Below are 115,343 nucleotides of genomic sequence, written 5' to 3' on the forward strand. Positions count from 1 at the left end.
GAGATCATGCTGATGGCCGGCGGCGTTACCGTGACGGAAGCCGCCGAATCCTGCGGCTTTCAAGATCTTTCCTATTTCAGCAAAGTGTTCAAGGAAGCGAAAGGCTATCCACCGTCTGCCGTTAAGAAGCATTGACTTGGAATCGCTTCCATCTGTAGCGCCGTACCTGACTCATCCCTTCAAAATGACGGGAGGACTGGCTGTGATTCCATTTGAGACCACGTTTATTTTTTCCAAACCGCATCAATCGCTGCCTGGAACGGCCCTTTATATTTCTCGACGACCGTCGATACCGGGATGCCTTCCATGATTTCCCCTATAAATTCGTAATAAGGCATCGATGGGTATCCGCTCTCGGTATCGATCACTTTAATGCTCTCACCGGCCAGCTTGGCATTCTGAATATCGTCCTCGTTGCTGAATAAAGTCTCCAGCGTAGATTGTTTCGGATAGTCGTAGATCGAGTCGATATCGTTGATTTTCTCGTAAATATAAACCAGACGTTCGGGATGCTCCACGGCGCTTGGAATCGTCAGGTAATTCGGGATCGTATTATGCGAATGATAGCTTGATGCGCTTGGCCCTTTCGGAAATGGGAGAAATCCGATATCGTAATCCGGCATGTCCTGCTTGAAGTTTTCCATTTCATAATCGCTGCCTGCAACCATCAATGTGTTGCCTTGGCGGAAAAATTGGCCCGGCTCGGTCCAGTCTCCCCCTTCCGTTGGTCTCCCAACCGACTCGGTTGCGAGGCGCGACAAGAAGTTCAGCACCTCCAAGGTTTTGGGATCCTCAAGACCTTGCTTATCTAGAATGACCAGATTCGCTTCGTTCGAGGCCATTGCGGGAACCAGCAAGGAAGCGGATGCAAGCCCCCAAATATCCAATTTGCCGTCGTTATTGGAATCTTTGTTCGCTTCTTTCGCGACCTGAATGAACGTATCCCAGTTCCAGTTGTCCTCGTTGACGTATTCCTGCAATGGCTTCATGCCCAATTGATTCATTAACGTGCGGTTATAGAAAATGCCGGATGACGCGCCGTTGATGCCCGTCCTGAACCCGTAGCCCCTTCCTTCGTATTGGGAGTACTCGTTCGTGTACTGCTGGATGAATACCTTCTCGTTCTTCGTGTATTCATCCACCGGCGCGAACAGACCTTGATTGACCAGCGTCGGAATCATCCATGGCCTCGCTACCCGGATAATGTCGCCGATCGGTTCGCCCGCCACCAGCGAGGCTGTCACCTTATCCTGGTACTCGCCGAAATCCACGATCACGTATTCCATTTTAAAATTATGTTTTTTCATCAGCTCTTCCAAGTTACGTTTCCGTTTAATGTTGTCAGGATTGTCTTCCTGAATCGATTCATCATACCAGGACACCCATTTGATGGTTCGGCCTCCCATATCAAATTCCATTTCCGGCGTGCCGGTTAATTCTTCCTCGCTGCTTGATTCGTTTGTCGGCTGCTCGTTTGTCGCTTCCGCAGGCGCGTTGACGGCCTCTTCCGCTTTGCCGGGCTCGACTGTCTTCGCGTCGCCGCCCGAGCCGCTGCTGCATGCCGTCATGATCACCAGAATCAGGCTGCAGAACAGCAGACTGATCTTACGCATCCACATGCGTTAATTCCCCCCTTAATTTTTGGCTGCATGAATATGCAGCGCTTTCATTTTGATGCTCACCAAGATCATATAACTGCTTGCGAAAACGAACCATAGAGAAACTAAACACGATTTGTAATTACTAAAAGTGTTGATGCTCTGGGCAACGCAAAGGGTCGGAAAGTGGAAAGCGCATGAGCGTCGGCTATACGGTGTGCCCGATCTGAATCCATCATTGGAAAGGATTAACCTCGGGTTCACGTCGTCAAAATGCAAAAGAAGCGCTGCGTACCCGCACACGGGAACACGGCGCTTCTTTTGTTCTTCATGCTCTTGTCAATTCGCACACAGAAAAGTTGTTGTTCCGTCAGCCTTCCGCCAATGCTTCCACCAGCACATCCAGGTATACGGACACAAGCGCTGGATTCAGGTCCTTCTCTTCCGTCAAGCCCAGCATCGGTTCACCGTCAACGTCGAAATGCACGCGACGGAGACCCGAGCAGCGAGGCTCTCCGATGCCTGGACGAGCGTGATATACGCTCCAGATCGTTCCTTCCTCGTCCTTCACATAAGAATTGTGTCCCGGTCCGTATTCGCCCGGCACGCTTCTTGAGGTTAGCAGCGGGTAATTTCGCTTCGTCCATTGGTTCGGATCAAGCAAATCAGCGTCAGAATTGACGCTGAGCATGCCGACGCAATACGTGGCATCGACCAGAGCACCGGATATCGTCACGAAGATCTTCCGGTCTGTCATGAGTGCAAAGGGCCCTTCCTCCACGAACGTTTGATTGTTCGCCCAGCCGTATTCGGGCTTGGACAGCAGGACAGGCTCCGATATCAGTCTCCACGGTTTCCTCGGATCCGCCTCGGCGATATAGATCCACGAGCCCAGGTCATGCGGTACCAATTCCCTTTGCGCCCAGAGCACATATAAACGGCCTTTCCGCTCTAATACGGTCATGTCCAGCGTTATGCCGGCTTGAAACAGCGGGCTTCCGTCATGCCTGGCGACCCGGATCGGCGTCCCCCAATCCGCAGCAATTCTCGGATTGCCGCCCTTCTTTAACCGCATAACATGCGATTGAATGTCTTTGAACTCGCCGCTGCTGCCGGCAAGAAAAATATACAGCTCGCCGCCGATGCCATGAAGTTCAGGCGCCCACAGAAATCGCTTCAGATGATCATGCATGCCTGTATCCAGGATTTTGGTTTCTTCTGCCGAGGCCAGACCGATGATGGAATCCGACTCCCGGATCGATATCGTATGGTTGCCGTCGGCATCATTGGTCGCGACAAAATAATACCTTCCGTCCCACTGCGCAATGCAAGGGTCGGCACGGTTCGTCGCCATCGGAAATGTATAGCGATCCTGCCGAATGCTTCCTGAAATGCGATAAGTTCCGGGACGGCTCCAATCGATTTCGGACGCATCCCACTCAATCGGCTTGATCGCGGTTGTGCCGTCACTGTATATCGCCGTCACTTTAACGGCTTGCAACTGTTCTTTGGACGAAACCGTAACGCGCTCCGGCAGTTCATTACGCACATGAACCGGTACCGTAAGCTTATGAATCAGCCTCTGAGCCACGCCTCGCGGTACACGTATCGCATTGCGGGCCACTGCTCCTTCAATGGCGACGCGTCTTGGGCTTAGCGTGAAAGCTTCGCACGGCTTCGGCTTGGCAGCGTCGTCCGGGCATGTCACGTCCACCATTTCCCTTTGATAATACCTTCCGTCTTCTTCACGCCAACGTAGGATATACTTTCGGGAAGCATGTTCATATTCGCACATGATATCTTGTACATGAAGCCCGTTCGTTAGGTTCAACAGACCGAGCTCCCGATACTGCAGCAAGTCCGGGGAAGTGAACAAAAGCACCGAGCCCTTGCTTTGCTGATCGGGAGAACCGTCCGCTTCCGTCCGAATGGCCAGTACGCCAAAGCTTCCGTCAGCCATGTGGAACAGGTACGGATTCTTCAAACTCTTGGCGGACAGCGTGCCGTTTGAGAGCTCGGCGGCTTTAGCGAACAGTACCCCCGAGTTATGATTAAGCTCCCGATAAATCATCCCGTCATCGGTGTAAGCGAGATGCATGCTGTATGCAAGCTTCGGGGAATAGATTTCCGGTTCAAGCGGTTCTCTCGTATAGCAGACAACGCTGTGAATTTCATTTTCCATACGCTGCTCCTTCCCTCCTAACGGATATTGTATTTCAAGCTTTCTCCTAAGATGAGCATCCAGATTACCTGCACAAATTCATTGCAATGCACTGCAACCCTTGTGTTGGCGGCGTTATACCACCGCGGAAGGATCGCTCTTGCGGGACATGCCGCGCTGGGCGGAGATCAGATTGTAGTAAATTCCCTGCTTCTTCATCAATTCGCGATGCGTGCCGATTTCGGCGATCCGCCCCTTGTCAAGGACGATAAGCCGGTCGGCATTTCGCAGCGTAGAGAGACGATGCGCGATAGCGATCGTCGTGCGATTCTTCGTCACCCGTCTCAGTGCCTCCTGAATGGACTCTTCCGTCTCGATATCAAGCGAAGCCGTCGCCTCGTCCAGAATGAGGATTCGCGGATCGTTCAGCACGGCCCTCGCGATGGCGATCCGCTGACGCTCGCCTCCCGACAGATTGTTCCCGTTCTCTTCCAGCCTCGTGTCGTAACCGTCAGGCAAGCTGATGATAAAATCGTGCGCGTTGGCGATTTTGGCCGCCTCGATAACCTCTTCCGGCTTCGCGCCCGGCTTCGAGTACTGAATATTCTCCGCGATCGTCCCGCTGAACAGGAACGTCTCCTGCAGCACGACGCCGATTTGCGAGCGCAAATCCTCCTGCCGGATCTTCCGGATATCGATGCCGTCAATCCGAATCTCCCCTTCGTTTACATCATAGAAACGGGAAATCAGATTGATCGTCGTCGATTTGCCCGATCCGGAATGGCCGACGAGTCCGATCATCTCCCCCGGCTTCACGGTGAGGTTGATCTCCTTCAGAACAGGCTCATACGATCGATATCCAAAAAAAACGTCGCGGAACTCGATCAAGCCCCGAATCCGGTGGCCCACCGCGTTGTTTGCATCCATGACTTCCGGCTGCTCGTCGATTACCGAGAATACGCGATGCATCGAAATGACCGCATTCGCGATCCAGCGCGGCATGAACATCAGCCAGGAAATCGGCCCGAAAATCATGGCGGCATAAGCGCTGAACTGGATCAGCTCGCCTACGTTCATCTCCCGGCCGATAATCATGTAGCAGCCGATCAGAAGTACGAGATATTGGCCGATCTGAATCAAATAATTCGAGATCGGCGATAAAATGCTGTACAACTTCTCGCTTTTCAACGCAGCAGCAGCGAATTCGCCGTTATATGTCCGGAATCTGCGAATCTCCCGCTCTTCCTGGCCGAAAGCCTTCACGACCCGAATGCCGCTGAGGACATCGTGAAGAAACGAGTTTGCCTTGTCGGAGATGCGCCACTGCTTGTGAAACAGCCTGTTTAGGACATGCCTCCAAATATAGTAGTGCAAATAACCAACGAATGGAGCCGGAAGCAGCACGATCAGCGCCAGCCGCCAATCGGCCGAAAAAAGCAGCGTCGCTGAAGCGATCAGGATGAGCAGTTGGTGGATGGCCGTCGTGCACATTTCCTGAATCAAGTGGCGGATGCGGTCCGTATCGGCCGTCACTCTGTTCATCAGGTCTCCCGCTCGCTGGGACGTCAAAAATCCGAGCGACATGCTCTGAATCCGATCGAACACCGTTTTGCGCAAGTCGGCCGCAATGCCCGTACTGACGCTGGCCATGATCCGGTTTCTGGCAATGCCGAGCAGCTCCCCGAAAGCCATGGTGAACAGCATCCCAAGGAGTGCAAGCCAAAATACCCTTACGCTGGCCTCTTGTCCGGAAGGGGGGAGCAGCGCCGCGTTGACCAGCAGCTTCTGGAAGTAAGGCCCGGCCATCGCCAACGCCGAGGCAGCGATAAGGACACCTAGTCCAAGCATCAAGCTTCGCCAGTGTCTTTTGGATGTGAGAAGCAGTCGTTTGAATGCAGCTGCCTTGCTCATGCATCTGGGACACACCCGCGTACCCGGGACGAGCGCGCTTCCGCATGCCGCGCAAACCGGATCCCCTTCGTCACGATAAATCCGGACGGGGCGATTGGCGGCCATATCGTTCAGGATTTGAGCGATATAGCCGTACCTGGACGCATGCTGCATCGTCACCCTGACGATGATTCGTTTCGTCCCGTTCTCCGTGGCTTCAAGCACCGCATTGCCAACGAACGGCACCAGATGATAATCGCAGGCGTCCGCGATGTTCCCGTGATCCCGCACTTGGCCATCCCGCACATGCGCCCACCTGCCGCTGCCGATCGCCAGGTATCCCTCCACCCGCCGCCCATCCAGCGACAGGTCGGCAGGGACGCAATAGTCGATCTCCTCTCCGATGACTTGCCGTGCTGCCGCGAAATTCTGCTCCGAAAGCGTGAAGTTTAAATTCATCGATATTCCTCCGTTGCCGCCGTCTACAATCTCGTTTCGATCATGCGGTATTCCTTGTCGCTAAGCTGATCCACGTGCGGGATGACGAACCGGTTACCGTCGACGTCGATGATCAGCAGGCGGTTCTCCGCTGCAAACTTGACGCTGCCGCTGCCGTTCCGCACCGTGAACCGGCACCGTCCGGCAGTCGTTTCAACTTCCCAATAGGAATAGCCGAACTCCTCGCTTACGGCAATCACCTTGGTAATTTCCGGCGTAAAATAACGGATCTTCAGCTGCCTTTCAATGATAGAAGCCGTGCTTTGTGGAAAATCGTCAAGATAGCGGATCAAACCGATCTCCTTGTTGTCCGCCGTTCGAATCGACAAGAAAGAACGCTGGTTCGTATGCGGGAAGGAACAATGAACGTAAACCGGCGAGTGCACCTCGCCTTTGGTCCAGACGGACAGCAGATGGCCCGTCGTCTCCGCAAATTCCGAATTGCTCGGTGTCAAATATCGGATGCCCGCGGCATCCGCCAGTTCCATTCCCCGGTGCTCTTCAATCCTCATGCGATGATTTCCCCTTTCATTTTAAGCGCTTCATCATGTTTGCGAACAAGCTCCCGATAGATGCCCTCTCTCGCCATCAGCTGGTCATGCGTGCCCGCTTCAACGACGGCGCCCTTGTCCATCACGACCAGATAATCGGCTTGCCTTAGCGTGGACAGCCGGTGGGCGATCGCGATCGTCGTCCGTCCTTTGACGAGCGAATCGAGCGCCTCCTGGATTTGCAGCTCCGTCTCGGTATCAAGCGAAGCGGTTGCCTCGTCGAGAATGAGCACCTTCGGGTTGTGCAGCACGGCCCGCGCGATCGACAGCCGCTGCTTCTCCCCGCCGGACAAGCTGTAGCCGCCCGAGCCGATCTCCGTATCGTAGCCGTCCGGCAGCTTTTGAATAAAATCGTGCGCGTTCGCGATTTTGGCCGCATGCAGAATGTCCTCCATCTGGCAATCGGGATCGGCGTACGCGATATTTTCTGCGATGGTGCCAGTAAATACATAGATATCCTGAGAGACGATGCCGATATGACGACGCAGTGAAGCAACCGAAAGCTCCTTGACATTGACGCCGTCGATCCGGATCTCTCCCGCGGTTACGTCGTACAATCGTGACACGAGATTGACCAGCGTCGACTTCCCAGCCCCTGAATGGCCGACGACGCCGATCATTTGCCCGGGTCTCGCGCGCAGGGACACCTGCTTCAAAATCGGTTTGTTCGGCTCATAGCCGAACGAAACGTTGTCGATCTCGATGTCGCCTTTCATTGTCACTAATGAAACGGCTCCGGGACGCTCTGCTACGCTAGGTACGGCGTCCTGGATCTCGAAGATACGCTGCGCAGCCGCCATGCAATTGGACCACCAGCCGATAATATTATTCATGAACTGAATCGGCCCGTACAGCATCATCATATAGTTGACGAACGTAAGCACTGAGCCAAAAGACATCCGGCCTTGCATCACGTACCAACCGCCGAACGCCCAGATCAATATTCCGCCCGCCTGCGTTAGAAAATTGAGAATCGGAAACACGGTTCCGCTCCATTTATTAAAGCGCTGCTCGGCTCCGGAGAATGCATCGTTTGCCTGCTGAAAGCGGCCGATCTCTACCTGTTCTTTACCGAATGCCTTGACGACTCGCGAGCCGCGAACCGAATCGCTGATGATCGAATTCAGAGCGCTTACCTTGCGGTGCCTCCGCCATGACAAGCGCCACAGCTTCGGGAACGCAGTCCGGACAAGCCAGAAGACCAGCGGCATTGGCAGCAGGCAGATCAGCGTAAGCCGCCAATCCATCCACAGGAGCACGGCAATGATGCCGATTATATTCATCGCATTCACGATGAAGTAGGAGAGCCCGTCGACGAAAAAATATTGCAATTCCTGTGCATCGTTGTTCACGCGAGTCATAAGTTGGCCGGTCTGCCTTCGCATAAAAAAATCGAGCGACAACCGCTGTAACGAGGTAAATACCGCCGCTTTCAAATCGAAGGCAACCTTTGCCGCCAGCTTTGCGATGATGGTGCCGAACAAGATGCCGAACAACAGCGACAGCGTTCGGAATGCGAGAATGATCACGATGACCAGACCGATCCGCCCCGCAAAAGCGCCATTGCCGGCAAGCGCCTGGTCAAACAGCACGGTGCCCTGGAAATAAGGAATGACGAGACCGGTCGCCGAGTTCAGCAGCATAAACAACACGATAAAAAAGATGGACAGCCTATACTTGCCCGCAAATGACAGCAAACGTGCGAATACCGCATGCCGCTTCATGCATTTCGGACAGAATGGCCTGCCTTCTTCGGGGTACATCAATCCGCATGTCGGGCATGAGGCCCCGTCCGATTTTCCGTCAATTTCGAAGGCTTCAAACGGCTCGTTGTTCTTCAATTTATCGAAGGCTTGCGCAAACCGGACGGCCTGATTCATATGACCGTTTGTGAATGCACCGATCACTCGCTCCTCCTTCTCCTTGGCAACGACCATGCCGGAAGCGACCAGATTAACGATGGTCAAGGCTTCGAGTCGTTCGAGGGGAATGCGTTCCCAAGCCCAATCGCCGGAACCCTCTTGCTCCGGCTTGCCGGCAGCTTTGCGCCGGCCGGCTGCATAACCCGAAAACGTCTTCTCCTTCGTAACGCCGCTGCCGCAAAAGATGTGGAGGTGTTTTCGGGACAATACGAGATAGCTTTCTGAAAAACCGCCGTCCGGCAGCCGGTCACACTCCATCCCGTGCAGGAGATCAGCAGCTTTTATACCGTTTTGGTCCAAAATGGACACAATGTCCTTCGGCAATAACGTCATGATTTTACCCTTTCGTTTTTGGCTGAAAGTAAAAAGCCCGGCCAAAATGGCGCAAGGCTTCCTTCAACATCAGTTATCTTTAAAAATGAGCTGGGAAAAATGATACAAATCGTTCTTCCATACGGGCCAATCGTGTCCACCGCTTTCCTCATACCAAACGTGAGGAACCCGATGCTCCGACAAATACGCGTGCGTCCGGTCGCTTATCTGCTTCAGATTGTCCTCGTCGCCGCATGACAGCCACAGCAATTTGAGCCGTGCCGACGTTTCTTCCGGATTCGGGACGAGCTGCTCCGGAGATTTCGTATTCGGAGCCGGGGAAAAAGCGCCAATCCATGCGAAGCGGTCAAGATGCTTCAAGCCGATATTCAGGGATTGCCCCCCGCCCATGGACAGCCCCGCAATCGCACGGTTTTCCCGGCCTGTCGATACCGAGTATCGCGACTCGATAAAAGGAATCAGATCGCTTAGCAGATCGATTTCGAACGTCTCGAACGCTTTTATTTTGTCCGGAGCAAACAGGTCCCCTTCCGCCCGATCATTCGGCATCGCACGGCCATTTGGAAACACGACGACCATGGGCGCGAGTTTCCCGTCCGCATATAGATTATCTAGAATCGTCTGCGGATCGCCATGACGGTGCCATTCCGATTCATCACCTCCGATGCCATGCAGCAAATAAAGAACGTTGTACACGTTGTCTTCCGCATATCCCGGAGGCGTGTAAATCATCGCCTTTCGATCATTGCCTACCGTTTCGGATGCATATTCCACCGTTTCGATTTTCCCCCTGGCGATCTCCCGCGGAACGTCGTATCCAGCCGGTGCCGTCTCCTTCATCTTCCTCTCCCCTTCATCTTTTTGATTGAGCGCCGCTTGATGTCCAATCAAGCTTACCCATGGAGCGTGAAGCTATCTAATGCAATTCTATGGGACGTAACCGAAGCCCAGGATCGTAAATCGCTTATCCTCGTGGCCTTCCGCCATCTGGATCTCTACTTCATGTTCTCCTGACTTCGACTCATTGTACAAAATCACGGCGCTGCAGTGCGTCCAATTGACTTCATGCGGATCGGCGGTCTTCTTCAGCTTCCCGTCTACCCATATCTTCGCGGTCCCGAATGCCCGGCTTCCCGAATCTTTATAAACAAGGATAAGACGCTTGCTCCGGATAGTCATCTTAAAGCTGTGCTCGCCGGAATCGGCCGTGTGCATCCAGTTGTGCGGAAATTGCGGCGTCCCGTATGCATGATCGTCCAGCTCCGCCATTTGCAGATCCGTGTCGGTGTCCGAAAAACCGCCAGGATCAATGCGGGCGATGCGATCGCCATTCCTGCGATCGAGCAGCTTCGTTAAAGCGAAGTCATTTCCGATCAGCGGAGGCTGTTCATCCGTCAGGTCCTCCTCGTAGAGGGAGGAACGATCGGTTACTTCGAATAACCAGTCCAAACAATCGGCCATCACCCGATGGCCAGCATTGGTTGGATGATAAATGTCGTAGAAAAACTGTCTTTTCGTAATCACGTTCCCTTGCTCCTTGGTCCATCGGAACTGCTCCGTGACCGCATCCTTCACGCTGACCATCGGAAGATTGTAATGCCAACCGACCGGGGCCAGACGGTCTTGAAGATTCCAGTCGTTCACGAATACGCTGAACAGCAAAATCACCGCGGGTTTGTGATCGGCGCAAAGAGCCTTGAGTACCAGGCTCTCGTAACAATTTCCTTTCGTTTCGTCGCCTGCGTCGTTGACGGCAAACTCAACGATCACGATATCCGGCCGTACCTCCCCTTCTCGAAGCACATCCCGATCATAGCGGACGATGCCGAGCTCAGACGGCGTACCGCCTACGCCAGCTTTGACAAGACGAATCGGGCTGTCGCCGGCGGGTGCAAACCTTCGCTTGAACAGGTCATAGGATTGGTATGCGTAGCATTGGGAATGGAGGGGGACAGCGCCGGCCCCTTGGGTAATGGAACCGCCGATGTAGGCGATGGTTACGGGCTCGCCCCGCTTCGCTTTTTCGATTGCCGCCTTTAATCGTTTGTTATGACCCGGGCTTATGAGCGATTTCTTAATCATGTCTTGATATGCTTGTGATTCCACATCGACCGGGGGGTCGACTGCAGCCTCGGGGATTTGGTAACCGTCACGAAGATAGAATACGATGCTGACCGTTGCCAACACGCCCTCTCGTTCAAACTCGAAGACGAATTTGCCTGGAACATCGTCATCCGGATATCGATCTTCGTCGTTATCCAGAACCAGGAGCGTTTCCGTGCCGTTCGCTGGACAGGTTATACTCTGCCGGGATCCCGTTTCGTATGGATTCGCATTTCCCCAATTCCAAAATGTGAACAGAACGCTCGATACGTCCCGTTCATGCGCATGAACGGATATTCCGATACTGTCCACCAGCCGGCGAAGACCCCTGCTGCTCTTTAGCAGCTCAAGAATGGCTTCATCCGTCACACCCCCGGTAAATCGGGCTTTATCGACGAGCTGACTCCCGTCCAGGTATATCTCTTGCGTGTACTTCCCATCGGGACGAGTCGTCGCTTCGATGATCGCCTCATACAGGATGTACAGTCCGCGGCGTTTGACTGCAGGATCCTGCGGCGCCACTGGACCTTCCGTTTCATTTCCCGCTGGCGTGAAATGGCCTGCCATCGTTCTTCATCCTCCTCACCTTGCCGCTCTCCACCTGTACGGCAGCGTCAATTTACGTTGATCAACTGCCATTGCTGATGCAAATCCCCTCGATAAGGATTCTGCTGGAGCTTCGCTCCGTCCGCGGACGAACCATCCGCCACTTCGACGGCTTTATTGCTGTTCGCGTTAAGGATGCTCCAGTATCCGTTGCTTAGCTTGATCAGACGGAATCGCTGTGCTTGATTCCCATAATCCTGCATGAGCTGTATTGCTTCCCCGTTGTTTGTGGAACCGTTTCTAACATCCATCACCTTGCCGTCGCTCGAACTGACGCTGCGAAGCCGGTATACATTGTTGTATGCTCCCATATCGTCCGCAACCCATCGCTGGGCCGTGGCGTTATTGTCCGGCCATTGCTGCAGCTGCAGCGAATTGCTGTTTTGTCCGCCCGGGACGTCGATCACCTTCCCTGAGGCACGGTTCACGATTTTATAGGTTTCTCCCGATAAAATACCGTTCCATGGATGAAGCTGCGCACGTTCGTAATACCATTCGAAGATGAAGCGGGCCATGCCGTCCCGTGCCGGATCGCCGTCGAAGAGCAGCCCTGCCGTCGGATCGGCAAACGTGCTTCTTGCCCCCGGCTGCAGAAGAAAACCGTTCATGTGGACCGCGATGCTGACGTTCCCGGCTGCCGTAAATATGGCCTTGGTGTTTTTGCCGAAGCCTTCATTCGAGCCGTTGAACAGCTCCCAGTACTCCGAGTCTCCCGGCAGCCGTTTGAACCAGGTCGTTTCCGTAATATTGATCGGATAATTGTCCGCGCAGGGCTTAATGTTGGTATCCCATTGCTGCTGGAGTATCGAGCCGTTATCCTTTGCTCCGTAGCCCGGGTACCAATGCACGGCATATCCGATGTTGTTCAGCGGATCGGTTAGCGGACGCGTGGCGCATAACTGATAATATTGATCCCATCCAAGGCCGGCGGCCCATATCACGTTATCTGCCCCTTGACTGCGGATCGTGGAAATGATGGAATTTTGAAAATTGCGCAGCGAGTCCCAAAACGCCGGAAATTCGGGGTCGGACGGATGTCCTCCCCAGCGACCGTTCGCATAAGACAGCACCGGTTCATTGATGATCTCGAACATGACGTTGTCCGCGCTTTTGATCGCAGGCTGTGCCGCAAGATATCCCCAGATTTGATTAAATTTTTCGAGATTGGCTTGCGTCGTTGCCTGATTATCCTGGAGCGTGAAGTCGAGGCCTAGCGTAACGTAGATTCCCTTGGTCTTTGCATACTGGATATAAGGCACCACGACGTTCTGCGTAAAGGACTGGAGACCGGCAAAATTATACGTTCCGGCCGCCACGTCGCCCATGTCTTCACGGTCGATAAAGAGCCTGACCTGGTTCATATACCAGCCGTGACTGTTGCCGTACTTCGGAGAGGTATCGGAAAATGTGTCGGTAATATCCTTTAAATACGCCAAAATGGCAGCATGGCGATTCCCTCCGCTACGGTTCAGGTAGTAATCGCTTCCCTGATACGTCCAGTACGAGCCCCCGGGCTGGTGCCACCCGCTGAGGACAACGGGCTGCCCCTCGCTGTTTACCAGCTGGTTGCCGCTGACGCGAAGCTTGGACATCGGCATGCCCGACCATGCGTCGGCTGCGCCATTATGGAGGCCCAGCGTAGCTGGCAGCAGGAGCAGCGCGGCCAATAACAGCTTGAGCGTCCATCCTGTTCTTTTCATACATCGATCAACTCCTCTTCACTTCGGTTACGCGCTCTAACGCTCGGCTTTTTCGTAACGAAAATAATCGAAGTCGGCATGGCCGCCGGTTTGCCTGGTCGCATAATAATAAAGCCCGATGCGATAACCCATAAAGTGATCCAAGGTATACCGCATGTTCAGCTCACCGCCGATCTGCATCCATTCGGCCCCATCGACAGAATAATGAAAGGAGGCCACATCTTTGCTGTTCTCAAAATCAAAATCAATTCTCAAATGCACTTCACTGCCGCGATACCGAACCGTTTCCAGCTCCTTCTCCCTGCCGCTCCCATCGTTCACGCTCATCGCTATGAACTTGTGGCCGTTCTCCGCGACCTTGACGCCGACGGTGCCGAAATGGCTTTGCAGGGCAACAAGCCCTGCATGATCGCCGGGCTTCATATGCTCCGTGTCCAATAAGACAGTCCCCGTGCATGCCGGCCCTTCCGTGCGCTGCGTCAGCGTATTCCGGGCCTGCAGCACGCCAGCCGGTGCCAGGCTTCCTGTTGTCAGCCTTAGGAAACCGGGACGTTCGGTCACGGACCATAACCGATGATCCGGGTTATGGTTCCATTGCCAATTCAGAGCCAGCTTATTCGATTCGTATTCGAATTCATCGCTGATCACGAGCGGCTTCACAACGGCTTGCGGCAAGTCGACCTCAAACCGTTCCGGCACCTTGCCTTCGATGCCGAACACGGGCCAATCCTCCTCCCAGGCTACCGGGACCAGGCAAGGGATTCTCCCGACGGCATCATGATCCTGGAACAGCATCGCGTACCACTTGCCATCCGGCGTATCGAACATCCCGCCTTGGGCGATTCCCTTGTTATGGTAGCCGAGATCATCATCCAATACGATTCTTCGTTCATAAGGGCCGAGTAGTTCCCGTGACCGGTAACAGATTTGTCTGCGCCGGCCGTTGCCGAAACCTGCCTTCGGCCATTCGATGAACAGCAAATAATAGTAACCGTTGATGCGGTAGGCATGGCAGCCTTCGCAGCGCAATCCGATGCCCTCCGCTTCCGTTTCAAAGAGCCGCTGATGAATTCCGTCCGACTTAAGGGCCGCTGCATCGGCAGTCAGCTCGGTAATGTAAATATCCCCGTTGCCGTAGATCACGAACACCCGGTCATCATCAAAAAGCAGGCCCGGATCATGCCGTAGTCCATCGATGACGGAACGCTGCCACGGCCCCTGAACGATATTATCTGTGCGGTACACGTAAAATTTCCTGGTATCGTTGCTGGAGAAGCAAACATAGAATGTCCCCCGGTGATGGCGCAGGCTTGCCGCCCAAGAGCCTTGCCCGTAGATATTCTTGCCGCCTTCCAAACGATGGGCCTCGTTGTCTTCGAACGTATCGTATACGTAACTAACGACTTCCCAATGCATCAGATCCTCGGACCTCATGATCGGGCAGCCCGGCATCGAATGCATGCTCGTACTGACCATATAATAGGCGTTCCCTACACGGATGGCATCCACATCCGGCACGTCCGCCCAAATGATCGGATTCGTGACCTGCGTCTTGTTCATCTGATGGATTCCCCTTTCAACCTATGGCGACAGCCGAAATACGACTTACGAACGTATCTCTTGGAATGTTCTTTCGGGATTGGCTTCCTTCAACAGGTTCCAATAGGATTCCTTCGGAAGATGGTTCTCGTCGAAGACGAACGGCCAATTTTTGCGGCCCCTTACCGGAAAATGATCCAGCCAGGTATAATCGTCCGCCGCTCCCCAGAAGGTCACGGAAGTGACGCTGCCGCTGTACTCTTTAAGCAGACGGAACAATTGACCGTAACGCTCCGCCTGGCGCTGAAGCATTTCTTCGGTCGGCGCCGCCAGATCGGTCCGCTTATCCTCATGCGCGAATACGGATACGTCAAGCTCCGTGATATGCAGCATCATCCCAAGGCTTGCATATCTTTCGATTGCCCTGCGGATATCGTCAAGCGCTGGAAACTCCAAATTCCAGTGGGCCTGAAGCCCGACGCCGTGAATCGGCACATCCTGCTCCTTTAACGATTTAAGGAGCGTGTAAATCTTCTCCCGCTTCTCGGGCACGGATTCGTTGTAATCGTTATAAAATAGCAGCGCTTGCGGATCAGCCTCGTGCGCGTATTCGAATGCCTTGGCGATAAAATCCTCCCCGATCGACGCAAGCCACGGGGAGGAACGAAGCAGATTGCTTCCACTGTCGGCAATGGCTTCGTTTACGACATCCCAAGCATAGATATCTCCGCGATAACGGCCAACGACCTCATCGATGTGCGATTTCATCCGAGCGAGCAGCAGCTCGCGGCCGGCTGTCCCACCGGAACTGTCTTGAAACACCCATTCCGGCGTCTGATTATGCCATACGAGGGTATGTCCTCTCACCGACATTCCGTTCGATTTGGCAAACGATACGATCTGGTCGGCTTGCTCGAATGTATACACCTCTTCCGATGGGTGCAATCGCTCGAATTTCATTTCATTTTCTGCCGTAACGCTGTTGAAGTGGTGTGACAACAATTCCTTTTGGGTCACCATCGTAATTGGATTCACGGCAGCGCCGATCTTGAAACTATTGCCGTAAGCTTCATGGAGCTTGGGCAGCCTTTCCATGCTTCTTCTCATCACTCGGTCTCTCCTTATCAACGTTATTTCGTAAGCGACATAAAGCTATGGGCATTAAATCCATAAATGTTAGCCCGGCTATACGGAGACGTCCGTTTATCACTCCGTCCTAGCCGCCTTAACAACGGCCCAAAACGCCGGTTTGGGCTGATGCTGTCGGTCGAACAGCAAAGGCGCATTGGTACGTGCGACCGGAAAACCATGAAGCCAGGTATGGTCGTCGGCGATGCCCCAAAAAACGACGCCGCTGAGGATGTCCTTGTTTTGACGGAATGCTTTGAATAGCTCGCCATACCGATCGGCTTGCAGGTTCAGGATTTCTTGCGGGAGATCTTGGCCGTAATCACTGCGGTCATTCCACGCATAAATGCTCATATCGAGCTCGGTGACGAGATTGTCGAGGCCCAGCTCCGCGAATTTTCGCATCGAGGCGATGATGGAATCCACCGATGGACCATAAATGTCAATATGCGTCTGATGTCCAACCCCGTCGATCGGAACACCTTGCTCCAGCAAATCTTTCACCAGCTGAAACAAAAGGTCCCTTTTCACAGGGTTATCCGTGCCGTAATCGTTAATATATAGCTTTGCTTCGGGTCCTCCGGCTTCCCGAGCAGCTCGAAATGCCGTTGCGATGTAATCGGTACCTGCTATTTTATACCATTCGCTCGCGCGCATTCCGTCCGGATCCCCCGGTTCAATGACTTCATTCACTACGTCCCAAGACGTAATGTCGTCCTTATATCGGCCGACGATCGTCCTTACGTGGGTATCCAGGCGTTCAAGCAGCAATTTTTTGTTCGCTTCCTGTCGCTTGGGATCTGTCTCATCCACCATCGGCTTGCCTTCCGCATCTTGGAAAAACCATGGCCCGACTTGGGTATGCCAGACCAGCGTATGGAAACGGACCTGCATGTTGTTCTCCTTGGCAAATTCCACGATCCGGTCGGCATTTGTCCATATAAATTGGCCTTCCGACGGCTGGATCGCATCCGGCTTCATGACGTTCTCCGCCACCAGCCAGCGGACATGCTTCTTCAGCAATTCCGATGAAGGACCGCTCGTCTGGTTCGGTTCGATCGCGGCGCCGATCGGAAAATCCTCCTCAAAGAGTTCATGCAGCGAGGGAATATCTTGCGCTAAGGACTGTTGTGTCTTCGACTCAGTTGACGCAGTTTGATTAGTGCCGGCAGGGGGTTCGGCATTCGGTTTTCCGTTCGACGCATCGGAATCCCCTGTTAGCTCCGCTGCTCCTTCCCCCGGTTTTCCTGGGGCCTGACTTTCGGCGGGGGGCTTGTCACGGCTGCCCATTTGGGGCAGGATTAACAGGACAACGACGGACGCTGCTACCGCAGCTGCCACTGCCGTGGCCGCCCATCGGCCGCGTTTAGGCATTCGAAGCAAAGCATGACCTCCTTTCCACTTCGAGCAAGTGATAGGGCCCCCGCTATGGGACCCGGCCCGAATAAATCATAACTCCATATTAGCGCTTACATTTTATTGAAACAACCTGCCAAATTTGGGATCGTTCACCCGTCCAATCTCGGGTTGCCAATGTTTCTTCCGCGTACACAGGCCCCTTATATTTCTGTAAGAAGTAAATATCGGTTAGAAATATAAAAATCGGCACATTGCGATTCGGGTTTCCGTTCCCCATAATGTTATCAAACCGTATGAAAGCGTTATTACAACGAAGTTGGGGGGAAGCTTTTGTGCACGATGTTCTGTTTGTTGATCTGGAATCCCATGATGAAGCAACACCGGGAATCCGGCCGGATTGGAATGAGTTGAGATGCTCGCGGTTCCGCTGCGTCAGGTCCTCCTCGTCCGCCATGCAATTCATTGCTTTGGAGCCTTACACCTTGGTGATTATCCATGCGCTCGGTTCAGATTCCGAAGGTATGGAGTTATGCGCAAACATCCGGTCCGTAAGCCAGGTTCCCATCATTGTTACCGGAGGCAGCACGGATTTTTATTGGACCCGGAAAGCCTTGCAGCTGCAAGTTCATGATTATCTGCCTGCACCGTTCACGGTCGAAGAGCTCAACACTTGCTTGCGGATGATCTCGCCGGCAACCCATTCCGGTGACGGGCATCCGGATAATAGATTGTCCCATGTCCATGCGGAAAAGGAGGATCAGGTCATTCAAGAGGTCAAGGAATACTTGAAGGATTCGATGTACCAAAACATCACCTTAAAAGAAATTGCCGAGCGGATGCATTTCAACTATTCCTACTTGGTGCAGAAGTTCAAGTTCCACGAGAAAATGACGTTTAACGAATATCTGCTGCAGCAGCGAATGGAGAAAGCGAAATTCTTGCTGACGCATACCGACATGAAGATATACGAAATCGCTGACGCGGTGGGTTACAACGATATGGACTGGTTCTATAAAAAATTCAAGACTTATGCTGGCGTAAGCGCTAACATGTATAGAAAATTGCATGGATCCCGTACGGTTCCCGTTGCCTCTGGCCAGCACTAACTTGTACGTACATTTTTACCTGATGCACCTAAAAAGGCGCTGCTTGATACGCGAGCGCCTTTTTAGCTTGCCATCGTCACATTATGAATGGACGGGCTGTATATATGCCGTCACAACTCGAATTGCCATGCTTCAAAATCAAATAACTTCTGATCCTGCTTTCCGGTAAATACGAAGTAAAGATGATGGATGCCGGATGCGCCTGAAACTTCAATGGATATTTCCTGACGCTGCTTCACACCGGATGCTGGCGGTACGTTCACTGTGCCGATCCGTTCTCCTTCCGGATGATCCAGCCGAAGCTCCAGGCTTCCTCCTCCTTCCACTCCCGAGACCCAAGCCGTGAACGCGGATGCTCCTTTTCCGAAATCAACATTGGCCACTGCGATCCAATCCCGGTCGTGGATGTCCGTGACCGTCAATATCGGGCTGTCCTGCGAGTCTTCAGCAGCAGTAGACGGATTGACTTGAATTCCGGCATTCCATGCCATCGTTACTGCCTCCGTTCGCTGGAAGGGATTGTGCGGCTGGACCCCCTTCACGCCTTCCATGTCAGCGTCTATCTCCCGGATGCTACCGTCCGTCTCGAAATAAACGCGGTTCAGATGGGTTGAGCGATAGCCTTTCGGAACTCCCATGGATTTTGACAACGTTTGGGCGTGATAGGCAATATACCAGTTCTGTTGGAACTGAAAGATGGCGTGATGATTATTCCCTCCGACCCCGAAGAAATGCCCGGGATTTTTCAAAATGGTCCCTTGATACGTCCATGGGCCCATCGGATGCTCACTGACCATATAGGCGATTTCGCCGGGAGGCGGACTGTTCTCCGGCCGCGTTCCTTCCGAGAAATTGGAGCAGTACGTATAGTAATACTTTCCGTCAAATTTGTTAATCCCTGAATCCTCGAACATATAAGGAGCCGGAATCGTGACGGCTTCGCCAAGCACGCTGATCATATCGTCGCCAAGCTGCATGACGCGAGCCGTATTCGGCATTTCGGCTTCGCCTTCCGGAATGCCGCCGCCAAAGTAGATATAAGCTTTCCCGTCGTCGTCAACGAGCACGGCGGGATCAAACAGCCACGTGACACCTTCCACGCCCGGCGTGTTTCTTGTGATCAGCGGCTTTCCGATCGGATCCGTCCACGGGCCAACAGGGCTGTCGCTCGTCAGCACTCCGATGCCGCTGGCATTGTTGGCAAAATACAAGAAGAAGCGGTCCTCGCCGTCAATCACCTTGTGCGCGGCTGCTGGCGCCCACGACTGCGTTGCCCATGTGGCAGCGCCGGTAGGTCCTGCGACCTGGATTGCTCCGTGATCGGTCCAGTTGACCAGGTCCGAGGAAGAGATGACGGACAGCTTGTTGATCGTGCTGTAGCTGTTGTCCTTGACATCCCCGTCACCGTCATACTCCAATGCGTCGTACGTGTTATATAAATAAACACGTCCGTCAACTGCCAGCGCATAGGGATCCGCGCCGAATTTATGGGAGACGACCGGATTCCCGTTCGGCGGAATCTTACCGATTGCGGCCGCAGCCTCCCCGCGGGTACTGTCCGCATCCCGGCTCGCAACATTGCCGCTGCTTACCTGGTCCCTCATTTCAATTCCTGTTTTGCCGGCTTTCATTTCATCACTCATCTTGTCACTCAGCTCCTGGTTAAACATTTTTGGATCGTCTTGGCCACGACTCGCTAGGTTTGCAAAAACAACGATTATGCAAACGAAAGCAAATACGGTAGATATGACCAGTAACGGCTTTCCGGGCTTCATCCCTGAACACGCCCTCCTTCATCGTTACTTGGTGACCTGTCATTCCGATCTGGTCAGTCCCAATGCGGGTCGACATGAACGGAATTGTTCGTAAAAAGTGTACCTTTGGGTAAGCAAGACAACAACCGGACATTCCATCTGAAAACACCGGGCAAATGATAGGTCGCCTGCTTATTTTACAAGATGGTCCCTGTACTCCTGCGGCGTTAAACCCGTCGCCTTTTTGAAGAAGCGGGTGAAGGAATGGGCGGCATCGTATCCGACTAGAGGCGCCACGTCCCTTACCTTCAAATCCCCTTCCTTAAGCAGCTCCTTTGCTCTCCGTATTCGGCACTTTTCGATATATTCCGAGAGATTGATTCCCCGTTCCTGCTTGAACAAACGCGAGAGATAGGAGGGATTAAAAAAATAGCGTTCGGCTAGATGCACAAGGGTGATGTCCTTATCCAGATGCTCCTCGATATACTGGCATACCCGATCAATGACATGCGCCGTTTTGCCTCGTTCATCCATGCGCTTGAAATCGAATATATCTTCGGCCGTTCGCCTCAAATAACGAAAAGCTTCCTTCATGGAATCATGACCTTCCAAGTCCAGCAGCTTCCCCCGTTCACCGGTGGGGTCTTGAAGCCCAAGCCGGGTCAGCTTCGCATACAGCACGAGAGCGATAGAATAATAGGCTTGTGCAGCATGCTGATGATGATCGTCTCCGTTCAGCACGAATTCCGACAATTGCTCCAATTCACTCATGAATTCGCTCTCCCTTCCGGCCTCCAAATGGGCTTCCAAGACGCCTGCCTTATGGCTCGTCTCCACTCCTTCCTTGCAGTGAGACGCCTGGGAAGAGTCGACTTGATCCTTCAGGATCATCGGAATGCCATCGCCCATCTTTAACTGCTGGAGTCTCCGCAGCCTTTCATATTGAGGGGTTACATCCTCCCACCGGCAGGGGAAGCCGCTTATGGTGAACGATACGGCAAGTCCCAGAGAATCCAGGCAGGCTTCCTGGATCAGTTCAAGCGTCCCTTCCAAATAAAGAACAAGACGATCACCGGATGGATTCTCGGACCGCGGCTGAAGCATCCATAATAAATCCCCATGTTTGTCCAGGACTCCGATGCTTCGGACATGCTCATCCATAAAAGAATTCCAAATCAGCCTTACCGAGCGATGGCTGTTTTTCTTTTCTGCATACGCTTTGCCTGCTGAATATGCTACGCGGCCAAGAGCCAGCAGCACAGGGAGTTTCGGATCCAATCCGATGTTCAAGGTCCGGAAATCGCTCAGCATGGCTTCCTTGTCCTGTCCAAGCAGGCTGCTGTCCGCGACGAATTGCCGGAAGTATTCTCCCTGCTCCATCCATTCCAGCGCTTCGATCTGCACGCGGGACTGCATGAGCCATTCATTCATGCGATTGCCGCTCTCGATTTCATGAATGACTTCCTTCACGACCTCCATGACCTTATCGAAGCCTTCCGTCTTCAACAAATAGCGGACATTGGGCATCTGAATCGCTTGATAGGCGTAATCGAAATCGCTGTAACCGGTCAGAAAGATAATTCTGCACCTTGGCCAGAGAGCCCGGATGCTCTCCGTCAATTCCAATCCGCTCATGCCCGGCATGCGTATGTCCGTCAGGACGATGTCGATTCTTGTTCGCGACATCCAATTCAGTGCTTCCTTGCCGGAGTATGCCCGGCAAACGTCAAGCTTCTCGGGCATCCACTGATGAAATACTTCGTACAAACTGTTCGTAATAATCTCTTCATCGTCGACGACCAGCAGTCTATACATGTTCATTCCCCTCCGTCAGCCTGATTCGAATTTGGACCCGCAGTCCATTCAATGGACTCCTTGAAAGGACCAATCCGCTGCTTTCCCCGTACGTCAGGGCAATTCGCCGATGGATGTTGATAAGCCCCGTCACTTCAGGGGATTCGGCGGATTCGGCTGTGCGTTCAAGCCGCTTATTTAGCATTTCAATATCGTTATCCGTCAGCCCGTTCCCGTTCTCTTCAATCACGATGGAAGCTTCTTGGTCATCCAGATGAAACGACACACGCAGCAAGCCCTCATCCTGCATCTTTTCGAGGCTGTGCTCATAGGCATTTTCGATAATGGGCTGAATGATCAATCGCGGCACCTTGATGGCCTCCATTTCCTTCGGCAGCTCGCCGAATTCTACGCGAATGCGCCTTGAAAATCTGAGCTTTTGAATCTCGGTATAAATGCGGGAATGTCTCGTTTCTTCCAGCAATGGAACGTTGTCCGCATCATTGCGGGTAATGAATCGAAAGTATTCTCCCAGCATGTTCGTGAACAACTCGATTTGCGTGACATCCCCCGTTTTGGCCAGGGAGCTCAGGATGAAGAAGCTATTATATAAAAAGTGGGGATTGATCTGGGATTGGAGCTGTTTCAGCTCTGCCCTTTGCATCATGAGCTTGTGCCTGAAATCCTGGTCAATCAGATGCTGCAGCTTGATGAGCATCTGATTAAATCGATCGTACAAATAGCCGAACTCGTCCCTTTGTCCGTGCTTGATCCGGATATTAAACATGCCATCCTCCATTTTTCTGAAGCTCTGGACAAGCAGAAGCAGCGGTTTATGAACCAATTTGTACGTCGAAACTGCGTAGATGGCAATCGCCAAGAGGGTCGTGCCTGCAAACAGCCATGCCCAGACATAAAATTTACTTAACGGCCGTTTCACCGCCTCAGTGGGCAAGTACGTGAACACGGATAGGTCCAGCTTGTCGGAATACGCCTTGTCGATCAAATACCTGCCTGTGCCGATGTTCAGAATTTGACGATTCGCATGTTGGATGGCCTGCACGGCCTCTTTCATGAATCGATCCGCCTCCTCATGGCTGGCCAGGGCAAAGCCGGACGGCTCGGAGACGATAAAAGCCCCGCTTTCCGGATATACGCTGATTTGCATCAGGGATTCCCTGAGTTTGCTCGCATCCAGTTCGATCTGAACGATCAGAAGCGGCTCTTCCCCTTTTCGAGCTCCGTATTTGGCCGCCACAAGATGGAAAGTATCGTCGATCTGCAAGAGTCTTTGATTGCCGTTCGCCTCTCCTGCAAACACATGGTTATACCGTCTCGAGTCGAATGCATTCATCGCGGTCATGGCCGAAATCGTTTTATCGATGCTGCGGATATGAATGAATACGTCTTTTATGTAGACACTGCTGTTTTTGATGGAGACCAGCCGCGGCAGCAAATAATGCAGGCTTGCTTTTCTTTCGACCGTGCTCATCATATCCCATGTCAGCACCATTTTGTTCAGTTCCTCATCCTGCAAAATATCGTATTGCTGGATTTCCAGCCATTCGATTTCCCGGTTCAACCCGTCCAGGTAAGCCGAAAGCTGCGCCTGCGAATTTTTGGATACTTCCTGGCTAGCGTATTGGTAACTCCAGTTATACAGATAAACACCGAGAATGATAAGCGGAAGAATGACGAAGAGATAGGTAGCGACCAGTCGAATAAAAATGGTATTACGAATGGAATTCACGGGTAACTTAAGCAATTAAACTCCTCCGATGTGTGTGAAAATGCGTGTAAATCGGCCGCCTGCCGGCCTTTAAAGCCAACCGTGCGGGTGCGGCACATTTTTATGGACGGCTTTTTTTGTCCTCATGCCACTGATTCACTTCAGCCGTAATGTCAGCACCGCCAAGCCGATACCATTCCTCCACGAACCGGTCGAATTGTTCTATGGATTCGCCGAGTATGATGTTGGCAAAATAATCATGCTGAAGATTGTCCAGAATCGTTTGTTTTTCAATCATCGTTTCAGTCGGCGCGCCGGCAAAAGCATCGAACAACAACTGATGGTTATCCTCGTATTGGTCGAGAATACTCATCGCACCGGAAGGCCCGTAGATCTTCTCCCAACCCCAGCCGGATTCGCCGTCTTCTTTCTTATCCAAATATCGATCGATTCGCCCTTGTATGAATCCGGGCTCGCCCTGTAACTGAGACGTCGTGCCCTGACGACGCGCTTCGGTGATTTGCCGGTACGCCTTGAGGTTTTTATCCGCCGGGAAAGGAGTCACGGGAGACAGTCCCCACACGGGCATGACATTGTTGTAGTAAGTCTCGTACTCTGCCGTTTTGCCCCAGTTTTTTTCAAGATGCAGATTGAACATTTTGAGAATCGCTTCCGGGTAAGCAAAATCCTTTCTTACGGCGTAAAAAGAACTTGTGGTAAATTTAAGCGGAACCTTTGGCGCTATGCCCGAGTCAGTAACAATGGGAAAAGCTTGCCACTCAGCATCCGGATCGCCGCCTCGGCTGGACTGAAGCAAGAATGCTCCCCATTGCTCGCCATAGACCATGCCGATCTTCCCATCGGCAACAAGCTGTTTGGCTTTGCTTCCGTTTTTAAAAATGAATTCACTGTCGATTTCATGATGGCGATACATATCCTGAAGCACCTTGAGCGCCTGTTTCACTTCAGGCTGAATGCCTCCATATACGAGCTTGCCGCTCTCATCTTCAAGCCATATGTTCGGGTAAGCTCCATAACCGGCCATGAATCCGGTTAAGCCCATGACGGGGTCCCACAAATATTGGGTAGCCGCTATTCCATAGGTGTCTTGTAGGCCATTTCCGTCGGGGTCCCCTTCTGTAAACGCTTTCGAAATTGCCAGGACGTCATCCATCGTTTTCGGTGGCAACAGCTCCAATCGGTCCAGCCAATCCGTTCGAATCCACAGAAACATCGCCTTTTCAATGGAGGAATCGGTCTCCGGGATGCCCATCAGCTTGCCGTCGATCATGCCGGATTCCAAGGTACCGCTCCCTTCTTGGCGGTGAACTTGCTGTGTCAACGGTGAAGCATATTCCTTGTAAACCTGCGTCAGATCCTGAATCAGTCCGGCGTGGCTCAGCTGCCTGAGCTGCTGGGCATTGACCTTGACGATATCCGGAATGTCCCCTGAAGCCAGCATAATATCCAGCTTTTTGTGGTATTGTTCGCTTCTCACAGCCCATTTGTATTTGATTTGAATGCCCAGAACTTGTTCGTACAACTGACTCCAGCGATTGTCCTCCAGCGTTTCATCAGGCAATGCCTTCAGAATATCTTCCAAGCCGTCGCCGATTTCTCTCACAAAAGTGACTTCGATCGGCGGATGATAAGCGCGTAATGACTTATCGCTGTATACGCCCTCCCCGCGTGTTTCCGGCCCTCGATTGTGGTCGATACCGCTGCTTTGGTGACATGACGCCAGTGTTGAACCAAACAGTAAAGCGCTTAGCATGACTTTGGAGAAGTTCTTTACGATGATCAGCAACAGAAAACACCCTTTCCTATCGATTAATTGTATTATTATACTTTAAAGGCCCCGGCCCACAATAAACATTTTTTTACTTCCTATCCCGTTATTTACGTGTTGCTCGTATGCAAACAAAAACCGCCAACCCCTAGATTCGGGGTGGCGGTCTTCAACTTGAAATGTTAACCTACGATACCCGTACGCTCGATACTTTCCACGAAATATCGCTGAACGAACAAATAGATGACGATCAAGGGAAGGATCGCCAGCAAAATGCCGGTATCCTGCACCATGCTCAAATAAAATGGGTCCGCCTTCGACGGATCGCTGCCCAGCATAATGGACAGGTTGTACGGCAGCGATGACAGCTGGGTGGACATGACTTTGCTTGAAGTCAGATACGTCGTCGTGTAGAAGCTGTCGTTCCACTGCCAGACGAAGGAGAACAACGTCGTGGTAATGATGGCAGGAATCGCGTTCGGCATCATGATGCGGGTAAAGGTGGTTCCGACGCCCGCGCCGTCAATATAAGCCGCCTCCTCCACTTCCTTCGGAATGCCGCGGAAGAATTGCCGGAAAATAAAAATGTACAAACCGGCTTTAAGCGAATTGGCGGTCAGCGAAGTCAAAATGAACGGCCAATAACTGTTCAACAGATTGACGGACTTGCCGGTGAGGAGCGGAATCAGGCCCATCAGCGTAAAATCCTTCAGATTCAAATAAATCGGGATGAGAATCGTGGTAGGAGGCACGAGAATCGTCAGGACGACACAGGCGAACAAAAGCTGGCTGCCTTTGAACTTCAAACGGGCAAAGCCGTAACCCGCCAGCGCGCAAGAAGCGGCCGTCAAGACCGTCGTCGTCGCCGACAGCGCAAACGTGTTGAACAGCGTTTCCCAGTAATCCATGATGCGGATCGCATCAAGGAAATTGCTCATTGTGAAATTTTCCGGAATCCATACGACGACCGGTGAATAAAGATCGGCCTTGTCTTTGATGGCCGTCGAGATTTTTTGCAGAATCGGATACAGAATGACAAAGGACAGGCCAGCGATCAATGTTAAACGTATGAAAGACCAGAGCCATCGTTTCCAGCTTTCGAGCGATAGCCACCGAGAAACCGACATTGCATTCACCTTCTTCTATTCATGGTAAAAGACCTTCCTGGATACAAAGTACGTGCTGATCAACAGGATGATGGAGATAGCCAGGAAGTAAATCCAGGCCATTGCTGAGCTAAGGCCGAAATCGAATTGGACGAAGCCCGTGGTCTTGATTAAGTCTGTCAGCTCATTTCGGGAGAACGAGTCGATAATCGTATATATCATGTTGACCAGAATCAGCGGGCTGACCATCGGAAACGTGATTTTCCAGAAGGCTTCATAACCCGTAGCTCCTTCCATCTTGGACGCTTCGTACAGCTGGGGGGATATCGTCTGTATGCCTGCCAGGAAAATAAGGATCTGTACGCCGGATTGGCTTACGATCTCATAAATACGATCCACGGCTCCCGTTAAATAGTTTACGATCGTCTCGCTTACGCCGGCCTGAAGCATTAATCGCTCGAGTTCAAAACTTCCCAATGCGTTAATCAGCCCCCCGGAACCGGCATTCTGATCATTGATCGCCTGAACGAGACTGCTGCTTTCCAGGGTCAGAATGACCCCGGAAGCAAGAATGACGGGCAGGAAGAATATCGATCGGGCAAAGGAACGGCCAAGGAACTTCTGATTCAGGACGACGGCCAGAAACAGACTGAAGATAACGATCAGGGGCACGTTCACCGCCATGTTCACGATCGCCTCGGTCAGCATTCGGTTAAAGCTGGTGTTGACCGTAAAGGCAGTCACGTAATTTTTCATCCCCATAAACGTTATGCCGATTCCTTCGGAATTTGCCGTTACGGTGCTAAAACTGTAAATCAGGGAAGTCAGCAAAGGGATCAGGAAGAAAAAGATAAAACCGAGCAGCCAAGGCATCACATAAGCAATGCCCCATAATGCCTTCTGTTTCCCATAGCTTCGCTGCTTTCGCCCAAATCGCTGGGTTATGGATTTCATGGCGCTTCACCACCCGTCACATAGCTTTCGGCTTCAATGGTTACGCCGTCTATCGTCACCGGTGCACGATTGTAATTCACGATGACGTAAACGCCGCTCTCGTATGTCGTCTTGAACACGCCGTCAGCCAATTCGTCATGCCCGACGATCCGCTCATGGCGAACCTTTTTCAGAAATGCATTGACTTCCTCATAGATGCGGGCGGCCTCGTCGATCCATAACGCGTAATTGGCGGAGAACAGTTCGTTATGCTCTGTGTCCTTTATTTTGTGATTAGGTTCATAGAACCATTGAAAATACACGCCAGCACCGTACTCCAAACACTTCAAAATATAAGGTTTGGCGTCGGTATACGCGGACAGGTTGTAAGGCGCGCCCGTGTAATCGATATGCCCGCGGATAACCATTTGATAGAACGGAATTTCCGCGTCTTCGATTTTAAAGCTGCTGCTAGACATGGGCGCATGGGTGATATCGGTCAAGAAAGGCAGAGCATAAGCGTTTCCTCCGTCAGCCATGACCTGAAGATTGGCATCTGAAACCTTGTTCAGCGCATCCAGAGACAACTGCTCGGACTCCGTACGGTCAATTTGACGATGCTTGCGAAAATCGCTGTCCAGCTCGGCGGCAAGATCACTCAGCGAAACGCCAATTGCGCCGTATTTTCCATAATCCTTTAAGAAAGCTTCCGTGTAGCTACCTATCAACCGCGGCGATATGACATAGGCAGGCGAACCGGTCCGATCCCGCCGGTTCAGCGCCGGATTGAAGGAATAGATCTCTGCGGGGATGCCTCGCAGCGTTCTGGACGCCTCCTTCGCCTCGTTGAACCCGGAACCGGACAACGCGGTAAGGATAGCGACATCCGGATACAGCTTTACCCCATTCTCGTTCGCATAGGAGAGCAGACGCCGAAGTCCCTTCTCTCCCCCTACCTGTTGATCAACGGAGACGCTGCCTGGAACCTCATGATCCAGCCCTTTGTTGAACCAGCCGCTATATTTCAATTTGATGTCATGGATGCCTCGCTTGCCCATCTCTGTCAGAATACTTTGCGCTTGTTCGAACGTTGTGAGCGGCTCCAGCGCCCGATACGGAATTCCTGCAAAATGCTTTTTCTTATAAATGCTTCCTACGAGCTGAAGGTAGAACGGCATATTCTCCTCATTCCTCTCGGCAATTGCCGGGAGGCCTCCCTGTTGCTCCAAGTAATTCCTGTAATAGGCGGCGAGTCCCGGATAGGAAGCCGACTGCTTGCCCACGAACGCATACCGGACCGAAAAATCGCTTCGCATCGGATTCTCCTGGAACTTCGGGAGCGAGCGCTGCTGGCCGTTCGCATCCAGGCTTAAGTCGCCTTTGTTGATTACCGTGAACGTCGGGTAGACGTAATTATAGCTGTTAAGCCTGCCGCTGACGTCGGCATTGATCGTCGCGGCCGGAGCCCCTTCCTCGATGATGCCGATAAATGCCCCGCCTTCACGGATGATGCCGAACACCGGCAGCCTGACGTCCTGGCTGCTGTCCGCCGTTTCGATTCCGCTCATCGTTCGGTCCATTCCGTACACGCTCTGCTGGTAGGAAGGGTACCGCGTCTTGCCGTTATTAAAATGAATCAGCGCTCCAGATCCGTCCGGAACGAGGATTGAGCCTTTATCCTCCGCCCCCCCTGCACCGAAGAAGCTCAGGAACGAGATCGTGTTCACCGGATATTCAGCGGGGAAATCGATGCTGGAAACCGGAAGCTTGGCGATCAGACTGTCGCCGTCCAGCGTATATTCGATCGAGGCGTGAAATACCCGCGGTTCAGGCTTGGTCTGATCCAAATGGTTCTCCTCGATGTCCACCAGCAAATCGTCCTCGGTATATCCGGCATCCTCAAAGGCTTTAAGCGCACGCTCCAGCTGCAGACCTTTGAGAGCGCCGTCGGACCGGACATACACCCCTTGCTCGGCATCTTCCGTGTACGCGATTTTCAGCGTTCGCTGGCCGGCGCTGTCCAGCTTGCTTAACAGGTTCTGTTCAAAGCGGGACTTGCTGATCTTTTTGGGCATGTCGTCAATCGTTTTTTTGTCCGTGCCGAACCGGTAGTTAACGCGAACGCCGTTTGGGATTTCCTCCATGCCGATTTGCTTGTAAGCCGCGCTGTCGGCGTGCGAATTGACCGAATTTATCTGTCCGAAGCTGTTATAAAAGTCAAGCTTCAACTGAGAGGACAACAAGCTTTTGTTCACGCCCGCGGCCAGCGGATCCGACTGATGGCCGGGGGGATTGCTGTGCCAAATTTCGCCGCTTGCCTTATGCACGACGGCGATCGCCCCCGTCTGATCGTCCGCTAGCAGCTGGAGCTGATCGTTCTCGGCAATGCCTTTCATGCCTTTGACGCTCGGATTGACGAACGATGACTTAAGGGCTGCTCCCGGCGTGAAGCTGTTGGCGGGCCCGTTGCCTTCATCGCCAGCTGCCTTTTCCGGTCCTTTATCCGTACAACCGGCCATAATCAGAGCTGTCAGCACACTGGCAGCAAGCAGCATGTATTTAGCGAAATTGCCCATCCTTCCTCCTCCTTAAGTTCTCATGACCAATTCTTGATAGATGACGGAAATAAAGGCCACGATCTGTTGGACCAAGCTGAAAAACAGCAAACTGATAAAAGCCATAAACCCCATGGCGACCAGGGTGAGCATCATAATTCCGATTGTTTTGGACGGGGAAAACTGATGCACCGTCATATTGCCGACAAACAGCAGATAAACGAACCAGAGAACCGCAACGGAGTTGGAAAAATAATAGAAGGCGGTCTCTTGCAGCGACACGAGATTGCTGAGCCAGATCCATGGAAACTGTATGATCACGAGCGGCAGGAGCGCGAAGCAGGTCGACGTAAAAATTTCGACGAATTTGCCCTCGCCGTCCATCAAGGTCGTAAGCGACCAGTTAGCCACGCACCAGAACAAGATCGGCACGATCACATATACGATTTCCATGACGCTGTTCATGCTCTCGGGATTGTACACATGGACTAGAAAACCGCTGTACTGGCTCCCCAAAATGTTCGTAACGGCAACCAGAAACAATACGCAAAACGAGATGATCAACGTGAATTTTCGATTGCGATCGTATTTCAGGTCCCAATAGCCCTCAAAGGGATGAACCATGAGATTTAGGGGAAACCGAATCCATTCCCTGCTCATGCGGAAGCCCCCTTTCTTCGTTCCTTCACTTTCCGAAGCCTGGATGCGGCAAATATCCCGATTCCGGCCAAGAACAGCATGGTCATGATCAACGGAAAATGTTCCCTCATGACCGCTTTGCGGTATAGCAGGAATGCTTTCGAATAGTTTTTCTGATCCAAGCTGCGTTTGAAATGCATCATGGCACCCTTATAATCGCCTTGACGAAGCAAGGCTTTGCCGATCCCCGCATAGGCGAATTCCAGATTGGCATTCATGGCGATCGTTCGATTAAACAACGCAAAAGCGGTCTCTTCCTCGCCACGATAGTAGCTTTTGACGGCTTCATTCAGCGTTCGACCGTATTCGGTCGTTCGGAAGACGGTAATTTCGCCAAGCGCTTTATCCAATACAAGAAAATCCTCGCCGATTCGGTCGATGGCGGCCGGCGTATGAAATTGGCCCATTTGGTTCCCCAGCCCGCCGAATACGTACATCAGATGTCCGTCCCCGTTGTAAGTGAACACCCGTCCCCGCTTGCCATCGAGAATGGAGTATATCTCGCTGTCGGTAACATCGATGTCGATCAGCTTAGAAGGACCTTCGCTGCTGAGGTAAAGAATGTCGCCCTGCGGGTCGGAATACCCCGTTCTTCTTAAAATATCGCTGCCTTGCGCATTAAGCTTCTTAATGTTATTTCCCCACTGGTCCCCGTTCGTGGCATAGATGAACCCTTCCGAGTCAATATCCAGATTCGTAAACTCCGTAGGCGTAAACATGACCATCTGACTGCGCTGCGCCTTGGTCGAGATTTGCTTCCAGAAATATTCGATCGGATCGATATAAACGCGATTCGCGCCGATGAAGGTAGTAAACGCCCCTTCGGCATCGAATTCCATGAAACCGTCAAACACGCCGGCAGCCATGATGTAAGTTCGCTGCGCATGGTCCATGACGACCCGGACGGGTTCGAATTTAAACGAATCCTGCAGTAGCTCCGACTCCGGCGAATCGATGATCTTGATCAGTTGAAAATCCGAATCCAAGTGAACCACCCGTTTGTTTCCAGTGTCCGCTACGAGCACCTCGCCGTCATCAGTCACGAAGATTCCTTGCGGTTGTAGAAATGTATCCGGCTCGCCCTCTCTTGTGAAGGAATCCACGGTGGTTACCAGCTTTAGATCATGGTCCAGCACAACGATCCGATTGTTGCCGGAATCCAGCACGTATACGCGATTGTCGGCGGTGACGTGAAGATCGCTCGGCTCTTGGAAAGCACCCGTCCCCAGATCCGAGCCGCTTATCAATTCAGTCGCCACATAAGCGGCCGGCGCTGCTGCAGCATCGCCCCAATAAGAATAAATATAGGAGTCCGAGGCGCTCTCGGCGCTTACGTTCCCCGCTCCTGCCCCAACCCCCAATAAGCAGCAGATCATGATGAGGAGAGGCGTTTTCAGTTTGCGCAAGCTGTTCATCAATCTGACATGCCTCCTTTCTAGTCCTTCATCCCTGAAGTGGCCATCGTCTGCATGACACTGCTCTGGGAGATGATAAAGAGCGTAATGGGAACGATCATCAGGAGCAGTGAAACAGCCGCGCCGACGCCGGCTCTTGCGATTCCGCCTTCCGTGATCTGTCCGAGCGCGAAATGTAACGTCTTCAGATGCTCGCTGTAAATGAAGCTGCCCCCATCGCTGCCCCAAAGTGCCGGAAATTGTAAAATCATTAGCGTCAGCCAGGCAGGCTTCACGTTCGGCATCACAATGGACCAGTAAATCCGATATTCGCTGGCCCCGTCGATTTTGGCTGCCTCAAGCAGGGCATCGGGAATCTGCTCCATGAATTGCTTCATCAGAAACAGCCCAAGCGGAAATGCCAAGGAAGGCACGATGATGGAGGCATGCGTATTGATCCAACCCAGCCAAGACATGACCATATAGTTGGGGATCGCCGTAACATGGGGCGAAAACATCAAGGCGAGCACCACAATCGAAAACAGCGCCCTTGAGCCGGGAAACCGGTATTTGGCCAGCGGATAGGCTGCTGCAGACGCCAGCAGGATATGTCCAGCCGTGCCAATGATGGTGATCAACAGCGTGTTTGCGAAATAACGCGATAAGGGTACCCACGAATTCCCCATTAACACCATCAAATCCAGGAAATTATCCATCGTCGGATTGTTCACGAAGAACCGCGGAGGGAATATGAACAATTCGTCCAGCGGTTTGAATGCGTTGTTCACCGCGTAAATCAAGGGCAATGCCATGAAGGCTCCGAACAAGGCGAGCAGCGCAAACAGCAAAATGCTAACGGGCAAAGAACGGTTCAGCGTTCTCGGCAGCCGGAAATATCGAATCATTTTCGCAGCCAACGTTACTCACCTATCCTTCTCAACATTTTTTGCGTTAATTTGTTGGTTCCGACCATCAGCAAGAACAGGAACGTCGCAATGGCCGATGCGTAGCCGAGTTCGAAGCGGATCGTGCCGAAGTCCATCAGATGGGTGACAATGGTGTGCGCCGCATAGTTAACGCTCGGAAACCCGGCGAGCGCGATGGAGATATCCGCGACCGCGAATGCGGTTGTGATCTGCATCACGGCCCCGAACATCAGCTGCGGCCTCATGGACGGCAGCGTAATATACCAGAGCTCCTGCCAGCGATTCTTGATGCCGTCCATCGCCCCCGCTTCGATCAGCGACTTGTCGATCGTTTGCAGGCCGGCGATAAACGCCAAAAAGCTGGTGCCCAGGCTCAGCCAAAGCTGTACGATAATCACGATCCATAGAATATAGTTTTCATTCAGGAGCCATTGAATCGGTTCCAGGATAAAGCCGGCCTTCATCAGAAACCCGTTTAAATACCCATAGCTGTCACCTGAGAAGATGATGAGCCAAATGAAGTAAACGTTGCCCGATATCGATGGCGCATAAAAGACCAACGTCATGAACGCCCGCACTTTGGGCGACAATTCATTAATGATCCATGCGAATACAAAACAGGCGATATAACTGACGGGACCGGTAATGACGGCGAACATCAGCGTATTCTTCAAGGCGATCATAAAGATATCATCATTCAGAAACAGCCTCGAATAATTTTGCCAACCGACGAATCTCGGAAATTCCAGCATGTTGAAATAGAAGAAACTTAGGGCAAAGGAAAAGACCACCGGAATGACCGTAAACAGAAAGAAAATAATCATATACGGACTCATCAGCAAATAATAGTGCTTGCTTCGCTTCAACTCTTTTATGAAAGAGACCCAACGGCTGTTCTTCTGCACATTCGCTTTGGGGCTCTTTACGGTTTGAATTACTGGTTCTCCTTGCATTGACTACCGCACCTCCCCTGTTAATATGGCAAATTGAACTCCTTCCGCTTGATCTCGATTTCATCGTTAATGTACAAAATATAATCGGATAAGGCTTCGCGCGGATTTTCGCTGGCATTTACCACTTTCCTGAAAGCATTGTCCAAATGCCGGCCTGTGAAATATCCTCCGGGCACCTGCGGAATGCCTCGTACCCACCGCCATTGGTTATCCAAATTCCGATAATCCTTCACCGGCCATGGCAGCTCCTCCAGCGCTTCGATGTTGGCCGTCGGATAGCGGGCAGCCTCTCCCATCAAGCCTTCCATCTCTCGACCATACGCAATTTGCGTCTCCTTGTCGGTCCACCACTTCAGAAATTCCCAAGCGGCCGCTTTGCTCTTCGAATTTTGAAGCAGCATGACGGCTGTCGTATGGCTGGCAACCTCGTGGTTCACGGTACCGTCCTCGCGTTCAGTCCCCGGCACAATCGTGAAATCCCACAGCCCCTTAATCTCGGGGGCCATGACCGTCAGCATGTTGTACGTCGTGTAATCCGCAATCCCGATCGGCATTTCCCCGGTCCGGAAACGGTTCGGGAAATCCGCTTGCAGCGGGAACTTGTAGCTGGTATAGAACTGCGTCCACTTCTTGAATGCCTCCATGGAGATATCCGAGTCGAGTGCACTCTTCGTATCGTTATCGCGGTAAAACTGCCCGCCGTTCTGGTACAGCAGCATCGCGAACGTCGCATTCGGGACCAGGCTTGCGTTGGTGGCTTCCAGCGGCAAATAAAATTGCATGTTGTGCTTCTGAAGCACGGAAATCAAGTCATAGATTTCTTGCCAGGTCGCGGGCGGCTTCAAGCCAAGTTCCTCCAAAATATCCTTGCGATAAAACAACATCGGGAAGGTCTGCTGCTCAGGCAAGGCGTAAACCCCGCCGTTATATTTGTACGGCTCCAGCCCGCTGTCGCGGAATCGGGTGACCACCTCTTCGAAATCATCGAATTTCGTTAAATCGGCTGCAGCGCCCCTCATCGCGTAGTTGACCGGCACGTCCTCGCCGATTTGCATGGCGACATCCGGACCTTCACCGGCAAGCGTGGCTGGCAGAAGGATATTTCCCGGAACAAGCCGGAGATGCACCGGAATACCCGACTCAGGCGTAAACGTGTCGTCGATCAATGCTTTCAGTACTTGCGCCTGATCGCGTCCGGTCGTTATCCACACGGTAATGGCATCTTCTTCATCGCCGGCGTTCCCGATGGTGTCATAATCTTCCGTATACGAAGCTGCGTAAGCGCCTAACTCATGGCCCGCGACCTCGAAAAACGACGCGTCCGGTTTGGGCAGCTTGCGATCCGGCGAATGAACGATTAGATAATCAAGCGAGATAGGCTGCTCTTTAATCTGCAGCATCCAGGTTCCGAGACCGCCCACGTTCACCTTATACGTGTCCAAGCGCTTGGCGACGGTTTCGGGATTTTCGGCGAGCTCGTTCAGCTGGTGCACCATTGAGTGCAGAACGGCCACCTTGTCGCTTCGCTCGCCTGTCGCTTCTTCCAGGTAATCGGCCACGCTTTGAATGATTTCGGCCTGCTCGGTGAACACCTCCACCATATCCGGAATCCGCTTCTCCAATTGATAATCCCGGAACGGATCCGGCGTATTGGAGGTGATCATTAGTATTTTGCGGTACATTTCGTTCAGTTCCAGCACGCTGGATTCTATCGTCTGCAAGAGCGGCGCGATCTCGCCAAGAGACACCATCATTCGGATCTGATGCGTCCCTTTGGTGAAATGGAATAAATAAGGTTCTTCCTCGCCCAGCACGTTCATTTGCCAATCGCGGTCATAATGAAAGCGGATTCGTTTCATTTCCTCAAAGGGAAACTCCCCGTCGATCATAAGGCTTCGTGTGGCAAATACGCCCCGGAGCTGGTCCTGCTTTTGCTTCAAGGCGATTTGGTACAAACCGTCTTCTTCCACCTCGAACTCCCATTCGATCCATTGCCCCGGCAGCTTCCAGTTAACGCCTCCGATGGTGTTGATTCTGATTTTGGAAACGTCGTACGGCTCAACGGTCGGGCTGGATCTGTCGGATGTAGGATACAAGGTCGGCGACGATTTCCGCTTGGCATCCTCCGCCTGGATCAGAATGTACTGATCCCGGGTCGGCTCCAAGCCCTCGGACTCATATTCATTCGCCAGCTCCTCGTATGTTCTCAAGGCATGATCCTGGTACAGCTCGATATAATCAATGGCCATCGGCTCCCGCAAGGACGTTAGCGTAAGCTTCTGCTTGCCCTTGTCAAAATAAAAGGAATACGGCTCATCATAGTAGCCGTACCGATCGGAGAGCGGCGCAAGCTGCCAGGAAGGCTGCTCGATCTGCCTTGGCCGCAGATCGTTTCCGCGGTTATCCTGCCTGATTTCCTCGTCCCGGTTTCCCCATACTCTGTCGAATAGCACGATATCCGCTCCCTTGAAAGGCACCTTGTCATTGATAGAGAATTGCCTTTCGATCGCCGAGCTCTTCCCTTCAATCGGATAATATCGGATCCGGACATGGTATAAGCCCGGTTCTTCCACGTTCAAGTCCCATGAGATAGAGCCTGCCTCTGGCGTGATCACGGATTTCCCTTCGGAGCCGTGTAATTTCTCCGCGATCTCGAATCCCTCCCCGGAGGTTGATACAAAGGACTCGCCTTCGATGCGGACGATGCGGTCCGGGCGGCTCGCCGATGCATGGGCGTCTAAATACTGGCTGTACCCGTCCTGCCCTTCCGTTTCTATGACCGCTTCAAAGTCGGAGATCGCTTGAACGAAGCCTTGGTTTGTCGATTTCGAAGGGTAGAAGGCCCATAGAGACAAAAAAAATAGGACGATGACAAGTATGGCGCTACCGAAACGCTTCTTCCTGGTGTTCAATTTCTCTCCCTCCCATACGGTTAATCCATCCAATGACAGTCCCTGCCGCAGCAATGCGCTGCGCAGGGACGATCGGTTCTTCGGCTAATGTTCAAGGTTACTTGCCATATACTTCGTCAATAGCCGCTTGGAACGTTGACTTGTATTTCTCAACAACGGTGGAAACGGATATTCCTTCATTCAGCTCGCCGACGAATTCCCAATATGGAAGTTTCGGAAAGGAGCCATGTTCCAGCACGATCAGGTTAGGCGCAGCCAGTCGCGCGTTGTTAAGGTCGTCCTCTGTCGAAAACACGGTCTCATAATCGGCTTGGTCCGGATACTCATATATGGAATCGATGTCATTGATCTTCTCCCAAATATATAAGAGCTGCTCCGGATTCTCGACTGATTTCGGAATCGCCAACGCCTGATATGCACCTTCCAAGGTATGGTAGGTTGTCGCGTTCGGTCCTTTCGGGAACGGTACGAAGCCGATATCGAAATCCGGCATATCCGTCTTGATTCCGCCAAGCTCATATAGTGCCCCTGCATACATTAACGTGTTGCCTTGGCGGAAAAACTGGCTCGGCTCCCTCCAATCGCCGCCTTCCGTCGGTCTGGCGATCTTCTCCGTAGCCAACCGGGAAACAAAGTTCAGGGCTTCCAATGTCGCGGGATCTTCAAGTGTCTGTTTGTTCTCTTTTGTAAGCCCGGTGTTGTTGGAATAAAGTGCATGCTCGATCAGGGATGAATTCGCGAGGCCCCAGGTATCTAACTTTCCGTCATTGTTTGTATCCTTATTCGAATCCTTGGCCACTTGAATAAACGTGTCCCAGTTCCATTGATCCTCATTCACATAATCCTGAAGCGGCTTTAAGCCCAGTTGATTCATAAGCGTACGGTTATAGAAAATGCCTTGGACAGTGTTTCCACGGGTCTCGCTAAACCCATAGCCTCTGCCTTCGTAAGTGAAGATTTGATTCGATGCCAATTGATCGAAAGCCCGAACGTTTTTCGTATACTCATCGATCGGCCAAAGTAAGTCCTGTTTGACAAGCGCCGGAATCGTATAGTTTTTGCCCAATCGTACGATATCGCCGATCGGCTCGCCGGCTAACAGGGAAGCCGTAACTTTCTCTTGGTATTCGCCGAAGTCGATGGCGATATATTCGATTTTGAAATTATGCTTCTCCATGAGCGCATCCAAATTCTTCTTTTTTGCAATCTCGTCCGGATTCCTTTCCTGATTCGTCATATCCCACCAAGAGACGACTTTAATCGTCTTACCGCCTAAATCGAAATCCATTTCCGGCGTTCTGTAAACTTCCTCCTCCTCCCCTCCGCTGTTTTCCGTCTCGCCAGGTTCCTTCGACGTCTCGTTTTCAGTGCCGCTATTCGTCTCCGATTCCACGGTTTCTTGGGTGCCGCTGCTTGGGTTACCCGAGCCTCCGCTGCAGGCTGCAAGCAGCAGAACCAATCCTAATAACAGAACCAATAATTTGCGAACACGCATCTTTAATCCCCCTCAACGTTTGATGTTTGGTCCAGATTCATCCAAAGTTTAGCGCTTACATTTCCATGCAACAACCTGGGGAAATCGAGATATTCTACCCCTGAAACGCTAGAAGGCCGTCTCCTGCAACGGCTTGTCCGCCGAGCTTTTTCAACCCAAGCTTTGCAAGAAGTAAAGAACGGTTAGCAATGCAAAGAAAAGCACATTGTGGAAATGGGGCGCCGGCCAACATAATGTAAGCGTAACCAATTTAATGGATATTCCGCTTATCGCAATATATGGGGAGGGAGTCATCATGTCTAAGTTACTGTATATCAATCTGGGCTGCTGCTCCGATGATGCGCTTCGCCTGCAGGATTGGGGCAAATGCGGGATGAACATGGAAATTTGCGATGATGATTCTGAGTCATCGCTGCATCGGATTGAGGAGAACGGCTATTCACTGGCGGTTATCAACATGAACGGCAGCCCCAAGAAAGGGCTGGAGCTGTGCGGCCGGATCCGGAGGGTAAGCCGTTTGCCCATCATTGTTGTCGAGGATACCATGGAATTTGCCTTCATCCGCAAAGCGCTGCAGCTGCAGGTAAGCGATTACGTACCCAGCACGTTGCCGGCTGAAGAACTGGTGAAAAGCGTAGCTGCTGTTAACGCGAACCAACGCCGCACTGAGGATGACGTCATTCACAGGGTCAAGGAATATGTGGGGAAAAAGCTGCACGAAAATATTACGCTCAAAGACATTTCAAGCAAATTCCATTTCAACCGCTCCTATCTTGGCCAAAAGTTCAAAAACCATGAAAATATGAGCTTTAACGAATATTTGTTCATTCAGCGCATGGAAAGAGCGAAAATGCTGCTGGAGCAAACGGATCTGAAGATTTACGAAATTGCGAATGAGGTGGGCTATACCGAAATCGACTGGTTTTATAAGCGATTTAAATCCTATACCGGCGTAAGCGCGAACGAATATCGGAAGATGGTCGCCTCCTAATCTGCCAGCCCAATGCAAATAAGTCCTTGGGTTATCCAAGGACTGCTGCCTGGCCATACGCCTGGTCGCTGCACTTATTGCGCTCCATCGCGGCTTAGCCTGACGGTTCGGTATTCCTGCGGCGTCAGGCCGGTCCATTTTTTAAAAAAACGGGTAAACGATTGCGGCATTTCGTATCCGATCAAACCACCGACCTCGGCTATCTTCAGTTCTTCCCTCTTCAGAAGCTCCTTCGCTTTGCGAATCCTGAGTTCGTCCATATAATCCGATAAATTGACGCCCCTTTCCTGCTTAAACAGCCTTGATAAGTAAGATGGATTGAAATGAAATTCATCCGCCAGCCTGACAAGGGACAGATCCTCGCTGAGGTTTTGTTCAATGAATGAACAAATTTTTTCAATGACGCCGGCAGCCCTCTTCTGTTCTCCGCTTTTCCGGAGTGAAAACAAAACGTCAGCAACGCCTTTCAAATAACCGAAGGCTTCCCTCCACGAACGATAGTCTTCCAGCTTCATCAGGCCGAACGAACCGATCTCACGGATTTCCCACCGATTGATGTAAGACAGAAGCACAAGCGCAACCGTATAGCAAAGCTCCGTCATATTGGGATCCCCCCGCTCGAGTTCGTAAGCTGCCGGTTCGGTCAAGTCATCGAACAGCCCCATGAACTCCTCTCTTCTGCCGGCTTCCAAATGGACGGCCAGCGTCTCGAACTTATCGCGCAAGGATCTGTTAAGAATCGTAGCGGACGGCGCGGCTTCCTCGCTCGGAAACACCTTCTGGACCATCCGCGTTCCGTCACCGGTCCGATCATGCTGGTACCGTCTCATTTTATCGTATATGGCAGGCAGTCCTTCCCAGGCGAATGCCTCACCGCATAGTGTCACGGCTACCGACGCCTCAAGCGATTCCAGGCAGGATTGCTGAATCAGCTCAAACGTTCCCTCCAGAAACATGACCGTCTGTGCGAAAGCGTCCGTCCATTCCGATCCGCTCCACCGCTTGGGCTGGATGAGCCAGATCAGATCCCCGTATCGATCGATGAAACCGATGCTGCTCGTCCGCTCTGCCAGGAAAGCCTCTGCCAGAAACTTAACCGCAAGCGCCGTCTCCCGACGGTCGACATACGTGGGGGATCTTCCCGCGGACCCGCCAGACGTTACGCTGCCCAGCCCGATCAGAATCGGCATGGACGCATCCAGCGGAATTTGCAGGCGCCTGAAGTCTTCCTCCAATTCCCGTTCGAAGAGCACGTCGTGGAATAACAAATTTCGAAAATAGTCCCCGTGGGCAAGCGTCTCCAGCGTATCCAGCTGCTCTTTCGACCGCCGGATCAGATCATTCGCCCGCAGCGTCTCTTCCAGTTCCTTGAGCGCTCGCTCGACGGCCGCGATCAATTTCGGGTAGCCTTCGTTTTTGAGCACGTATTGCACGTCCGGCGCTTGAATCGCTTGATAGACATAATTGAAGTCGTTATGCCCTGTCAGGAACACGATTTTGCACTGCGGCCAATTGAGACGTATCGTTTCCATCAGCTCCAGGCCGTCCATGCCTGGCATGCAGATATCGGATAGTACGACATCGACCCGCGTCCGGTTCAACAGTTCCAGCGCCTCTTGCCCCGAATAGGCTTTGTAGATGTCCAGGTCAAGGTTCAATTTTCCGAAAATATCCGCCAGCCCATCGGTGATAATTTCTTCGTCGTCAACGATCAACATTCTATACACTTGACGGTTCACCTCCATCGCCAAGAAGTATTGTTACGGCAAGCCCCCCAAGCTCGCTACGTTCTGTCCGTAATCCGGCATCCTCCCCGAATGTGATGCGGATCCGGCGATGAATGTTCACCATCCCTGTCGTTTCGGCCTGGTCCTGTTCCTCATACAAGGACTTCCGGATCTGCTCCAGCGCCTCGTCCGTCAACCGGTCTCCGTTATCCTCCACGATGACGCGAGCCTGGCCGTCCGCCCCTTCGAATCGCACCACAATCAAACCATTCTTCGTCTTTTTTTCTAGGCTGTGCTTGAATGCGTTTTCAATGATCGGTTGAACGATCAACCGCGGCACGGGAAGCGGCCGCAGCTCATCCGGCAGCGGATCAAAGCGTACCTGAATCCTTCTCGAAAACCGTAGCTCCTGAATTTCTGCATACATTCTCGCATGATGAACTTCCTGCTCCAATGCAACCAAATCCGATGCATTCCTCGTCACGAATTCGAAATACTCCCCGAGCAGCGTCGTAAATTGTTCGATCCGTTCCGTATCTCCCGTCTTGGCCATCGTATTCAGGATAAAAAAGCTGTTATATAAAAAGTGCGGGTTGATTTGCGATTGCAGCTGCTTCAGCTCCGCCCGCTGCGTCATGATTTTCTGCTTGTAGACTTGATCGATCAAAGAGCGCAAATTGTCCACCATCTGGTTAAACCTGCCGTATAAGTACCTGAACTCGTCCTTGGATTCATGGGCGATATGGATGCTCAGATCCCCGTGCTCGATCCTTCTGAAGCCTTTAACTAAAGCCAGCATAGGTTTGTGGATGAACTTATAGGTAGACAGCGCAAAAACGCCAAATATCCCCAGCGCCGCTGCGGCAAATCCCCATGCCCATTTGTAGAACTTGCTCAGCGGCTTCTGTACGACCTTCTCGGGAATGAAACGATAGATCGACAGCGCTAGCTCCGGCGAGTGGGCCTGCACGGCATAGTATCGGTTCCCGTTTACGGTCAGCCGCGAAGGAGTGTCCTCCAGGAGCGCCGGGATTTCCCGCAGGAAAAGGGGGAGGCTAACGTTAGCCAGCTCCCCTGTCCCGTTCGCGACGGCAACCTTGGCGCTGTCCGACAGGAGCAGCGTTCCGCTGCCGGGGTACGTATTGAATTGGGCGAGCGCTTCCTGCAGCCGCTGCTCGTCCAGCTCGATCTCGACCGTGAACAGCGGCTCTGCCCTTTTGATACCCCGCTGTTTCATGGCGCCAAGGAACAAGCCTCCGTTCCATTCAATGAGCTGAGAGCCGCTGCCAAAGACGGAACGGATTTCCCGGAAGCGTTCGGGCCTAAATTCACGCACCCCATCTCCGGCTGAAATCGTGCGGCCGATAGCCGCGATATGAACACTGACATCCTTGATATACATGCTGCTGTTCTGAACAGTATACAGCCGCTTGATCAACGAATTCATGTTCTCGGTACGGGCGATCGTCGCCATCGTCTCCCAGGTCAGGACCAGTTCATTCAGGTTTTCATCCTCCAGCAGGCTGTACTGCAGCATTTTCATGCGTTCGATTTCGTTTTCCAGATCGGTCAGGTAGAATTCGGATTGCGCCGCTGCCGTCTTGGTAATGTCGGAGCTGGCCGTTTGCACGTTCCAATGGTAAAGATACACGGCAAATAACAGAATCGGCACCATAATGAGCAGAAACGTCACGATCAACCGGAGAAATATCGTATTGCGCAGTGAAAAGTCCCGTCGGAACATCAATGGCATTGCCCCCAGCATTTTTTATTCGATTATAGCCTACATCTCGTCAGGGCAGCCAGACTTATGGCGGGCAACATCGACTTGCGCTGTGTCCTTAGCCCTTAGCCCTTCACGCTTCCGAGAACGATGCCCTTTACGAAATATTTCTGCAAGAACGGGTATGCCAAAATAATCGGAAGCGAGCCGAGAAAGATCTGCGACGATTTCAGCGTCCGATCGGAGATCAGCGCCAGGTTCAGCATATCGTCCCTCGACATATTCGACAGGTTTTGCTGGATTACGATCGTTTGAATATAGCTTTGCAGCGGATAATTGGACGGGTCTCCCATCAGCAGCAGTCCGTCGAACCAGCTGTTCCAGTGCTCAACCATGGAAAACAAAGCAAGCGTGGCAAGCGCAGGCTTGGATATCGGGACAAAAATCGACCACATGGTCCGCCAGTGGCTCGCTCCGTCGATGAGCGCCGCCTCTTCAAGCTCCTTCGGAATTTCCCTGAAAAAATTAAGCAGCAGAACGACGCTGAACACGGGAACCGCGCTCGGCAAAATCAATGCCCATATCGTATCCAGCATGCCGTATTCTTTTATCGTTGAATACCAAGGAATCAGGCCGCCATTAAACAGCATCGTGATGAAAAAGATCCACGCGTACGCGCTCCGAAGCCGAAAAGAACGTGTCTCTTTCGATAACGGGTAGGCAATCAACACGGTCAGCAGCAAATTAAGCGGAGTGCCCAAGCCGATCCTCGTGAGCGACACCAGCATCGAATCCCAAAACTCGTGGCGGCTTGCCGTATACATGTAGGAAGCCAGCGTCACGTCGACAGGCCACAGCTTCACATATCCCGCCGAAGCCGCCGCGCTGGAACTAAAGGAAACCGCAATGATGTGAATCAAAGGAAGAACGCAAATCAGCGAGATCAAAATCAAGAAAATGGCATTGATCAGGGAAAACCATTCAAACCGCCTTTTTTGCCGGATACGGCCCCCTTCAGCCGAAGATGGCACCAATCGTTGCTGCATCGTTTCCCCCCCTTAAAATATCCGGTATTTCGCAAACCGATAAGCCAAAAAGTAGGAGCCCGATATCAGCGTGAGCGATATGACCGATTTAAAAAATCCGACCGCCGTCGCCACCCCGTACTGGGCATCAAGCAAACCGATCCGATAAACGAACGTATCCAGAATGTCCCCGCTTTCGTACACTTGCGGGCTGTATAAATTAAACACCTGATCGAAGCCGGCATTCAGCAGCTGTCCCAGGCTTAACACCGACAACAGGACGATTACCATGCGCATGCCCGGAATCGTGATATGCCATATTTTCCGCCAGCGGTTCGCCCCGTCGATCGTTGCCGCTTCGTATAACCCCGGATCAATTCCGGTAATCGCAGCCAAGTACACGATCGTGCCGTACCCGAAGTTTTTCCACACGTCGGAAGCAATGAGCGTGAACGGAAACCATTCGTTATCGCCCAGGAAAAAGATCTTGGGGATGCCCAGCAGGCCGAGAAATCCGTTGACGATGCCTCCCGACGGGGAGAGGATATCGATCAGGATACCGCCAAGCACGACCCAGGACAGGAAATAAGGCAAGTAAATGGCCGTTTGGACCGATCGCTTGATCACATTGTTTTTGAGTTCGTTCAACAGGACGGCGAACACGATTGGAACAATGAGCCCCAAAATGAGCTTGAAGCTCGAAATAAACAGCGTATTCCACAAAACCTGCGTAAAATTCGGCAGGCTCATCACATACTCGAAATTGTTCCATCCGACCCATTGCTGATCGCCGAAGAGGCCTTTGGCAGGGATAAACCTCTGAAACGCGATCGTGATGCCGGCCATCGGAATGTACGAAAATAAAACGATTAGAATCAATCCCGGCAATATCATCACATGGAGCGGCAGCTCTCTTCGCCATTTCGCTTTCATTCGTGAACCTCCAATTCGTAGGTAACAGGTTCGGAGGGAGTAACGACAAGGTTCTCCCTCCGGCCCGGATTATCGCTTCGCCTGTTCGTACCACTCGTTGACTTCTTGCGTGATTTGATCCCCGCCGAGCTTTTTCCAATCCTCTACGAACTGGTCGAAGGTGTCGATGGATTCGCCTAAAATAATCTTGACGAAAACCTCGTTTTGCATTTTTTCGAGCGTCGTCTTGCGCTCGACCATCGTCGGCGTCGGAGCGCCGACGAATTTTTCCTGCAGGAATTGGTCGTTTTTATCGTATTGGTCGGCGATTCCCATGGAGCCCTGTTCCCCGTATATCCTTTCCCAGCCCCATAGCGCAAAGCCGTCGGATGAGCCCGATTCATAAGCTTCCAGTTTTTCCTGGATCGTCTTGGCCTCTCCGGTTAACTTCGAGAAATCGCCGGCCTTGCGCGCAGCATCGATTTCCCGGAATGCATCCACGTTCTTCATGACCGGATACGGCGTGACCGGAGACAGCTGCCACACGCTTTCGGCTTCCGGCGGCGCAAAGTATTTATCGAATTCGGCGGTTTTCCCCCAGTTTTTCTCGAGATGCAGATTGAACATTTTGATGACGGCTTCCGGATAGGCCGCATCCTTCTTGACGGCGAAGAATCGGGTGGTGCTGAATTTGAGCGGCACCTTCGGTGCTTCCCCCGATTCGGATACGATCGGGAACGCTTGCCACTGCGCATTCGGATCGTTATCGCGATTCAGCTGAAGCGGCCAAATGGAATTCCACTGCTCGCCGTACTCCATACCGATCTTGCCGGCCGAGATTTGCTCCGAAACCTTGCCTCCGTCTTTGATACCGAACTCTTGGTCGATCTGTCCGTTTTTGGACATCTCTTGCAAAACCTGAAGCGCCTTTTTCACTTCCGGCTGGATGCTCCCAAAGACGAGCTTGCCGGAGTCATCCTCGATCCAAATGTTAGGGTAGGCATTATATCCGGCCATAAACCCCTCAAGCCCCATCGCGCCCCCCCATAAATCCTTGGTAACGCCAAGTCCGTACGTATCCTGCACACCATTCCCGTCCGGATCGTTCTCCGTAAACGCTTTCGATATGGCGAGTACGTCAGCCATCGTTTTCGGCGGCGCAAGTCCCAGCTTCTCCAGCCAGTCCGTCCGGATCCAGATGTACATGGAACGCTCGATCGAGGATTCCAGTTGAGGAATCGCCATCAGCTTTCCGTCGAACGTAGCGGCGTCAAAAGCACTCGTCCCTTCTTGAAGCAGCACTTCCTTCGTCATTGGGGAAGCGTACGTTTCGTAAAGTTCCGTCATATCCATGATTTGGTCCGAATCCGCCAATTGCTTGAGCTGGGTGGCGTTGACCGGAATCACGTCCGGAAGGTCGCCCGAAGCCAGCGTCACGTTAATTTTCTGCAGGTATTGGTCGGAGGTTGGACTGCCTTTGACCACCCATTTGTACTTGACTTTGATGCCAAGCTCCTGCTCATACAATTGCGTCCATCGATTGTTGTCGATCGTTTCGTCTTTAAGCACGCCCAGCACGTTATTTTCCACGACGTCGCTAAGATCCCTTACGAACGATACCTCGACTGGCGGATCATATTTGCCGAAAGGGCCGTCATTCGCTATGGTGCTTGGATCGGTCTTGGACGTTTCGTTTGAACTGCCGCTGCCGGACCCGCTGACTCCGCAGGCCGAGAGCAGGAGTGACGCCATGAATAATACGGATATCGCTCTCCGCCATACTGAATTCCTTTTTTGCATTTGCATCCCCCGTTCCAATGGATTCAAGATCTGTACTTGGTTACGCTTTCATTATGGAATGGCGTGCATTCCGTTACAACGTTCATCTTTTTACTTTGCTTCTCCTTCATTTACCAACTCCACTCGGTACCTTGATAATGTCTAGACGTATAAAGGTTTTCGTGAAGATCCAGCTGACCCCTGATATGTACTTCGCTAAGCATAGAAAAAACCAACCAGATCACCCGGTTGGCTTAAACAAACGTAAATGGGCTCAACGCAAGAACCCGGACGCTCTATCCTTTAAACATCAGCCGGATCGCCACGATGAACAAGCATACCGACAATATCCGCACGATGACGAGCCCCGGTATTTTGGAGGCAAGCTTGGCACCGATTTGGCCCCCGGCCAGTGCTCCGATCGCAAGCCAAATGAACGTCCCCCATAACACATGGTCAAGCACGACATGAGAGATGGTTCCCACCAGCGAGGAGAGCAGAATCGAAAACATGGACGTTGCGGTGGCGATATGCGGCGGAAAGGCCAGGAACAGGATCATCGTAGGCACCATTACCGAGCCGCCGCCGATGCCGAACAAGCTGGAGATGAACCCGACAAAAAGCGCAACCCCGGAGCCGAACCACAAATTGAACGCATAGCGATGCTCAGCGCCGGAGGCATCGATGAAGTTTCTTGTCACCGTCGGCCGGAGGAAGCCGCCCCGGCTCTGGGTCGGCTTGAAGTTGATCACAACCGCCATCAGCATCAGGAAGAGTCCAAGCGCTATAAAAAAGACGCGGCTGCCCACAATGCTGGTTGTCCAGGCACCCAGCACAGAGCCCGGTATCATGGCTACCGAGAACGCCAGGCCGCTCCGGTAATCAATTCGTTTTTGCCTCGCATAGGCCCATGTGCTGGAGATCGCACTGACGAACAGAACGGCCATTGATGTGCCCGATATCTGGGACACCGGCATTGTATACATGAGGGCCAGTACCGGCACAATGATAAATCCGCCTCCAAGGCCGGCAATCGCCCCGCTCACCGCGGCCAGCATTCCGACAAGCACCAGCAAAACATATTCCATATGTATTCCATCCCTTCCTACGGACGATCCGTTATCACATAGCCCTGTTCAAGAGTTGCCTCCCGGAAGCCGGCCATATGACGCTCCTGATACAGAATAGGGCGCGCGGCTCCGATGAGAATGATATTTTGAATATCTGTGCGGCGATCGGACAGACGAAATGCCTTCGTATAGGAAAACACCGTATGGAGCGTCGTGTGGATCGCACGGATATAAGGGTCCCTAGTTCCTCGTCCAATCAGGTTCATAATCATAATACCCTGATCACGCAGCCTATCTGCCGCCATCATGAAAAATTCCGCAGAAGCCAGATGCCGCGGCGTTCCTTCCTTCGTAAAGGCATCCACAATAATAACGTCCAAAGTATCCTGAGCTTCCCTCTCCAGCAGCTCGCGCCCATCGCCAATTCTCACGGATTCAGCTTCGCTGCCGAAAAAGGTGCGGGCCAGCTCCGCCACCCGCTTGTCCACCTCGGCTGCCGTTATCCGCCTATTCGCATAATGGCGGGCGATCGTCCCGATGCCGTGCCCGATCAGGAACATGTCCTCGAAATCCGAATGATTGGCATCGATCAGGTGAATGATCGCTCTCGGGTACTCAAAGACGATCCGCTCCGGATCGTTCAGATCCAGCACTCCCTGCACCGCATCATCGGAGAACTCCAGCACTCGGAAACGCCCCTTCACGCCGTATAGCTCCTCTGTATCGTACACCTTCAATTCATGAACTTCACTCGTATCATGGAGCAATAAGCGCACCTTCACCATCCCCTTCGCGCCATTGATTCTGACAGGATGATCCTGCTGCAGCTATCTTATTGTACACCCGATCGGGGACCCTCACACACAGGATTATGAAAAATATCGCTTTACGAGAAGAAGGCCCCCCAATCTCTGGGGCGGCCGCAATCATATCCACCTGTCCATGGCTGACCATTTGGGTCGTAACTGTGACACGCGCTTATGACTCAACTTTTTCGGAATCGACACTATTTCGAAATGTGATGGAAACGTCGCCGAGCGATCTTCTCCAGATCATATGATGAAGGCCTTCGCCCCAATAATCCTGCAGGAGAACATCGGGTTCTCCAAACTTTTTCTTCCAGATGCTTTGGGCCGCAGAGTATCCGCTGTCCAGGCAAAATTCCCGGTATCCCCGCTCCATCATCGACAACCAAATGACGTTTAAGAGCAAGCTTCCAATTCCCCTGCCTTGATAATCCGGATGCACGAAAACGGTCCCCACCTCCATGATGTCCTGTTTGTTCCATGGAGCGTGCTGCCGGATCATGGCGTTTGGCGGCCCATATTCAATCGTGCCTACGACATGGCCATCGATCAGGGCAATTAGAAAGTACCACTGTTCGCCTCCTGATTCCAAATCACGATTCAAGTATTGAATTTTCGATTCGATTTCCTGTTCGATATCCTCATCCAATTCCGACAGGCCTTCCTTGGCGAACGTATCGGTTACAACGATTCGAAAAAAATGCGCAAGCGCTTCGACATCAGCGTATGCGGGTCTCCGGATCTCAATGTCCTGCATCAGTCCCTCTCCTTATTCCCTTCATCAGCTCACAACGAATCGTTGCGTTCATTAACCTCGCTGTTTCTCCAATTATATCCTTAAAACGAGGACAAATCAGCCGAATATAAGGAATTGACGCTCTTAGAAAATTTGAGCGCGGCGGCATCCCATCACGACGTCGTGCGTCTCACTGGATTGCATGAACACGCGGCCGATGCATTAATATGTGAAGGTCGATCTGCACGCGCAAATGATATATCTGCCATAAATATGTGCCCCTTGGTAGCAGCCTTTCATCCCGAATTCGGGATGAACATATTGCGAGATGCAATCCTGGCATTTGGCCCGTTGTCCGGGCGGATCGCTTGTATACCACCAGCCGGACGGATAAGGACACAGCCCTTTGCAGTCCGTAATAACGGATTTCGGCGTGCAGATGATATAATCGGGCGGACAGGAAGCATCTGCTCCGCATCCGCTGCAATATTGACCGTGAGGCGGGCGGCATGGCCCGGCGGCAAAGGAAATACGAACCAGCTGCTCTTCGGGTCTCAGGAGGACTCTCGCCAGCAGCTCCGCTGTTTTTTGTGCGAAACGGTTCAAAATCGAGACTCGACTCGCTTTCCGGGTCAAGCGGCTGATCACCGTCTGGGCTTCTTCATCTTTATTTGCAGGCAAACGCCACATGCTTATCACCTCTTATTCAGGAAGCTATGGTTGCCTTCACGTAGGCTTCCAGCTGTTCGCGGCTGTTGACCAGTCCCTTGTGCCTGATTACGCCGCTGCCGTCAACCGCATAGGCATAAGGCGTGACTTGGACATCCAGCTGACGGGCAAGCTCGGAGGTAACCAGGACGGCTTCATCCTCGTAGCCAATCGTCGAGATGTACGATGCTGCATGCTCTGCGGATGAGAATAACAGAAGGACCGGCTTGACGTGGTGCTTCTTCGCGATGCGGGTAAAGTCCGGAATAATTTGTGCGCACTCTTTGCAGGTCGGCGATCCGAACAACAGGATGGCGGCGGTTCCGGCTAAGCCGCTCGTCGACCACGAGCTCCCTTGCAGATCGGTGGTGACGGCATCGGGAAGCTTGCGGCCGACCGGAATGCCGGATTGGTTGACGCCCCGGGCGGTCCCCATCACCATAATTCCCAGCTGTCTGAACAAGACGAGGTTAAGTAGAACCAACGGTACAACGAGGAGCCATAGAACAATATAGGAGATCCAAAAAAACGTGTTCATCATGCCCTCCTTTACCTCTGTTTGATGTACGGAGCATGCGGGGCGGCGAGCTCGCGGTATATCCGGATGGCATGAACGGCATCCGGTATGCCCACGATGACAAGCAGCGATACCAGGAGCAGCATGCCTTCCAGCAGAAATCCGTTCAGGGCGACTGCTTCTCGATAGTCAAACCATGCCGGATTGCTCCAGGCCATGCTGAGCAGTCCCATAAACCCGTTAATAGCAATGAGCGGCCACCCCAGCCGGGAATGAAATTGCGGACCGAGACAGCCGCAGTCTACCCTTCCTTTCTTCCGTATGTAATAGACAACTCCGATTCCCTGAACAAAGTATAGGACCGAAAGCAAGACAAAACTCATGGATGAGGGATATCCGTAAATCATGGTGACGGCAAGGAACTGCAGCAATACAAGCAGCGCGTGCAGACGGGGACTGCCAGGGAAACGGTCCGGGTCGCCGAAGAAGGCGCTCCAGATGTAGCTGGTAACCGATAACAGCATGGGGAAGGTGGCGGAAATGGCAGCAATTTCATACATCGGAACGGCAGCCTCCCTTCTTAAATTAGGACAGGAGAATCCATAAGATGGATCCTGTCAGCAGCACGTAAGATGCGACTAGCCGCACGGCGCTAAGCAAGGTGCGCTTCAGCCATCTTTTTTCCAGCAGCATGTGGACGACGGACCGGATCAGGGGGAGACTAAATACAGTGCCCCGTATGAATCCGAAGCATATTCCCGCCAGGAGACTCAACCACCAAACCGGCGCAAATATCGATAATAGCATGTATGCATGAAACAGGACGCCGGCTTGAAGCGTAATAAACCCCATGCCCAGAATATGGCCCCAGAGCGCTGCGGAACGGTATCCCGCCTGCCGAATCCATTCCGACGGCACAATGAAATTACCCGAGGGCAGAAGTCCGGATTTATTAAACAGCTCTAACAGGATGAACACGGCAAACAATATGACGATGATTGCGTTATACAATGGCCCCAACGGGGTTAGAGACAGCAAATAATTGACGCCGCCGATCGCAAGCCCGGTCACCGCTCCTCCCAGCGTGCAGGAGAGCACATAGACGAGTGCATAAGCGGCTTTGTTCACCTTCGTGTTATCCAGGCTTCCAAGCACGTTCAACCCGCAGGTGGTATCGACGCTGGCAACCGCAGCGCTTGCGGCAAACAGGAACAGCAGCATGGTTAGCATCTTGCACACGCCCCCTTCACCATTTACACGTTTCTTTCATCATTTTATGAGCCGGTCGGATTGATTATATGTATAATTTCGTCAGGATGTTTGCGGGAAGCTTCTTGCAAGAAGTCTAAGCTCCTTATCCAATGGAGCGGGCAGCGATGAAGGACGGTTCTGCGTTAAGCCGGATGACATCTCGGTCGAATGGAGCAGCCATGCGATCGGTATAATGGCACCAGGTAAGGGAATGAATGAGGGTTTGACCGATCACGGCAAAAAGGCACCGCAAACGCAGGCTGTAACTAACCTGCCGCGGTACCTTCAAACCATGGACTATAGATTAACTTGTGGATCCGTTTAAAATGTAGCTATCATGCAGCCTTGTTGAAGCCGGAGACATCCACATCCAGCGGAAGCTTGGCGGCTCGGGCTTTTTGTGCGGCTTTAAAGAAGATAATCACCAGAACCGCACTGATGACTGCGCCGACGATGTAGGAAGCGTTCATGGACAAACGGAAGCCGATTTGCGCGTTCAAAATATACACCGTCGTTGTGTACAGCATCATGGCGCCGGGAATCAGGGCCACCCAGAAGTTTTTGCGTGCGATGTATAAATACATCGCTCCGACAAACAGGGCAATCACGCCAGTCGCCTGGTTAGCCCAAGAGAAATAGCGCCATAGAATGTTGAAATCGATCTGCGTAAGCGCTATCGAAATGAAAAAGAGCGGAACGGCAATGAGAAGCCGGCTCTTCATGCTAAGCTGCGGCAGCTTGATATAATCGGCAATGATCATCCGCGCGCTGCGGAATGCCGTATCGCCGGACGTAATCGGCAGAACGATAACCCCAAGCACAGCGAATGTACCAACAACCGCCCCAAGCGTGACCTTCGCGACTTCGCTTACGACAAGCCCCGTGCCGCCTGTTGCGAGCAGCTCATTCAGACCGGTCGAGCCGTGGAACAAGCTCATTGCCGCAGCTGCCCAGACCATGGCGATAATCCCTTCGGCGATCATCATGCCGTAGAAGATTTTGCGGCCCTGCCCCTCGCGCTGGGTCGTGCGCGAGATGATCGGCGTCTGAGTCGCGTGGAACCCCGACAAAGCTCCGCACGTAATCGTCAGGAACAGCAGCGGGAAGATCGGCAGATTGTCAGGATGCATATTGGTAAATGTCAGCTCTGGAATCGGCGCCTTCTGGATGATCAGCATCGCACCGACGCCGACAGAGGCTATCAGCAGCAGCGCACCGAAGATCGGGTAGAAGCGGCCGATGATTTTATCGATGGGCAGCAGCGTTGCCAGGATATAATAGCCGAAGATGGCAACCGTAATCATCCACAAGCTGATAGAGCCATTCATCAGGTTGTGAAGCAGGCTAGCCGGCGAGGTGACGAATACCGTTCCTACCAGAATCAGCAGCAGAATGGCGAAAGCGTTGACTACATGCTTCATGACTTTGCCCAAGAATTTCCCGGCAAGCTCAGGAAGATGGGCACCGCGGTTGCGAATCGAGATCATGCCGGTCAGATAGTCATGCACGGCTCCGGCGAATATGCAGCCAAATACAATCCACAGAAAGGCAACCGGACCGTATAAGGCTCCCATGATCGGCCCGAAGATCGGTCCGACCCCCGCGATGTTAAGCAGCTGGATCAGCGAGTTTTTGCCCGTACTCATCGGCAAGTAATCAACGCCATCCTGATTGACGTAAGCCGGCGTGGACCGCTCCTCTTTGACGCCGAATAACTTCTCAATATATTTTCCATACGTAAAATAACCGAGTATTAACAGCAGAATCGATACGATGAAGGTAATCATATCTATCGCCTCCTCCTTTGGAATCGCTTACATCGATTATAAGGAAATTCCTGCGGGCAGGAGGTAATTTGCGATTAACATGTCGTTTATACGGATTAAGATGCACAAAGTGCATGCTAACATGCAAGGGAGTTTACGCAGGTCGTCCTATAGCTCCAATGCCTCACGAAAGGCCTTGGCGTAATTGCGGCTCACGGCCAGCAGCTCGCTGCTCCCCTTCAGCTCCAGCTGGTAGGCGCCATTAAACCATGGGACGAGCCTTTTAGCATATTTAAGATGAACGATGTAGCTTTTATGGATCCGAAAGAACGGGTACAACCGAAGCTTCGCCTCCAGCTCCTTGAGCGGCGTTTTCACATGAAACTCCCGATGGACGGTAACAATCTTGGAAAACGGATCTTCCCGCGATATATAAATAATGTCATCCGGATCGATAAAATGAATCTGCCCCTCCTCCTCCAACGACAGCTTGCCGCAGGATTTCAATGGCGCTGGCGATTGCTGCCTTGGCGATAGGATCGCTCTCTCCAGTCTTCGAACCGTCTCAGCCAGACGATCCTCATCGATGGGTTTCAGCAGATAGTCTATCGCCTCATACTGGAAGGCATCGGCGCCAAACTGCGGATACGCGGTGGCGAATACGATTTTCGGCGGCTTCTTCATTTCCTGCATGGCTTCGGCGGCCGCAAGTCCGTTCATGAGCGGCATTTCAACATCGAGAAATACCGCGTCGGGCTGCAGCTGCAGCGTCTTCAGCACCGCTTCTTCCCCTGATCCCGCTTCGCCCGTCACTTCAATGGAAGGGTACTGCATTAATAGAAATCCGAGCTCCTCCCGGCTGTATCGTTCATCATCCACAATGATGGTTCTGATTCGGTCTGTCATGATGCGCGTGATCCCTGCCTTTATCTAAACTTATCGTCAGCTGCCGAAGGCGCCGGCGGTATATGGAATACAACCTCGGTACCCTCTGACTCCTTGCTCTTAATCTTTAATGAAGCGGATCCCCCGTACATTAACGTCAAACGCCGGTTAACGTTGAACACGGCCATTCCGGTGCCGGATGTGGATTGCATCATCTGAAGACCGAGCTGCCGCAGACGTTCAGCAGGAATTCCTTCTCCGTTATCCTTGATCGTAACGGTCACGCCGGACGACGGCTTGCCGGTGATCCTGATGCGAATGATGCAATCATCCGTTTTGTTCCTGAAGCCGTGCCGAATGCAGTTTTCCACGAGCGGCTGCATCGTCAGCGGCGGAACAATAGCGTTCAGAGCCGACTCTTCAACCTCATATGAGATCGCAAGCTTATCCTCGAACCTGGTTTCTTCAATGCTCATATAGGAACGGATATGCTGCAGCTCCTCTTGAAGCGTCGCTTTCTCGGCAGCAGCTGCCGTTAAGTTCTGCCGGATATAATCCGACAAGCTCCGAAGCAGCTTGCGCGCTTTCACTGCATCAATCCTCGTTAGCGACAAAATCGTATTGAGCGCGTTAAACAGAAAATGCGGATGGATCTGTGCCTGAAGCGTCTTGATCTCGGCCTCCCTGGCCAGCTCCTTCGCTTCGGCAAGCTGAGCTGCTTCCAGCTGATAGCTTAACAGCATACTGAGCCCGGACATCAGCTCCGTGGTAACATGCGTAATATCCTTCTTGCTGGGGAAATAAAATTTAAGCGTCCCGACCGTCTCCCCTCCCTGCTTCAGGGGACCGACGATCGCCGCGCCAAGCGGACAATCCCGCATCTGGCATTGGATCTGATGCCGGTCGACAATCAGCAGCTCCCCCTTCTCGATAACGTGCCGGGTTACCTCTGTCTGCAGCGGGCGTCCAGGCGCATGGTGATCGTCTCCTATGCCGATATGGGCCAGGATGACACGGTCATCGGTCATCGCGATTGCGCTTGCCTTCACTTCCTCGAACAGAATCCGGCAGACCGCTTCGGCCGATTCGGGCTTCATGCCCTGCCGCATGTAACCGAGCGTCTTCCGGGCAATCCGAAGCGAGGTTTGGGCCTGTTGGGCTGCAGCCTTCTGTTCTTCATTGACTACGGATCGGATGATCAGCAGGAACAAGGCGCAGCCGATCCCATTGGCCACGATCATGGGAACCCCGATAAAAGCGACCAGGTTCAACGCCTGGTCGAAAGGCCTCGAAAGCAGCAGAATAATCAGCATCTGCAGCGACTCTGCCAGCGCTCCGAGGACTAAAGCTGCGGAGACGCTGATCTGCTCGTTCTTTTTCCGAAACAGACTTGCCAGGATGCCTGCCAGCATCGTCGCCAATCCGCAAGCAAGGCTTGTAAAGCCGCCTAACGTGAAGCGGTGCAGGCCTGCAACAAGCCCTGCCCCCAGACCGATCTTCCATCCGCCGAAAAGCCCGGCCATTGCAATACCAACCACCCGTGAGTTAGCTATGGCTTCTTCCTCGGACACCTGGAGCATCCATTTATTCACGGCAAGCGACTCTGTGCTGACTGTAATGCCGGTATACGTTCCGACAATGCCCAGCACCCCGAAGACCAGAACGGCCTGGAGCCGCTGAACGGAGGACAGCTTGTCCTGGCTCAGCATCGTACGGAAAAATCGCAGCCGGGTCACGATAAAAGCGATCGTAACAATAATGCCGATCCGTTCCGTCATCGTGATCAGCAATTCGAACATGGCGTCACCTCAGTTCATATCCCGTTAGTCATAACCATCGCCTATATGCAGTATACCGTCAAGAATGCTCTCCATACCAGCCTCCGCGGACTAAAGAATACGCGAAGCACACAAAAACCCCCCTTTCGCATAGGGCCCTATGCGTCCGAGGGCAACTTGCAGAAGTGCTCGATTAACACGGTTTCTTAATTATCGATCAATTTCAATCAAAATTTATTTCGTGCAGAAGCTCGGCGTTTAATCCTCCGGTGTCCACTCCATATAAATGCGGTATTTAAACCCTACAATTTCGGCATTGCTCTCCGCTTTCCGCTCAATCTCTCGAAACCCTAATTTCGAGTAAATCCGATGTGCGGCTTCGTTGGCATCGGTAACCTCAAGAACATAGCGACGATAGGGCAGCTTCTCCACCACATAGTTCAACAAGGCAGAGGAAATGCCCTTTCCGCGATCACGGGTCAATGTCGCCACACATTCGATATACCCCGTCTTGTCATCGTAAGGCAAAGCGGTATTAAACTCATTTGTCATGACATGGTAAGCCAGTTCCCCCGTTTGCACGCCGAAAGCGTTCTGAAGCGGCTCCAGTTCGACCGGCATTGCCCGCTGCCGATTGTTGGAGCAAGCCAGTATACCGGCAACCCTTCCGTTGAGTTCGGCCACATAGAAGACCTCGGAGCTAAACAGATCTTTGAAGGCGGAAATGAGGGTCGAGCGGTCCTTCGTGAAATAAGATAATTCCTCATAATACCCATCCACGAATACCTCAGCCACCTCATACCGTACGTCACGACCCGCTTCGGCCATATTATAAATCGCGATTGAATCCATCCATCATTCCTCCTGTCCAAGAAAATCCTTTCAACCAGCTGCACATCCTATTCATCCAACGTTCGTTTAAGAACAGATTACATAACATTCCGCCGGGTTTACACCGTCTTCAGAATAAAATGATGATCCGTCTAAAGACGGATAGCCGGCGGCAGTTCTAAACCTCTAATTTCGTAATAATTAAAAGTAAGCGCTTTAATGACGGTCATATCTGATTTCTTGCATCTAGCGTTTAAGGCTGCCGGGTTGGTCAAGTACGTTTATACATCTCAATGACAAGGGTGTGAAAAGAATGTTGAAAAGCTCAAGGTTTCGCAAATGTGGACTCTTGTTCCTGACGGCAATTCTGCTCGCTGTCTGTATTCCCCTCCCTTCTGCCAAAGCGGCAGCGCTTATCACAATTGATTCTCATCAGGATGGACAAACCATTCAGCCGGGTAAAGCCGAGTTGTCCGGCACCTACTCCGGCGTCTATGATCTCGAACTGATCGTGAATGGTAATATGGTGGAAGACGTCCACATGGATGATCCGGACGGTGATGACAGCGGGACTTGGTCTTATTCGCTTGATACGACTCAGCTGGACGGGGCCATAGAAATTGTCCTCAAATCCAAAGATGTTGTAACCCGGTACGGAGTTTGGTCTCCATGGATTTACTTGAACGTAGATAATCCCCCGGCGAACATACCTCAAGTTCAAATCGTAAGTCCTGCCGAAAACACACGGCTTCGAAATAAAGTCGACGTCCAGATTTCAGCCGTAGGCAAAAATCCGATTTCGCGCGTCGAGCTCCGAATCGACGGGGGCGGGTGGATCCCGGTTCTGCCGGCCAAGAAAGGATATTTATATACCTGGGATACCCGTCAATCAACGCAGCCGGTCCACAGCCTGGAAGCCAGAGCAACCGATACGCACGGCAATACAGGCTACAGCTTATCCGTCTATGCGCAAACCGGAATTACTGCATCCGGCAGTATTTCGGCTGCCAGTGCTGCCGTCACTAGCGACGTTTACGGGGATGAACCGAACTTTGGCCAGGATCGTGCTACGGTAATGGACAGCGTCTATTTGGAGTCCGTTCCCCCAGAAACCGTTACGGAACATGTATACGGTCCGGGTCAACCCCTTCCCGATCAGGACCGAGCAATCTGGATATGGGAAAATGCCTCCTATCCTTTGGTGCTGAACCCGAATGCGCGTTATTCACTCGCTGCCATGGCGAAGGATACCGCTACCTTTGATCAGCGCCCCATCAAGACGCTGTATCTGGCAGTCGGACAGTTTCAAGGAGCCATGATGCTGGAGGATTATCGAAATGAAGTGCAGCGGTTTATTACGTGGGCGCATGAAGAAGGCTTTGATGTGCAGGCATTGATTGCCGGCGGTACCAAGCCTCCCTACTTCGGGGCTTACAGCCGTTATCATGCACAGGCGGTTAAGGAATTCGAGCAGGTATTGAATTATAATCTCGCTTCCGAAGCATCCGCCCGGTTTGACGGAATCAATCTGGACACGGAACCGTATATCCTGCCTGATTTCAAAACGGCAAAGCCCTCCGTACAAATTCAGTATCTGGATATGCTGAAGCTGCTCATGTCACGCAAAGACGCGTCCGGACTTTCGCTCTCGGTCGGGGCTGCGATTCCAAGATGGTATGATTCTTCGGCGGATGCCAGCAATATCACCTGGAATGGGGAGACGAAGTGGTTGTCCGAGCACATTCAGGACACGGCTGATTACATCTCCATCATGAATTATCGCGATCAGGCCGAAGGTTCTGCAGGCATTATTGCCCATGCCGTAAACGAGCTGGCTTATGCCTCCAAGATCGGGAAACCCAAATCCGTTGTGATCGGAGTCGAAACGAAAGACATCGCCGATGGCGGAGATCCGGAGACCATCAGCTTCCACGAGGAAGGTCGGCTCTATATGGAGCAGGAGTTAAATAAGGTTTACGCCGCTTTCGAAAGCGATCCTGCATTTGGCGGCATTGCTATCCACCACTACACTTCGCTGGTCGACTTCCCGAGTGAGTGGGGGCCTAACGGATTCAAATGGCAGCCTCCAGCAGACAATGAGCCTCCCGGCCAAGTCGGCCGGGTATCTGCGGCCGCATTCGATTACCAGCGGATCGACATTCATTATGATATGGCCATGGACAACAGCGCCGTGAACGAATACCGGATCTATCGCGGCACCGATGCAGCATTCGAGATTGGACCGGATACGTATGCAGGTTCATCGAAGACCCTATCTTTCGAGGATACCGGGCTGCTGCCTGGCACGACGTACCACTACAAAATAACGGCCGTTGACATCAGCGGCAATGAAGGATCACCCAGCGCTGCGGCAGTGGCAACGACCGCTCCATCCGCAATGAAGCCCATGATCATTGACCATATGGCCATTCTCTATAATGAAGGCGTCGCTACGGTTACCATCCAGGTCGTTGACATGGAGACGAAGCAGCCGATACCCGCTGCTAAGATCAGCGGACGGTTCACCCATATGGCTGGAAAGTATGTGCTAGGAGTGACAAATACGGATGGCATGTTCACCTCCCGTTCTGAACTCATCTCTCTGCCGAGCGGCGAGATCGGTTTTCTCCCGCGGCGCATCATCGCAGACTCCTATTATTGGGCAAGCGCATATGATCAGCACCCCTACCCGACCGTCATTTGGGAGCCTTAAGAGCTGCTGGCAATACAAATCGTTCTTCTGTACGAGTTAACGGCTTGATTGGCGCTTAATCGATCGGGATTTTAATCGAAGCAGTAAAAGGGACCGTTCCCTTCTCAGCAGAAGGGGGAACGGTCCCTTTTCATATAGGAGTTATTTCAACTCTTGGTTCATGAACACCAATCTGTCGATTCTTGATCTATCGTTCATATGTAAACCCTGTCCATTACAGGTTTTACGAAGATATATCCTCCAGCAATTCTTGAAGACGCTGCTTTTCTTCAATTAATCGCTCAAATGCGCTTCGATTCAAATTTATCGCATTGATTTCAGCAAGCGTTTCATTCAATTCCGCGGCTCGCTCTAAATTGAATTCGATCTCAAGCTTTAATATGAGTAACTTCGCATATAAAATCTGAGACATTTCTTCTTTTTTACCTGTAAGTCCTTCAATGATTTTATATGCGGTTCGATAGTCGTTTTTAGAATGCGCTAATGTATATGCGCTATAGAATCGTTTTTCAATGGTAGAGGTACCCGTTGAATGTGGATTTCCTCGACCTTCCCTTTCTTTTTTTTGCCCTATAATCAGATAATTCCCTGCAGGATCTACAAGATTAAAGCGAATATCTTCTTTATTGGTGCTTATTTTTGTAATTCTAGGCTCTCCGCTTCGGAACACTTTTCCGTATACCTTTTTTAAATTCGCTATAAATTCAGAGTATACACTTTCAACATCCTCAACAAGAATATAAGCGCCATTTATGGATTTTTCTTTTTCATAATTTTTCTGCCTCGTGAAACTCACCTCACCTATTCGATGCTTCACGGCTGCATATCCATAAGGAACGGATTGCATATAGGTTACGTCAAATCCAAGGGCTTCGTAAAACACAACAACCTCTTCTAGTGATTTGCAAGGAAAAATAGGAATCGTTTTATTCATTATCCCCCACCTTTCTTACTGCATTTTTTAATGTACACTTCTATCGTACAACATTCGTGCAAATGATAATGTTTGGCTAAAAGTCATCAATTATATAAAGGGATCAACGTTGGAAAGCAGTCATCTGCTTTAACGATTCGTGGCAATGATTACGAACATGATGCGTTAGAAATCGGAGCAGCAAGGGGACCGATCGTTACCTCTGATAAATTATGAATGCATCGATAATTTCCTTTAGATATTTTTTATAACATGTTAGCATCAAATTGCAGCACCCAATTTACCAAAGAAAGGAAATTAAAAATGACGAATATGACCGTCGAGCATCTTCCAACCTACCGTATTGCCTATGTACGACAAGTTTGCCCGTACGGCCCTGCCAATGCCGAGGCGATGGAAAAGTTAAAAGAGTGGGCTATAGAGCGAGAGCTTCTCACAACCTCGGCCATCCTGTTTGGAATTCCGCAAGACAATCCCGCAGCAACACCTCCCGAAAATTGCCGGTACGATGCCTGCATTGTCATTTCGGAGGATTACGAAATCGCCGGATCCATCAACGAAAGCGAGCTCGTTGGCGGAACCTATGCCATTTATAAAATCAAACACACCGCTGAAGAAGTACAAAGGGCATGGAGTGAAGTTCTCCCCTTTATTCAAAGCAAAGGCTATCAAATGGATAACAGACCGGTCATCGAAAGATATACGGGTGAAATGATAACCAATCATTCATGTGAAATTTGTATCCCCATCATAGCCTGACAGATTATCATGCCGCACCTAAATAAAAGAAGAACAAGGGGTTATCGGCAAGCGATCCCTTCTTGTTCTTCTTTCGATTTACGATTTAGCCAATATCCCTTGTTCAACGGAGCTTTCGATGATGGACTGCGCCACTTCCCATAATGTCCTTGATCCATTCTTGATCTCTTGATTCCGGTTGATGACCTGCTCACTTGTAATCTGATATTTCTGCCAGGTATCTCCCTGGTTTAAATGATTATGGATAAGCGGTTGTAATCGATCAAGTGAGGAAGCGAACTTGGCTTCGTCCGTCTCCTTCCTCTCAAATTCTAACCATAGATTCATAAATTCCTCTTCCTGCTCTGGCGGAAGCATGCCAAACAACCTCTGGGCTGCTTGCATTTCCCGTTCAAACTTATCACTGTGCCCGGCCGTATCATAAGCGAATGTGTCGCCGGCATCGATTTCGACCAAATCATGGATAAGCAGCATCTTGAGCACTTTGAGGAGGTCGATTGAACGGTTCGAATGCTGATGCAGCACAAGGGCCATCATTGCAAGATGCCACGTGTGTTCCGCATCGTTCTCAAGCCTTGGCCCGTGAATAATCTTAGTTCTTCGTTCAATGGTTTTAAGCTTGTCGATTTCAACAATGAAATTGATTTGTTCTTTAAGCAGGTTCTCCACCAGAATTTCCCCTTTATCAGTTCGTGTAGTATTGTTAGCGTGTTCGTAAAAATAAACTACCATGTGCCGTTCTTTATGTACTTTGATTTTGTGCCGTCAATATCATTCTTCAATCCTATGGATGATATGAAGGGGGTGAGCCTGATCTTAAAAGATAAGGCTCACCCGTTTTTACTTATGCGCGATGCTTTTTGTGTTTCTCACACTTTACAATCACTTTTTGTCCAGGCTTGAGGACAATCACTAGAACCTTATCATGGTGTTTTTTCATGAAAAATCCTCCCTTCGAGAAAGATAATATAATATATGTAAATTTAAGAGAATGACTTAGACGCTATGGCAATTAAATCTTCGATTAGACTCTTGCAACGTTGTATGACTCCATCTTCGCGGCTGATGACAAAAATGAAGTCAATCGGAGCTTTGTATCGCACCTGGCCAGATCTATAGTAAAAGGCTGCCTTTGGGGCAGCCCTAACCTTATTAACGTTTATTTGCTAACTGAAAGAATAAACTTCTCCAATGATCCCGAAGCCGTAATGCACTGATTACATGCTTGATTGTCCATACAGACGTAATGACCAACCGAAGAGAAATTATCCGGTGAAGCGAAAGCAGATTTGGTTCTGACCGAGAAGTATGCAAGCTCTTGATGTCGATTGCAGAACAGGCAGTACCCCTTCTTGTGTGTCGGCGTTATTCTGCCCTCGATCCCGATGAACTTCCCTTCGAACGGATAGACAATGAACAAACGGCTTGTTGCAATATCCACCCAGCTCAAATACGTCGTATACCGAAAATCGATGGATCCTAGATCAGGCACTTTCAGTTTTTTATTTTTAGGGAACAGCTTCTGAATCTGTTTGACCGTAATCGGCGGATAAGGCTCCATATACGGCTCCAATGCGTTAAGATATCTTTGGAAATCATTGGCCGTCTCGAGAGTCGTGATCTCCTCAAACAGCTTCTTCTGATCCTGTGTCAGATCAGGGAATGCTTCCGTGATGTTCACGACGGAACGATATCTAACGGTTTCCAAGACGCTCCGATCCGCGGCGGTTCGCAGGGTCTTCTGAATGAAATCGGCTTGCTTTTTAATGACGTTGAATTGATGGTTTCTAATAAATGGTGCACTCACAGCTCTTCAGCCCCTTATTTTTTATGAAAAATGAATAAGGTGCAAAGCCTATTATTAGAAACGATAACATCCAAGGCTGGGCGATGGAATTCCTTCGATCGCACCCATGCAAAGTATCGCCCTAGTTAGACTTTGCATGAGCACTTCCTAGTAAATAAGCAATCTCGCATTGCCATCGGTACTACCCCCAATCTCATAACATGCGAAAAGTATATCAGGAAATACCATTGGGCGCAATTTAGAATGGCGACTGCGGTCAAGACTTCATCTCATTCTCAATCCGGCTCATAAAGTCTTCAGCCGCGCTGTAGCCGAGTTGTTTAAGATACCAATTGTTAGCCGCCGCTTCGATCAGGCCGGCAACATCACGTCCTGGTTGAAGCTGAACCTCGATATGCGGAATTTGGATGCCTAAGTACTCCGTGAACTGTGGGACCGCCTCCAATTCATTGTTTAGCGAGTCTCCTTGCCATGGCGACAGCTCGATATCAAGCACAATTCGCGTCTCGTCCTGAAACGCCGTGCGCCCGTATTGGCGTACCACATTGATCAGTCCGATGCTTCGCAGCGCCAGGAACTCGCGGCTGATCTCATTATGAGTACCAAGAAGTGTCGTCGGCCCCAGCTTCTTAAGCACCACGATATCATCTGCGACGAACCGGTGTCCTTTTCGGATTAGAGTGTGTGCTGTCTCGCTTTTGCCAATCCCGGATTTGCCCCTGAGCAGGATGCCTATGCCCGATACATTCACACAGACCCCATGGATGGACATCTCTGGTGCCAGCGTCTTCACTAAATAGCTGTTGAGCTTCGCGATAAATTCCGTTGTGGTCTCGATCGTCCGCAGTAAAGGAATGCCTTCTTGATTGCAGAAAAGGGTCAGATAAGGGATCTCCTGCTGTCCCGACGTTACAATAAAGCACGGCGGATGATATTTAACGATGTTGCCGATATGTAACTTGCGTTCCTCTATACTAAGCGTAAGCAAGTAGTTAATTTCCTTGCGTCCAAGCACCTGCACTCGCTCCATAGGAAAAAAGTTAAAATACCCGACAAACTCAAGCCCCGGCCTGTGCGTCTGGGCACGGGTGATCAAACGATCCATACGGTCGGCTCCTGCAAGCACTTCTAATTGAAATTTTTCTTAAGACTTTGAACGGTGATCGACTTCATGTTGTTCTCCTCCTGCGGCTAAAGGTGCCTGTAGTACACCTGAGATTTATTGTGGTCCTCCGATATATTCAACGGCCATCAGGGGCTTTCCTGCATATTTGTGGGATAAGGGCTGGCACAAGTGAAATCTGTTTCGTTCTCTTTACCTTCAGAAATGAAACGTTTGAAGATGATGCATGCAATTCATGATTGGGCAAAGCATAGCGAATCCTACAAAAAAAATGACCCTGCCGCCTCAAGCATGCAGGGTCAATTTATTTATTTCTCCACGTTCATGGCAGGGAATCGTTCATCTTGCGGCTTCATCCGAACATTACGGTGCAAAGGTCAGCTCAGCCTTGGATTCGCCGGCCCAATCACCGACTGGAGTCACGACATACGTTGCGCCTGCTGTCAGTTTGCTGCCCTGCGCAAGTTCGAATACGCCTGCTGCCCCTTTGCGGCTGGAATATTTATAGGCGGCTGTCCGTTTATTCCCCTCTGCATCCGTCAATTCCACGCTGCGGCCGGAGAACAATTCATCGCCCGGATCCTCCGCCAGCGTTACGACGATGGAGGTTTCACTAGCAGCCTCGGCTTTAACGATATGGAGCGGGTCCATCTCCTTGGCTACGAAGGTTGGGTTAGCAATTTGCACCCAATCCGAAGTAACCGTGTACGTAACGCCAGGCTTCAGGACTTGACCCTCCGGCAAGCGAAATTTCGGTTCTTGTTTGCCGTCTGTGGACTGCGTAAACGGAACGTATTTGGCTGTGTTCGGCTGTCCGCCTTCCGGCGTGATCGTCACCTCTCTGGCTTGGCCGGAGGAAATGATCTGGTACTCCACCCCATCCGCCCGGTTGTTCTCATCCAAGATGAACGCATTTTCCCCGCGACCGGCACTATAGGCGGAAATGACGTAGCCGTAATCGACAACCCCGTTCGCCTTGAGTGCCTCCAGCTCAAACGTATCGTTGGCCACCTGTCTAACCTCTGTCATGTCAAGCTTATCAGCGTTGCCCGCAAAGCTGCCCGCATCCTTGCCCTTATAAGCCAGCGTGTAGGTTGCCCCTGGCTGCTGTACGGAAGTAGGGACGATATACGTTGCAATCGAGCCGGTTTTTAGACGCGGCATATTCGTCAGGGTAAGTCCGTTCGTAAAAACAAAATCCTCTTTAGCTTGAGCAAATGCTTCATTTTCGGCCGTCAGCGGGGCGTCGAAGGTAACGATCAACGTTATAGCGTTTAAGGCACGGACGTGTGTAATTTTGGCATTTGCCGAAGGGATCGCCTGACGGGCTTTATCCAGCAAGAACGCTGCTTCGCCACGGGTGGTGCTGTCATTCTCTGAGAAGAACGGCTCCGCCCAGTAATGCACGGATTTTACATCCCGTTTCAACGCTTTGGCCACGATCTGCACCAGCTCGGCGTTTGTTACGGATCCGCTTGGGTCAAATCGTCCGTCTTCCGCCTGCATAATATCGAGCGATGCCAGCGCTGCTGCGTACGGGAAGGACCAATGACTCGGAAGTGTATCCGTTATGTGAGCTGGCAAAGCTGGCGGACCTTCGAGGCCAAACGTAAGAGCGACCAGCTTCGCCAATTCGGCGCGGGTAATGTCGTTCTGTATTCTCATCGAACCATCCTTGTAACCATGGATGATGCCAAGCCGGCTCAGTTCATTGATCGCTCCTTGAAGGTCCTGCGAGGTAATGGGTGCCGAAGCGGCGTTTGCCGGCTGTGCGGCCAATGGCAAGGATGCGGTGCCAAGGGCTGCTGCCAGCATAAGGACAGCCAGTTTAGTCGAATATTTATTCATCGTTAAGTCCTCCTTAAGCTTCATAGGTGCGATTCTGCTCGCCCTACCTATAGATTAAAGGAGAAGCCTAAACGCCTAAGAAACCGGGTATTAACCGTTTCGAAAATGTTTATTAACAATTTCTAAACTCGTTATACGGAAAAGCGGTAGCCCGCCCCCCACACGGTCTCGATATATTGCGGATTCGAAGGATCCACCTCTATCTTCTCACGCAATCTGCGGACGTGAACCGTCACGGTTGCGATATCCCCGTTCGAATCCATGCCCCATATCCGTTCAAACAGTTCATTCTTACTAAAGACGCGATTCGGATGGCTTGCCAAAAACTCCAGCAGGCTAAACTCGCGGGTCGTAAATATCACTTCCTGGTTGCGGACGTGGACCCGGCGGGCTGCTTTGTCAATAACAAGACCACGGAGACGGATTTCCGACCGGGGATCAGTCCCCGTTTTACCTGTTAACCGCTCATATCTTGCCAGGTGCGCCTTGGCTCGCGCAACCAGCTCCCCGGGGCTGAACGGCTTGGTAATGTAATCGTCGGCACCAAGATGAAAGGCACGGATCTTATCAATTTCTTCTTTTTTGGCGGAAACGATTAAGATCGGTACCTCCTTCGCTTGCCTGATTTGTCTGCATACATCATATCCGCCGATCCCCGGAAGCTGCAGGTCGATGATGATGAGATTGTAATCGTTGTTCATGGCAAGCCGAAGTCCTTCATTGCCGGTATGGCATAAATCGACGAGATACCCGTTCAACTCAAAATAGTCCCGCTCCAGCTGTGCGATCGTAATTTCATCCTCGATGATCAGAATCCGGGTTGTCATCTGTATGTGTCCCTCCTAGGTCCTTCGTTCTTCTTAGCGTGAAGTAAAAGCTCGTGCCGACGCCAAGCTCGCTGCTCACCCATATCGAGCCTCCGTGGCCCTCGATGATCTGACGAGCGATCGCTAGTCCGAGTCCGCTGCCGCCTGTTGAGGAATTGCGCGATCGTTCGGCGCGGTAGAAGCGCTCGAAAATATGCGGGAGGTCTTCGGATGAGATTCCCATCCCGTTATCCTGTATTTCAACAGTGACCCATTCCGGCGATGCTTGCACCGAAATGAGAATGAACTTGTCTTTTTTGTTCATGAAATTTTGGGCGTTTCCAATGATATTAAGCATGGCGCGCTTTAATTTTTCCAGATCGGCTACAACCTCAATATCCCTGCTCGGGCGCTCGCCCCACTTCAGCAAGATTCCCTTCTCTTCCATTTCGTAATGCAGCTCATCCATGCAGTCGTCCAGAAAGCTGACGATGCTCACATTCTCGAACAAGAACGGAATTTGCTTTAAGTCCAGCTTGGAGTACAGAAACAGCTCGTCCACCAGCTTATCCAGGTCGATCGTTTTGGAATAGATGATATTGACGTACTTGTCCATCTTCTCCGGGGTATCAGCGACCCCATCACGAATGCCTTCAATGTATCCTTTGATGTTCGTAATCGGGGTACGCAAATCGTGCGAAATATTGGATATCAGTTCCTTCCGATTCTCTTCGTCCTGCAAACGGAGCTGCACCGATTCATACAACCGCTTGCGCATATTCTCGAATGCCTCGTTCAGCAGACCGATCTCGTCTTTGGAACGCAAATCGAGTGCAAACAGCAAATTCCCTTCCACGATGTGCTCAGTCGAGCTTCGAAGCAGATTCAGCGGTTTGACCACACTGCGGGTAATCCAGCGATATAGCATCGCGTTCGCGATGACGATGATGCCGATAAGCAGCACCACGATCATAGGGAGCAGCTTGCGGGTCACTTCGCCGAAAGGGCTGCGTTCATGAATAACATAAACACTCCCTTTCGCCCCATCCGAGTACCGAAAGTCGAATTTGGCATAAGCGTAAAACCGTTCGCCGATGTTGAATGTATCGCGAATATGGTGGTTGTCCAGCTCATAGGGAGGCAGATGCTCCTCCAATTCGGGCTGGTTGAACGTATGCGATTCGAAGACTTGATTGCTCTCCCGGCGAACGTAAAGACCGGCCCGCACCGTTTTCAGCTTGAAATCGTAATCCTGCAGCAGCTCCTGGTTCATCAGCTCATCCGGTTCATTTTTGGCAAGGTACTTCAATTCAAGGAAGATGGATTCCTCCTCCTCCGTCAGCGGGTTGAGCTGATAATGCACTTTATAGAAATCCCGGAAGCTGTGAATATCCCCTGTCGCCGCGATGGTGAACAAACTGGCCGTCAGGGCGAATACGAGCAGGCTGACAAGAAGCATGCCTGTGTAGGACAGCAATAATTTGATTCGAATGGACATACGCTCACCTCGCTGCGAATTGCAATGCACGGTTAGTGCATAAGAGTCAATGCCATACCGCTTGATGCTATATAGAAACGAGAAGCCTCCTGATCCACCTTCAAAGTGGCTGAGGAGGCTTCGATTCATTGGATATTGGATATCCGTTATCCCCGATTCGAGCATGGTGAACAACGCATGGCGGACTTATTTTCGCTTGGAATGGAATTGACGATGGAGCTCCCGAACCTCTTGGGCCAGCTCGGGCACCAGACCGTCTATGGCCGTATCACGGATAACCTCTTGAATCGGAAGATTTCGTACACGGGGTGCCGCAACTCCCATTTCCTCAAGCCATTCTGCCAGCTGTTTCGAGGAGCTTGCGTATACAATCCGACCTAGTCCAACCCAGCCGTGGGCCGCTGCGCACATTGGGCAATGTTCGCCCGAGGTATACACGGTCGCCTTCGCTCTCTCCTCAGGCGTCATGTGATTAGCCGCCCACCGCGCTAATGCAAACTCCGGATGCTGCGTATGGTCCCCGCCGGCAACATGGTTATGGTCTTCGGCAAGCACGTCTCCGTCTGCGGATACAAGCACGGAGCCGAATGGCTCGTCGCCTGCCTCAAGTGCCTCCTTCGCGAGCTCAACGCATCGCTTTAGATGCTTCAGATCGATATCGTTTATCATCAATGGAATCCTCCTCATCGAAACATTTAAATTAAGCAGCCCTTGGCTGCGCATAATCTGAATAAAACGTTTTGTTCAGCGTCCTTTTCCTTATACACCGTAATGCTAACATGTATCAATCCAAACGAAAAATATATAAAAAATATGATGAGCTTAGGTTTTACATATGCATTGTCTTACGAGAATCCGCACCAATATGCTAACATGGGAATAACCAGATCAAAAACATAGCCAAAGTTCGTATTTGCTTAGGTTTTTCATATATGAGAAGGAGTGCTTTCAAAGATGGATATCCGACAGCTGCGATATTTTATCGCGATTGTAGAGGAAGGGAAAATCTCTGCTGCCGCCAAGAGGCTTCATCTTTCCCAACCCCCTTTAAGTCAACAATTGAAAGCCATGGAGGAGGAGCTTGGCTCCAAATTAATAGAGCGCAGCGGGAAACATTTAGAGGTAACCGAGGCGGGAAAAGCTTTATATAAATATGCTTTGCAGATGAATCAGTTGATGGAGGAGGCGAAAATGGAGGTTCAGGAAGTAGGAAAAGGAGTGAACGGGAGTTTATCCATCGGCGTAAATACGTTCTCGGTAGGCGAGCTGCCCCATATTCTTCATCAGTTCCAACGCCAATTCCCTAAGGTAACCTATAAAATTCAGCAAAACGAGTCAGCGCATCTGTGCAAATTAGTGAGGGATCGGGATGTCGAGCTGGCGATCATTCGCCTGCCGTTGGAATTGGACGATTTCGAGGTGCTTCACCTTTATACCGAGCCTTTTTACTTCATTTCGTCGGATAAACAGAAGCTGTTCGAAGATGAAGTGTCGCTGCAGGACATTCATAATCAACCGCTCATTCTGCCAAGCACCCAGGGATTAGGCGTGCACTATTTGATATTGGAGGCATTTTCCCGCTTCCATCTGCATCCCCATATTACAGGTGAATGCTCTGATATTTCGCTGTTGATGGATTTAGTTTCATCCGGCTTTTGCGGGTCGATCGTTCCGGAAACGGTGCTCAAACGGCATAAGGGGTACTCGATCCATGCTCATAAAATCTCCGGGTCAGCCGAGATGTCAGCTCCGGTCGGACTCATCTGGCTGAAGAATCACTCCTTATCCAAAATTGCACAGAACTTCGTCGATGTATTGATAGCAAAAAACAATTAAGAGGATGAACAAGCCCGATTGCTCACACACGAGCAATCGGGCTTGTTTCGTATGTAATCTATTTTACCTATCGATGTGTAACTCCTTATGCGAACATCAATCGCGGAATATCGCAATAACAAGGCATTTCCATTAGAGCAGTGCCAGTCCTTGATACATATAAATAGAGTATATCTATCTACTAATTATGATTGGTAGGTAACTTCGCAAAAAATAAAAACCGAAGAGGAGTGACCTTTATGATCGTACTCATCTTTATCGTACTGGCGGGTTGGGGGCTGTACGCTCTACTAACGCCTCCTAAAGAGGTTCCCGTAGAGTCAACAAAGAGTGAGGCCGCCAAAGAACAAGTTGCTTTTATTAGCGTCGTGATTCCCGAAAAAGAGGATTCGTAAGCAACTCTTGCTATTAATGAAAGAAGGGAGTGAGATTTCCCATGCTCAGTCCAGCAGTAGTCACACTAACGATTGCAGCTTTTATTGTCGCAATGGTCCTTATCATATGGCGTCCAAATGGATTAAATGAAGCCATCCCAGCATCTGTAGGGGCCGCAATCGTGGTGCTTAGCGGGAGCGTATCATTGCCGGACCTCCTTACCATTGGCTCTACCATAAGCAGTGCTGCTATAACGATCATTGCAACCATCGTAATGGCCATTATATTAGAGAGTTTCGGTTTTTTTAACTGGGCTGCTGAATCCTTGGCAGCCAGAGCTCGTGGATCGGGAACCCGGTTGTTCTGGTACGTCAACTTATTATGTTTTCTGATGACCTTATTCTTTAACAACGATGGAAGCATTCTCATTACGACTCCCATTCTACTGATTCTGTTAAAGCAATATGGATTAAAAAACCATGAGAAAATCCCTTACCTCCTCTCAGGTGCGCTAATAGCAACTGCATCAAGCGCACCTATCGGTGTCAGCAATATCGTGAATTTAATAGCACTGGAAATCGTGGATATGGATCTGTACATGCATTCCATCATGATGTTTGTTCCCGCAACCCTCGGGCTTTTGCTGTTTGTATTTCTGTTATTCCTCTGTTTCAGAAAACAGCTGCCGCGTAAGCTTCATGTAAAAAGGCACGCGGGCGGCGCCATGCACCCTCTAAGCAGGACGCTGATTTCAACTGCGGATATCCACAAACGCAATAAGGTCATGCGGAATGTTCTCTTGTTTGTATTTACGGTTCGAGTAGCGCTATTTGTCGCCTCCTATTTAGGGATTCCAATCGAAATTGTAGCGATCCTCGGCTCAGTCATTCTGTTGTCCTGGCGATGGGCCGTATTGAAATTAAAACCGACTGATTTATTGAAGAAGACGCCCTGGCACATTCTCATATTTGCATTCGCGATGTACGTGCTCATCTATGGGCTGCATAATATCGGTCTAACGGAATTTCTCATCCAATTCTTTGAGCCGATCGTTTCCACAGACCTCTTAAATGCAAGCTTATTAATGGGCGGCCTGCTCTCTTTGCTATCGATTCTATTCAATAATCACCCCGCGCTGATGGTTGGAACCATCACACTAACCAATATGAACCTGGATCCTTTAACGCTCAAGATTTCATACCTGGCCAGTGTAATCGGAAGTGATATTGGAGCATTGCTTTTGCCGATGGGTACGCTTGCTTCGTTAATATGGCTTCACATTCTTAAACAACATCATGTCAAGATCAAATGGAAGGAATATATCAAGATCACGATATTGACCATCCCGCCCACCCTTTTATTTACGCTGGTGATCCTTGCATTCTGGGTTCAATGGGTATACTGACATACTGAATACAGGAACAACATTTCATAGAGAGCATGAAATTCTTGTGGAGCATGGGTTCATTATTCGATTAATGAATCATCACCACGGCATTCATGACTCTCTTTTTTGTTCGGCATGCTTCGGGAGCGTACGTACATACATCATGATTTCGAATAAAAGCATCTTGAAGGTGTTTTAGCACAGACCTTTTCCCGACTCTATGAATAATCATATTACTAGAAAGGAGTTGGTAGATTTGAAACAATCACCGATCGTCATCAGCATTCTTGGCAGCTCCGGCGGCGTCGCTAAAGCAATCCTCTCGATATTAAATAAAAGCGCTGAAGATATCCATGACCCCATTCATTCCATTATGAAGCACAGCACCCTTCATTTGATCGACCAGAAACAGAAACATCCGGATTACTATCGCGCTTTCATGCCAAGCTTGCTTAAGAATGCTGCATTGCACCAATTCGATTTGAACCAGCTGGAATCGTTTCGCCAGCATCTGCGACAGACCGGCACCACGCATGTCATTGATGTCTCGTGGGCTGATACGGTTGAGATGCTCCAATGCTGCCAAGAATGCGGTGTGCATTATATCAATACCGCGCTTGAGAATCCCAAGGTGGATGAGAATGAAAGCCTTGCCCCATACTCGCTGTTGGAACGTTACCGAATCTTCCAGGAAGCCCGGCAATCATCGCCGCAGACCACTGCAATTATCGGTTCGGGTATGAATCCAGGAGTCGTCCAGTGGATGGCTATCAAGTTAATGAAGGAACTGCCAGACAAGCAACCGATCGCCTGTTACATTGTAGAACATGACAGCTCGCTATATAAAGACCCCGCCCTAGTAAAAGAACACACGATTTACTCCACCTGGTCTCCCGAATGCTTTTTGGACGAAGCGATTCTCAATTATCCCATGTTTATGAAGCATCAGTTCCCATTTACGATGCATCTTCCGGTGTATGAGCTGGAGTTCAAGGTGACCTTGGGGAGCAAGCAATTCAATGGTTCATTAATGCCTCATGAAGAAGTATTGTCCCTTGGAGAAAAATTCAATATGGAGACTGGTTTTATCTACCGCGTCAGCGATTATACGATCGATTTAATCCGTTCCCAGCTTGAAGATCTCGACGTTATTTGGGAATGGGATCATCAAATTTTGGATCCATCGATTGGCGAAGTCGGAGGAGAAGATTTGGTCGGAGTCTTGCTCGTATATCCAGACAAAGAGAGGTATATGTATAATGTTCTGAGTACCGATAATATCTACCCTGTCTTCCAAATCAATGCCACCTATTTTCAGGTTGCATGCGGCATATATGGCGCATTAAGCACACTTCTGAAAGACGATATTCCAAACGGTGTTTATTTTGTTGACGAATTGCTCCTTCAAACCGAAAGTCAATACGGTGCTTATTTATCCTACTATATGAAGGATTTTGTGGTTGGTGAGAACAAGGGTACGGATGGGTTATTGCTCGACCGAATGATAAAATACCCAGCCTCTTCTCATGAAGACAATTCCGCTGAATAAATACCCGACATCATTTCATCCTGCTTATGGATAAATAGCAGCCCCACTGCCAGACAAACTGTCAGTGGGAAGTCTGCGACGCTCATATGCTTTTAACTGATCTAAGGCAGCTGGATCGATTTAATATGATCCATGTGCAGGTAATTATCATTTCCGCCAGCAAGTACCAACTGAACGATATTCTCATCGACAGATTTCAGTAACCCTTTTTTGTTAGGATGCTCGCCAAGATCAAACACCACGAGCTGACCTTCAAGTTTTTTTAACAGCTGATCCATCGTTCTTGACAAAGCAACAACAGAAGGCTGAACCGGGAAATGTTTTTGATCAAGACTATAAGGCGTTGTGTTTGGAGGATAAGGTATCAAATATTTGACGTGGTTGACTGGAATATAAACCGTTTGATGCATCGGTGAGTGATATACAAAATAGTCATTCATAATACTTGTCACATACCCATGCAATGATTGAGAACCTCCCAGGTAGATCTCAGTAAAGACGCCCCTGGAATTCATCAATATTTTGCGATAGGAGATATTGGCGAGGTCTAATTTCGAATCGGGACTGCTGTCCATCGGGGGATTATCCAGCTCTTCATATAGCCTTAAATGCTGTAGATGATGAATCGGCGTATATATATATTTTGACTTTGAATATAGAACCAGGACATCGCTTCCCATATCAATAAATTCGCCATGAAGCAGTGTCTTACAGCCCGAGAGCTCCAGTTCAACACGTTTGCCGATCATTGAACGTAGTGACTCCATCCCTTCCCTCCTCCTATTATCTTAGTCTTACCGCTTTATGACTTCCATTCATGCTCAGGCTTGAATTCACCAACACCATTCGCCTGCATATATTGTTGGTATCGAACTTTAACGTGCAGATTGCACAACTTTTTAAGCAAAATATTTAAAAACCCCCTGAAGGGAGCATTGGATGACTGTGCAGCCAATGCCCATTCAGAAGTGCTTTATAGGGGGGAATGCTTAATTGTTTCACTTATGGGTGAGCAGAAGATGGCTGGCTAGGCGCTCCTATCCTATAGGATTATTACTCGCCTCCGCTTCTTTGTTTACCGCTACGATTGCGCTTACCGGAGCGATTGTACGATCGATTACCACTGCGGTTACGTTTGCCTGAACGATGCTTGGATTGATTGCCGCCTGTCCAATTCATCCAGTCTCCGGCCGTTTGGTTGCCGCCAGTACGGTTCCCTCTGGATTGATTGCCACCTGTGCGGTTGCCTGCGGTTTGGTTACCGCCTGTGCGATTGCCACGTGTTTGGTTGCCGCCTGTGCGATTGCCACGTGTTTGGTTGCCGCCTGTGCGATTGCCTCGTGTTTGGTTGCCGCCAGAACGGTTGCCTCCCGACTGGTTACCTTGCGCTTGGTTACCGCCTGAACGGTTGCCTCCCGATTGGTTACCTTGCGCTTGATTGCCTTGAGATTGATTACCTTTGGAGCTGCTGTTTTGATTCTGGTTACCGCCGGATTGGTTACTATTCCCGCCGCGGATTACGGTAATCGATTTAATATGACTTACCGGAACGTGAACGACCTCTTGTCCTTTCACCGTTAAGATCAAATAATTCTGGTTCACGTCGACGATGATACCCTCGATTTTTTCCGGTCCGCCGCGGTTTACTTTCACATAGCGATAACGAAGGGCTTGCATAACACCAACGAAGTCGTAGGCCCTGATCGGATTGACAATGCTCTCTCTTTCTCCACCAGATTTACCCGTATCCGTGATGCTTTTGACATGCTCGTCTTTAACATAAACGAAACCGCCGTCAGCAACTGCAACCAAGTAGTCGGATTGGGCATCCAGCAGAAGACCTTCGATGGAATCCGGTCCACCGCGATTGATCTTTACGTTTCTTCCTACCAAGTTCCCGAAGCCAAACCTGTTGTAAGCCATGTCCATGCTCCTTTCAAGGATTTATTTTCGACAGATCAAGAATGGTAAGATCTCGGGCATGATCACGAAAGCTGTAGATACCCCTCAACTGTCCATCAGGTCTGTCGGTAATATACTTATATGTTTCATGTAATAGAAAGGAACTGGTTTAATATAATCAAGCAGACAAATTCAAACGATAGTCTATCAGTTTGAAGGAGGTAGCTTCATGCCTTTGCCTGTGTATCGAGTAATGATCAAAGACAAGGATTATGAACAGTTAAACAGCAATATCTGGTCCAATCGTTTTGTGCCGGGACAGCTCGTTATCGGCGGAAAAAGAATACCGATACGTATTCGCTACCGGGGAGGGCATACCCGAGAATATCCGAAAAAATCCTATGAAATTAGAACCTCCAAATATACCTACCACTTTAATGCTGAATATGATGACCCTTCCTTGATTCGAAATGCGCTTTCCTTTCAATTTTTCAATTCGATTCATGTGCCAAGCCCTTCGACCCGGCACTGCGTGCTTACGCTGAACAATGAAAAGCTTGGGGTATATCTAAATATAGAGGCTGTAAAGACTCCCTTTTTTCGAAAAAGAGGGATTCCAGTTCGAAGCATCATTTATGCGGTTAACGACAACGCCGACTTTACAGATAAACGATCGTCGGGCAAATCTTTCTTCTCTGGCTATAATCTTATAAAAGGCTCAGAGCGGGATCGCTTAAAACTATCTAACTTTATTCAGGGGATTCACCAGAAAGAAGGTGCCGAGCTGCAGCAATATCTTCGCAGGCACCTGGACATCGAAAATTACTTGCGGTGGTTATGCGGCGCGGTATTAACGGGGAATTATGATGGCTTTAACCAAAACTATACCTTGTTTGAGCACGGAAAAAGCAGAACATATCGCATGATCCCATGGGACTACGAGGGGACTTGGGGAAGGAATTGTTATGGGAAAATAGTAGATTCAAACCTTGTGAAAATTCAAGGTTACAATAAACTAACGGAGAAGGTATTGTCCTTTCGTTCACACAGGCAAAGGTATAAGGCTCTCTTGTCAGGATTTCTTGAATCGGTATTTACGGTGAGACGTCAACTGCCCCTCGTATACAAGATGCATGATGCCATTGCTGCTGACGTTTATAAGGACCCCAATCATAAATGGAGCACGAAGGTGTTCGACGCAGAGCCGGATACCATAAGGAAATATATTGACCAAAGAAGGCAGGATATTTTAAGCCAGCTAGGCTCATTGGATTAAACGCAACAACAAGCCCAGTTGTAGGCTAATTTACCTTGTCAATGAAACAGACCAAAATCAAAAAAATCCTTGAAAATCGGCCTACACCCTGAGGTTTATCGGGTAAAGGCCTTTTCACATTGAATTTAACTATATATGCTTCCACCAAATTCCTGCACATTCCGGAACCGTTGACCACTGATTGTCGAGGATCTTCCGCCCAAGCTCTTCGCCAAAGAAAAACTCGGTGCATTGTCTGGCTTCTTCGACATGGCTAAAGGTATAGTCCATTCGGATCCACTTGTGCTGGAAGCCGTATTCCTCTTCAAGTGCTGTATAATACTTCGTCAGAAATCCGGGAGGATTCGGGGTTTCCGTCCCCGTGCCCATCGTCTCGAATATGATGATGGTGGCATGTGGCTTCAGCACACGGTGAAGTTCAGACATGACCCGTTCTAAATTTTCCGCCCAATCGTCATTGTCCGTATTGGCTAAATAACCGATACTCCAGCCCTAAACCGCCAAATCTATCGATTTATCGGCCAGGGGCAGCTCCCTATGGTCTGCAACAACCGCACTCCAATTACGCTCAAGCCCTTGCCCAATTAATTTTTGATCTAAGAGCTCCAGCATGGGAGCAGAAATGTCCGTACAGATTAATGAACCCGCATCCTTCGCAACAGCACTTGATAACCGGCCGGTTCCCGCTCCTAGATCCAGGACCGCTAAATCCTGAAAATTCCGGATCCCCCGGATCACTTCAGATAATTCAGGCTGCTTACTAATCATCAACTCATAGATATCCGATTGATTTTGATAAATCTGTTCATGTGTAGCCATACGCGATCACTCTTTTCTGAATTATTTGATAGACCTAGCTAAAAGCCCCTTACAATGCTTCATCGTATTCTTTTCGGTAATCTTCCATTGATTCAAGATCTTCTCAACCGTATGCACACTTGTGTTATCAATTGGAAAGAACGGACTTTTGTTGGTCCAATCCTGACCGTTTAAATGATAATACAAGACATTAATGACACCGCCATGGGTAACTAGCAGAACATTCGACTTCACTTCTTGACATTCAAGCTTCCTGCATAAGCTCTCAAATGCTTTGATAATTCGGTTATAAAAATGCTTCGGTGTTTCCCCTCCCGGAAAAGGAGCATCCATGTCCAGCGTATTGAAGTAAACACCTGGATACCGTTTCTCGGCTTCTTGATTTGGCATACCTGCTAAATACCCGTTTTTCCTTTCCCTCCAAATCTTCGGAGTAAATGGTTTCTTTGTTAATAATTCGTTCAATCTCCCTAGCCGTTTCAACTGCGCGTGGTAGATCACTGCTCATTATTGTGCGAATCCCATATTCGTCTTGGTAACGATGCAGAAACTCCCCAAGCCTCCTCGATTGGAACACGCCTTGCTCGATTAACCCCCTGCTGCTCCATCCCCCTCGAAAGCCCTCTTCATCTGCGCCGTGTCTTACAAGAAATATCTTCATATGTAGTTTCTCCATCAAAGTAGTTTGTTTCGTGCTATTATGTCATTTACGCTTCACCCGTTACGGAACGACCCGATTCGGAATTGCTCTTACTTATAACTTCTTCTCGTAATAATATCCCTTCAATATGATCTGTTTGGTATCTTGGGTCACTTCGTCGTCAGCATCGAGATTAGCTATTTCACTCCTCGGAAATGAGTTTGGAGAAGAGGCGTAATAAAAATCCCCGTATTTAGTTACCACCCTTTCTGCAGGTTCGCTTCGAACTCTTCGATCGTAATCTTTTTGCCAATCCTGCATGGCTTTTGGAGATGGGGCTGCATTATGAATAGTTGTGTTTAAACTTTGATAATAATCTATAAATCCTCTGACCATATAAACCGAACCCAGTAATGCTAGACAACTTAATGCAATGATAATAATTCTAATATGCTTCTTATTCATGCCCCTCCCTCCTTTGCAGTGGATAGCTCCAAATCGTCATTCAGCGCAATCACCTCGCTTAAATTCGAATCCATGTGGGCTATAACAGTCACAGGCATTCAGTTTTTAAATATATACTCTATTGGGTAATTATAACATCCAATAACATCACTGGAATACAAAATACGAGCCTGAGCATGCTCAACCGGTTTGAATTGCTCTAACCGCTTAAGACATCACCCGCTTCGGTCGCCGCATCGCTATCCGATCTGCTTATAATAAAAGCCTTCCAAGGAACCATCCCTTTGAAGGCTTAACTGATATATGAATGTTGCTGCGATTCACTCATGGTTCGAATCCCTTTTGACTCACATACAGCTGATCTTCCGGAAATACCGTGCGAAACCGATCATATACGACCCGATAGGCGGAAGGGTGGTACCATTCCTCAAGTCCGAGCACTCTATACAGCTCGTTCAAAGCGAGCTTCTTCGTGCGTTTCCCGCCGCTCCCGTCACCCATGAAATAATCGTCGATACATACGCGATGGACAAGCGGGCGCAGGATCTCAGGGAATTTCTCCGTGCTTGGCAGCACGGGAGCAATCGCGGCTTGCGTCCGGATTCCGGCATCTCTCAGCTGTTCAAGGGCCTTCAATCTGGCCTGGATCGGCGGAGCCGAAGGCGTAAATTGCTTTCGGATGTCCTCCCTGTCCGTCTCCACCGTCATGCTGACCCGGACCCGATCCCCTAATTGCTGCAGCAGATCAATATCCCGCCGAACCAACGGACTGCGAGTCTGCACCAATAGAAAATCCGGCGGATCCGCGGCCATGACCTCCAGTATCATGCGAGTCACTTCCTCCTTCGCTTCTGCCGGCTGGTACGGGTCGGTGCTCGAGGACATGAAGATGGTAACCGGCCCCTTCTGCTTGGCTCGACTCAGCTCCTTGCGAAGAGTTTCGGCCGCTCCTTGCTTCACATCGACCCAGGAGCCCCACTCCTGCTTGCGAAATAAAGAGACAGGCATTTGCCTCACATAACAATACGAACAGGCAAAGCTGCAGCCCGTATACGGATTCAAGGTATGGCTGTATCCGTTCAAAAACCCGGTTCCTTTATTAAGCAATGTCTTCGGCGTTTTATACTGAACCTCCGTTTTCATAAGGTCCCCCCTTGTCTGCTCAGGCCAATATTCCCTTTATCTTCATGAAGACAACGAGAAGCGAGTTCCTTCTATAGTATACTGAAACCTTCAGCTTCGCCAGCCAGAAGCCGAATCACAAGCTTGCCGCTCTCCCCTCCGACCTTGCCGTCTTTCGTGCGATGGGTATTCCCGCCAGGCTTGCGCTCCAAACATGCCGTGGATTGTGGCGATCGCGGGAGATGTTGCATTTCTAAATCCGAAATGCTGTTCATAACGTTTATTAAGTAACTTCGTTCATATTTTGATGAAGATGAGAGGTGTGAATACTATTGAGTAATGACAACAGGGATGGATATATACCCCAACCTGTACGGAATGATGGCGCCGGGTGGTGGGATTTGGGACCACGTGACATCATGCGTGACCTGGAGAACCCGGATATGCTGGTTCCGCCTGTGACGGATGCGGGTACGCTTCCCAACCTGAAATTTTCCTTTTCCGATACCTATATGCAGTTGAATCATGGCGGCTGGTCCCGGGAGGTTACCGTTCGACAGCTCCCGATTGCAACTACGCTTTCCGGGGTGAATATGGCGCTGACTCCGGGCGGTGTGCGAGAACTGCATTGGCATCAGTCGGCGGAATGGGCGATCGTCCTCGTCGGCAGCGCACGCATTACGGCAGTCGATCAGGATGGAAGAAACTTCATAGCCGATGTCGGCGTAGGTGATCTGTGGTATTTTCCGCCGGGAATTCCCCACTCCATTCAAGGGCTGGAAAGTGGCTGCGAGTTTCTGCTGGTCTTCGATGACGGCAGCTTCTCCGACCTCAATACATTATCGATCTCTGACTGGTTCGCACATACGCCGAAAGACGTGCTGTCGGCGAATTTTGGCGTGCCCGCCAGCTCTTTTACCCATATTCCCAAACAACAGCGATATATCTTTCAAGGAAACATTCCGGGTCCTCTTGAAAGTCAACTCGTAGCGGACCCCTATGGTACGGTGCCAAAAAGCTTCACGCATCGACTGCTCGCACAGGAGCCGATCGTTACTCCGGGCGGGACGGTGCGGATCGTGGACTCCACCAATTTTCCAATTTCGACGACCATTGCCGCCTCATTGCTGGAGATCAAACCGGGTGCAATGCGAGAAATGCACTGGCATCCAAACAATGATGAATGGCAGTATTATATATCGGGCACTGGCCGCATGACCGTTTTTGCACCCAATGGCACGGCTCGCACTTTCGATTATCGTGCCGGCGATGTCGGATATGTGCCGTTCGCATATGGGCATTATATTCAGAATACCGGCGACCGAAGTCTGTGGGTTTTGGAAATGTTTAAGAGCAGCCGCTTTGAAGATGTTTCCCTGAATCAATGGATGGCGCTCACCCCTCATCAGCTAATTCAGGAGAACCTTCATGTAGGGTCGGAATTTATACACGCCCTGCGAAAGGAAAAAGGGTATATTGTCAAATATCCCGGTTACTCCGATTATCCAAGAACGGGAAGATAGCAGCTGCTCGCTCTTTTTCAAAAAAGTTAAAAGGATGAACAAGAAGAAACGGGCTCACTTGGCATCATGGAAAATGATCCCGAGGCTGTACCTGGTCCCGGAGGTGATTGTGCTCACACCATGCCGCAGCATCGTCCGGTAATATCCCCGGGTTCCCATGACTGGCCGGTGATGGGTCGGAAAGATCAAGCCAGAGCCCTGCTCCAAGGTGATGACATGCCCCCGGCTCTGCGCGCGGGGCCGCTGTTCCACCAGAAGAAATTCTCCGCCTGTATAATCGGCTTCTCGTTCGTTTAATACGAACACGACCTGGAATGGAAAAAACACATCCCCATACAAATCCTGATGCAGACAGTTATATCCGCCTTCCTCATATTTTAGAATCAACGGCGTTGAGCGCCGCTGTTCCTGAGCATGGCATACCGCCAGAAAATCGTCCAGCCTTGCCGGGTACCTCTCCTCGCTTCCGAGCCATGCCAGCCAGCGGTTGGCCGTTAGCGCCAGCTCGGGATAGAAGCCCTCCCGGAGCTGCTGAAGCAGTTCCGGGAGGGGAGCCTGATAGTATTTATACTCACCGATCCCGAACCGGTGCCTTGCCATGTTGATCGTACTGCGAAACCGCGATTCCTCCTGGTAAGTGCCTATGATTGCCGCGCACTCTTCCGGCAGCAGCAGCCTGGGTATCACGGCATAGCCGCGTTCATCCAGCTCCGTTTGAATCCCTTCCCAGTACAGCCCTTCAATGCGTTCGGGCAGCGTACTAGACATACTCCGCGGTCTCCTTCTGAATCGCTTGCTCATGTTTACGCTCAAGCTCCAGCAGCTGGCTCTTCATCGCAAGGCCTCCGCGATAGCCCGTCAAGGCCCCATTTTTGCCGATAACCCGGTGACATGGTACGGTGACCAAGAGAGGATTCGCCCCGATGGCGGCCCCTACCGCTCGAACGGCAGCCGGCTTTCCGATGCTTTGGGCGATGTCCGTATACGTCATCGTCTTCCCGTATGGGATTTGGCACAGTGCACGCCACACCGCCTTTTGAAAAGGAGTCCCCTTATAATCCATGGCCATCTCGAACCGGTCACGCTTTCCCTGCAAATATTCCTCCAGCTCTCTTACATAGGGCTTCATAATGCGGTCATCCTGCACAAGCCCAGCACCGGGATATTTAGCAGCGACCCATTCCGCCATCTCGTCAAACGTCTTATCCTGTGAACCGACATAGCATAATCCTTGCTCCGTTGCCGCGATGTACATGCTCCAGCGAGCATGAGTCAGCCGCGTCCAGCGGATCACATCAGGATTGGATTCCATCATGATTCATTACCTCCATACTTGAATAATTTAAAGCTTGCCGGCGATAGCTTAAAGGAGTCGTCCCGGTCTTCTTCTTAAACAAAGTTACGAAGTAAGCCGCATTCTCTATCCCGACCAATTGACCGATATCAGCGATAGGTTTAGCCGTATCCGTCAGGAGCTGCTTGGCTTTATCGACACGCAGCTTCTGGATATATTCCGTCGGGGTCATTCCGGTGACCCGCTTGAATATGCGGTGAAGGTGATACGGACTGCCGTGACTCACATCGGCCAACAGATCCAGCGTTAGCTGCTCGTTGTAGTTTTTATCGATGTACTCCTTGACAAGCTCGATCCATTCGTGGTCCGGCAGGCGCTCTCCCGTTGGCTTACACCGTTTGCATGGACGGAATTGCTCGGATCTTGCTTCATCCGCCGATTGAAATACGCGCACATTTTCTTTTTTCGGGGGCCTGGACTTGCAGGAAGGTCTGCAGAAAATCCCGGTCGTTTCGACCGCATAAAAAAACTTGCCGTCACTCGCTTTATCATTTTCGATGATCGCCTTCCACTGTGCTTCGGTTGGCTCGATCCGGTTGGCCACGTTTCATTCACCTCCGCTAACATTATAACCACAGGTTCGGCTCGTTGTACGGTTTTTGGAATATAAGAGCAAGATTACAAAATGATTTGCTTCCGTAGTATGGTACAAATAGTATAAGAGATAATTAGAGCGAAAGGAAACGATGAATCATGTCCCAATCCAAGCCGACACCAAACGGCCGAACGCCCGCAAATTCCATAGAACCAAGTACTGAGCATGCATGGGGCAGTCTCGCTGATACGAATCACCTAGCTGCTTCGGTTTCCTCTCGGCACTCCCATCTGAATCCGGTCCCTCATAGCAGCTGGGAGGACCATCAGCATGAACTCAAGCTGTTCGTGCCGAAGGAATTCAGCTTCAAGGAGAACCTGAGTTACCTGCAGCGATCGCCGAATGAATGTCTGTTTCACATCCGCAACGACCGGATTTATCGAGCTCTCCCCTTGGGCCTAGGACAGGATATCGTCGTTATTGAAGTTCGCGAAGCGCCTCACGAACAGGCCGTCATCGTTCGTTTCCTTGGGGATTTCATCCCTGTTGAGCCCAGTATGCGGGCTGAAGCAGCTGCGTACGTCCGCGATTGGTTCGACATGAACACCGATCTGGTTCCATTCTATGAGATGGCGGCTGTTGATCCCCTCCTCCGCGAAGCTGTCCAATCCTTCTACGGGCTTCGCAACATGGGAATCCCCGATCTGTTCGAAGCGCTGTGCTGGGGCATTCTAGGTCAACAGATCAATTTAACCTATGCCTATACGTTAAAGAGGCGTTTCGTGGAAGCCTTTGGCCGACGCCTCGAATGCGAGGGAGAGACATATTGGATATTCCCGCGGCCGGAGGAAATCGCGGGATTAAACGTCCGGGACCTCAGCGGTCTTCGGATGACGGTGAAGAAATGCGAGTACCTTCTGGACGTTGCCAAACTCATGGCAGATGGAGCATTGACCAAGGAGAAGCTGCTTGAGGCCGGGGGCCTGAAGCAAGCGGAGAACATGCTTATCGCGATCCGCGGCATTGGCCCCTGGACGGCGAATTATGTACTGATGCGCTGCCTTCGGATCCCCAGCGCCTTTCCGATTGATGACGTTGGACTGCACAATGCGATCAAGCATGTGCTGGGCATGGAGAAGAAGCCGACGAAGGAAGAGATTCGGAAGCTGTCGGCTTCTTGGGTCAATTGGGAATCCTACGCTACCTTCTATCTCTGGAGATTTCTGTACTAGGAGTGCGCAAAAAAAAGGCTGGCCCTCTCATCCCCTGCTGCAGGATGAGAAGCGTCAGCCCCTTCACTATAGATCATTATTGTTAAGTATGATGATGCATGAGTTAAGTAATAATACCTGTGGGTTCACGTTATGACGTTTCTTTTTATTCGATAAAGTACATTTTTCCATCCACTTCTAGGGAAATCGTATATTGAGCGAGATCCTCTTTCAGCTGCTTGGCATACGCCACCACATGATCCAATGATTTCTTATCCAGTTTCTCGGCATAGGCGTACACAATCGTAACATTCTCCTTGATCAGCTTCTGATCTTTGTCCACCCAAGCACCCTCACCGTCAATAGCTGTAGCGCCGCCGAACCATTGCGAAAACTTCGTTAATGCCTGATCTACGAACTTTTGCTGGGCTTCTTCGGTGATTTCAATGTTTCCCTTCACCGTGGATGGGATATAAATTTTTACGACATGACTGAGGTGAAACTGCCCCTCAAGAGCGCTTCCTGACACTTCAGCTGCCGAAGACCCCTCCGCACTGTAAGATTGCTGGACCGGGACGAACACGAGCAGCAATAACACTGCAATCGCTGCCGTAATCATCCAATTCTTTTTGTTCTTCATTACCCCATGTCTCCTTCTTTTGTTAAATAATCGAACGGCCGGTTCCCAAAACGGTAATCCTCTGACCCCGTCCAAGATGCGGCCAGTCGATCAAGCTTGGATAATTATATTAAAGGAACCTATGATATTCAATGGGAAATCCGAATTAATCCGGATTTAATAGAGAGCATGCGAAAAGCCGAATTCTGCTTTGCGAAGCAGAACCGGCTTGTTTGCACTTGTTGCGGCACTAATTTATTTTTCCGATCCAGGTTAAGCTCTCTACGTCCCGATGATCCATACTTCCATTCAGAATCGCCTGAACGTCATGCAGGGTGTCTTGGAGCGGAACCCGTTCCCCTTCTCTTCCGGAATAGGCTTTTGCAATGTAAAAAGGCTGTGTAAGGTAAGCCTCCAGTCTCTCCCCTCTCTGATACACTTCCGTTTCCGATGCAGGAATCGCCTGCAGACCCCTCACCTGTACTAATGAGCGAAGCTCGCGGTAACGGCGCAGCAGCTTCTGAGCCCGCTGCTGAACCGAGGCGTGATTCTGATCCAGATGGGCACCTTCCAGCACCGACGAGGTAGAGTAGATCGGATTGACGGCAGGAAACATATGTCTTGCCGCCAGATCCGCGTCGAAATACCAGAGCGTTTCGAGCGGACCGTAAGGAATATCCTCATCAACCACAGCTCCTTTCAGGTCGACGAGAAATGTGGTAACATGCTGATGGCCTTCCTGCTGCAGACGCTCCTGCAGCTCGTATATTTTTCCGGTCAGCACATGCTCCCGGTCCGCGGCGAGCATCATCTCCTTACCCGGCGGCGTGCTTACCGCGACATCATAAACTTCTTCTATGGAATACGCCACCCGCTCCACATCATCCAGCATATCCTGCAGCTCGGGGTATTCCCCTTCTGGCTTCAGCAGAATCGTCATATAACCATCCCGTTTAAAATGATGGAACAATTCGCCGAGCAGCACCAGCTGCCCCATTCCCGGACGGGCCACTAAACCTACCGTCCCGCCTTTAGCGATCGGGGCAAATAAATCGAGCGGCTTAATGCCCGTTTCGATCATATCGATCCGATCTCCGCGCAAGATCAGCTCATCCAAACTGCATTTCGCCAGCGCTGCCAATGCGGCAATCGTGCGGACTTCCGCGCGGCCGACCGGGATCTTCCCCGTACATAAATTGGAGACGGTGGCCGGCCGCAATCCAACCGACTTGGCAGCGCTCGTCAGGTTCGGAACTCTTTGTCGCAGCAGCGATACATTAAGCTTCAGATTGTCCAAATGCGTACACCCTTTTTTAATAGTAGATTCATGTTTCTTCAGGATCTTACCTGATCGCGTTCATAAAGGAATCTGCGGTGCGGACAAACGCTTCCGCGTCCGGTTCGAAAATATTATGGTCATGCTGATCGAACTCCACAAGCTTGGCCTGTGGCAGCTTCAGCTTGTACTGCTCCGCTGCTTCTAATGATAACCCGGGATGCGGTTTTACGCCACGGATAATCAAGGCTGGACAAGTCAAAGTGGTCAAGTCATCCCATAACTCCACCTTGCTTGATTCCCTCTGCAGTGCATGCAAGGCCCCGGCCTGCATCCGGTCATACAGCTTCTTCCCCCGCCACGGCGGTAAGGATGCGAAGAACTCCACCCATCCCGGCGGAAGCTGAGTATGAATGGCAGGATAGTCGCCGATGATCAACCCCCGGATGCGTTCAGGATGCTGAACGGCATAGCCTAGCTGATACGACACGCCCCTTGAATATCCCATGAGAATGAATGACTCAAGTTCTAAATGACGAACAACCGCGTCGATATCACTGATATGATCCTCGAGCGTGAATCCCGATGCAGGGGAGTCGCTTTTGCCCCGGCCGCGGAGCGTGATCATAATGATATGTCGGGGAGTCAGCTTCTCTACAATGCTAATGTAATCTTCTGCTGATTCTGACAACCCGGGAATGATAACGAGCGGAACATCTCCCTTATTCAGTTCCCGATGGGCCTCCGTCACGTGAATATGCACCCCATTGTTATTCACCATCGTTTCACATAATTGCATTTACAGTTCCTCCTAGGTATAAGCAGCTATTTTTAATAAAGTGCAAACCTTCATCCAACAGGTTTCAAAGCGTACGCTTCTAATGCCTGAAGTCGGTATTTCCCCCTCTCCTTCCTATCTCAACGCGTCGAATGGCAGAAAAGCATGCACGCCCTTAGCCGTATTCACGATTTGAGTGATTCTTAGATCCACTGTCAATGTGGCATAAGCATATGCTTCAGTCCTTGAAATCGCATAGAGCTCGGTCATAAGATCAAGCATCCCGTTCACAGCGATCCACATCGCTTCGTCAAGATCCTCGTGGAAGCCCATCGTCAGCCAGCCCGTGCCCGTCTTTGCCCGGGGCATTGTAATGGCCATGTCATCACGGACACGGAAGGTCAGACTCACCTTTTCCATGGGACATTCCAAGGCGGGCCCGCTAACTTCGCCGTCTCCTTGCGCAGCATGGCCATCCCCTGTCGAGAATAAGCCGCCGCTTACCGGGATCGGCAGATACAACGTACTGCCGGCGGTTAACTCTTTGCAGTCCAGGTTGCCTCCATATGGCCTGGGCACGAACGTGGTATGTCTGCCTTTTTCTTGTGGCGGCATGCCCATAATTCCCATAAACGGCTTCAGGCCGACGCCGTATTTGAAATTACCGAACTGGCTTCGTCCGATCATCGTCCGGGCATCCAGTTCGAAATCCAGCGCCACTTCCTCGGTATCCGACATGCCCAGCTTCTCGTTCCAATAGCTAGGAAAGCCACCGGCAGAGGTCCAGCCCCAGGAGCCGGGCACAATCTCATTGATCCGGATCTCCAATGTGCCCCCAGGCTCCGCCCCTTCGATATGTACGGGACCCAGCAGAGCATGCCCAAACTGCTTCTCCTGCCGCTCCGGCAGGCGCTCGGTAAACTTCAATCTCGGCTCTCCTGGCGAAGAACGCTTCGCAAGTCCCCAACCCGCATCCAGCGTTTGATACTCGACCGTATCCCCGGACTGAATATAGAGAGCCGGCTCAAGTTCCCTGCTGAAAAATCCATGAAGCGAATGAATATCCGGTTTCAACACATGCACCTTGGACATACAGCCTCTCCTCCCTAAATGACCAGGCAGTCACTGAATACCAGTTTAGCGAACTGCCATGATATTTACTTCAAAGAGTAATTCATGTTACTCTGTAAGTCAACAAATATTTACGTCTAAAAGTAATTTTTATTACTCTAAAACTTATTCGCACTCACCAAAAATTTAAATGCTTTGTATTCCTCCCCAATACAAAAACAGGCTCCCAGCCTCATCACCTAAGCGTGACGGCTGAAGCCTATCCTTGACATGTCAACCTGGGCTGCCGTCGGTGAGCTCTCTCACCATATCATCAAGTAGACGATTCACGTTCTCCCATGTGACGGCCGGGGTATGATCGCCGACAGATAACGCAAGGGTGTTGCGATATGTGCTGGCTCCCAAATTGAAGAATGGGGATAACATGATAGGTGCAGTCATATAACCCGCATCGGCCTCCCCGAAAACTGCCGGCTGGGAAAATGCAACACCATGCCAATTTACTGAACTGCCGAGTACAGTCCCAGCAAATAATTCATTCGATCCTGCGGTGTAACTGGATAAGTCCTCACTTCAGATATACCGGTCATGCGGTTCAACCTCCGAATATTCGTTATTGTTAAAGCATCGTTACTCCCACCTCTAAAAAATAAAACCAACTTTAAGTCATTTTTAACTAATGTCCTATCACAATAATAGATATTCTTTTACGTCTATATATTTTGACCGACAAAAAAAGACACACACCATGTGTATCTTCTTAGTACAGGACCCGTGCTCCGCATCATACATCGTGGTCCGTATTCTCTTTTCCACCCCTATCTTGTCCGTACGCTGATTCACATTCGGCTTTTTGGTGAATGATCCATTTGGTATCATTCCCCTCATGACTTTCGTCAATAGTGCAGCCTGCGCTTCACTTCTTTGCGGAAGCCCTTGTCCGCAAGCAGCCACATCCCGCCGAACGTCAACAGGGCATACATCGCTGCCGAAACCGACGGCCATAATACGTGCGAAAGACCGAGCAGAAAGAACAGTAAGGGGGTAAATCCCAGAAACACCATAAGCAGCAAATATCCTCCGAACTCGCGCCAGCCAAGCGGCTTTGCAATGCAGAGCAACGTCATCAGCAGGGTTGCAGCCATAACCAGGAACGGGATGACGTACCCGGTTGACCAGGCGGTCCCACCCGAAAGCGCGTTGATCCATAGCAGCATACCGGACAGACCGAGCCATTGAACGACGATTTTGGCCCCTAGATGTGAATTGGACATCAACGTGTGACGGATGAGCAGCCACGCGTACAGCACACAGGGTGCAACATACAGACTCCACCAAACATCACGGCTTCCCAAAACGTTAATGACGAGGGTAATGCTGATTACCGCCATAATCATAAAAATCAGCGATCTGGCAAACGTGCCGCTCTCGCGCGGTTCCGGCATTGCGGAATAGGAAGGATACCAGCGATTGCCCGCCGTTTTGCTGCCTCCGGCCGTATTTCGCCGACAAAGCGGACAAACCGCATGGGCCGGATCCACCGTAACGCCGCAGCTAACGCATCTCATGCTCCCATCCCCCAATCATTGCTGACAATCCTGACCTCAAGCCCGGTAAATCCGGACAGTTCGCGGAAGAAGTGCATGATAATGTCGCTCTCAACGATATTTCTTGCGAAGGTCACGGTCAGCTGATCGTTGATGGAGCATACCGCGCAGTTCATCGGGCTTTTGGCCGTAGGGTACATCGTTGTTTCCATCACTTCAATATGCGCCGCCATTCCCTCCGGCACCTCGACCCTTCCCAGATTGGTTAACGTAAGGGTCTTGGCTTCTTCCCCATAATGGTCAAATCCGTAGCGGATTGCCAAATCCTTCAGCTTTAGCGGAGCGATTCGCGATAGGAAGGTGTTCTCGTATTTCATGCTCCCGGACATCGTGCGAGACAAATAAGACTTCGTTGTTTTCTCCTTCATTTGTTGTTGGACTTGCACGAGCACCTGCTCGAAATCCATGTTCTCTGCCGCAGCAATGCCTATATTGATGACCGCGAAAAAGTTGCGGAGGCTGCTGGATGGAAAGATATTTCGCAGATTCACCGGCATGCTGATTACGATCGGTCGACGCTCCGTATTTAGTGGCTCACCCGCATGATGGACCGCTATCACCAGAATGGCCGTCAAATACGCCGTCAACGTTACGCCCTTCTCTTTCGCACATGCATTCAGGCCGGAGGCCCGAAGCATGCCGTGAATGACGTTGTGGCCGTAGGGAACAAAGCGTGTCCCTCGTATTTGGAACGCCTCGGGAGCCTTGTCCAGATCAAGCGGCGGCTCTGATGTATAGTGTGCCTTGAAGCTGTCCTGGGCTTCCGCATATCTGGCAAACGACGCAGGCGGCAGGATCATCCCCTGCTTGTCATCCACATTTTCGCCAAGCAGACATAAATACTGGAACACTAGCGTTTTAAGAAACTCAAGGGCACCCCCGCCGTCGGTCAACGCATGAAAAATTTCGACGCTGATCTTGCTGCCGTGATACAGAATGCGAACCAGGCTAGCGTTCGAATCCGAGAGCGACACCGGCGCGCAAGGGTATGTGCCCTCCGGCTCCACCCGCAGCGGCGACTCCTTTTCCCGTAAAAATTTCCAGAACAACCCGTTTCCCATCTCCACATGAAGCAGTGGAAACCGCGTAATTACGCTATCCAGCGCCTTCTGCAAAATCGGTGGCTTTACGGGATGTTTCAGTAAGAACGACAACCGGTAGGTTGATGAGTTTTCTTGGCCCGCCACGGCTGGAAACAGCTTCCCGGCGTGATCCAGCTTGTACCAATCCTCCATATTACTCTGCTACCTCCAAACCATAGTACGTAATGCTGTCACCATTCCTCTTTCTAACTGCCGAACGCTTTTTATAGCGGCGGCTTTGCGCGCCCCCTAATCCCTAGATGGATTACAAGAAGGCTATCGCGCTTGTTCCATCACCGTCTCGTGGACCGGGCTCGGAAATCGTCTCGCAAGCGAAGCGCGGGTATGGATCAGCATCATCGGGATGAGCTGTTCTGTACGGCGACCGATCCGGTTCTTGCCTTCGGGGTGCAGCACCGACAACAGCAGGCGAAGATACGACGTCGTCATTCTCCGGAACAAGCCTTGCTCCATGGCCTGCATCTCGAACCCGAGGCCGTGCGTCAACCCGCGGTGGAGCAGCGTAATGCCGACCAAGGCTCTTACCTCGTTGAACTCGGACTGATCGGCATAGGCCCGGCTGATAAGCTTCATCGATCGCCGGCCGAGCCTTGCGATCTTGAGGGCTGCAAGGTCGGGACCTTCGGTACGGATCAGGTTTAAGATTTCAGCATTGTCCAGATGAAGCTCGCCGATCCAATCGCCTTGCGAAATGACGGTCGAATCGGCGCAGATGATCGGCGCCCCCCGATGCTTCTTGATCATGACGGTACAGATGCCGAAGTGAAACGTATGTGAACCGCGAAAACGCGAAGACCATTTAAAGATGCGTTCCCATGCCATCCACATGCTTTGCATGGCGTTTTTAATGATAAGCAGCTGATTCACCACCCTTATTCGGATGCGCCGCACGTTTCGGATTAGATCCATCCTTTATTCATCGCGCATACCGGATTCCTTAGAATAAGCATACATGATGGGATGTACCGGATTACACCGTCTCCGGCATTAAGTGAAGCTCCGTCTTGGGGCGGAGTGTTCTGCCAGACATTCATCTAGGGACGACGGTTTATCTTGGTGAAGACGATGGGGTAATGGATCACCAAGACCGCACTTGGCAATATCCTTTGATCATGAAAAAAAACGACCGTCCGCAATAATCTTTACGGGAAAACGGTCGTTCCTATTTATAAGATTTATGAGTTACTTTAATTGCACATGGTACTAGGGGGGAAGTGTTCATAGAAGAGGGAGAGCTGCGGCTTCGGCGGGCATAAATTCATTTCGCTCTTCCCGATGTTTCTATCCCTCACTGCCGGCGCCGCTCTTTAATGACTTTAAGCGTTTCAGCACCCCGTTTTCGCCTCTTCCCAAATAATCATGAAGTCGTTTGTATTCCTTGTACAATTGATCATACACGCGCACATTAGCCTCAATCGGCTTAAAGGTTTCTTCCCGAACACGGGCAATGGCTTCTGCAGCTTCTACGATGCTCCCAAAGCCTCCCTGTTCCTTGCCTGCCGCCACGGCGCCGAACATAGCTGCCCCAAAAGCAGCGGTCTGAACGGTATCCGCAACTTTGATTTCCTTGCCGGTAACATCGGCATAGATTTGCATCAGCAGCCGGTTACGCTGAGGCAATCCGCCGCAAGCGTAAAGCTCCTGAACTTCTACGCCGCTTTCCGTAAAGGCTTCGATGATCGCCCGCGTTCCAAATGCGGTAGCCTCTAACAGTGCCCGGTATATTTCCGCAGGCTTGGTCTGCAGGGTCAATCCAAGGATGACGCCGCTCAGATCAGCATCCATCAGCACGGAGCGGCTACCGTTCCACCAATCGATCGCCAGCAGGCCGGTTTGACCAGGGGCATATTGGGCCGCTTCCCTCTCAAGCCACTCATGAATGCCAAGGCGCTCCTCCGCAGCCTTGCGCCGGACATATTCTGGCACCGCCTCATCCACATACCAGGCGAAGATATCGCCAACCGCCGATTGTCCTGCTTCATACCCGTAATAACCTGGAATGATTCCATCCTCGACGACACCGCAAATGCCTTCCCCTGTCATTTCCTTGTCGCTTAATATCAAATGACAAGTCGAGGTTCCCATGGCGAGCACCAGCTTGCCCGGGGTGACGACACTGACCGCCGGCACCATGGCATGGGCATCGATGTTAGCTACGGCTACCGCGGTACCCGGCAGAAGCCCTGTCAGGGCTGCCATCGATTCGGTTAATCCGCCAGCTTTCGAACCCAGCGGCTTGATCGGACCTCTCAGCTTCGTCTCCACAAGGTCTCCAAACCTCGGATCAAGCGACTGCAGGAATTCCTTGGACGGATACCCCTCCCGTTTATGCCAATTGGCTTTATAGCCGGCGGTACAGCTGCTCCGTGCGAGCTGACCGGTCAATTGCATGACCACCCAATCGGCAGCCTCCATGAACAATACAGCTTGCTCGTACAACTCAGGAGCTTCATGCAAAATCTGTAAAGACTTTGCAAGCATCCACTCCGAGGACAGCTTCCCTCCGTAGCGTGACAGAAATTTCTCCCCTCGCCGCTTAGCGGTTTCATTGATCAGGTTCGCTTCGTCCTGCGCCGCATGATGCTTCCACAGCTTTACCCAGCTATGCGGATTGTCCCTCCACTCATCCAGCATGCACAGCGGAGTTCCCCCGGCATCCAGCGGCATCATCGTGCATGCCGTGAAGTCGATGCCAATCCCGATGACTTGATCCGGGGATACATCTGCCTCCGACAGCACATGCGGGATAGATTGCCGAAGCACCTCCAGATAATCGCCCGGATGCTGCAGCGCCCAGTCCTGCTCCAGCTTCAGACCCGAGTGGACCAGCACCTCGTCCATGACTCCATGCTTGTATGGCGTCACATGGGTGGCAACCTCCTGCCCGGTCGTAATATCAACCAACAGAGCCCTGCCCGATTCCGTTCCGAAATCCACGCCGATCGTGTATAACTGCTTCATATCCATCTCCTCCAAAGTATAGGATCAATTCAACTGTTTCACTTCAGTGCCATATATCTCAAATGCCGGCTTCAACAGCGGCGCTTCTTCACGAATGCGGCGCAGAAGAATTTCTCCGGCTTTGATTCCCATGTCATAGGGACGCTGTTCCAGATAATAAATTCCCGATTCTTTAAGGAGTGGTCCGGCCTCTACTTCACCGAAAGAAGCTACAGCCATGTCGGACGGAATCCTTAGACCGCTGCGTACAATTTCAAGCAAAACACCAAGGCTCATACGGTTATTCAGGGATATGATCGCGGTTGGACGATGGTCCGCATCCAAAAAATGCCGTACGGCCTGGATTCCATCTTCCGTTGAAAAGTCGCCATTATACACGATAGGTTCCTCGTTCAGGGCGTATTCCTTCATCGCTTTCCGAACACCGTCCAGTCGTTCCCTGCCCGTGCTGGATCGCGTCGGACCGTTTACGACTCCAATTGCCTTATGACCATCCTCCAGCAGCTTCCGAGTCAGGCGGGAAGCGCCTTCCGTATTGTCCTCGGCTACCAGATCGAGCATCAACCCCGCTTCCGGCGAGTCCGGCTTGCGGTCTACGAGAATGATCGGCATCCGGGAATCTGCCAGCTGCTTGATCGCCGGATCATTTCCGCCTGAAGTCGCCAGTACAACGGCATCCACGCGCTTTTCCTGCATAAGCTTAAGAAGTCGCTTTTCCTTGTCCGGATTCTCATCCGAGCTGCAGAAAATAAGCTGAAAGCCTTCTTTCCCTACAACATCCTCAATACCTTTGGAGATTCCCATAAAATAAGGGTTGGAAATATCGGGAACGACGACCCCGATCATATAGGTCCGGTCCTGCTTCAGACTGCGGGCGATGGCGCTTGGACGATAATTCAACTTGTTCACCGCCGCCATCACTCGCTCTTTAATCTCATCGCTTACAAAATCGGTATTGTTCAGTACCCTTGAAACGGTCGCCGTGGATACCTCTGCTTCCTCCGCTACTTGTTTAATGGTCGCTCTTGCCAAGTATGGCTCACCTCAACCCTAAGTGATTTCATGTAATCGATTACGTAAACGATTACATTCACAGGTTATAGTAAAAACTAGGCGCATGTCAACTCTATCTTTTAAAAGTCATCTTGCTCAGCCTCGGGAGCTCCTTTGGGCCTGCAAAAGTCCCCTTTTTGGGACTTCCTCCGCCACTGTAATTCCTTTTTGCCCGCGACAAATCTCTTTTGGGGACTTGCTGCACCTCTGGAGCTCCTTTTTGCCCGCACATGTCCCCTTTTGGGACTTGTCCAGGCAATAAACTGAATCAAGCTCATCACTCCCACTTCTAAACCGTCCCCTAACACAAACCTATCCACTGCTCAATTAACCCGAACAAGCCCCACACCATCCATGTAAGATGGTACAAGGCTCAGTATACTGCTGCAAGATTCCTCAAATCGTCCACCAACTAGTGGAGGACCGGTTGTGCTACTTTAGGATCAAACTTCGATAAGCAAGGAATGCAAATACTTGTTGCTGTTCAATATTGACCTGACCCTGGCGATCGTGTCGTTTCTAACTGGTGGGTGGTCCACTCTGTTGAGCAAGATCCAGCGCAGACAGGCTATCGCTTCAAACAGCTCAAGCTCATCCGCTTCGAATCGGTTCTCGGCACAAAATGCAGCACGGTAGAAGGAAGCTCGCTTTTCTCTTACATATATCCACATTAAGATAATCGACCATCCGATATCATATCGAGGATCGCCCATTTGGACATTCGTCCAATCAATAACGGTCAGCTCGTTTTCATTCTCCAGAATATTGCCTAGGTGATAATCGCCATGGATGACATATTCTTGTTCCATGCTCGCGCGCAGAACAAGCTCCATCAGAGGTTGTTGAATATCAGGGAACTCCTCAATTCGTGGATAAAAATAAGAGATAAAGTCATACCTCGGCAGATTGAATCCGTTCAGCCTTTCCAAGGGCAGCTTATGTATATCCATTAATATCTTCGCTAGTTTCAATAGTTTAAGCTGATCGATATTTTGAACAGGCCTTCCGTCGTAACTGGTCAGCATTACTGGATTGCCTTCCCGGTCTGTCCCCCAGCCCAAAGGCTTCGATACTGCTCTTCCATGCGAATGCAATGCATTCAATATTTGATATTGCATTTGAACATCGGGCTTGGAAGCTCTATTCCATACCTTTAGCACGCAGTCTGCCGTTGACGTGACGATCTTCGCCACCTCTGCTTCCAGACCGGAGTCTAACGGGATAACTTGAAATGTAGTTTCATGCTGCAGCAATAATTCGAGCGCCTCGCTTTTCTCTACCCAATTGATTTCTCGCAAATTATGCCCCTCCGTCATTGTGCAACGACTCGATGGTCGTGAAAATACGTGAATAGACTGCTTCGGTATTGGTCTCATTCATTATATCGTTGGATAAACCGTAACCCCAAGGCACGCTATCATCTTTTCCAATAACTCCATATTATGTGTGTTTCTGAGCTTCGTAAGCACTTATCTTAAGCTTGAACGCAACTGTACAACAAAAAAACCGCGATCAACGCGGTTTTTTCGATGGTTCAATCCGGCTTGCTTTAACGCTTATCAGCCCTTCTCCGCTCCCCGATTAATGGAAATTCCCCAATCCGAAGCCTGGCGCTTCCATACGGAACCAGCTCCAATTCCGTAATGGGCTGTCCGTCCGTATCTGGATGCAGCGGAGGGTTGCCGGCGTTGTTGCCTTCCATTTTCCAATCCCGGATCAGCTGGCCCCTAACCTTCACCCTGACAGGCGCATCCTGTGCTTGGAACGGCTGGCGAACCATGTCCTGTTCGATTATCTCGAACGGCGTATCGGCTAGCAGGCCGTATTTCCATGGGGATGCAGGGTATAGCTCCCAATCGTGAAACATGTCGCGCTGCCGGATCATCTGCCAATTTTCCTTGACGGGCAGCACATACACGAGCGGCCCTCGCTCGATGCTGGTGGCGTACATATTTCGGGATACCAACCTGACTTCCATGGGCAAGTGAAGTTCCAATCGGTCACCGTTCTGCCAATGTTGTACGATCCTTGCATAACCGGACTCTACTTGGAATGGCAATTCGCGCCCATTCAGCGTTATGACGGGATCGTCGCACCAGGCGGGGATCCGCAGCGATAAAGGGAACGATTCCGCCCGTTCTAACGACATGTGGATTCGAATGCGGTCCTTGAACGGATATTCGCCGGTTACCTCGATCACAGCCGCAACGTCATGGCGGCCGACTGTCGTCATAACCGTGCACGGGGCATAGGACACGGCAACGAGCCCCTCCTCCTGATCCTTCATCCACAGATGCGCGGCCAGCTTAGGCCAGCCTTGATGCATGTTGGCCGTGCAGCATCCAAAGTTCGGCTCCAGACCGAACACGTTGGCGTCGGGTCCGTTGCTCCATGCCCGCGGAGCGACATTGCAGATGATCTGGTTGACTTGCTGATCATACTGATGCGAGGTCCAATCCGGAGAGATGGCGGCAGGCAGCGCATTAAAAGCAACCTTTTCCAAAATGTCCCCGAAGCGCCCTTCCCCGAGTATTCTCGTCAGCTGCTCCATCGAGAACATATACTCGACGACGGCACATAATTCTACGCCTTGACTCGGATGGGTGCCGGATAACCATTCATCTCCGGAGAACATGCCATGCGCTTGACCGTGATACGTCATCAGGGAATCGATGCCCCGGTGCACGCTTTCCCGCTCCATCGGACTGCCATTCAACTCAAATAATACGCCCGGCGTTTTAATGCCCATCGCTACATTCACGACATGGGTTGTCCAATCCCACTCTTCCACTTTTCGCCAGAACGGAAAATCATGAAAAATATCGCTCCTAACCACACGATGCACAGGAGCATCTCCGCTCCCCTTGCTTTGGCCCAGCCCCGCAGCGGCTGTTCCTCGATAACCGAATGGACATAAGTAAAGAACTTTGTCAGAAATGGGATGATCCGTTCATCGCCTGTTGCTTCTTCATGCTGCATCATCACTTTCAGCATGATCATGTAATGCCACCAGTCCTGCTCCTTATCGATATCCTGGTTCACGGAGGTAATACGCTCCGGACCGAACATACCGTTCTCCCGCTGGCTTGCAAGCGACCACTCGATCCAGCGATTGGCCTTGCCAATCAAGGCTTCGTCCTCAAGCAAATAGGCGAGCGGTAGCAAGCCATCGACATAATACGGGCCTCGCTCCCAGCTCTCTCCATGGCCGCCCAGCCATCCATTGTCATCTCCGACGTCCTTCCAATGCTCTTCCAAGCATCCGGTAAACCCGCTGGCTTGGATCTCCAGCTGATCTTTCAGCCAGCCGCCCGGCTTAATCGCGCCCAGTGGCAAGCTGTTAAAAGCAGTCTCGTGCAGCATGAACGTCCACGCTCCTTGTTTCTGTCTTGTAAGTGCACTCTGGTAGAACTATACCATCTCACCCGAGCGGTGCCCTATACACAGAAACAACCTCTTTTTATCCGATTGCAACATGCTTGATTCTTGTATCCGGAAGGCGTTAACGATTATCCTAGAGAGAAGTTAGCAAGAGGAGGAGGCTTGGACGTACATGATGATTCAATTCACGGCACCGCCGCTGCCCCATTATATTAGTAGTGGTGAAGATACCTATCAGGAGGGAGACAAACACGCGGATCGGTTTAACATCGGAGTGTTTGATCTGATTCTGGTCACCCGAGGAGCGTTGTTTCTGGAGGATAATGGTGTATGTTACAGGGTAAAGGCCGGCAGCTACTTGATTTTAAGACCGGATGCGGCACACCGGACATTTCAGCCCTGCCAGGAGGAGACGCATTTTTATTGGCTTCATTTTCAGACGCTAGGATCTTGGACGGAAGCGGAGGAACGAACCCCGTTTGCCTTATCGCAATCGGATCAGACTTATGTCCAAATCGAAACATTCTCTTTTTATATCCCCAAATACGGAGAGCTGCCTTCCAAAGAACAAGCCGTCCTCATCCTTGAACAGCTGCAGACGCTCCAGCAATCGCCTTCATCCACGGCACGCTGGAAGCAGCAGCAGCTTCTCCAAGAACTGCTCCTGCTGCTCCAAACTGAAGAGGAAGGGATCCAGCATCACCATCCTCATTATGCCATTGCGGAACGAACCGCAAACTATCTTAGACAGCATTACAAAGAGCCGGTGAGCTACCGTCGATTAGCCGAGGCCATGCATTTTCATCAGAACTACCTGTCCATTTGCATGAAAAAAACGTTCGGCTGCACGCCCTTGGAATATTTGACACGGCATCGGATCGAACAAGCCAAGCGATTGCTGATCCACACCAACGATCCGATCGGACGGATTGCCGAAGAATCCGGATTCGGCTCATTTCCGTATTTCATACGGTGTTTTATTCGCTATACAGGCATCAAACCCAAATCCTTCAGGCAGAAATTCCGATCCTAACGGAGCGCCTACGATGCATCCGGTTGCTTAGAATACGCTCCGTACCAAGCCCCCGTCGATGCGGAGAGCCGAGCCGTTAATCGCGGAGGATTTAGGACTGCTGAGATACGTGACAAAATCGGCAATCTCCTCTGGACGAATCAGCCGCTGAATAATGGAAGTCGGCCGATTCTCCTTCATAAACCGCCGCACCGCTTCTTCGATGGTGAGCTCTTCATTGGGATAGAGGGTTTTCAGCATCGTCTCCACGCCTTCCGTAAGCGTAGAGCCGGGCATGACGGTATTGACCGTAACGCGGGTTCCTGTCGTCAGCTCGGCCAAGCTCCGGGAAAGGGACAGCTGCATCGTCTTGGTTGCGCTGTAATGTGCCATCTCTTGGGAAGGCATGATGGCTGCTTCACTAGCGATAAAAATAATTCGACCTTCATTCCGAATGATCATGTTCTTCAAATAATGCCGGGTTAACCGGACGCCGCTCATGATATTCGTCTCGAAGAACCTGAACCACTCCGAATCGGGGATATCGAAAAATTCAGCGGGCTCAAAAATCCCCATATTGTTGATCAGAATGTCAATGACAGGAGCAGCTTCCCTGACCTGGTGACAGCCCTCCTCCGTTCCGAGATCCGCCACGACATAACGCAGCTCGGCATCGGGATGGACGGCATGAATGTCATGGATCGTCTGTTTTACCTTATCCTCATGCCTACCATTAATAATGACGGATGCGCCCTCCGCTGCAAGCGACATGGCTATCGCTTTGCCAATGCCGGACGTTGAGCCTGTTACCAGAGCGACTTTTCCTTGTAGCTCCAAATTCATTAACGCTCTCTCCTTCCATTATGTAGGAATGGACCCTCCTGATTCCCCGTCGTACCGCCCGAGGATTGAGGAGAGCCGCAATATTTATTACACTTCTATCCTTGCGTAAACACAAATTTCTCAGAAATCAAAATTGTCCGGATCCGGTCCCACTCTGTGATTTTGGTTCAGGCTGTCAATGCGCTGCATATCCTCGGCGGACAATTCAAAATCAAAGATGTCTGCGTTCTCGATAATCCGATGTTCCTTGGTCGATTTCGGAATCGTGACCACACCGTTTTGGATATCCCAACGAAGAATGATCTGCGCGATGGATTTTTGATACTTTTCAGCAATGCGCAGAAGATCCTCCTGATCCAGGAGCTGTCCCTGCATTAATGGAGACCAAGCCTCAAGCTGAATTCCATTCTCCTGGCAGTACGCCTGCAGTTCCTTTTGCGTTAGTCGTGGATGATATTCCACCTGGTTCACCATCGGTTTGATTTCGGTTTCCTTCATTAACTGCTCGAGGTGATGGATCTGGAAGTTGCTGACGCCAATAGCTTTGACACGCCCTTGCTTGTACAGCATTTCTAATGCCTTCCACGCCTCTGTATATTTCCCTTCAACCGGCCAGTGTATAAGGTATAAATCCAAGTATTCAAGACCCAGCTTCCGGAGACTTTCCTCGTAAGCCTTCAAGGTGGACTCATACCCCAGATCGGCATTCCATACTTTGGATGTGACAAACAGATCCTCCCGCTTGATCCCGGCAGCTTCCAAGCCCTCGCGGATGCCCTGTCCGACCCCTTCTTCATTTCCGTATATGGCGGCCGTATCTATGGAGCGATAGCCATGCCGAATTGCCGTGCGGACGGCGTTTACCAGCTCCGGTCCTTCCTCTACTTTAAATACGCCAAGTCCAAACCAAGGCATGCTGACGCCATTATATAAAGTGGTTGTATCTTGTAAGTGTTTTGCTGTCATGTTGATGAACCTCCGAAAGTTTTATGTTTGTGAAGAAATGGAGCCTAGTTGCAGTATTTCCGATGAAACGCTTAAACATCACCTCCCTTCATCCTAAATTTTCCATTCAAGCCGCTTTCGTATATGGACGATCCGGATTCTCCGAATCCTTTCTTGCCAGCTTCAAGCTCAATCCCGTAAGCGCGACCGCCGCGAATACCATCAACGCTCCAATCCAAGCCGTGTGAATCAAGCCCATCGATTTCGTAATCAAGCCGCCCAAAAAGGAGCCGATGGCGATGCCTGCATTGAATGCCGCAATGTTCAGTGCCGAGGCCATATTCACAGCGCTTGGCGCAAACCGCTCAGCCAGCTCAACAACATAAACCTGCAGCCCCGGAACATTCATGAAAGCCAGAAATCCCATGAGAATAATCGTAATGAATCCGGCAACTTTAAACGGCGCGGTAAACGTAAGCGAGAACAGCACCACCGCTTGAACGCTGAACATATAGAGCAGTGCTTTGAGCGGACTGCGATTTGCTGCTTTCCCGCCGATGATATTACCTAGCGCTATGGCAATCCCGTAAACGAGCAGAATGACGGCTACCGTATTTTCCTTGAAGCCTGTTATATCCTGAAGCAGTGGGGATAAATAAGTAAAGACAACAAAGGTGCCGCCGTAACCGAGCGCGGTAATCAGGAGCATCAGCAGCAAACGGCGATTGGTCAGCAGCTTAGCCTGATCGCGGAATGAGGTCCGCTCTCCTTTCGGCATGTCCGACGGGATCAGAATGCTGTTCGCGATGAAAGCAGCGACACCGACCAGAGCAATGGCGACAAAAGCCAGTCTCCAGCCCCACTGCTGACCGATAAACGTTCCGATCGGAACACCGGTCACCGTAGCGACGGTAAGTCCTGTAAACATAATGGAGATCGCGGAGGCTCTGCGGTTCTCTGGCACCACGCTGGCGGCGATGACCGAACCGATCGACATAAATACCCCATGGGAAAAGGCCGAAAGCACGCGAGCCGCAAGCAGAATGCCGATGGAAGCCGCGCCAGCCGCCAAGCTGTTTCCGATAATAAAAATGATCATGATCCATAGCAGCAGGGTCTTCCTGGACATCCTCGAGGTAAGCGACGTTAGGATGGGCGCACCGAAGGTGACGCCCAAGGCGTACATCGATACGGTTAATCCGGCGGTCGTAACGGATATATTCATATCCTCCGAGATCAACGGCAGCAGCCCTACGCTGATGAACTCCGTTGTTCCGATCGCAAAGGCACTGACGGCAAGCGCCAGCAGCGCAAAGAAACTTCTTTTTTTATCTATGATCATGGTGTTGAAATTCCCCCTATCCAATTCGCTTGCTTGTATATTGTAAAAAAATTGAGTATGGTGTAATCCAGCTGGCAAATGCTATTATGATCCATATCGAATTTTATGTGAAGAACGTACTTTTTTGTAATGTAGGCACTTCGCAGTACCCTAGTTACTTTTCAGTGCCTATCCAATAGGAGGATGAATATGCAAGCGAAGAAATACAATATTGCCGTCGAAGCGACATTGGAAGTGATCGGAGGCAAGTGGAAATGCGTAATCCTTTGCCACCTGACCCATGGCCGTAAACGAACCAGCGAGCTGAAGCGCCTCATGCCGAATATCACGCAAAAAATGCTGACACAGCAGCTGCGGGAGCTGGAGGACGATGGCGTAATCAATCGCATTATTCATAATCAAGTCCCGCCCAAAGTGGAGTATGAGCTGAGTGATTACGGCAAGAGCTTGACCGGCATTCTGGATATGCTCTGCGCGTGGGGAGAGAAGCATATAACGAAGGTATACGGGGATAAGTTCAGCGTGCTTGAGGACAGCATTCTGAACGATAAACTGAAAGCCGTGGACGAGCCTGCCACATCGGATGCACGTACGACCTGAATCTATTTGGGTAATCGCTGAAATCACTATAATCATCCCTTACAAAATATGGTATCATTTAAAATAACATGAAGCATACGAAGAGCCCATGGAATATTACATGAGGAGAAGAATAATTATAGTGAGAAAAATACATTCAGCTATTGCCCTATTGCTTCTTAGCAGTTTTATGGCTGGTTGCAATCAAGCCAAGATGGAGACCGGTGATTTTATTTTTGATAAGCAAATCAACCAAGATAAAACTCCCATGATCGTGGTGGTTCAGAATATCTCAAGGAATGATGCCTCCAACCATTCGTTATCAGACTATTTAAATAATGATGACCCAAATGATGTGATTTACTATCATATAACAGATGCCGATTTATACGAAGATTTAGAAATTGGTGAGAGAGTTACCGTCACAGCCCCCCATATTTTACTTAGCAGCCCACTGCAAGCAATGGCGATTGAAGTCGTAAGACATGACCTAGCAGAGTGACAGTCCCATTATATTTAGGTCTTTGAAAAAGATTTGTCCCCATTAGATTTCGGCCTGACCGAATCGGATACACCTTAACTTATCAAAGAGATAAAACCTAATAGAGTGCGGGATATGGTTCCAACATGGGTATCCAAGGACAGATCCTTTCGACCATCTAAAATAAAACAAAACCTCTCTATGATAATGATGGGTGGATTCACCACATATCAAAGAGAGGTTTCTCTATTTTATGATAACTATCTACTAAAGTTACACGATATCATGAACATTAAGGCAGTGTGTCTAAGAATGGTCTCACCGTTTTAGCAAGAGCGTAATTCGTAGTCGCATCCCAGTTAATGGACCACGTCATTGCTCCCCGTACATCAGGGTATTTAGCCACAGGCTTATAACTTCCACAGTTGTTTCCAGTTGCTAGACAATTCAGGGCATTATTCACGACCGTTGGAGAAACATATCCGCCTCCGGCTGCTGAAGAGGCAGCAGGTACTCCAAGTCCCAATTGGGAAGGTGATACCCACTGCAGCGTTAAGTCCGACAGCGCCGTAAGGAAATCAACCGTGCCCTGGGAGTAGCATTTACCGTCACGACCTAACATGCATCCAGAGTTATAGTACTGGACGTTCATTACGGTTGTGATATCCTTCAGATTGTTATAAAGCTGCATATAGGAGGTGTTTGGACTCTGCATGTCTATCGTTTGAGGAGCCATTGTCAGAATAAAATCATTTCCTGCTTTTTGCTTCAGTTGGCGAATCGCGGTGGTTAAGTTAGGCACATTCATGCCATGCTCCAGGTCAATGTCTATCCCATCAAGTCCAAATTGCGTGATGATCCCGTACATGCTGTTCACAAAGTTCGTTATATTCGGCGAGGCAGTATTCAAATCAATGTTCCCTAATTCCCCTCCAATGGATATGATGACCTTCTTGCCTTGAGCTCGTTTAGTTTGAATATCCGCGATCAGCTCGGCATTGGTATACCCGCCCAGAGCTGCGGATAGCGCAGAATCTACATTGAAAACGACACCGCCAGGGTTAACAGGGTCCATCTCAGCAAACGCTAACACAATGATGTCATATTGATCCGGTATATCTCTCACCTTCAATTTGCTGGCACCATTGACAAAATTCTGCCAGTACCCTGTCAATATATGCTTGGTCGGCTGGGGACCTCCGCCTGTCTCTTCTGCCGTTGTTGCAGTCACACTCGCACTGGCAGGTGAAAGATTCCCGGCAGCATCCTTAGCTATGACCTTAAATGAATAGGTCGTGTTCGGTGAAAGACCCGCTATGGTCGCGCTCGTACCGGTAACCGAAGCCGCAAGGGCTGTGCCCTGGTAGACATCATATCCTGTCACGCCAACATTGTCCGTAGAGGCTTGCCAGGATAAAGTAACGCTTGAAGAGGTGACTGAACTTACAGTTACATTCGCAGGTGCTGTCGGAGCTGCAGTATCATTACCTCCGCCACCTTGAACATGCTGCCATAATGCAGGAACATTGGGCGGTTCCCATCCGGGTAGTGAAGTATGAGATTGAATAGCTTTATACGATTTCCCATCGTACGTCACGTTGTCGTTTACGGCATAAGACACATAGGCTGCCCAGGAACCCCGATCTGCTGCAGAAACCTCAAGGGGGAAAAAGCTCATGATCATAGACACGACGACCATTAAAGGCAATAGCATCACTCTCGATTTGTCCGGAATTCTGCATAAACCCGCTCTCATCATTAATCCCTCCTCAATAATGGATCGTTAAGCTTTACAGACTGCCTTGCATAAAACAGCATCACCTCCTTTGCAAAGATACGAAAATCTCATGAAATATTCTACATCCAAACAAACCTTTTAATTGCTGTTTATTGTTTTATTTACATATATAGGAAGTAGATTCTATATTCAAAATTTACTTTATATGTTAATTATTATCAATAGCTCTGGAGGATCAATTTCATGGTGTAAGATGATCTCTAACGTTTTAAGCTCCCTATCATCATGAATCGATGTCTCTATGAAAACAAAAACATGGCAGACGCTGTTATACAGGGCCTGCCACATTGCGGCTGAAGCTTTATAGCACATAGGTCATGGCTAATTCGATGCGAATCTGCTCTTGCCACTCGTGAACGATCGATTATTTCGCGTTCTCCTTCTCTTTTTGGCTGACGATCATATTCGTCACTTCCTCGGCCTGGGCCAATACGGCAATCGGATCATACGGCCAGAATCGTTTGGCATCCAGGTAAAACACGCGCCCCTGACTTACGGCTTCGATCGAAGTCCATACCCTATTGCTCTTATCCATCTCGGCACCATTGGACTCGTCAAAAAAGATATAATCTCCTGCATAATCTTTCAGAACCTCCATGGACACTTCTTTGTAGGTCTCACCAGTGGCAATCAGTTCTTGTTGGATTCGTTCCGGAGGGGTAAGCTTGAGCTCCTTGTAAATCGCCAATCCTCCGCGATAAATGCCGTCGCCATAAAGGTAGAAGGTCTTGCCGAAAGCGCCGAAGATCGAAAAGGTTTCTCCTTCCTCCACCACGCCGTCCACCTTCGCGCGCAGCGCTTCTATTTTCTCGTCAAACTCAGCCAGCCATTCCTTCGCCTCTTCTTCCTTGCCAAGGATTGCACCCAGCCCCTCCACTTCTTCGTGCACGCTTCGATAGGTTTCATAAGGAAGAATGATTGTGGGCGCAATTTTGGACAGCTTCTCGAACACCTCCGGATCGGAATTGGCGCTGATGATCAGGTCGGGGTTCAGTTCCAGGATTTTTTCCGTTGCGTTTTCGCCGGTACTCTCGATACCATCGATCATGTCTTGGATATGGACATTCTCCAGATCCTTCGCTGTCGCGCCTACCGGCTTCTCTCCGAGCAGCAGCAGGGTTGGCAGATAGGCATCGACAACAATTCGCTTCGGTTCTGCCGGATATTTGATTTCCCCGTGTATGGTATCCACCTTTCTAGTCGCAGGCTGCGCCGAGACTTCGGTCTGGGGCTTATCCGCGCTTGCGGCTGTTTCCCCCGTAGTACCCGCGTTGCCGGTCGGATTTCCCTTCCCGCCGCATCCGGAAATCAAACATATGATGAGCATTGTGAGTATGACCCGATACTTCGATGTGAGCATATTTGTCTCCTCCTGATTTAGTAGTGTATGGCTGGGGCATGCACCGAATTGAGCTCGATGCAATCGGCTGTATATTCCATGCGATGCGATCAGATCCTCGTGGCAGGACCCTCTCCCTTCACAAGAACTCCTAAAGATCCCTTGCATCTGGGCTGCTAAGCTCTCGTCCTGGATAACAGGTACAGGAAATATGGCGCACCGATCACCGCAACCACGATCCCTGTCGGGATCTCAGACGGTTGAAGGATCGAGCGGCTCAGCGTGTCGGCTGTGATGACCAGCAATGCACCGATCATCGCTGTTACCGGCAGCAGCATTTGATGCTTCGCACCGACCAAGCGTCTGCCCAGGTGGGGTGCAATAAGCCCGACGAACCCAATCCCTCCGCTCACCGCGACGCAGGAGGCCGCCAAGCCGACCGCCGCTGCCAGCAGCTTCAATTGCTCCCTCGTTACGGATGCACCCAGTCCGGTCGCCATCGATTCTCCAAGATTAAGAACGTTCATCACCTGCGCTTTGTACATCACGAAGGGCAGAAGCACAAGGATCCATGGGAGCAAGGCCAGCACGAACTTCCAGCTCGACCCCCAGATACTGCCCGCAAGCCAGACGGCAACAAACTGGTATTTCTCCGGACTCAATCGCAGTGTAAGCACGATCATTGCCGCGCTTATGCCGGCTGCGACGGCAATTCCCGTCAACAGAAGGCCTGTCGGCTTAAAGCCCTGGTTCTTCTTATAAGCAAGCACGCAGATCAAGGCCGCGGTCAAGCCGGCTCCAATCAAAGCTAAAACCGGCAGCAGATAAATCGGAGCCGCTGTCGTGTTCGGGAAAAATGAGATGAACAGCATGACCATCAACCCGGCTCCCGCATTGATCCCCAGGATACCCGGATCGGCAAGCGCGTTGCGGGATATTCCCTGCATCACGCAGCCGGATACCGCTAAACCCGCGCCAATAAGCAGTGAAATGACGATGCGAGGCAACCGGAAATCAAACAGCACCAAATTCTGCTTATCGGTTCCGCCGCCAAACAATGTCGTTACGACCTCGACGGGGGATAGCCGAATCACGCCGGTGTTCATGCTGATTAGAAACACCAGGACAATCAATGCACCCAGAACAGACAAGGTGATGATGTTCCGTCTCCTGCTTTTTCGCGTTTGGATGGCATTTGTGACGGCTTCCATCTACAGCTCCCTCCTTTCTTTGCGTGCCAGATAGAGGAAGAAAGGGACCCCAATCAAGGCAATGACCGCGCCCACTGGCGTTTCATAAGGAGGGTTCACCATTCTGGCGGCGAGATCGGCAATGACGACCAGCAGGCTTCCCAGCACGGCCGAGCAGGGAATGATGAGCCGGTAATCCACGCCGACCAGCTTGCGCGTGACATGCGGAATCAAGAGACCGACAAAGCCCACCGCGCCGACAACCGAGACGGCGGCCCCTGCCAGCACTAACACGATCGCCGTCCCGCCCAGCTTGACGAGCCCCGTTCGCTGACCCAGTCCACGTGCTACATCATCCCCAAGGCTAAGCATCGTAATTGAGCGCGATAAGGCAATCGCACCCAATATAGCAGCGGCTATCCAAGGCAGCATGATCTTCAGATGATTCCACTGAATCCCTGCCGTACCGCCGGCATACCAAAACGCCATATCCTGCCCGACCCGAAAATACAATGCGATGCCTTCGCTAAGAGCACTTAAGAGCGCGCTAAGCGCAGCACCGGCCAGAACGAGCCGAACCGGTGTCAGCCCTCCTTTGGACATGGAACTGACTCCATACACGAGCATCGCACCCAAGGCAGCCCCAACGAATGAGAGCAGAATCAGATACATATACGGCAGCCCCGGAAAAAACGCAAAGCAAATCGCGATCACGAACCCCGCCCCCGCATTTAATCCAAGCAGGCCCGAATCGGCGAGCGGATTCCGGGTCATCCCTTGCATAATGGCTCCCGATACGGCGAAACAAGCGCCCACCATGGCCCCGCCGAGAACTCTCGGCATGCGCAGCTCCTGGATAATCTGATGCTCCGTCAAGCTGGGATCAAAGAAGAACACAGCTTCCCATACACTTCGCAGATCAATCTCGGCCGCTCCAAGCGATATGGATAACGCTATGCCAAGCATCAGTGCAGCCGCGCCTCCCGTGATAATCAGGGTCGCAGCCCATGGACGCCCTTTGACGTGGACATGAATCTCAGCATCTGAAAGTCTTGGCTTGGACGTGTTTGATGACATCATTCTCTCCTCGATCCTGTGATATTGATTCTCATTATCATTTACAATGATAAAATATGGCATATTCTTCGTCCATGGACATGTTGAATTTCTCCTCCTGAAAAAAATCCATGCCCCAATCCATCGATGCTCCAAACCATGCTGAGTAATCTCAAGTATCGTATACCTGCTTCATAGCGGGTTGTCCTATTGACACGCAAACCTCTGTTCCATTACAATGAATGCAAATTGAATGAGGCGATGGAGTTCGCCATAACCGCTTTTCGAGGCTAATGACTCCTACCAGAGGTCGCTTTCCTGGTAGGAGTCTGTTTTGTGTATCCAGGGGTTAGCGGCGAATAAACAGAAACGGGTGAACGGATTTGATGAAGAAATGGGTTGAACCTAACGAGAATTGGCCGCCATACGCCCTGCTGACAGGTTATTTGATCAAATGGATCGTGCTTGGCAGCATCGTCGGCATGATGACAGGCAGTGCCTCTGCCTTCTTTCTTTATAGCCTTGACTATGTAACGAACCTTCGAATAGGAAACCCTTGGCTGCTGTTCCTCCTTCCCCTGGGAGGCGTTGTGGTCAGCTTCCTCTACGAAAGGTTCGGCAAGAGCAGTGCGAAGGGAAATAATCTTATCCTGGAACAGATCCATGGCGGCACAGAATCCATCCCGCTGCGGATGGCGCCGCTGGTCCTCTTCGGGACGCTGGTTACGCATCTGTTCGGAGGCTCCGCCGGACGTGAAGGCACAGCCGTCCAAATGGGGGGAAGCTTATCGGAGTGGTTCGGCAAGCTCATTCGCGTGACATCGCTTGATCGAAAGATCCTGCTTATCTGCGGAATTAGCGGCGGCTTCGGCTCCATCTTCGGCACACCGCTCGCCGGAACGCTGTTTGGTCTCGAAGTCCTAGCCATTGGCCTCATCTCGCACCAGGCGTTAATTCCTGCCTTCATCGCCAGCCTGGTCGGCAACTTAACCGCCACTTCCCTCTGGGGTGTCGGCCATGCGCATTATCTGATCGGGGAGATTCCCCCTCTGAGCTTTATCGTCCTGATGAAAGTCGTTGCAGCTTCGATCCTCTTCGGACTCGTAAGCCGGCTATTCAGCGAGCTTACCCATGCTCTGAAAAAATGGTACAGCCACGTTTTCCGCAATCCTATGGTCAAAAGCGCAATGGGAGGCGTCATCCTCATTGGGCTGGTTTATCTGCTTGGCACACGCGATTACTTGGGACTTGGCCTCCCCCTGATCGAAGAATCCTTCGCTGGGGAAGTTTCGCCATTCGCCTTTCTTGGTAAAATCCTCTTTACCTCGCTGACGCTTGGAGCAGGGTTTCAGGGTGGCGAGGTAACGCCGCTGTTTGCCATTGGGGCAACGCTGGGCAATGCGTTATCGGGATGGCTCGGATTGTACGCCCCTTTCCTGGCCGCATTAGGTTTTATTGCTGTATTCTGCGGGGCAACCAACACCCCGATTGCTTGTTTTATCATGGGAATCGAGCTGTTTGGAGGAGAAGGCGCCGTGTATATGCTCTTGGCCTGCGTCATAAGCTACTTGTTCTCCGGGCACTCCGGCATCTACACCTCCCAGCACATCGGCGCGTCCAAGCACCCGCTCCTCTCGTTTCCACCGGGAACAACGCTTGCGGGAGCAAAAGAACTGCACAAAGCAAAGCGCAAGCAAAAGACGTCCGAGTGATCGGGCGTCTTTTCATTTGCCGCAGGCAGCCCTGCCTCACTCTGTGAGCGGCGTAATGATGGATGCTGTACGCTGCTATAACCCGAAGCCCGGACGACGAACCAAGGCAGGTCATTTGTACGAAGAACGCTTTTTCACACAAAAAAAAGAGAGGCACCCCCAAGATCCAATGATCTTGGTGCACCTCCCTGTTGCATCTTCTGGCAATTACACCGTTGATCTGCGCAGACACTGGCGAGAGCACAGTGCAAGGATAAGCACAATCGGAATCATCCATAGCGTCAAGTCGAGAGCAGAATGACTAGCAAACCATTTAAAGATCGGCCCCCACCATTCGTATCGCATCGCAATCAAGCTGAGACCCGAGATGATGATCGTAACGGCTGCAAGCATGATAAACGTTCGGATCCCTCTGAATCTTAAGAAAAACGCTCCGATGCCCAGCCCCAACATGGAAAACCATAACATTAAGATGACATTCACAACGAATTGGATAAGCCATGATCCATCATTCAGATACGGTAAATTGAAGAAGCGCATATGATCTCCCCATGCCCCGGTCCATACTTCAATATGGGATAGAACCACAAGAAGTGCCGAGTTGAAGATACTGATCAAGGTTATAAAGGTAAGGGTCCCTATGAAAAAGTCCGTTCTGCGTATGCTAAACCCCGTGGTGAAGGGGAACAACTGAATCGCTGTGGTCAATGAGGTAACGAACATGAATATATAGATGGTACCCAAACCGCCCGTATACAACGTCTCTCCATTAATCAATACACCGATCAGCAAATTGACCAAGAAACTGAAGGCCATGATCATCCAAGGCAAATAAAACCACGTAAGTTTATGTCTTAAATGAATGTTAATAACGCTGGATATCCCTCTCATTAGCGGCTCGCCACCTTTCCGTTTCTCGTTAAATGAACGATTAATTGCTGCAAGGATACGGGTACCGTTTCCAGTCCTGCTTGTGCTGCTTCTTGCTTCACCTCTGCTTCGGTCTTGCCCATCACCGTAGCCGAAACCATTGATCCGAGCGATTCCGTATGAATGACTTTTCTGCCTTGAATAAAGGATTCAACCGCAGATTGATGCCCGATCACATTGCAGGTCCGTCCGCGGAGTTCATCGGTATCCGAATCCAGCAATATTTTTCCTTCATCGATAAGAATGATATGCTCCAGCAGCCTGCTGACTTCATCTATCAAATGTGTGGACAGAATAATGGTACGCGGATGGCTGGTGTAATCTTCGATCAGCTGATCATAGAAAAGCTCTCTTGCAACGGCGTCGAGGCCAAGATAAGGCTCGTCGAACACCGTAATGGGCGCTCGGCTGGCGAGTCCTACGATGATCCCGACCGCTGACAGCATGCCGCGCGACAATCTCTTCACAAGGCGCTTCATCGGCAGACGGAAAATTTCGATCAGCGCTTTGGCGTATTCCGCGTCCCAGTTCGGGTATACGTCGGAGGCAATCCCCATGACATCCCGGACGGTAACTAAATCCGGATATTTCTGACTCTCCCTGATAAAGCATATCTGCTGAATCACCTTGTTATTTTCATAAGGATGCTCGCCAAATACGCGGATCTCCCCTTTGGTTGAGAACTGCTGTGCCGTAATCATCTGCATGATGGTTGTTTTCCCGGCGCCGTTTCTCCCCAGCAATCCGTAAATCTTATTCGCCTCGATCCTAAAGCTGACATTATCGACGGCCGTAAAATCCTTGTATACCTTGCTCAAATTGTTGACTTCGATGACGGTTTGGCTCATCAGTCTTGCTCCCCTCTGCGGATCATTTCCGATAATTGATCTTTCGTAATCCCAAGCTTCTCGGCTTCCTTCACCATAGCCACAACGTACTGCTCATAAAACTCCGTCTTGCGCTTCTCGATGAGCTGTTCACGTGCTCCCGCTGCTACAAACATGCCAATCCCCCGTTTCTTATACAAAATCCCTTGATCGACCAGCAGATTGACGCCCTTGGCCGCTGTGGCCGGATTGATCTGGTAAAAGGCCGCAAACTGATTCGTAGATGGAACCTGCGTCTCCTCAGGCAATCGTTCCTCTATGATGTCATCTTCAATTTTGTCCGCAATTTGCATGAATATCGGTCTGCTGTCATCAATTTGAAACGCCATTACCTCACCGCTTTCGTGTTCAGACTTCATTACATCTTCGGTTAGTTACTCATGTAATTAACCATACAAGAGATGTGGTTCCGTGTCAACATTTTATTGGCCATTTTTTACAAATCGGGCGAAGGAACCCGTTTATGGTCCTAATGGTTTCATCCCGGTAAGCCGATATAGTATTGGCACACATGCAGCCGAGTTGAGCTCAAGCCAACCGAAACAGACATAGAGAAAAGGAGTTTAGAAAGAACCATGAAAAGAATCCTCTTACTCGTCATCCTCGCCATGCTTATGGTGGTGACCCCATTGAACGCGGCTTCCGCTCCGAAAATGCTTGCCTATGTTGACAAGAACAACCAGTCCTTTATCCCAGTGTCCCTCCTTAAGACCTTTGAGGGCATTCAAGTGTCCTACACAGCTGCCGAAAAGAAGCTTCGCATAACAAAAGACAATAAGCAGCTTACCCTTTACTTGGGGAGCAGGACCGCGTACATTGACGGCAAAAAAACGCAGATCAAGGCAGCCCCGTTCTCCGAGAACGGCATCACATATGTACCGCTTCAGTTTACCGCTCAGCAATTAGGCCTTGCGTTGAAGTGGGAGCCTAACCGTACAGCCTTGCAGATCAAAGACGGAGCAACATCTGCTTCGAATACACTGCCGGTGATGTCGGGCAAGCTCGTTTCGAATACATTGAAGCCGGTCACTTCGGCGAAGAAAACATTCAAGGTTGGTTCCCGAAGCTTCAGCGCCCAGGTGGTAACCGTCTCCCTTCTGCATCCGAAGGTGGAGCTTGGCGTGGCCCTTGCCGGCAATAAACCCGGCAAAGTCGAGGATTTGCGCAGCCTTGCGAAACGGAATCAAGCGGTTGCCGCCATCAACGGAACCTACTTCGATGCCTATACCGCCGGTGCTTATAAAGCGCCTTACGGCTATCTCGTACATAACGGCGCCATTCTGCACAAGGCCCCAGGCGATAACCGGACGATCTTTACCTACGACCGTAATAATCTGACCCAGATGATTCCGGGTCTGGACTTCAAATCGGAATATGAGCAAGGACAAATGAAAGGGGCTCTTCAAGCTGGCCCCCGTCTGGTGAAGGACGGCAAAGTTTCGCTGAACGTCAAGAAGGAAGGCTTTAAAGATCCGAAGATTCTAACGGGTGGAGGCGCACGAAGCGCACTTGGGATCACGAAGGATCATAAGCTTATTTTGCTGACAACAGGAGGGGCAACCATTCCCCAATTGGCGGAAATCATGAGGCAGGCCGGAGCCTACCAGGCGATGAATCTGGATGGCGGCGCATCCAGCGGGCTGTATTACAACGGCTCTTATCTTACCGCACCCGGCCGTCAGATCAGCAACGCCCTTATCGTAAGGTTGAAATAACGCCCCATAGGGCTATTACGCTTCATTAGGACAAGTGCTTGATCGGGCAATGCCCGCACCTAGAGCATTGAACAAGGCTCCTCGAATAACCGGATCACGTTACCGGACCTTCGAAGGAGCCTTTTCTATTCCTGTAGGATTTGTATCCTTCCTGCCTATTTGAGCCGATCTGCTTTCCCTCATGCGTACCGCGAGAAATATGTTTCGACATTAAGAAGGTGGGTGTAAATATATAGGAAAACGATGCGAGGTGAGAAGCAATGTATGAATTTCATGGCTGGATTACCATTCAAGTGACAGCTTCGAAAGCCGAGCAGGAACAACTGGAAGCGATCATTCCGAAAATACAATTAAAGATTACGGAATATGCTTGGGGAAGCGGCCTGCTGTCTCTCAATGCCGCATGCGGATGTTACTATCTGCATGTTGGAGGGTTTACGAAGGAGAAAGGTCCAGAAGCCGATGAAATCTTGTCGTTGTACCGTTATATCGGGGAGATTGCCCCTGGATCATACGGACTGCTGTATTCCAGGGATGACGAGAATCAGGAAGGTGAGGACAACGAATTTCGGGTGTTGGTGCTTGCGCGCGGGCAGCTGAAGGAGCAGCGCGATCCTTTCCTCTCTCCTTGCATCCCTGTTATTGAAGACGCATTAAGTTAACCGGCAGGGTAGTACGAGCGCAGCATCCCCTCCTTCCATCTTAACCAAACAAACTTTCATTCATTGTAAACTTCCTAAGCCGATGATCCGGGAGCCTTCGAATTAAGTTTGAACGTAAAAAAGGACCATCAAAAAATGCCGATTAAAGGATGGTCCTTTATTGACTAATACAGTTTTTATGAGCTGAGCAATCTCTTTATTTTGCTGAAAGGATTGTATTTTCGACTGGAACCGTTGATTCGATAAAATCTTCGTCAATGAAATAAAACGCCTTTTTTAGATTCTCTCTGCCTCCCATTTTTTCAAACCACTTCTGTACACGTTCAACGTGCTCGTTATCACTTCTAACATTATTCTCTATTTCTTCGTAAGCTTCGAGACTGTCATATTGCCATATAGCAAAAATCTCCACATTTCCTTCCTTATTCGGGGCCATCCATCTTCCAACTAATCTTGCACCATACTTTAATTGCGTCGTTAATA

General features: G+C 50.8%; 99 protein-coding genes, 2 pseudogenes and 1 riboswitch (2 of these 102 cut by a window edge). Of the genes and pseudogenes, 18 read left to right on the forward strand and 83 right to left on the reverse strand.

The window, feature by feature from the left end:
• Positions 1-135, forward strand: partial view of an AraC family transcriptional regulator gene (locus J2Z18_RS19580; protein WP_007130171.1) — the final stretch only. 648 nt of this gene lie to the left of the window's left edge; 135 of the gene's 783 nt are visible here — the last part of the coding sequence; its start codon lies off the left edge, out of view; the stop codon is at positions 133-135.
• An 89-nt stretch (positions 136-224) separates the two neighbouring features.
• Here the strand turns inward: J2Z18_RS19580 and J2Z18_RS19585 are convergent, their stop codons facing one another.
• The 11 genes from J2Z18_RS19585 to J2Z18_RS19635 all read right to left on the reverse strand — a co-directional run bounded on the left by J2Z18_RS19585 (position 225) and on the right by J2Z18_RS19635 (position 17,412).
• Positions 225-1,619: an ABC transporter substrate-binding protein gene (locus J2Z18_RS19585; RefSeq protein WP_007130172.1), complete on the reverse strand. Its 1,395-nt coding sequence runs from the start codon at positions 1,617-1,619 to the stop codon at positions 225-227.
• Between the two features lie 349 nt (positions 1,620-1,968).
• A complete protein-coding gene (locus tag J2Z18_RS19590; protein ID WP_007130173.1) occupies positions 1,969-3,780 on the reverse strand; it encodes a family 43 glycosylhydrolase in 1,812 nt (603 codons plus the stop codon).
• Positions 3,781-3,894: 114 nt separating this feature from the next.
• The gene (locus J2Z18_RS19595; protein WP_007130174.1) at positions 3,895-6,108 is read right to left on the reverse strand and encodes an ABC transporter ATP-binding protein; all 2,214 of its coding nucleotides are present in this window, start codon (positions 6,106-6,108) and stop codon (positions 3,895-3,897) included.
• A gap of 23 nt (positions 6,109-6,131) precedes the next feature.
• On the reverse strand, positions 6,132-6,659 hold the full coding sequence (locus tag J2Z18_RS19600) for a DUF1854 domain-containing protein (RefSeq protein WP_007130175.1): 528 nt from the start codon (positions 6,657-6,659) through the stop codon (positions 6,132-6,134).
• A complete protein-coding gene (locus J2Z18_RS19605) occupies positions 6,656-8,953 on the reverse strand; it encodes an ABC transporter ATP-binding protein (protein WP_040738727.1) in 2,298 nt (765 codons plus the stop codon). The genes J2Z18_RS19600 and J2Z18_RS19605 overlap by 4 nt, the downstream gene beginning before the upstream one ends.
• Before the next feature lie 69 nt (positions 8,954-9,022).
• Complete coding sequence (locus J2Z18_RS19610) at positions 9,023-9,793, reverse strand: alpha/beta hydrolase (RefSeq protein WP_007130177.1); 771 nt, start codon at positions 9,791-9,793, stop codon at positions 9,023-9,025.
• 87 nt (positions 9,794-9,880) lie between these two features.
• Positions 9,881-11,623 carry an SGNH/GDSL hydrolase family protein gene (locus J2Z18_RS19615; RefSeq protein ID WP_007130178.1) on the reverse strand — a complete coding sequence of 581 codons (1,743 nt, stop codon included), beginning with the start codon at positions 11,621-11,623 and terminating at the stop codon, positions 9,881-9,883.
• Positions 11,624-11,670: 47 nt separating this feature from the next.
• Positions 11,671-13,362, reverse strand: a complete 1,692-nt coding sequence (locus tag J2Z18_RS19620) for an RICIN domain-containing protein (protein ID WP_007130179.1) — start codon at positions 13,360-13,362, stop codon at positions 11,671-11,673.
• A gap of 36 nt (positions 13,363-13,398) precedes the next feature.
• Positions 13,399-14,922 carry a glycoside hydrolase family 43 protein gene (locus J2Z18_RS19625; protein WP_007130180.1) on the reverse strand — a complete coding sequence of 508 codons (1,524 nt, stop codon included), beginning with the start codon at positions 14,920-14,922 and terminating at the stop codon, positions 13,399-13,401.
• Between the two features lie 45 nt (positions 14,923-14,967).
• Positions 14,968-16,008: an endo-1,4-beta-xylanase gene (locus J2Z18_RS19630; protein ID WP_007130181.1), complete on the reverse strand. Its 1,041-nt coding sequence runs from the start codon at positions 16,006-16,008 to the stop codon at positions 14,968-14,970.
• 99 nt (positions 16,009-16,107) lie between these two features.
• The gene (locus J2Z18_RS19635) at positions 16,108-17,412 is read right to left on the reverse strand and encodes an endo-1,4-beta-xylanase (protein ID WP_007130182.1); all 1,305 of its coding nucleotides are present in this window, start codon (positions 17,410-17,412) and stop codon (positions 16,108-16,110) included.
• A gap of 308 nt (positions 17,413-17,720) precedes the next feature.
• Between J2Z18_RS19635 and J2Z18_RS19640 the strand changes: the two genes are divergently transcribed.
• Positions 17,721-18,494: a helix-turn-helix domain-containing protein gene (locus J2Z18_RS19640; RefSeq protein WP_007130183.1), complete on the forward strand. Its 774-nt coding sequence runs from the start codon at positions 17,721-17,723 to the stop codon at positions 18,492-18,494.
• Between the two features lie 110 nt (positions 18,495-18,604).
• On the opposite strand, the gene J2Z18_RS19645 is transcribed toward J2Z18_RS19640, so the two are convergent.
• The 13 genes from J2Z18_RS19645 to J2Z18_RS19705 form a co-directional block, all read right to left on the reverse strand.
• On the reverse strand, positions 18,605-20,269 hold the full coding sequence (locus tag J2Z18_RS19645; RefSeq protein WP_007130184.1) for a glycoside hydrolase family 43 protein: 1,665 nt from the start codon (positions 20,267-20,269) through the stop codon (positions 18,605-18,607).
• 171 nt (positions 20,270-20,440) lie between these two features.
• A complete protein-coding gene (locus J2Z18_RS19650) occupies positions 20,441-22,063 on the reverse strand; it encodes a response regulator (protein ID WP_007130185.1) in 1,623 nt (540 codons plus the stop codon).
• On the reverse strand, positions 22,056-23,807 hold the full coding sequence (locus J2Z18_RS19655; RefSeq protein WP_210095194.1) for a sensor histidine kinase: 1,752 nt from the start codon (positions 23,805-23,807) through the stop codon (positions 22,056-22,058). The genes J2Z18_RS19650 and J2Z18_RS19655 overlap by 8 nt, the downstream gene beginning before the upstream one ends.
• A gap of 85 nt (positions 23,808-23,892) precedes the next feature.
• Positions 23,893-25,578: an extracellular solute-binding protein gene (locus J2Z18_RS19660; RefSeq protein ID WP_007130187.1), complete on the reverse strand. Its 1,686-nt coding sequence runs from the start codon at positions 25,576-25,578 to the stop codon at positions 23,893-23,895.
• Between the two features lie 164 nt (positions 25,579-25,742).
• Positions 25,743-26,687 (reverse strand): carbohydrate ABC transporter permease, encoded by a 945-nt coding sequence (locus J2Z18_RS19665; RefSeq protein WP_210095195.1) that lies wholly within the window; start codon positions 26,685-26,687, stop codon positions 25,743-25,745.
• Positions 26,688-26,702: 15 nt separating this feature from the next.
• Positions 26,703-27,620 (reverse strand): carbohydrate ABC transporter permease, encoded by a 918-nt coding sequence (locus tag J2Z18_RS19670; RefSeq protein WP_007130189.1) that lies wholly within the window; start codon positions 27,618-27,620, stop codon positions 26,703-26,705.
• Positions 27,617-30,175, reverse strand: coding sequence for a DUF5696 domain-containing protein (locus tag J2Z18_RS19675; RefSeq protein WP_007130190.1), 2,559 nt, complete (start codon positions 30,173-30,175; stop codon positions 27,617-27,619). Before J2Z18_RS19675 ends, J2Z18_RS19670 begins: the two co-directional genes overlap by 4 nt.
• A gap of 12 nt (positions 30,176-30,187) precedes the next feature.
• On the reverse strand, positions 30,188-30,814 hold the full coding sequence (locus J2Z18_RS19680; protein WP_007130191.1) for a Yip1 family protein: 627 nt from the start codon (positions 30,812-30,814) through the stop codon (positions 30,188-30,190).
• Positions 30,811-32,271 (reverse strand): NHL repeat-containing protein, encoded by a 1,461-nt coding sequence (locus J2Z18_RS19685; RefSeq protein WP_040738682.1) that lies wholly within the window; start codon positions 32,269-32,271, stop codon positions 30,811-30,813. Before J2Z18_RS19685 ends, J2Z18_RS19680 begins: the two co-directional genes overlap by 4 nt.
• Positions 32,272-32,288: 17 nt before the next feature.
• A complete protein-coding gene (locus J2Z18_RS19690) occupies positions 32,289-33,152 on the reverse strand; it encodes a carbohydrate ABC transporter permease (protein WP_208604298.1) in 864 nt (287 codons plus the stop codon).
• Between the two features lie 14 nt (positions 33,153-33,166).
• Positions 33,167-34,126, reverse strand: coding sequence for a carbohydrate ABC transporter permease (locus J2Z18_RS19695; RefSeq protein WP_007130194.1), 960 nt, complete (start codon positions 34,124-34,126; stop codon positions 33,167-33,169).
• Between the two features lie 20 nt (positions 34,127-34,146).
• Complete coding sequence (locus tag J2Z18_RS19700) at positions 34,147-37,038, reverse strand: extracellular solute-binding protein (RefSeq protein WP_007130195.1); 2,892 nt, start codon at positions 37,036-37,038, stop codon at positions 34,147-34,149.
• A gap of 97 nt (positions 37,039-37,135) precedes the next feature.
• A complete protein-coding gene (locus J2Z18_RS19705) occupies positions 37,136-38,533 on the reverse strand; it encodes an extracellular solute-binding protein (protein WP_007130196.1) in 1,398 nt (465 codons plus the stop codon).
• A gap of 295 nt (positions 38,534-38,828) precedes the next feature.
• Between J2Z18_RS19705 and J2Z18_RS19710 the strand changes: the two genes are divergently transcribed.
• The gene (locus J2Z18_RS19710; protein ID WP_007130197.1) at positions 38,829-39,524 is read left to right on the forward strand and encodes a response regulator transcription factor; all 696 of its coding nucleotides are present in this window, start codon (positions 38,829-38,831) and stop codon (positions 39,522-39,524) included.
• Between the two features lie 74 nt (positions 39,525-39,598).
• Here J2Z18_RS19710 and J2Z18_RS19715 read toward each other — a convergent pair whose 3' ends face one another.
• The 16 genes from J2Z18_RS19715 to J2Z18_RS19790 all read right to left on the reverse strand — a co-directional run bounded on the left by J2Z18_RS19715 (position 39,599) and on the right by J2Z18_RS19790 (position 57,059).
• Positions 39,599-41,242: a response regulator transcription factor gene (locus J2Z18_RS19715; RefSeq protein WP_244152710.1), complete on the reverse strand. Its 1,644-nt coding sequence runs from the start codon at positions 41,240-41,242 to the stop codon at positions 39,599-39,601.
• A gap of 1 nt (position 41,243) precedes the next feature.
• Entirely contained in the window at positions 41,244-42,995 is a 1,752-nt protein-coding gene (locus J2Z18_RS19720; RefSeq protein WP_007130199.1) for a sensor histidine kinase, read from the reverse strand.
• A gap of 104 nt (positions 42,996-43,099) precedes the next feature.
• Complete coding sequence (locus tag J2Z18_RS19725; RefSeq protein ID WP_007130200.1) at positions 43,100-44,020, reverse strand: carbohydrate ABC transporter permease; 921 nt, start codon at positions 44,018-44,020, stop codon at positions 43,100-43,102.
• 12 nt (positions 44,021-44,032) lie between these two features.
• The gene (locus tag J2Z18_RS19730) at positions 44,033-44,932 is read right to left on the reverse strand and encodes an ABC transporter permease (RefSeq protein WP_007130201.1); all 900 of its coding nucleotides are present in this window, start codon (positions 44,930-44,932) and stop codon (positions 44,033-44,035) included.
• A gap of 69 nt (positions 44,933-45,001) precedes the next feature.
• Positions 45,002-46,711, reverse strand: a complete 1,710-nt coding sequence (locus J2Z18_RS19735) for an extracellular solute-binding protein (protein WP_007130202.1) — start codon at positions 46,709-46,711, stop codon at positions 45,002-45,004.
• 275 nt (positions 46,712-46,986) lie between these two features.
• Complete coding sequence (locus J2Z18_RS19740; RefSeq protein WP_007130203.1) at positions 46,987-47,778, reverse strand: sulfite exporter TauE/SafE family protein; 792 nt, start codon at positions 47,776-47,778, stop codon at positions 46,987-46,989.
• A gap of 17 nt (positions 47,779-47,795) precedes the next feature.
• The gene (locus tag J2Z18_RS19745; protein WP_083832623.1) at positions 47,796-48,545 is read right to left on the reverse strand and encodes a spermidine synthase; all 750 of its coding nucleotides are present in this window, start codon (positions 48,543-48,545) and stop codon (positions 47,796-47,798) included.
• Between the two features lie 193 nt (positions 48,546-48,738).
• Positions 48,739-49,323 (reverse strand): GNAT family N-acetyltransferase, encoded by a 585-nt coding sequence (locus tag J2Z18_RS19750; protein WP_007130205.1) that lies wholly within the window; start codon positions 49,321-49,323, stop codon positions 48,739-48,741.
• A 201-nt stretch (positions 49,324-49,524) separates the two neighbouring features.
• Positions 49,525-49,992, reverse strand: a complete 468-nt coding sequence (locus J2Z18_RS19755; protein ID WP_007130206.1) for a hypothetical protein — start codon at positions 49,990-49,992, stop codon at positions 49,525-49,527.
• Positions 49,993-50,008: 16 nt separating this feature from the next.
• Positions 50,009-50,551, reverse strand: coding sequence for a TlpA disulfide reductase family protein (locus J2Z18_RS19760; RefSeq protein ID WP_244152704.1), 543 nt, complete (start codon positions 50,549-50,551; stop codon positions 50,009-50,011).
• An 8-nt stretch (positions 50,552-50,559) separates the two neighbouring features.
• Positions 50,560-51,087, reverse strand: a complete 528-nt coding sequence (locus J2Z18_RS19765; protein WP_007130208.1) for a MauE/DoxX family redox-associated membrane protein — start codon at positions 51,085-51,087, stop codon at positions 50,560-50,562.
• A gap of 25 nt (positions 51,088-51,112) precedes the next feature.
• Entirely contained in the window at positions 51,113-51,757 is a 645-nt protein-coding gene (locus J2Z18_RS19770; protein WP_210095196.1) for a hypothetical protein, read from the reverse strand.
• A gap of 356 nt (positions 51,758-52,113) precedes the next feature.
• The gene (locus tag J2Z18_RS19775; protein WP_007130210.1) at positions 52,114-53,565 is read right to left on the reverse strand and encodes a carbon starvation CstA family protein; all 1,452 of its coding nucleotides are present in this window, start codon (positions 53,563-53,565) and stop codon (positions 52,114-52,116) included.
• A gap of 147 nt (positions 53,566-53,712) precedes the next feature.
• Complete coding sequence (locus tag J2Z18_RS19780; protein ID WP_007130211.1) at positions 53,713-54,450, reverse strand: LytR/AlgR family response regulator transcription factor; 738 nt, start codon at positions 54,448-54,450, stop codon at positions 53,713-53,715.
• A 20-nt stretch (positions 54,451-54,470) separates the two neighbouring features.
• A complete protein-coding gene (locus J2Z18_RS19785; protein WP_007130212.1) occupies positions 54,471-56,228 on the reverse strand; it encodes a sensor histidine kinase in 1,758 nt (585 codons plus the stop codon).
• 237 nt (positions 56,229-56,465) lie between these two features.
• Positions 56,466-57,059, reverse strand: coding sequence for a GNAT family N-acetyltransferase (locus J2Z18_RS19790; RefSeq protein ID WP_007130213.1), 594 nt, complete (start codon positions 57,057-57,059; stop codon positions 56,466-56,468).
• A gap of 292 nt (positions 57,060-57,351) precedes the next feature.
• Here J2Z18_RS19790 and J2Z18_RS19795 point away from each other — a divergent pair, with 292 nt between their 5' ends.
• Positions 57,352-59,751 carry an Ig-like domain-containing protein gene (locus tag J2Z18_RS19795; RefSeq protein WP_210095197.1) on the forward strand — a complete coding sequence of 800 codons (2,400 nt, stop codon included), beginning with the start codon at positions 57,352-57,354 and terminating at the stop codon, positions 59,749-59,751.
• A gap of 223 nt (positions 59,752-59,974) precedes the next feature.
• On the opposite strand, the gene J2Z18_RS19800 is transcribed toward J2Z18_RS19795, so the two are convergent.
• The gene (locus J2Z18_RS19800; protein WP_007130215.1) at positions 59,975-60,685 is read right to left on the reverse strand and encodes a DUF8817 family protein; all 711 of its coding nucleotides are present in this window, start codon (positions 60,683-60,685) and stop codon (positions 59,975-59,977) included.
• A 303-nt stretch (positions 60,686-60,988) separates the two neighbouring features.
• Between J2Z18_RS19800 and J2Z18_RS19805 the strand changes: the two genes are divergently transcribed.
• Positions 60,989-61,444, forward strand: coding sequence for an AraC family transcriptional regulator (locus tag J2Z18_RS19805; protein WP_210095198.1), 456 nt, complete (start codon positions 60,989-60,991; stop codon positions 61,442-61,444).
• A gap of 78 nt (positions 61,445-61,522) precedes the next feature.
• On the opposite strand, the gene J2Z18_RS19810 is transcribed toward J2Z18_RS19805, so the two are convergent.
• The 7 genes and pseudogenes from J2Z18_RS19810 to J2Z18_RS19840 form a co-directional block, all read right to left on the reverse strand.
• Positions 61,523-62,176: an HD domain-containing protein gene (locus J2Z18_RS19810; RefSeq protein ID WP_007130217.1), complete on the reverse strand. Its 654-nt coding sequence runs from the start codon at positions 62,174-62,176 to the stop codon at positions 61,523-61,525.
• Between the two features lie 427 nt (positions 62,177-62,603).
• Positions 62,604-63,251: a FusB/FusC family EF-G-binding protein gene (locus tag J2Z18_RS19815; RefSeq protein WP_007130219.1), complete on the reverse strand. Its 648-nt coding sequence runs from the start codon at positions 63,249-63,251 to the stop codon at positions 62,604-62,606.
• A gap of 256 nt (positions 63,252-63,507) precedes the next feature.
• Positions 63,508-64,424 (reverse strand): annotated as a pseudogene (gene hprK / locus J2Z18_RS19820) (HPr(Ser) kinase/phosphatase).
• 313 nt (positions 64,425-64,737) lie between these two features.
• Positions 64,738-66,222, reverse strand: a complete 1,485-nt coding sequence (locus J2Z18_RS19825) for an S-layer homology domain-containing protein (protein ID WP_210095199.1) — start codon at positions 66,220-66,222, stop codon at positions 64,738-64,740.
• Positions 66,223-66,353: 131 nt separating this feature from the next.
• Positions 66,354-67,049 (reverse strand): response regulator transcription factor, encoded by a 696-nt coding sequence (locus J2Z18_RS19830; protein ID WP_007130222.1) that lies wholly within the window; start codon positions 67,047-67,049, stop codon positions 66,354-66,356.
• Positions 67,018-68,526, reverse strand: a complete 1,509-nt coding sequence (locus J2Z18_RS19835; protein WP_210095200.1) for a sensor histidine kinase — start codon at positions 68,524-68,526, stop codon at positions 67,018-67,020. Before J2Z18_RS19835 ends, J2Z18_RS19830 begins: the two co-directional genes overlap by 32 nt.
• Positions 68,527-68,712: 186 nt before the next feature.
• Positions 68,713-69,195, reverse strand: coding sequence for a nucleoside deaminase (locus tag J2Z18_RS19840; RefSeq protein WP_210095221.1), 483 nt, complete (start codon positions 69,193-69,195; stop codon positions 68,713-68,715).
• A gap of 285 nt (positions 69,196-69,480) precedes the next feature.
• Here J2Z18_RS19840 and J2Z18_RS19845 point away from each other — a divergent pair, with 285 nt between their 5' ends.
• The 4 genes from J2Z18_RS19845 (at position 69,481) to J2Z18_RS19860 (ending at position 73,673) form a co-directional block, all read left to right on the forward strand.
• On the forward strand, positions 69,481-70,362 hold the full coding sequence (locus J2Z18_RS19845; protein ID WP_007130225.1) for a LysR family transcriptional regulator: 882 nt from the start codon (positions 69,481-69,483) through the stop codon (positions 70,360-70,362).
• 239 nt (positions 70,363-70,601) lie between these two features.
• The gene (locus J2Z18_RS19850; protein ID WP_007130226.1) at positions 70,602-70,757 is read left to right on the forward strand and encodes a hypothetical protein; all 156 of its coding nucleotides are present in this window, start codon (positions 70,602-70,604) and stop codon (positions 70,755-70,757) included.
• Positions 70,758-70,798: 41 nt separating this feature from the next.
• Positions 70,799-72,142, forward strand: a complete 1,344-nt coding sequence (locus tag J2Z18_RS19855; RefSeq protein ID WP_007130227.1) for an arsenic transporter — start codon at positions 70,799-70,801, stop codon at positions 72,140-72,142.
• A gap of 238 nt (positions 72,143-72,380) precedes the next feature.
• Positions 72,381-73,673: a saccharopine dehydrogenase NADP-binding domain-containing protein gene (locus J2Z18_RS19860; RefSeq protein ID WP_007130228.1), complete on the forward strand. Its 1,293-nt coding sequence runs from the start codon at positions 72,381-72,383 to the stop codon at positions 73,671-73,673.
• 101 nt (positions 73,674-73,774) lie between these two features.
• On the opposite strand, the gene J2Z18_RS19865 is transcribed toward J2Z18_RS19860, so the two are convergent.
• Together J2Z18_RS19865 and J2Z18_RS19870 are read right to left on the reverse strand one after the other, a co-directional pair.
• Positions 73,775-74,440: a YwrJ family protein gene (locus J2Z18_RS19865; protein WP_007130229.1), complete on the reverse strand. Its 666-nt coding sequence runs from the start codon at positions 74,438-74,440 to the stop codon at positions 73,775-73,777.
• Positions 74,441-74,726: 286 nt separating this feature from the next.
• On the reverse strand, positions 74,727-75,596 hold the full coding sequence (locus tag J2Z18_RS19870) for a hypothetical protein (RefSeq protein WP_007130230.1): 870 nt from the start codon (positions 75,594-75,596) through the stop codon (positions 74,727-74,729).
• A gap of 208 nt (positions 75,597-75,804) precedes the next feature.
• Here J2Z18_RS19870 and J2Z18_RS19875 point away from each other — a divergent pair, with 208 nt between their 5' ends.
• A complete protein-coding gene (locus J2Z18_RS19875; protein ID WP_007130231.1) occupies positions 75,805-76,851 on the forward strand; it encodes a CotH kinase family protein in 1,047 nt (348 codons plus the stop codon).
• Between the two features lie 129 nt (positions 76,852-76,980).
• Here the strand turns inward: J2Z18_RS19875 and J2Z18_RS30915 are convergent, their stop codons facing one another.
• The 6 genes and pseudogenes from J2Z18_RS30915 to J2Z18_RS19900 form a co-directional block, all read right to left on the reverse strand.
• Entirely contained in the window at positions 76,981-77,277 is a 297-nt protein-coding gene (locus J2Z18_RS30915; protein WP_007130232.1) for a hypothetical protein, read from the reverse strand.
• 66 nt (positions 77,278-77,343) lie between these two features.
• The gene (locus J2Z18_RS30920; protein ID WP_007130233.1) at positions 77,344-77,670 is read right to left on the reverse strand and encodes a class I SAM-dependent methyltransferase; all 327 of its coding nucleotides are present in this window, start codon (positions 77,668-77,670) and stop codon (positions 77,344-77,346) included.
• A 21-nt stretch (positions 77,671-77,691) separates the two neighbouring features.
• The gene (locus tag J2Z18_RS19885; protein ID WP_245256090.1) at positions 77,692-78,135 is read right to left on the reverse strand and encodes a histidine phosphatase family protein; all 444 of its coding nucleotides are present in this window, start codon (positions 78,133-78,135) and stop codon (positions 77,692-77,694) included.
• A gap of 16 nt (positions 78,136-78,151) precedes the next feature.
• Positions 78,152-78,346: pseudogene (locus J2Z18_RS30550) on the reverse strand (phosphoglycerate mutase family protein); the annotation flags it as partial.
• Positions 78,347-78,424: 78 nt separating this feature from the next.
• Positions 78,425-78,775: a hypothetical protein gene (locus tag J2Z18_RS19895; RefSeq protein WP_007130236.1), complete on the reverse strand. Its 351-nt coding sequence runs from the start codon at positions 78,773-78,775 to the stop codon at positions 78,425-78,427.
• Between the two features lie 324 nt (positions 78,776-79,099).
• Positions 79,100-79,918 (reverse strand): SPL family radical SAM protein, encoded by an 819-nt coding sequence (locus J2Z18_RS19900; protein WP_007130237.1) that lies wholly within the window; start codon positions 79,916-79,918, stop codon positions 79,100-79,102.
• A 311-nt stretch (positions 79,919-80,229) separates the two neighbouring features.
• Here J2Z18_RS19900 and J2Z18_RS19905 point away from each other — a divergent pair, with 311 nt between their 5' ends.
• Positions 80,230-81,420 carry an oxalate decarboxylase family bicupin gene (locus J2Z18_RS19905; RefSeq protein ID WP_007130238.1) on the forward strand — a complete coding sequence of 397 codons (1,191 nt, stop codon included), beginning with the start codon at positions 80,230-80,232 and terminating at the stop codon, positions 81,418-81,420.
• 54 nt (positions 81,421-81,474) lie between these two features.
• On the opposite strand, the gene J2Z18_RS19910 is transcribed toward J2Z18_RS19905, so the two are convergent.
• Genes J2Z18_RS19910 through J2Z18_RS19920 form a run of 3 tightly spaced genes read right to left on the reverse strand, consistent with a single transcriptional unit; the run spans position 81,475 to position 83,318 of the window.
• Positions 81,475-82,188 (reverse strand): 2OG-Fe(II) oxygenase, encoded by a 714-nt coding sequence (locus J2Z18_RS19910; RefSeq protein WP_007130239.1) that lies wholly within the window; start codon positions 82,186-82,188, stop codon positions 81,475-81,477.
• A complete protein-coding gene (locus tag J2Z18_RS19915; protein WP_040738734.1) occupies positions 82,181-82,732 on the reverse strand; it encodes a methylated-DNA--[protein]-cysteine S-methyltransferase in 552 nt (183 codons plus the stop codon). Before J2Z18_RS19915 ends, J2Z18_RS19910 begins: the two co-directional genes overlap by 8 nt.
• Positions 82,716-83,318 (reverse strand): bifunctional transcriptional activator/DNA repair enzyme AdaA, encoded by a 603-nt coding sequence (locus J2Z18_RS19920; RefSeq protein WP_007130241.1) that lies wholly within the window; start codon positions 83,316-83,318, stop codon positions 82,716-82,718. The genes J2Z18_RS19915 and J2Z18_RS19920 overlap by 17 nt, the downstream gene beginning before the upstream one ends.
• A 149-nt stretch (positions 83,319-83,467) precedes the next feature.
• On the opposite strand from J2Z18_RS19920, the gene J2Z18_RS19925 reads away from it, so the two are divergent.
• On the forward strand, positions 83,468-84,541 hold the full coding sequence (locus J2Z18_RS19925) for a DNA-3-methyladenine glycosylase family protein (protein WP_007130242.1): 1,074 nt from the start codon (positions 83,468-83,470) through the stop codon (positions 84,539-84,541).
• A 145-nt stretch (positions 84,542-84,686) separates the two neighbouring features.
• Here J2Z18_RS19925 and J2Z18_RS19930 read toward each other — a convergent pair whose 3' ends face one another.
• From J2Z18_RS19930 to J2Z18_RS30560, 13 genes are all read right to left on the reverse strand, one after another.
• Positions 84,687-85,160, reverse strand: a complete 474-nt coding sequence (locus tag J2Z18_RS19930; protein ID WP_007130243.1) for a DUF3574 domain-containing protein — start codon at positions 85,158-85,160, stop codon at positions 84,687-84,689.
• Between the two features lie 229 nt (positions 85,161-85,389).
• Positions 85,390-86,436 carry an ATP synthase beta subunit C-terminal domain-containing protein gene (locus tag J2Z18_RS19935; protein WP_007130244.1) on the reverse strand — a complete coding sequence of 349 codons (1,047 nt, stop codon included), beginning with the start codon at positions 86,434-86,436 and terminating at the stop codon, positions 85,390-85,392.
• A gap of 46 nt (positions 86,437-86,482) precedes the next feature.
• A complete protein-coding gene (locus J2Z18_RS19940; RefSeq protein ID WP_007130245.1) occupies positions 86,483-87,214 on the reverse strand; it encodes an alpha/beta fold hydrolase in 732 nt (243 codons plus the stop codon).
• Between the two features lie 114 nt (positions 87,215-87,328).
• Positions 87,329-88,285, reverse strand: a complete 957-nt coding sequence (locus J2Z18_RS19945) for an acetamidase/formamidase family protein (RefSeq protein WP_007130246.1) — start codon at positions 88,283-88,285, stop codon at positions 87,329-87,331.
• Between the two features lie 252 nt (positions 88,286-88,537).
• Positions 88,538-88,705 carry a hypothetical protein gene (locus J2Z18_RS19950; RefSeq protein ID WP_157462167.1) on the reverse strand — a complete coding sequence of 56 codons (168 nt, stop codon included), beginning with the start codon at positions 88,703-88,705 and terminating at the stop codon, positions 88,538-88,540.
• 455 nt (positions 88,706-89,160) lie between these two features.
• Positions 89,161-89,832: a DUF6320 domain-containing protein gene (locus tag J2Z18_RS19955; RefSeq protein WP_007130247.1), complete on the reverse strand. Its 672-nt coding sequence runs from the start codon at positions 89,830-89,832 to the stop codon at positions 89,161-89,163.
• Positions 89,829-91,106 carry a hypothetical protein gene (locus J2Z18_RS19960; protein WP_007130248.1) on the reverse strand — a complete coding sequence of 426 codons (1,278 nt, stop codon included), beginning with the start codon at positions 91,104-91,106 and terminating at the stop codon, positions 89,829-89,831. Before J2Z18_RS19960 ends, J2Z18_RS19955 begins: the two co-directional genes overlap by 4 nt.
• A gap of 123 nt (positions 91,107-91,229) precedes the next feature.
• On the reverse strand, positions 91,230-91,883 hold the full coding sequence (locus J2Z18_RS19965) for a YkoP family protein (RefSeq protein WP_083832624.1): 654 nt from the start codon (positions 91,881-91,883) through the stop codon (positions 91,230-91,232).
• 372 nt (positions 91,884-92,255) lie between these two features.
• The gene (locus J2Z18_RS19970) at positions 92,256-93,935 is read right to left on the reverse strand and encodes a ribulokinase (RefSeq protein WP_007130250.1); all 1,680 of its coding nucleotides are present in this window, start codon (positions 93,933-93,935) and stop codon (positions 92,256-92,258) included.
• 24 nt (positions 93,936-93,959) lie between these two features.
• The gene (locus tag J2Z18_RS19975; RefSeq protein ID WP_007130251.1) at positions 93,960-94,967 is read right to left on the reverse strand and encodes a LacI family DNA-binding transcriptional regulator; all 1,008 of its coding nucleotides are present in this window, start codon (positions 94,965-94,967) and stop codon (positions 93,960-93,962) included.
• A 464-nt stretch (positions 94,968-95,431) separates the two neighbouring features.
• Positions 95,432-96,241 carry an aminoglycoside phosphotransferase family protein gene (locus tag J2Z18_RS19980; RefSeq protein ID WP_245256091.1) on the reverse strand — a complete coding sequence of 270 codons (810 nt, stop codon included), beginning with the start codon at positions 96,239-96,241 and terminating at the stop codon, positions 95,432-95,434.
• A 296-nt stretch (positions 96,242-96,537) separates the two neighbouring features.
• Positions 96,538-97,833, reverse strand: coding sequence for a beta-L-arabinofuranosidase domain-containing protein (locus tag J2Z18_RS30555; RefSeq protein ID WP_276824927.1), 1,296 nt, complete (start codon positions 97,831-97,833; stop codon positions 96,538-96,540).
• Complete coding sequence (locus J2Z18_RS30560) at positions 97,746-98,351, reverse strand: glycoside hydrolase family protein (RefSeq protein WP_245256092.1); 606 nt, start codon at positions 98,349-98,351, stop codon at positions 97,746-97,748. The genes J2Z18_RS30555 and J2Z18_RS30560 overlap by 88 nt, the downstream gene beginning before the upstream one ends.
• A 190-nt stretch (positions 98,352-98,541) precedes the next feature.
• Between J2Z18_RS30560 and J2Z18_RS19990 the strand changes: the two genes are divergently transcribed.
• Positions 98,542-99,402, forward strand: coding sequence for a helix-turn-helix transcriptional regulator (locus J2Z18_RS19990; protein WP_007130254.1), 861 nt, complete (start codon positions 98,542-98,544; stop codon positions 99,400-99,402).
• Positions 99,403-99,429: 27 nt separating this feature from the next.
• On the opposite strand, the gene J2Z18_RS19995 is transcribed toward J2Z18_RS19990, so the two are convergent.
• The 3 genes from J2Z18_RS19995 to J2Z18_RS20005 all read right to left on the reverse strand — a co-directional run bounded on the left by J2Z18_RS19995 (position 99,430) and on the right by J2Z18_RS20005 (position 102,511).
• Positions 99,430-100,224 carry an SDR family NAD(P)-dependent oxidoreductase gene (locus tag J2Z18_RS19995; RefSeq protein WP_210095203.1) on the reverse strand — a complete coding sequence of 265 codons (795 nt, stop codon included), beginning with the start codon at positions 100,222-100,224 and terminating at the stop codon, positions 99,430-99,432.
• 120 nt (positions 100,225-100,344) lie between these two features.
• Positions 100,345-101,190 carry a glyoxal/methylglyoxal reductase gene (gene pgoN / locus J2Z18_RS20000; RefSeq protein ID WP_007130256.1) on the reverse strand — a complete coding sequence of 282 codons (846 nt, stop codon included), beginning with the start codon at positions 101,188-101,190 and terminating at the stop codon, positions 100,345-100,347.
• Between the two features lie 106 nt (positions 101,191-101,296).
• Positions 101,297-102,511: an MFS transporter gene (locus tag J2Z18_RS20005; protein WP_007130257.1), complete on the reverse strand. Its 1,215-nt coding sequence runs from the start codon at positions 102,509-102,511 to the stop codon at positions 101,297-101,299.
• Between the two features lie 189 nt (positions 102,512-102,700).
• Here J2Z18_RS20005 and J2Z18_RS20010 point away from each other — a divergent pair, with 189 nt between their 5' ends.
• Positions 102,701-103,111 carry a winged helix-turn-helix transcriptional regulator gene (locus tag J2Z18_RS20010; RefSeq protein WP_007130258.1) on the forward strand — a complete coding sequence of 137 codons (411 nt, stop codon included), beginning with the start codon at positions 102,701-102,703 and terminating at the stop codon, positions 103,109-103,111.
• A gap of 121 nt (positions 103,112-103,232) precedes the next feature.
• Positions 103,233-103,592, forward strand: a complete 360-nt coding sequence (locus J2Z18_RS20015) for a DUF3221 domain-containing protein (protein WP_007130259.1) — start codon at positions 103,233-103,235, stop codon at positions 103,590-103,592.
• A 271-nt stretch (positions 103,593-103,863) separates the two neighbouring features.
• Here the strand turns inward: J2Z18_RS20015 and J2Z18_RS20020 are convergent, their stop codons facing one another.
• The 4 genes from J2Z18_RS20020 to J2Z18_RS20035 form a co-directional block, all read right to left on the reverse strand.
• On the reverse strand, positions 103,864-105,330 hold the full coding sequence (locus tag J2Z18_RS20020) for a chitinase (RefSeq protein ID WP_186332885.1): 1,467 nt from the start codon (positions 105,328-105,330) through the stop codon (positions 103,864-103,866).
• Positions 105,331-105,733: 403 nt separating this feature from the next.
• Positions 105,734-106,729 carry an ABC transporter substrate-binding protein gene (locus tag J2Z18_RS20025; RefSeq protein WP_007130261.1) on the reverse strand — a complete coding sequence of 332 codons (996 nt, stop codon included), beginning with the start codon at positions 106,727-106,729 and terminating at the stop codon, positions 105,734-105,736.
• A gap of 155 nt (positions 106,730-106,884) precedes the next feature.
• Complete coding sequence (locus J2Z18_RS20030; protein ID WP_007130262.1) at positions 106,885-107,919, reverse strand: FecCD family ABC transporter permease; 1,035 nt, start codon at positions 107,917-107,919, stop codon at positions 106,885-106,887.
• On the reverse strand, positions 107,920-108,975 hold the full coding sequence (locus J2Z18_RS20035; RefSeq protein WP_007130263.1) for a FecCD family ABC transporter permease: 1,056 nt from the start codon (positions 108,973-108,975) through the stop codon (positions 107,920-107,922).
• A gap of 227 nt (positions 108,976-109,202) precedes the next feature.
• Positions 109,203-109,264, forward strand: a riboswitch (Fluoride riboswitch).
• A 76-nt stretch (positions 109,265-109,340) separates the two neighbouring features.
• Between J2Z18_RS20035 and J2Z18_RS20040 the strand changes: the two genes are divergently transcribed.
• Positions 109,341-110,666 (forward strand): chloride channel protein, encoded by a 1,326-nt coding sequence (locus tag J2Z18_RS20040; RefSeq protein WP_007130264.1) that lies wholly within the window; start codon positions 109,341-109,343, stop codon positions 110,664-110,666.
• A 207-nt stretch (positions 110,667-110,873) separates the two neighbouring features.
• Here J2Z18_RS20040 and J2Z18_RS20045 read toward each other — a convergent pair whose 3' ends face one another.
• From J2Z18_RS20045 to J2Z18_RS20055, 3 genes are read right to left on the reverse strand one after another with little or no spacing between them, the layout of a single operon-like run.
• Entirely contained in the window at positions 110,874-111,557 is a 684-nt protein-coding gene (locus J2Z18_RS20045) for a hypothetical protein (protein WP_007130265.1), read from the reverse strand.
• Positions 111,557-112,444, reverse strand: a complete 888-nt coding sequence (locus tag J2Z18_RS20050) for an ABC transporter ATP-binding protein (protein WP_007130266.1) — start codon at positions 112,442-112,444, stop codon at positions 111,557-111,559. Before J2Z18_RS20050 ends, J2Z18_RS20045 begins: the two co-directional genes overlap by 1 nt.
• Positions 112,444-112,812, reverse strand: coding sequence for a GntR family transcriptional regulator (locus J2Z18_RS20055; protein WP_028407145.1), 369 nt, complete (start codon positions 112,810-112,812; stop codon positions 112,444-112,446). Before J2Z18_RS20055 ends, J2Z18_RS20050 begins: the two co-directional genes overlap by 1 nt.
• A gap of 246 nt (positions 112,813-113,058) precedes the next feature.
• Between J2Z18_RS20055 and J2Z18_RS20060 the strand changes: the two genes are divergently transcribed.
• Both J2Z18_RS20060 and J2Z18_RS20065 read left to right on the forward strand, forming a co-directional pair.
• The gene (locus tag J2Z18_RS20060; protein WP_007130268.1) at positions 113,059-114,198 is read left to right on the forward strand and encodes a phosphodiester glycosidase family protein; all 1,140 of its coding nucleotides are present in this window, start codon (positions 113,059-113,061) and stop codon (positions 114,196-114,198) included.
• Between the two features lie 260 nt (positions 114,199-114,458).
• Entirely contained in the window at positions 114,459-114,860 is a 402-nt protein-coding gene (locus tag J2Z18_RS20065) for an Imm7 family immunity protein (protein ID WP_007130269.1), read from the forward strand.
• 196 nt (positions 114,861-115,056) lie between these two features.
• On the opposite strand, the gene J2Z18_RS20070 is transcribed toward J2Z18_RS20065, so the two are convergent.
• Positions 115,057-115,343, reverse strand: partial view of an NIPSNAP family protein gene (locus tag J2Z18_RS20070; protein WP_007130270.1) — the 3' portion only. It continues 76 nt past the right edge of the window; only the last 287 of its 363 coding nucleotides appear in the window; its start codon lies off the right edge, out of view — the gene reads right to left on this strand; the stop codon is at positions 115,057-115,059.

Source organism: Paenibacillus lactis, assembly GCF_017873605.1.
GTDB lineage: Bacteria > Bacillota > Bacilli > Paenibacillales > Paenibacillaceae > Paenibacillus_AQ > Paenibacillus_AQ lactis.

Coding starts and splice junctions, on each gene's coding strand:
- J2Z18_RS19585 (WP_007130172.1), bottom strand. CDS start 1,619: ATGTGGATGCGTAAGATCAGTCTGCTGTTCTGCAGCCTGATTCTGGTG.
- J2Z18_RS19590 (WP_007130173.1), bottom strand. CDS start 3,780: ATGGAAAATGAAATTCACAGCGTTGTCTGCTATACGAGAGAACCGCTT.
- J2Z18_RS19595 (WP_007130174.1), bottom strand. CDS start 6,108: ATGAATTTAAACTTCACGCTTTCGGAGCAGAATTTCGCGGCAGCACGG.
- J2Z18_RS19600 (WP_007130175.1), bottom strand. CDS start 6,659: ATGAGGATTGAAGAGCACCGGGGAATGGAACTGGCGGATGCCGCGGGC.
- J2Z18_RS19605 (WP_040738727.1), bottom strand. CDS start 8,953: ATGACGTTATTGCCGAAGGACATTGTGTCCATTTTGGACCAAAACGGT.
- J2Z18_RS19610 (WP_007130177.1), bottom strand. CDS start 9,793: ATGAAGGAGACGGCACCGGCTGGATACGACGTTCCGCGGGAGATCGCC.
- J2Z18_RS19615 (WP_007130178.1), bottom strand. CDS start 11,623: ATGGCAGGCCATTTCACGCCAGCGGGAAATGAAACGGAAGGTCCAGTG.
- J2Z18_RS19620 (WP_007130179.1), bottom strand. CDS start 13,362: ATGAAAAGAACAGGATGGACGCTCAAGCTGTTATTGGCCGCGCTGCTC.
- J2Z18_RS19625 (WP_007130180.1), bottom strand. CDS start 14,922: ATGAACAAGACGCAGGTCACGAATCCGATCATTTGGGCGGACGTGCCG.
- J2Z18_RS19630 (WP_007130181.1), bottom strand. CDS start 16,008: ATGAGAAGAAGCATGGAAAGGCTGCCCAAGCTCCATGAAGCTTACGGC.
- J2Z18_RS19645 (WP_007130184.1), bottom strand. CDS start 20,269: ATGAAGCCCGGAAAGCCGTTACTGGTCATATCTACCGTATTTGCTTTC.
- J2Z18_RS19650 (WP_007130185.1), bottom strand. CDS start 22,063: ATGTATAGACTGCTGGTCGTCGACGATGAAGAGATTATTACGAACAGT.
- J2Z18_RS19665 (WP_210095195.1), bottom strand. CDS start 26,687: ATGTCGGTTTCTCGGTGGCTATCGCTCGAAAGCTGGAAACGATGGCTC.
- J2Z18_RS19670 (WP_007130189.1), bottom strand. CDS start 27,620: ATGAAATCCATAACCCAGCGATTTGGGCGAAAGCAGCGAAGCTATGGG.
- J2Z18_RS19675 (WP_007130190.1), bottom strand. CDS start 30,175: ATGGGCAATTTCGCTAAATACATGCTGCTTGCTGCCAGTGTGCTGACA.
- J2Z18_RS19680 (WP_007130191.1), bottom strand. CDS start 30,814: ATGAGCAGGGAATGGATTCGGTTTCCCCTAAATCTCATGGTTCATCCC.
- J2Z18_RS19690 (WP_208604298.1), bottom strand. CDS start 33,152: ATGATTCGATATTTCCGGCTGCCGAGAACGCTGAACCGTTCTTTGCCC.
- J2Z18_RS19695 (WP_007130194.1), bottom strand. CDS start 34,126: ATGCAAGGAGAACCAGTAATTCAAACCGTAAAGAGCCCCAAAGCGAAT.
- J2Z18_RS19705 (WP_007130196.1), bottom strand. CDS start 38,533: ATGCGTGTTCGCAAATTATTGGTTCTGTTATTAGGATTGGTTCTGCTG.
- J2Z18_RS19710 (WP_007130197.1), top strand. CDS start 38,829: ATGTCTAAGTTACTGTATATCAATCTGGGCTGCTGCTCCGATGATGCG.
- J2Z18_RS19715 (WP_244152710.1), bottom strand. CDS start 41,242: ATGTTGATCGTTGACGACGAAGAAATTATCACCGATGGGCTGGCGGAT.
- J2Z18_RS19720 (WP_007130199.1), bottom strand. CDS start 42,995: ATGTTCCGACGGGACTTTTCACTGCGCAATACGATATTTCTCCGGTTG.
- J2Z18_RS19725 (WP_007130200.1), bottom strand. CDS start 44,020: ATGCAGCAACGATTGGTGCCATCTTCGGCTGAAGGGGGCCGTATCCGG.
- J2Z18_RS19730 (WP_007130201.1), bottom strand. CDS start 44,932: ATGAAAGCGAAATGGCGAAGAGAGCTGCCGCTCCATGTGATGATATTG.
- J2Z18_RS19735 (WP_007130202.1), bottom strand. CDS start 46,711: ATGCAAAAAAGGAATTCAGTATGGCGGAGAGCGATATCCGTATTATTC.
- J2Z18_RS19740 (WP_007130203.1), bottom strand. CDS start 47,778: ATGGAATATGTTTTGCTGGTGCTTGTCGGAATGCTGGCCGCGGTGAGC.
- J2Z18_RS19745 (WP_083832623.1), bottom strand. CDS start 48,545: ATGGTGAAGGTGCGCTTATTGCTCCATGATACGAGTGAAGTTCATGAA.
- J2Z18_RS19750 (WP_007130205.1), bottom strand. CDS start 49,323: ATGCAGGACATTGAGATCCGGAGACCCGCATACGCTGATGTCGAAGCG.
- J2Z18_RS19755 (WP_007130206.1), bottom strand. CDS start 49,992: ATGTGGCGTTTGCCTGCAAATAAAGATGAAGAAGCCCAGACGGTGATC.
- J2Z18_RS19760 (WP_244152704.1), bottom strand. CDS start 50,551: ATGATGAACACGTTTTTTTGGATCTCCTATATTGTTCTATGGCTCCTC.
- J2Z18_RS19765 (WP_007130208.1), bottom strand. CDS start 51,087: ATGTATGAAATTGCTGCCATTTCCGCCACCTTCCCCATGCTGTTATCG.
- J2Z18_RS19770 (WP_210095196.1), bottom strand. CDS start 51,757: ATGCTAACCATGCTGCTGTTCCTGTTTGCCGCAAGCGCTGCGGTTGCC.
- J2Z18_RS19775 (WP_007130210.1), bottom strand. CDS start 53,565: ATGATTACCTTCATCGTATCGATTCTGCTGTTAATACTCGGTTATTTT.
- J2Z18_RS19780 (WP_007130211.1), bottom strand. CDS start 54,450: ATGACAGACCGAATCAGAACCATCATTGTGGATGATGAACGATACAGC.
- J2Z18_RS19785 (WP_007130212.1), bottom strand. CDS start 56,228: ATGTTCGAATTGCTGATCACGATGACGGAACGGATCGGCATTATTGTT.
- J2Z18_RS19790 (WP_007130213.1), bottom strand. CDS start 57,059: ATGGATTCAATCGCGATTTATAATATGGCCGAAGCGGGTCGTGACGTA.
- J2Z18_RS19795 (WP_210095197.1), top strand. CDS start 57,352: ATGTTGAAAAGCTCAAGGTTTCGCAAATGTGGACTCTTGTTCCTGACG.
- J2Z18_RS19800 (WP_007130215.1), bottom strand. CDS start 60,685: ATGAATAAAACGATTCCTATTTTTCCTTGCAAATCACTAGAAGAGGTT.
- J2Z18_RS19805 (WP_210095198.1), top strand. CDS start 60,989: ATGACGAATATGACCGTCGAGCATCTTCCAACCTACCGTATTGCCTAT.
- J2Z18_RS19810 (WP_007130217.1), bottom strand. CDS start 62,176: ATGGTAGTTTATTTTTACGAACACGCTAACAATACTACACGAACTGAT.
- J2Z18_RS19825 (WP_210095199.1), bottom strand. CDS start 66,222: ATGAATAAATATTCGACTAAACTGGCTGTCCTTATGCTGGCAGCAGCC.
- J2Z18_RS19830 (WP_007130222.1), bottom strand. CDS start 67,049: ATGACAACCCGGATTCTGATCATCGAGGATGAAATTACGATCGCACAG.
- J2Z18_RS19835 (WP_210095200.1), bottom strand. CDS start 68,526: ATGTCCATTCGAATCAAATTATTGCTGTCCTACACAGGCATGCTTCTT.
- J2Z18_RS19840 (WP_210095221.1), bottom strand. CDS start 69,195: ATGATAAACGATATCGATCTGAAGCATCTAAAGCGATGCGTTGAGCTC.
- J2Z18_RS19845 (WP_007130225.1), top strand. CDS start 69,481: ATGGATATCCGACAGCTGCGATATTTTATCGCGATTGTAGAGGAAGGG.
- J2Z18_RS19850 (WP_007130226.1), top strand. CDS start 70,602: ATGATCGTACTCATCTTTATCGTACTGGCGGGTTGGGGGCTGTACGCT.
- J2Z18_RS19855 (WP_007130227.1), top strand. CDS start 70,799: ATGCTCAGTCCAGCAGTAGTCACACTAACGATTGCAGCTTTTATTGTC.
- J2Z18_RS19865 (WP_007130229.1), bottom strand. CDS start 74,440: ATGGAGTCACTACGTTCAATGATCGGCAAACGTGTTGAACTGGAGCTC.
- J2Z18_RS19870 (WP_007130230.1), bottom strand. CDS start 75,596: ATGGCTTACAACAGGTTTGGCTTCGGGAACTTGGTAGGAAGAAACGTA.
- J2Z18_RS19875 (WP_007130231.1), top strand. CDS start 75,805: ATGCCTTTGCCTGTGTATCGAGTAATGATCAAAGACAAGGATTATGAA.
- J2Z18_RS30915 (WP_007130232.1), bottom strand. CDS start 77,277: ATGTCTGAACTTCACCGTGTGCTGAAGCCACATGCCACCATCATCATA.
- J2Z18_RS30920 (WP_007130233.1), bottom strand. CDS start 77,670: ATGGCTACACATGAACAGATTTATCAAAATCAATCGGATATCTATGAG.
- J2Z18_RS19895 (WP_007130236.1), bottom strand. CDS start 78,775: ATGAATAAGAAGCATATTAGAATTATTATCATTGCATTAAGTTGTCTA.
- J2Z18_RS19900 (WP_007130237.1), bottom strand. CDS start 79,918: ATGAAAACGGAGGTTCAGTATAAAACGCCGAAGACATTGCTTAATAAA.
- J2Z18_RS19910 (WP_007130239.1), bottom strand. CDS start 82,188: ATGTCTAGTACGCTGCCCGAACGCATTGAAGGGCTGTACTGGGAAGGG.
- J2Z18_RS19915 (WP_040738734.1), bottom strand. CDS start 82,732: ATGGAATCCAATCCTGATGTGATCCGCTGGACGCGGCTGACTCATGCT.
- J2Z18_RS19925 (WP_007130242.1), top strand. CDS start 83,468: ATGTCCCAATCCAAGCCGACACCAAACGGCCGAACGCCCGCAAATTCC.
- J2Z18_RS19930 (WP_007130243.1), bottom strand. CDS start 85,160: ATGAAGAACAAAAAGAATTGGATGATTACGGCAGCGATTGCAGTGTTA.
- J2Z18_RS19940 (WP_007130245.1), bottom strand. CDS start 87,214: ATGCAATTATGTGAAACGATGGTGAATAACAATGGGGTGCATATTCAC.
- J2Z18_RS19945 (WP_007130246.1), bottom strand. CDS start 88,285: ATGTCCAAGGTGCATGTGTTGAAACCGGATATTCATTCGCTTCATGGA.
- J2Z18_RS19950 (WP_157462167.1), bottom strand. CDS start 88,705: ATGACTGCACCTATCATGTTATCCCCATTCTTCAATTTGGGAGCCAGC.
- J2Z18_RS19955 (WP_007130247.1), bottom strand. CDS start 89,832: ATGAGATGCGTTAGCTGCGGCGTTACGGTGGATCCGGCCCATGCGGTT.
- J2Z18_RS19960 (WP_007130248.1), bottom strand. CDS start 91,106: ATGGAGGATTGGTACAAGCTGGATCACGCCGGGAAGCTGTTTCCAGCC.
- J2Z18_RS19965 (WP_083832624.1), bottom strand. CDS start 91,883: ATGGATCTAATCCGAAACGTGCGGCGCATCCGAATAAGGGTGGTGAAT.
- J2Z18_RS19970 (WP_007130250.1), bottom strand. CDS start 93,935: ATGAAGCAGTTATACACGATCGGCGTGGATTTCGGAACGGAATCGGGC.
- J2Z18_RS30560 (WP_245256092.1), bottom strand. CDS start 98,351: ATGCTGCACGAGACTGCTTTTAACAGCTTGCCACTGGGCGCGATTAAG.
- J2Z18_RS19990 (WP_007130254.1), top strand. CDS start 98,542: ATGATGATTCAATTCACGGCACCGCCGCTGCCCCATTATATTAGTAGT.
- J2Z18_RS19995 (WP_210095203.1), bottom strand. CDS start 100,224: ATGAATTTGGAGCTACAAGGAAAAGTCGCTCTGGTAACAGGCTCAACG.
- pgoN (WP_007130256.1), bottom strand. CDS start 101,190: ATGACAGCAAAACACTTACAAGATACAACCACTTTATATAATGGCGTC.
- J2Z18_RS20005 (WP_007130257.1), bottom strand. CDS start 102,511: ATGATCATAGATAAAAAAAGAAGTTTCTTTGCGCTGCTGGCGCTTGCC.
- J2Z18_RS20010 (WP_007130258.1), top strand. CDS start 102,701: ATGCAAGCGAAGAAATACAATATTGCCGTCGAAGCGACATTGGAAGTG.
- J2Z18_RS20020 (WP_186332885.1), bottom strand. CDS start 105,330: ATGATGAGAGCGGGTTTATGCAGAATTCCGGACAAATCGAGAGTGATG.
- J2Z18_RS20025 (WP_007130261.1), bottom strand. CDS start 106,729: ATGCTCACATCGAAGTATCGGGTCATACTCACAATGCTCATCATATGT.
- J2Z18_RS20030 (WP_007130262.1), bottom strand. CDS start 107,919: ATGGAAGCCGTCACAAATGCCATCCAAACGCGAAAAAGCAGGAGACGG.
- J2Z18_RS20035 (WP_007130263.1), bottom strand. CDS start 108,975: ATGTCATCAAACACGTCCAAGCCAAGACTTTCAGATGCTGAGATTCAT.
- J2Z18_RS20040 (WP_007130264.1), top strand. CDS start 109,341: ATGAAGAAATGGGTTGAACCTAACGAGAATTGGCCGCCATACGCCCTG.
- J2Z18_RS20045 (WP_007130265.1), bottom strand. CDS start 111,557: ATGAGAGGGATATCCAGCGTTATTAACATTCATTTAAGACATAAACTT.
- J2Z18_RS20050 (WP_007130266.1), bottom strand. CDS start 112,444: ATGAGCCAAACCGTCATCGAAGTCAACAATTTGAGCAAGGTATACAAG.
- J2Z18_RS20055 (WP_028407145.1), bottom strand. CDS start 112,812: ATGGCGTTTCAAATTGATGACAGCAGACCGATATTCATGCAAATTGCG.
- J2Z18_RS20060 (WP_007130268.1), top strand. CDS start 113,059: ATGAAAAGAATCCTCTTACTCGTCATCCTCGCCATGCTTATGGTGGTG.
- J2Z18_RS20065 (WP_007130269.1), top strand. CDS start 114,459: ATGTATGAATTTCATGGCTGGATTACCATTCAAGTGACAGCTTCGAAA.